This is a genomic window from Nocardia sichangensis, assembly GCF_047200615.1.
GTDB lineage: Bacteria > Actinomycetota > Actinomycetes > Mycobacteriales > Mycobacteriaceae > Nocardia > Nocardia sichangensis.
Window position 1 is genome coordinate 115,343 of the sequence record NZ_JBJZOK010000002.1, and the last position, 112,719, is coordinate 228,061.

The 112,719-nt window shown below is 67.7% G+C and carries 119 protein-coding genes and 1 pseudogene (2 of these 120 only partly in view); 73 read left to right on the forward strand and 47 right to left on the reverse strand.

Annotation, left to right across the window (positions count from 1 at the left end):
- The 6 genes from ACL03I_RS02950 to ACL03I_RS02975 all read left to right on the forward strand — a co-directional run.
- Positions 1-673: the 3' portion of a [protein-PII] uridylyltransferase gene (locus tag ACL03I_RS02950; RefSeq protein ID WP_412805198.1), read on the forward strand. The gene continues 1,742 nt to the left of window position 1, outside the view; only the last 673 of its 2,415 coding nucleotides appear in the window; its start codon lies beyond the left edge, outside the window; its stop codon occupies positions 671-673.
- 121 nt (positions 674-794) lie between these two features.
- The gene (locus ACL03I_RS02955) at positions 795-1,109 is read left to right on the forward strand and encodes a hypothetical protein (RefSeq protein ID WP_355069876.1); all 315 of its coding nucleotides are present in this window, start codon (positions 795-797) and stop codon (positions 1,107-1,109) included.
- A gap of 104 nt (positions 1,110-1,213) precedes the next feature.
- Positions 1,214-2,776, forward strand: coding sequence for a signal recognition particle protein (gene ffh / locus ACL03I_RS02960; RefSeq protein ID WP_355069877.1), 1,563 nt, complete (start codon positions 1,214-1,216; stop codon positions 2,774-2,776).
- Between the two features lie 166 nt (positions 2,777-2,942).
- A complete protein-coding gene (locus tag ACL03I_RS02965) occupies positions 2,943-4,037 on the forward strand; it encodes an amidohydrolase family protein (RefSeq protein ID WP_356962429.1) in 1,095 nt (364 codons plus the stop codon).
- Between the two features lie 54 nt (positions 4,038-4,091).
- The gene (locus ACL03I_RS02970; protein WP_355069879.1) at positions 4,092-5,075 is read left to right on the forward strand and encodes an LLM class F420-dependent oxidoreductase; all 984 of its coding nucleotides are present in this window, start codon (positions 4,092-4,094) and stop codon (positions 5,073-5,075) included.
- 49 nt (positions 5,076-5,124) lie between these two features.
- Positions 5,125-5,862: a class I SAM-dependent methyltransferase gene (locus ACL03I_RS02975; RefSeq protein ID WP_412805096.1), complete on the forward strand. Its 738-nt coding sequence runs from the start codon at positions 5,125-5,127 to the stop codon at positions 5,860-5,862.
- Between the two features lie 20 nt (positions 5,863-5,882).
- Here ACL03I_RS02975 and ACL03I_RS02980 read toward each other — a convergent pair whose 3' ends face one another.
- Positions 5,883-6,038 carry a hypothetical protein gene (locus ACL03I_RS02980; protein WP_355069883.1) on the reverse strand — a complete coding sequence of 52 codons (156 nt, stop codon included), beginning with the start codon at positions 6,036-6,038 and terminating at the stop codon, positions 5,883-5,885.
- 222 nt (positions 6,039-6,260) lie between these two features.
- Here ACL03I_RS02980 and rpsP point away from each other — a divergent pair, with 222 nt between their 5' ends.
- From rpsP to ACL03I_RS03005, 5 genes are all read left to right on the forward strand, one after another.
- Complete coding sequence (rpsP, locus tag ACL03I_RS02985) at positions 6,261-6,692, forward strand: 30S ribosomal protein S16 (protein ID WP_355069884.1); 432 nt, start codon at positions 6,261-6,263, stop codon at positions 6,690-6,692.
- A 94-nt stretch (positions 6,693-6,786) separates the two neighbouring features.
- Positions 6,787-7,029, forward strand: coding sequence for an RNA-binding protein (locus ACL03I_RS02990; RefSeq protein ID WP_011210690.1), 243 nt, complete (start codon positions 6,787-6,789; stop codon positions 7,027-7,029).
- Complete coding sequence (gene rimM, locus ACL03I_RS02995; protein WP_412805097.1) at positions 7,030-7,554, forward strand: ribosome maturation factor RimM; 525 nt, start codon at positions 7,030-7,032, stop codon at positions 7,552-7,554.
- A gap of 73 nt (positions 7,555-7,627) precedes the next feature.
- A complete protein-coding gene (gene trmD / locus ACL03I_RS03000; RefSeq protein ID WP_412805098.1) occupies positions 7,628-8,332 on the forward strand; it encodes a tRNA (guanosine(37)-N1)-methyltransferase TrmD in 705 nt (234 codons plus the stop codon).
- A 21-nt stretch (positions 8,333-8,353) separates the two neighbouring features.
- Positions 8,354-8,620 (forward strand): WHG domain-containing protein, encoded by a 267-nt coding sequence (locus ACL03I_RS03005; RefSeq protein ID WP_412805099.1) that lies wholly within the window; start codon positions 8,354-8,356, stop codon positions 8,618-8,620.
- 144 nt (positions 8,621-8,764) lie between these two features.
- On the opposite strand, the gene ACL03I_RS03010 is transcribed toward ACL03I_RS03005, so the two are convergent.
- Entirely contained in the window at positions 8,765-9,616 is an 852-nt protein-coding gene (locus tag ACL03I_RS03010) for a helix-turn-helix transcriptional regulator (protein ID WP_356961296.1), read from the reverse strand.
- Positions 9,617-9,715: 99 nt separating this feature from the next.
- Here ACL03I_RS03010 and ACL03I_RS03015 point away from each other — a divergent pair, with 99 nt between their 5' ends.
- The 13 genes from ACL03I_RS03015 to ACL03I_RS03075 all read left to right on the forward strand — a co-directional run bounded on the left by ACL03I_RS03015 (position 9,716) and on the right by ACL03I_RS03075 (position 24,354).
- Complete coding sequence (locus ACL03I_RS03015; protein ID WP_412805100.1) at positions 9,716-11,350, forward strand: AMP-binding protein; 1,635 nt, start codon at positions 9,716-9,718, stop codon at positions 11,348-11,350.
- Entirely contained in the window at positions 11,347-12,984 is a 1,638-nt protein-coding gene (locus ACL03I_RS03020; RefSeq protein ID WP_412805101.1) for an AMP-binding protein, read from the forward strand. Before ACL03I_RS03015 ends, ACL03I_RS03020 begins: the two co-directional genes overlap by 4 nt.
- Before the next feature lie 106 nt (positions 12,985-13,090).
- Positions 13,091-15,466, forward strand: coding sequence for a Tex family protein (locus ACL03I_RS03025; protein WP_355070988.1), 2,376 nt, complete (start codon positions 13,091-13,093; stop codon positions 15,464-15,466).
- Between the two features lie 27 nt (positions 15,467-15,493).
- Positions 15,494-16,414: a hypothetical protein gene (locus ACL03I_RS03030; RefSeq protein ID WP_355069895.1), complete on the forward strand. Its 921-nt coding sequence runs from the start codon at positions 15,494-15,496 to the stop codon at positions 16,412-16,414.
- 165 nt (positions 16,415-16,579) lie between these two features.
- Entirely contained in the window at positions 16,580-16,870 is a 291-nt protein-coding gene (locus ACL03I_RS03035; protein WP_355069896.1) for a hypothetical protein, read from the forward strand.
- Between the two features lie 211 nt (positions 16,871-17,081).
- Positions 17,082-17,423: a 50S ribosomal protein L19 gene (gene rplS / locus ACL03I_RS03040; RefSeq protein ID WP_014352079.1), complete on the forward strand. Its 342-nt coding sequence runs from the start codon at positions 17,082-17,084 to the stop codon at positions 17,421-17,423.
- A gap of 77 nt (positions 17,424-17,500) precedes the next feature.
- A complete protein-coding gene (gene lepB, locus ACL03I_RS03045; RefSeq protein WP_355069897.1) occupies positions 17,501-18,283 on the forward strand; it encodes a signal peptidase I in 783 nt (260 codons plus the stop codon).
- A gap of 27 nt (positions 18,284-18,310) precedes the next feature.
- Positions 18,311-19,117 (forward strand): ribonuclease HII, encoded by an 807-nt coding sequence (locus tag ACL03I_RS03050; RefSeq protein WP_397275559.1) that lies wholly within the window; start codon positions 18,311-18,313, stop codon positions 19,115-19,117.
- Positions 19,118-19,163: 46 nt separating this feature from the next.
- Positions 19,164-19,469, forward strand: a complete 306-nt coding sequence (locus tag ACL03I_RS03055) for a DUF2469 domain-containing protein (RefSeq protein ID WP_011210678.1) — start codon at positions 19,164-19,166, stop codon at positions 19,467-19,469.
- 101 nt (positions 19,470-19,570) lie between these two features.
- Positions 19,571-19,927 carry a YraN family protein gene (locus tag ACL03I_RS03060; protein WP_355069898.1) on the forward strand — a complete coding sequence of 119 codons (357 nt, stop codon included), beginning with the start codon at positions 19,571-19,573 and terminating at the stop codon, positions 19,925-19,927.
- Positions 19,928-21,436: a YifB family Mg chelatase-like AAA ATPase gene (locus ACL03I_RS03065; protein WP_364427199.1), complete on the forward strand. Its 1,509-nt coding sequence runs from the start codon at positions 19,928-19,930 to the stop codon at positions 21,434-21,436. It abuts the gene before it with no gap.
- A 779-nt stretch (positions 21,437-22,215) separates the two neighbouring features.
- Complete coding sequence (gene dprA, locus ACL03I_RS03070) at positions 22,216-23,376, forward strand: DNA-processing protein DprA (protein WP_412805102.1); 1,161 nt, start codon at positions 22,216-22,218, stop codon at positions 23,374-23,376.
- A 54-nt stretch (positions 23,377-23,430) separates the two neighbouring features.
- Entirely contained in the window at positions 23,431-24,354 is a 924-nt protein-coding gene (locus tag ACL03I_RS03075; protein ID WP_355069902.1) for a tyrosine-type recombinase/integrase, read from the forward strand.
- 1,197 nt (positions 24,355-25,551) lie between these two features.
- Here ACL03I_RS03075 and ACL03I_RS03080 read toward each other — a convergent pair.
- Complete coding sequence (locus ACL03I_RS03080) at positions 25,552-26,049, reverse strand: GNAT family N-acetyltransferase (RefSeq protein WP_355069904.1); 498 nt, start codon at positions 26,047-26,049, stop codon at positions 25,552-25,554.
- Positions 26,050-26,261: 212 nt separating this feature from the next.
- On the opposite strand from ACL03I_RS03080, the gene ACL03I_RS03085 reads away from it, so the two are divergent.
- Positions 26,262-26,951: an FHA domain-containing protein gene (locus ACL03I_RS03085; RefSeq protein ID WP_355069905.1), complete on the forward strand. Its 690-nt coding sequence runs from the start codon at positions 26,262-26,264 to the stop codon at positions 26,949-26,951.
- Positions 26,952-26,981: 30 nt separating this feature from the next.
- Here ACL03I_RS03085 and ACL03I_RS03090 read toward each other — a convergent pair whose 3' ends face one another.
- From ACL03I_RS03090 to ACL03I_RS03100, 3 genes are all read right to left on the reverse strand, one after another.
- Positions 26,982-27,647: a chymotrypsin family serine protease gene (locus ACL03I_RS03090; protein WP_355069907.1), complete on the reverse strand. Its 666-nt coding sequence runs from the start codon at positions 27,645-27,647 to the stop codon at positions 26,982-26,984.
- A gap of 177 nt (positions 27,648-27,824) precedes the next feature.
- Positions 27,825-28,076 carry a hypothetical protein gene (locus ACL03I_RS03095; protein ID WP_039799516.1) on the reverse strand — a complete coding sequence of 84 codons (252 nt, stop codon included), beginning with the start codon at positions 28,074-28,076 and terminating at the stop codon, positions 27,825-27,827.
- Positions 28,077-28,282: 206 nt separating this feature from the next.
- On the reverse strand, positions 28,283-29,746 hold the full coding sequence (locus tag ACL03I_RS03100) for an MFS transporter (protein WP_412805103.1): 1,464 nt from the start codon (positions 29,744-29,746) through the stop codon (positions 28,283-28,285).
- A 54-nt stretch (positions 29,747-29,800) separates the two neighbouring features.
- Here ACL03I_RS03100 and ACL03I_RS03105 point away from each other — a divergent pair, with 54 nt between their 5' ends.
- The 5 genes from ACL03I_RS03105 (at position 29,801) to ACL03I_RS03125 (ending at position 34,614) form a co-directional block, all read left to right on the forward strand.
- On the forward strand, positions 29,801-30,577 hold the full coding sequence (locus tag ACL03I_RS03105) for a TetR/AcrR family transcriptional regulator (protein WP_412805104.1): 777 nt from the start codon (positions 29,801-29,803) through the stop codon (positions 30,575-30,577).
- A 125-nt stretch (positions 30,578-30,702) separates the two neighbouring features.
- Complete coding sequence (locus ACL03I_RS03110) at positions 30,703-31,434, forward strand: acetoacetate decarboxylase family protein (protein WP_355069911.1); 732 nt, start codon at positions 30,703-30,705, stop codon at positions 31,432-31,434.
- 527 nt (positions 31,435-31,961) lie between these two features.
- Positions 31,962-32,360 (forward strand): YidH family protein, encoded by a 399-nt coding sequence (locus ACL03I_RS03115; protein ID WP_355069913.1) that lies wholly within the window; start codon positions 31,962-31,964, stop codon positions 32,358-32,360.
- Positions 32,357-32,665 (forward strand): DUF202 domain-containing protein, encoded by a 309-nt coding sequence (locus ACL03I_RS03120; RefSeq protein WP_355069915.1) that lies wholly within the window; start codon positions 32,357-32,359, stop codon positions 32,663-32,665. Before ACL03I_RS03115 ends, ACL03I_RS03120 begins: the two co-directional genes overlap by 4 nt.
- A gap of 47 nt (positions 32,666-32,712) precedes the next feature.
- Positions 32,713-34,614, forward strand: coding sequence for an alkyl/aryl-sulfatase (locus ACL03I_RS03125; RefSeq protein ID WP_412805105.1), 1,902 nt, complete (start codon positions 32,713-32,715; stop codon positions 34,612-34,614).
- A 12-nt stretch (positions 34,615-34,626) separates the two neighbouring features.
- Here the strand turns inward: ACL03I_RS03125 and ACL03I_RS03130 are convergent, their stop codons facing one another.
- The 4 genes and pseudogenes from ACL03I_RS03130 to ACL03I_RS03145 form a co-directional block, all read right to left on the reverse strand.
- Positions 34,627-35,118, reverse strand: a complete 492-nt coding sequence (locus tag ACL03I_RS03130) for a hypothetical protein (protein ID WP_355069918.1) — start codon at positions 35,116-35,118, stop codon at positions 34,627-34,629.
- A gap of 102 nt (positions 35,119-35,220) precedes the next feature.
- On the reverse strand, positions 35,221-35,733 hold the full coding sequence (locus tag ACL03I_RS03135) for a DUF1990 family protein (RefSeq protein WP_355069919.1): 513 nt from the start codon (positions 35,731-35,733) through the stop codon (positions 35,221-35,223).
- Between the two features lie 128 nt (positions 35,734-35,861).
- Positions 35,862-36,383: pseudogene (locus ACL03I_RS03140) on the reverse strand (M23 family metallopeptidase); the annotation flags it as partial.
- A 23-nt stretch (positions 36,384-36,406) separates the two neighbouring features.
- Positions 36,407-36,688: a hypothetical protein gene (locus tag ACL03I_RS03145; RefSeq protein WP_355069921.1), complete on the reverse strand. Its 282-nt coding sequence runs from the start codon at positions 36,686-36,688 to the stop codon at positions 36,407-36,409.
- A gap of 378 nt (positions 36,689-37,066) precedes the next feature.
- On the opposite strand from ACL03I_RS03145, the gene rpsB reads away from it, so the two are divergent.
- The 5 genes from rpsB to ACL03I_RS03170 all read left to right on the forward strand — a co-directional run bounded on the left by rpsB (position 37,067) and on the right by ACL03I_RS03170 (position 41,445).
- Positions 37,067-37,879 (forward strand): 30S ribosomal protein S2, encoded by an 813-nt coding sequence (rpsB, locus tag ACL03I_RS03150; protein WP_355069923.1) that lies wholly within the window; start codon positions 37,067-37,069, stop codon positions 37,877-37,879.
- A 99-nt stretch (positions 37,880-37,978) separates the two neighbouring features.
- Positions 37,979-38,803, forward strand: a complete 825-nt coding sequence (gene tsf / locus ACL03I_RS03155) for a translation elongation factor Ts (RefSeq protein WP_355069925.1) — start codon at positions 37,979-37,981, stop codon at positions 38,801-38,803.
- Between the two features lie 195 nt (positions 38,804-38,998).
- A complete protein-coding gene (pyrH, locus tag ACL03I_RS03160) occupies positions 38,999-39,727 on the forward strand; it encodes a UMP kinase (RefSeq protein WP_039799499.1) in 729 nt (242 codons plus the stop codon).
- 50 nt (positions 39,728-39,777) lie between these two features.
- Positions 39,778-40,335, forward strand: a complete 558-nt coding sequence (gene frr / locus ACL03I_RS03165; RefSeq protein WP_355069927.1) for a ribosome recycling factor — start codon at positions 39,778-39,780, stop codon at positions 40,333-40,335.
- 195 nt (positions 40,336-40,530) lie between these two features.
- Complete coding sequence (locus tag ACL03I_RS03170) at positions 40,531-41,445, forward strand: phosphatidate cytidylyltransferase (protein ID WP_379251573.1); 915 nt, start codon at positions 40,531-40,533, stop codon at positions 41,443-41,445.
- Positions 41,446-41,454: 9 nt separating this feature from the next.
- On the opposite strand, the gene ACL03I_RS03175 is transcribed toward ACL03I_RS03170, so the two are convergent.
- Positions 41,455-41,811 (reverse strand): LapA family protein, encoded by a 357-nt coding sequence (locus ACL03I_RS03175; protein WP_355069930.1) that lies wholly within the window; start codon positions 41,809-41,811, stop codon positions 41,455-41,457.
- A gap of 125 nt (positions 41,812-41,936) precedes the next feature.
- Here ACL03I_RS03175 and rlmN point away from each other — a divergent pair, with 125 nt between their 5' ends.
- Positions 41,937-43,046 (forward strand): dual-specificity RNA methyltransferase RlmN, encoded by a 1,110-nt coding sequence (gene rlmN, locus ACL03I_RS03180; RefSeq protein ID WP_355069932.1) that lies wholly within the window; start codon positions 41,937-41,939, stop codon positions 43,044-43,046.
- 79 nt (positions 43,047-43,125) lie between these two features.
- Here rlmN and ACL03I_RS03185 read toward each other — a convergent pair whose 3' ends face one another.
- Positions 43,126-43,539: a DUF5997 family protein gene (locus tag ACL03I_RS03185; protein WP_355069934.1), complete on the reverse strand. Its 414-nt coding sequence runs from the start codon at positions 43,537-43,539 to the stop codon at positions 43,126-43,128.
- A gap of 61 nt (positions 43,540-43,600) precedes the next feature.
- Here ACL03I_RS03185 and ACL03I_RS03190 point away from each other — a divergent pair, with 61 nt between their 5' ends.
- Positions 43,601-44,524, forward strand: a complete 924-nt coding sequence (locus ACL03I_RS03190; RefSeq protein ID WP_355069935.1) for a LysR family transcriptional regulator — start codon at positions 43,601-43,603, stop codon at positions 44,522-44,524.
- Between the two features lie 52 nt (positions 44,525-44,576).
- Here ACL03I_RS03190 and ACL03I_RS03195 read toward each other — a convergent pair whose 3' ends face one another.
- Together ACL03I_RS03195 and ACL03I_RS03200 are read right to left on the reverse strand one after the other, a co-directional pair.
- Positions 44,577-44,891 (reverse strand): hypothetical protein, encoded by a 315-nt coding sequence (locus ACL03I_RS03195; RefSeq protein ID WP_355069937.1) that lies wholly within the window; start codon positions 44,889-44,891, stop codon positions 44,577-44,579.
- A 132-nt stretch (positions 44,892-45,023) separates the two neighbouring features.
- A complete protein-coding gene (locus ACL03I_RS03200; protein ID WP_355069939.1) occupies positions 45,024-45,290 on the reverse strand; it encodes a DUF2631 domain-containing protein in 267 nt (88 codons plus the stop codon).
- 144 nt (positions 45,291-45,434) lie between these two features.
- Here ACL03I_RS03200 and dxr point away from each other — a divergent pair, with 144 nt between their 5' ends.
- The 5 genes from dxr (at position 45,435) to ACL03I_RS03225 (ending at position 52,001) form a co-directional block, all read left to right on the forward strand.
- Entirely contained in the window at positions 45,435-46,574 is a 1,140-nt protein-coding gene (dxr, locus tag ACL03I_RS03205; RefSeq protein WP_355069940.1) for a 1-deoxy-D-xylulose-5-phosphate reductoisomerase, read from the forward strand.
- A 166-nt stretch (positions 46,575-46,740) separates the two neighbouring features.
- Complete coding sequence (locus ACL03I_RS03210) at positions 46,741-47,940, forward strand: M50 family metallopeptidase (protein ID WP_355069942.1); 1,200 nt, start codon at positions 46,741-46,743, stop codon at positions 47,938-47,940.
- 109 nt (positions 47,941-48,049) lie between these two features.
- Entirely contained in the window at positions 48,050-49,207 is a 1,158-nt protein-coding gene (gene ispG, locus ACL03I_RS03215; RefSeq protein ID WP_355069944.1) for a flavodoxin-dependent (E)-4-hydroxy-3-methylbut-2-enyl-diphosphate synthase, read from the forward strand.
- Between the two features lie 68 nt (positions 49,208-49,275).
- Positions 49,276-50,139 (forward strand): GNAT family N-acetyltransferase, encoded by an 864-nt coding sequence (locus ACL03I_RS03220; RefSeq protein ID WP_355069946.1) that lies wholly within the window; start codon positions 49,276-49,278, stop codon positions 50,137-50,139.
- Between the two features lie 74 nt (positions 50,140-50,213).
- Positions 50,214-52,001: a penicillin-binding transpeptidase domain-containing protein gene (locus tag ACL03I_RS03225; protein WP_412805106.1), complete on the forward strand. Its 1,788-nt coding sequence runs from the start codon at positions 50,214-50,216 to the stop codon at positions 51,999-52,001.
- Between the two features lie 19 nt (positions 52,002-52,020).
- Here the strand turns inward: ACL03I_RS03225 and ACL03I_RS03230 are convergent, their stop codons facing one another.
- The 6 genes from ACL03I_RS03230 to ACL03I_RS03255 form a co-directional block, all read right to left on the reverse strand.
- Positions 52,021-53,028 (reverse strand): hypothetical protein, encoded by a 1,008-nt coding sequence (locus ACL03I_RS03230; RefSeq protein ID WP_355069950.1) that lies wholly within the window; start codon positions 53,026-53,028, stop codon positions 52,021-52,023.
- Between the two features lie 122 nt (positions 53,029-53,150).
- On the reverse strand, positions 53,151-56,099 hold the full coding sequence (locus ACL03I_RS03235) for an IPT/TIG domain-containing protein (protein WP_412805107.1): 2,949 nt from the start codon (positions 56,097-56,099) through the stop codon (positions 53,151-53,153).
- Between the two features lie 335 nt (positions 56,100-56,434).
- On the reverse strand, positions 56,435-56,740 hold the full coding sequence (locus ACL03I_RS03240) for a hypothetical protein (RefSeq protein ID WP_355069953.1): 306 nt from the start codon (positions 56,738-56,740) through the stop codon (positions 56,435-56,437).
- Entirely contained in the window at positions 56,737-57,174 is a 438-nt protein-coding gene (locus tag ACL03I_RS03245; protein ID WP_355069954.1) for a hypothetical protein, read from the reverse strand. The genes ACL03I_RS03240 and ACL03I_RS03245 overlap by 4 nt, the downstream gene beginning before the upstream one ends.
- Complete coding sequence (locus tag ACL03I_RS03250) at positions 57,171-57,392, reverse strand: hypothetical protein (RefSeq protein WP_355069956.1); 222 nt, start codon at positions 57,390-57,392, stop codon at positions 57,171-57,173. The genes ACL03I_RS03245 and ACL03I_RS03250 overlap by 4 nt, the downstream gene beginning before the upstream one ends.
- Positions 57,393-58,177: 785 nt before the next feature.
- Positions 58,178-58,915: an IPT/TIG domain-containing protein gene (locus tag ACL03I_RS03255; protein ID WP_356961338.1), complete on the reverse strand. Its 738-nt coding sequence runs from the start codon at positions 58,913-58,915 to the stop codon at positions 58,178-58,180.
- A 330-nt stretch (positions 58,916-59,245) separates the two neighbouring features.
- Between ACL03I_RS03255 and ACL03I_RS03260 the strand changes: the two genes are divergently transcribed.
- Complete coding sequence (locus tag ACL03I_RS03260; RefSeq protein ID WP_412805108.1) at positions 59,246-59,458, forward strand: hypothetical protein; 213 nt, start codon at positions 59,246-59,248, stop codon at positions 59,456-59,458.
- A 288-nt stretch (positions 59,459-59,746) separates the two neighbouring features.
- Positions 59,747-60,049, forward strand: coding sequence for a hypothetical protein (locus tag ACL03I_RS03265; RefSeq protein WP_355069963.1), 303 nt, complete (start codon positions 59,747-59,749; stop codon positions 60,047-60,049).
- 76 nt (positions 60,050-60,125) lie between these two features.
- On the opposite strand, the gene ACL03I_RS03270 is transcribed toward ACL03I_RS03265, so the two are convergent.
- From ACL03I_RS03270 to ACL03I_RS03325, 12 genes are all read right to left on the reverse strand, one after another.
- Positions 60,126-60,779 (reverse strand): hypothetical protein, encoded by a 654-nt coding sequence (locus tag ACL03I_RS03270; RefSeq protein WP_355069965.1) that lies wholly within the window; start codon positions 60,777-60,779, stop codon positions 60,126-60,128.
- A 108-nt stretch (positions 60,780-60,887) separates the two neighbouring features.
- Positions 60,888-61,430 carry a hypothetical protein gene (locus ACL03I_RS03275; protein ID WP_397275590.1) on the reverse strand — a complete coding sequence of 181 codons (543 nt, stop codon included), beginning with the start codon at positions 61,428-61,430 and terminating at the stop codon, positions 60,888-60,890.
- A 17-nt stretch (positions 61,431-61,447) separates the two neighbouring features.
- Positions 61,448-62,323 carry a WXG100 family type VII secretion target gene (locus tag ACL03I_RS03280; RefSeq protein ID WP_412805109.1) on the reverse strand — a complete coding sequence of 292 codons (876 nt, stop codon included), beginning with the start codon at positions 62,321-62,323 and terminating at the stop codon, positions 61,448-61,450.
- Positions 62,320-62,634, reverse strand: a complete 315-nt coding sequence (locus tag ACL03I_RS03285) for a hypothetical protein (protein WP_355069971.1) — start codon at positions 62,632-62,634, stop codon at positions 62,320-62,322. The genes ACL03I_RS03280 and ACL03I_RS03285 overlap by 4 nt, the downstream gene beginning before the upstream one ends.
- A complete protein-coding gene (locus ACL03I_RS03290) occupies positions 62,631-63,419 on the reverse strand; it encodes a hypothetical protein (protein ID WP_412805110.1) in 789 nt (262 codons plus the stop codon). The genes ACL03I_RS03285 and ACL03I_RS03290 overlap by 4 nt, the downstream gene beginning before the upstream one ends.
- Positions 63,419-63,676 (reverse strand): hypothetical protein, encoded by a 258-nt coding sequence (locus tag ACL03I_RS03295; protein ID WP_355069975.1) that lies wholly within the window; start codon positions 63,674-63,676, stop codon positions 63,419-63,421. The genes ACL03I_RS03290 and ACL03I_RS03295 overlap by 1 nt, the downstream gene beginning before the upstream one ends.
- 94 nt (positions 63,677-63,770) lie before the next feature.
- Positions 63,771-64,547: an ESX secretion-associated protein EspG gene (locus ACL03I_RS03300; protein WP_412805111.1), complete on the reverse strand. Its 777-nt coding sequence runs from the start codon at positions 64,545-64,547 to the stop codon at positions 63,771-63,773.
- 97 nt (positions 64,548-64,644) lie between these two features.
- Positions 64,645-65,811 (reverse strand): WXG100 family type VII secretion target, encoded by a 1,167-nt coding sequence (locus ACL03I_RS03305; protein ID WP_412805112.1) that lies wholly within the window; start codon positions 65,809-65,811, stop codon positions 64,645-64,647.
- A complete protein-coding gene (locus ACL03I_RS03310; RefSeq protein ID WP_412805113.1) occupies positions 65,808-66,287 on the reverse strand; it encodes a hypothetical protein in 480 nt (159 codons plus the stop codon). The genes ACL03I_RS03305 and ACL03I_RS03310 overlap by 4 nt, the downstream gene beginning before the upstream one ends.
- A 36-nt stretch (positions 66,288-66,323) precedes the next feature.
- Positions 66,324-66,899 carry a DUF3558 domain-containing protein gene (locus ACL03I_RS03315; protein ID WP_412805114.1) on the reverse strand — a complete coding sequence of 192 codons (576 nt, stop codon included), beginning with the start codon at positions 66,897-66,899 and terminating at the stop codon, positions 66,324-66,326.
- 190 nt (positions 66,900-67,089) lie between these two features.
- Positions 67,090-67,290, reverse strand: coding sequence for a DUF397 domain-containing protein (locus tag ACL03I_RS03320; protein ID WP_412805115.1), 201 nt, complete (start codon positions 67,288-67,290; stop codon positions 67,090-67,092).
- Complete coding sequence (locus ACL03I_RS03325) at positions 67,287-68,168, reverse strand: helix-turn-helix domain-containing protein (RefSeq protein ID WP_412805116.1); 882 nt, start codon at positions 68,166-68,168, stop codon at positions 67,287-67,289. Before ACL03I_RS03325 ends, ACL03I_RS03320 begins: the two co-directional genes overlap by 4 nt.
- A gap of 249 nt (positions 68,169-68,417) precedes the next feature.
- Here ACL03I_RS03325 and ACL03I_RS03330 point away from each other — a divergent pair, with 249 nt between their 5' ends.
- Both ACL03I_RS03330 and ACL03I_RS03335 read left to right on the forward strand, forming a co-directional pair.
- Positions 68,418-68,879 carry a DNA-directed RNA polymerase subunit beta gene (locus tag ACL03I_RS03330; protein ID WP_412805117.1) on the forward strand — a complete coding sequence of 154 codons (462 nt, stop codon included), beginning with the start codon at positions 68,418-68,420 and terminating at the stop codon, positions 68,877-68,879.
- Positions 68,876-69,322, forward strand: a complete 447-nt coding sequence (locus ACL03I_RS03335; RefSeq protein WP_355069991.1) for a DUF4254 domain-containing protein — start codon at positions 68,876-68,878, stop codon at positions 69,320-69,322. The genes ACL03I_RS03330 and ACL03I_RS03335 overlap by 4 nt, the downstream gene beginning before the upstream one ends.
- Here the strand turns inward: ACL03I_RS03335 and ACL03I_RS03340 are convergent.
- The gene (locus ACL03I_RS03340) at positions 69,311-69,817 is read right to left on the reverse strand and encodes a peroxynitrite isomerase (RefSeq protein ID WP_412805199.1); all 507 of its coding nucleotides are present in this window, start codon (positions 69,815-69,817) and stop codon (positions 69,311-69,313) included. The genes ACL03I_RS03335 and ACL03I_RS03340 overlap by 12 nt on opposite strands.
- A gap of 107 nt (positions 69,818-69,924) precedes the next feature.
- Here ACL03I_RS03340 and ACL03I_RS03345 point away from each other — a divergent pair, with 107 nt between their 5' ends.
- Complete coding sequence (locus ACL03I_RS03345) at positions 69,925-71,271, forward strand: TIGR03118 family protein (RefSeq protein ID WP_379251431.1); 1,347 nt, start codon at positions 69,925-69,927, stop codon at positions 71,269-71,271.
- Between the two features lie 48 nt (positions 71,272-71,319).
- Here ACL03I_RS03345 and ACL03I_RS03350 read toward each other — a convergent pair whose 3' ends face one another.
- The 4 genes from ACL03I_RS03350 to ACL03I_RS03365 all read right to left on the reverse strand — a co-directional run bounded on the left by ACL03I_RS03350 (position 71,320) and on the right by ACL03I_RS03365 (position 74,153).
- Entirely contained in the window at positions 71,320-71,811 is a 492-nt protein-coding gene (locus ACL03I_RS03350) for a hypothetical protein (protein WP_364427082.1), read from the reverse strand.
- A gap of 373 nt (positions 71,812-72,184) precedes the next feature.
- Positions 72,185-73,243 (reverse strand): DNA polymerase III subunit beta family protein, encoded by a 1,059-nt coding sequence (locus ACL03I_RS03355; RefSeq protein ID WP_412805118.1) that lies wholly within the window; start codon positions 73,241-73,243, stop codon positions 72,185-72,187.
- Between the two features lie 189 nt (positions 73,244-73,432).
- Positions 73,433-73,576 (reverse strand): hypothetical protein, encoded by a 144-nt coding sequence (locus tag ACL03I_RS03360; protein WP_355069999.1) that lies wholly within the window; start codon positions 73,574-73,576, stop codon positions 73,433-73,435.
- 226 nt (positions 73,577-73,802) lie between these two features.
- A complete protein-coding gene (locus ACL03I_RS03365) occupies positions 73,803-74,153 on the reverse strand; it encodes a winged helix-turn-helix transcriptional regulator (RefSeq protein ID WP_355070001.1) in 351 nt (116 codons plus the stop codon).
- A gap of 63 nt (positions 74,154-74,216) precedes the next feature.
- On the opposite strand from ACL03I_RS03365, the gene ACL03I_RS03370 reads away from it, so the two are divergent.
- The 3 genes from ACL03I_RS03370 (at position 74,217) to ACL03I_RS03380 (ending at position 76,988) form a co-directional block, all read left to right on the forward strand.
- On the forward strand, positions 74,217-74,981 hold the full coding sequence (locus tag ACL03I_RS03370; RefSeq protein WP_412805119.1) for an SDR family oxidoreductase: 765 nt from the start codon (positions 74,217-74,219) through the stop codon (positions 74,979-74,981).
- A 354-nt stretch (positions 74,982-75,335) separates the two neighbouring features.
- Complete coding sequence (locus tag ACL03I_RS03375) at positions 75,336-76,274, forward strand: phosphotransferase (RefSeq protein ID WP_412805120.1); 939 nt, start codon at positions 75,336-75,338, stop codon at positions 76,272-76,274.
- A 261-nt stretch (positions 76,275-76,535) separates the two neighbouring features.
- Positions 76,536-76,988, forward strand: a complete 453-nt coding sequence (locus ACL03I_RS03380; protein ID WP_397076695.1) for a DUF4254 domain-containing protein — start codon at positions 76,536-76,538, stop codon at positions 76,986-76,988.
- Here ACL03I_RS03380 and ACL03I_RS03385 read toward each other — a convergent pair whose 3' ends face one another.
- From ACL03I_RS03385 to ACL03I_RS03395, 3 genes are all read right to left on the reverse strand, one after another.
- The gene (locus ACL03I_RS03385; RefSeq protein WP_412805121.1) at positions 76,989-77,486 is read right to left on the reverse strand and encodes a hypothetical protein; all 498 of its coding nucleotides are present in this window, start codon (positions 77,484-77,486) and stop codon (positions 76,989-76,991) included.
- Between the two features lie 93 nt (positions 77,487-77,579).
- A complete protein-coding gene (locus tag ACL03I_RS03390; protein WP_355070011.1) occupies positions 77,580-78,968 on the reverse strand; it encodes an APC family permease in 1,389 nt (462 codons plus the stop codon).
- 102 nt (positions 78,969-79,070) lie between these two features.
- A complete protein-coding gene (locus ACL03I_RS03395; protein WP_355070013.1) occupies positions 79,071-79,940 on the reverse strand; it encodes a helix-turn-helix domain-containing protein in 870 nt (289 codons plus the stop codon).
- Positions 79,941-80,514: 574 nt separating this feature from the next.
- On the opposite strand from ACL03I_RS03395, the gene ACL03I_RS03400 reads away from it, so the two are divergent.
- The 3 genes from ACL03I_RS03400 to ACL03I_RS03410 all read left to right on the forward strand — a co-directional run bounded on the left by ACL03I_RS03400 (position 80,515) and on the right by ACL03I_RS03410 (position 84,000).
- A complete protein-coding gene (locus ACL03I_RS03400) occupies positions 80,515-81,186 on the forward strand; it encodes a PAS and ANTAR domain-containing protein (protein ID WP_356962435.1) in 672 nt (223 codons plus the stop codon).
- A gap of 305 nt (positions 81,187-81,491) precedes the next feature.
- A complete protein-coding gene (locus tag ACL03I_RS03405; RefSeq protein ID WP_364427061.1) occupies positions 81,492-82,607 on the forward strand; it encodes a terpene synthase family protein in 1,116 nt (371 codons plus the stop codon).
- Positions 82,608-82,722: 115 nt separating this feature from the next.
- A complete protein-coding gene (locus tag ACL03I_RS03410) occupies positions 82,723-84,000 on the forward strand; it encodes a diguanylate cyclase domain-containing protein (RefSeq protein ID WP_412805122.1) in 1,278 nt (425 codons plus the stop codon).
- Between the two features lie 115 nt (positions 84,001-84,115).
- On the opposite strand, the gene ACL03I_RS03415 is transcribed toward ACL03I_RS03410, so the two are convergent.
- Positions 84,116-87,538, reverse strand: a complete 3,423-nt coding sequence (locus ACL03I_RS03415) for a protein kinase domain-containing protein (RefSeq protein ID WP_412805123.1) — start codon at positions 87,536-87,538, stop codon at positions 84,116-84,118.
- Between the two features lie 279 nt (positions 87,539-87,817).
- Between ACL03I_RS03415 and ACL03I_RS03420 the strand changes: the two genes are divergently transcribed.
- The 4 genes from ACL03I_RS03420 to ACL03I_RS03435 all read left to right on the forward strand — a co-directional run bounded on the left by ACL03I_RS03420 (position 87,818) and on the right by ACL03I_RS03435 (position 90,035).
- A complete protein-coding gene (locus ACL03I_RS03420; RefSeq protein ID WP_356961373.1) occupies positions 87,818-88,633 on the forward strand; it encodes an amidohydrolase family protein in 816 nt (271 codons plus the stop codon).
- Between the two features lie 93 nt (positions 88,634-88,726).
- Entirely contained in the window at positions 88,727-89,107 is a 381-nt protein-coding gene (locus ACL03I_RS03425) for a DUF1304 domain-containing protein (RefSeq protein ID WP_356961375.1), read from the forward strand.
- Between the two features lie 141 nt (positions 89,108-89,248).
- Entirely contained in the window at positions 89,249-89,482 is a 234-nt protein-coding gene (locus ACL03I_RS03430; RefSeq protein WP_412805124.1) for a hypothetical protein, read from the forward strand.
- A 193-nt stretch (positions 89,483-89,675) separates the two neighbouring features.
- Positions 89,676-90,035 (forward strand): DUF4254 domain-containing protein, encoded by a 360-nt coding sequence (locus ACL03I_RS03435; protein WP_412805200.1) that lies wholly within the window; start codon positions 89,676-89,678, stop codon positions 90,033-90,035.
- A 212-nt stretch (positions 90,036-90,247) separates the two neighbouring features.
- On the opposite strand, the gene ACL03I_RS03440 is transcribed toward ACL03I_RS03435, so the two are convergent.
- Together ACL03I_RS03440 and ACL03I_RS03445 are read right to left on the reverse strand one after the other, a co-directional pair.
- A complete protein-coding gene (locus tag ACL03I_RS03440; RefSeq protein ID WP_412805125.1) occupies positions 90,248-90,853 on the reverse strand; it encodes a DUF4126 domain-containing protein in 606 nt (201 codons plus the stop codon).
- Between the two features lie 95 nt (positions 90,854-90,948).
- Positions 90,949-91,653 (reverse strand): hypothetical protein, encoded by a 705-nt coding sequence (locus tag ACL03I_RS03445; protein ID WP_412805126.1) that lies wholly within the window; start codon positions 91,651-91,653, stop codon positions 90,949-90,951.
- Positions 91,654-91,877: 224 nt separating this feature from the next.
- Between ACL03I_RS03445 and map the strand changes: the two genes are divergently transcribed.
- From map to ACL03I_RS03470, 5 genes are all read left to right on the forward strand, one after another.
- Positions 91,878-92,741 (forward strand): type I methionyl aminopeptidase, encoded by an 864-nt coding sequence (gene map / locus ACL03I_RS03450; protein WP_397076572.1) that lies wholly within the window; start codon positions 91,878-91,880, stop codon positions 92,739-92,741.
- A gap of 37 nt (positions 92,742-92,778) precedes the next feature.
- A complete protein-coding gene (locus ACL03I_RS03455; RefSeq protein WP_412805127.1) occupies positions 92,779-94,317 on the forward strand; it encodes a cobyric acid synthase in 1,539 nt (512 codons plus the stop codon).
- A 141-nt stretch (positions 94,318-94,458) separates the two neighbouring features.
- Positions 94,459-94,692 carry an AbrB/MazE/SpoVT family DNA-binding domain-containing protein gene (locus ACL03I_RS03460; RefSeq protein ID WP_355070037.1) on the forward strand — a complete coding sequence of 78 codons (234 nt, stop codon included), beginning with the start codon at positions 94,459-94,461 and terminating at the stop codon, positions 94,690-94,692.
- The gene (locus tag ACL03I_RS03465) at positions 94,689-95,081 is read left to right on the forward strand and encodes a PIN domain-containing protein (protein ID WP_195149221.1); all 393 of its coding nucleotides are present in this window, start codon (positions 94,689-94,691) and stop codon (positions 95,079-95,081) included. The genes ACL03I_RS03460 and ACL03I_RS03465 overlap by 4 nt, the downstream gene beginning before the upstream one ends.
- A gap of 56 nt (positions 95,082-95,137) precedes the next feature.
- Positions 95,138-95,701 (forward strand): alpha/beta hydrolase, encoded by a 564-nt coding sequence (locus ACL03I_RS03470; RefSeq protein ID WP_355070039.1) that lies wholly within the window; start codon positions 95,138-95,140, stop codon positions 95,699-95,701.
- On the opposite strand, the gene ACL03I_RS03475 is transcribed toward ACL03I_RS03470, so the two are convergent.
- Positions 95,681-96,742, reverse strand: a complete 1,062-nt coding sequence (locus ACL03I_RS03475) for an alpha/beta hydrolase (protein WP_355070041.1) — start codon at positions 96,740-96,742, stop codon at positions 95,681-95,683. The two genes, ACL03I_RS03470 and ACL03I_RS03475, sit on opposite strands and share 21 nt — an antisense overlap.
- A gap of 295 nt (positions 96,743-97,037) precedes the next feature.
- Between ACL03I_RS03475 and mqo the strand changes: the two genes are divergently transcribed.
- From mqo to ACL03I_RS03510, 7 genes are all read left to right on the forward strand, one after another.
- On the forward strand, positions 97,038-98,552 hold the full coding sequence (gene mqo / locus ACL03I_RS03480; RefSeq protein ID WP_355070043.1) for a malate dehydrogenase (quinone): 1,515 nt from the start codon (positions 97,038-97,040) through the stop codon (positions 98,550-98,552).
- A 19-nt stretch (positions 98,553-98,571) separates the two neighbouring features.
- Positions 98,572-99,027, forward strand: coding sequence for a GNAT family N-acetyltransferase (locus ACL03I_RS03485; RefSeq protein ID WP_356961386.1), 456 nt, complete (start codon positions 98,572-98,574; stop codon positions 99,025-99,027).
- Positions 99,028-99,183: 156 nt separating this feature from the next.
- Positions 99,184-101,196, forward strand: a complete 2,013-nt coding sequence (locus tag ACL03I_RS03490) for a VWA domain-containing protein (RefSeq protein ID WP_412805201.1) — start codon at positions 99,184-99,186, stop codon at positions 101,194-101,196.
- Entirely contained in the window at positions 101,193-101,339 is a 147-nt protein-coding gene (locus ACL03I_RS03495) for a hypothetical protein (RefSeq protein ID WP_355070047.1), read from the forward strand. Before ACL03I_RS03490 ends, ACL03I_RS03495 begins: the two co-directional genes overlap by 4 nt.
- A gap of 20 nt (positions 101,340-101,359) precedes the next feature.
- On the forward strand, positions 101,360-101,974 hold the full coding sequence (gene cobO, locus ACL03I_RS03500; protein WP_355070049.1) for a cob(I)yrinic acid a,c-diamide adenosyltransferase: 615 nt from the start codon (positions 101,360-101,362) through the stop codon (positions 101,972-101,974).
- 79 nt (positions 101,975-102,053) lie between these two features.
- The gene (locus tag ACL03I_RS03505) at positions 102,054-103,595 is read left to right on the forward strand and encodes a cobyrinate a,c-diamide synthase (protein WP_412805128.1); all 1,542 of its coding nucleotides are present in this window, start codon (positions 102,054-102,056) and stop codon (positions 103,593-103,595) included.
- Entirely contained in the window at positions 103,582-103,950 is a 369-nt protein-coding gene (locus ACL03I_RS03510) for a cobalamin biosynthesis protein (protein WP_412805129.1), read from the forward strand. The genes ACL03I_RS03505 and ACL03I_RS03510 overlap by 14 nt, the downstream gene beginning before the upstream one ends.
- Positions 103,951-103,979: 29 nt before the next feature.
- On the opposite strand, the gene ACL03I_RS03515 is transcribed toward ACL03I_RS03510, so the two are convergent.
- Both ACL03I_RS03515 and ACL03I_RS03520 read right to left on the reverse strand, forming a co-directional pair.
- Complete coding sequence (locus ACL03I_RS03515; RefSeq protein ID WP_412805130.1) at positions 103,980-105,077, reverse strand: DUF7064 domain-containing protein; 1,098 nt, start codon at positions 105,075-105,077, stop codon at positions 103,980-103,982.
- 2 nt (positions 105,078-105,079) lie between these two features.
- A complete protein-coding gene (locus tag ACL03I_RS03520; protein WP_412805131.1) occupies positions 105,080-106,210 on the reverse strand; it encodes a phosphotransferase family protein in 1,131 nt (376 codons plus the stop codon).
- A gap of 239 nt (positions 106,211-106,449) precedes the next feature.
- Here ACL03I_RS03520 and ACL03I_RS03525 point away from each other — a divergent pair, with 239 nt between their 5' ends.
- Positions 106,450-107,808: a DoxX family protein gene (locus ACL03I_RS03525; RefSeq protein WP_412805132.1), complete on the forward strand. Its 1,359-nt coding sequence runs from the start codon at positions 106,450-106,452 to the stop codon at positions 107,806-107,808.
- Between the two features lie 66 nt (positions 107,809-107,874).
- Positions 107,875-109,233 (forward strand): DoxX family protein, encoded by a 1,359-nt coding sequence (locus tag ACL03I_RS03530; protein ID WP_412805133.1) that lies wholly within the window; start codon positions 107,875-107,877, stop codon positions 109,231-109,233.
- 17 nt (positions 109,234-109,250) lie between these two features.
- Here ACL03I_RS03530 and ACL03I_RS03535 read toward each other — a convergent pair whose 3' ends face one another.
- On the reverse strand, positions 109,251-109,694 hold the full coding sequence (locus ACL03I_RS03535) for a nucleoside deaminase (RefSeq protein WP_355070998.1): 444 nt from the start codon (positions 109,692-109,694) through the stop codon (positions 109,251-109,253).
- Positions 109,695-109,892: 198 nt separating this feature from the next.
- Between ACL03I_RS03535 and cobA the strand changes: the two genes are divergently transcribed.
- Positions 109,893-111,167 (forward strand): uroporphyrinogen-III C-methyltransferase, encoded by a 1,275-nt coding sequence (gene cobA, locus ACL03I_RS03540; protein ID WP_412805134.1) that lies wholly within the window; start codon positions 109,893-109,895, stop codon positions 111,165-111,167.
- Positions 111,168-111,502: 335 nt separating this feature from the next.
- A protein-coding gene (locus ACL03I_RS03545) for an MFS transporter (protein ID WP_355070065.1) crosses the window boundary here: on the forward strand, positions 111,503-112,719 show its 5' portion. Its footprint extends 244 nt past the window's final position; 1,217 of the gene's 1,461 nt are visible here — the first part of the coding sequence; its start codon is at positions 111,503-111,505; the stop codon falls past the right edge of the window.

The window sequence follows — 112,719 nt, forward strand, 5'->3', positions numbered from 1 at the left end:
ACCGATCGCACCGGACTTGGTCGAGAAGGCCAGGGCGGGCGGCGTGCACGTCGATCTGCAGCCCGGTGAGAGCAAGCACACGTATGTGGTCACCGTCATCGCGCCCGACAGTTCCGGGCTGCTGTCCGACGCCGCGGGCGTGCTCGCGCTGCATTCGCTGCGCGTGCTGTCGGCCGCGCTCGGCGTCGAAGGCGCCTCCGCGGTGGACACCTTCGTCGTCGCGCCCAAGTTCGGCGATCCGCCGGACCCGGGGCTGTTGCGCCAGGAATTGATCCGGGCCACGGCCGGCGACCTGGATGTGGCGGCGGCGCTGGCCAAACGCGAGCGCGAGGCGGGCACGATCGGCCGGAGCCGGTACGCGCAGGCCCAACCCCGGGTGATCTGGTCGGACACCTCGGTACCGGGGCAGGTGATCCTGGAATTGCGCGCCGAGGACCGGGTCGGCTTGCTCAGCCGCCTGGCCGCGGAGCTGGCCGGCTGCGGAGCCGACGTCCGTTGGGCCAAGGTGGTCACGATGGGGTCCGCGGTGGTCGACAGCTTTTGCCTCGAGCTGGGCGCCGAGGACAGCCCCGCGCGCCGCGAAACGATCGAGAAGGCGCTTATCGCGGTGGTTCCCAGAACCGCGCCGAAACCGCCTGCTGACGGTGCTCGAGATTCGGAAAATGGTGATTAGCAGCACTTTTATCCGGTGATAAATCTGTTGCGCAATATTTGCTGCATCCCAACTCTCGTCTCGCGACCTGACCCTACGATCTAGAGCGTCCGGCTATCGCGAGCACGAGGGGAGCAGGTCGATGGCAATTGAAGTCGTTTCGGCGTCCACGATGACGAGTGACGAGACCGCGCACATGGCGCGCTGCGTCGGCGGCGACCGGTGGGTGGTCTCCTGGCTTCCTGGTCGCACGCTGACCGGGCGACAGGCGGTTACCGCGATGACGATCGCCTCCACGGTCGCCACCTCGCCCATCCCGAGCAGGGCCGAGTGGGCCGTTCTCGACGGCCTGGCCCTCGAGCTGGGCCTGACCGCCAACGAGGCGGTCTTCATGGTGGCCGAGGAGAACCACGACTACCGCAAAACGGCCAGGCCGCGCCGTCGCGTGCTCGACTAGCGAGCCCGCCGCGCCGGGAAGGACGCACCGCCTGCGCGAACACGCGGGCGATCCCATTACCCTGGGAGAGAATGTGACGTCCCCCGAGATCAGGAGCGCGATCGGTGTTCGAATCCCTGTCCGACCGGCTTACCGGTGCCCTCAAGGATCTGCGCGGTAAGGGGCGTCTGTCACCGGCCGACATCGACGCCACCTGCCGCGAGATCCGCCTGGCCTTGTTGGAGGCCGACGTCGCGCTGCCCGTGGTCCGCGGGTTCATCGGGCGGATCAAGGAGCGCGCCAAGGGCGCGGAGGTCTCCGCGGCGCTGAACCCGGCCCAGCAGGTCGTGAAGATCGTCAACGAGGAACTCATCGGGATCCTCGGCGGCGAGACCAGGCGGCTGAACCTGGCCAAGAACCCGCCGACGGTGGTCATGCTGGCCGGTCTGCAGGGTTCCGGTAAGACCACGCTCGCGGGCAAGCTGGCCAAACTGCTGAAGGGGCAGGGCCATCAACCGTTGCTGGTGGCGTGCGACCTGCAGCGCCCCGGCGCCGTCACCCAGCTGCAAGTCGTCGGCGAGCGCGCGGGCGTGCCCGTCTACGCGCCGCACCCCGGCACCTCGATCGGTGGCGGTGAGAACCCGCTCGGCATCTCCGCCGCCGATCCGGTGAACGTGGCGCGCGGGGGTGTCGAAGAGGCGCGGCAGAAGCAGTACGACGTCGTCATCGTCGACACCGCGGGCCGTCTCGGCATCGATGAAGAGCTCATGCGCCAGGCCGCGGGCATCCGCGACGCCGTGCAACCGGACGAGACCCTGTTCGTGCTGGACGCCATGATCGGCCAGGACGCGGTCAACACCGCCGAGGCGTTCCGTGACGGCGTGGGCTTCACCGGCGTGGTGCTCACCAAGCTCGACGGCGACGCCCGCGGTGGTGCGGCGCTGAGTGTCCGCGAGGTCACCGGCGTGCCGATCCTGTTCGCCTCGACCGGTGAGAAGCTCGAGGACTTCGACGTCTTCCACCCGGATCGCATGGCCAGCCGCATTCTCGGCATGGGCGACGTGCTCACCCTGATCGAGCAGGCCGAGCAGGTCTACGACGCCAAGCAGGCCGAGGAGGCCGCCCGCAAGATCGGCAGCGGCGAGCTCACCCTCGAGGACTTCCTCGACCAGATGCTGGCCATCCGCAAGATGGGCCCGATCGGGAACCTGCTCGGCATGCTGCCGGGCGCGGGCCAGATGAAGGACATGCTCGCCCAGGTCGACGACAAGCAGCTGGACCGGGTGCAGGCGATCATCCGCGGTATGACCCCGGCCGAACGGGCGAACCCGAAGATCATCAACGCCTCGCGCCGCCTGCGCATCGCCAACGGTTCCGGTGTCCAGGTCTCCGAGGTCAACCAGCTCGTCGACCGCTTCTTCGAGGCCAAGAAGATGATGACGATGATGGGCCGCCAGATGGGGTTGCCCGGCGCCCGTCGCGGCAACGCGAAGAAGGGCAAGAAGGGCAAGAAGGGTGGTCGCGGCCCGACGCCGCCGAAGGTGCGCGGTGGTTTCCCCGGGATGGGCGGCATGCCCGGCCTGCCCGCGGGGATGCCCGACCTGTCCAACATGCCTGCCGGTCTGGACCAGTTGCCGCCCGGCCTGGAGGGCTTCGATCTCAGCAAACTGAAGTTCCCGAAGAAGTAGGCCACTTACGCCGCCCACGCTGTTCGTGGGCGGCGTGCCTGTGTGCCTCGCCGGTCGGTCGCCGTGTGCGCGGCGTCGCTGCCGCGTGGCCGTGCTTCGCGCGAAATGTCCGATCCGGGAGTCGGACACCAGGTTGGCGGCCGCCGACGAGTTCCAGGAGGTTGCGGTGCATCTGCGCGGTGTGGTTCTTCCCGAAGGCGAGGTGCGCGACCTCTGGGTGCGCGACGGCCTGGTGTCGTTCGAGCCCGTGCCCGGAGCCGAAACGCTGTGCGGCTCGGGCTGGATCGTGCCGGGACTGGTCGACGCCCACTGCCACGTCGGGATCCGGTACGGCGGGGGCCACGAGGACCACGCCGGCGCCGTCGCACAGGCCGAGACCGAGCGCGCCGCCGGTGCCCTGCTGCTGCGCGACGCGGGCTCGCCCATCGACACCCGGTTCGTCGACGACCGCGAGGACCTCCCGCGGATCATCCGCGCGGGCCGCCACATCGCCCGTCCGAAGCGCTACATCCGCGAACTGGGCATCGAGCTCGACGACGAACGCGACCTGCCGGAGATCGTCGCCGAGCAGGCCCGCCTCGGCGACGGCTGGGTGAAGATCGTCGGCGACTGGATCGACCGCTCGGTGGGCGACCTGCGGCCGTTGTGGAGCGACGCGATCCTGAAGGAGGCCATCGCCGCGGCGCACGCCAACGGTGCGCGGGTCACCGCACACGTCTTCGGCGAAGACGCGCTGCCCGGCCTGATCGACGCCGGTATCGACTGCCTGGAGCACGGCACCGGTCTCACCGACGAGACCATCGAGATGATGGTCGAGCACGGCACCGCCCTGGTTCCCACCCTGATCAATATCGACACCTTCCCCGGTATCGCCGACAGCGCGGGCAAATTCCCCGTCTACGCCGCGCACATGCGCGATCTGCACCGGCGGGTGCGCGGCACGGTCGCCGCCGCGCACGAGGCGGGCGTGCCGATCTTCGCGGGCACGGACGCGGGCGGTTCCATCCGCCACGGGCGCATCGCCGACGAGATCGCCGCGCTCGGCGCCGCGGGACTGTCCCGGCACGACGCGCTCGGCGCGGCCTCCTGGCAGGCGCGCGAGTGGCTCGGGCGACCCGGCATCGAGGACGGTGCTCCCGCGGATTTCGTTGTCTACGAGGAGGATCCGCGTAGCCACCCCGAGACGCTCACCACGCCGTACGCCGTCGTGCTGCGCGGGCGCGTGTACGGCGGGCACGGTCCGGTCACCGGCCATAGATAACTCGGCGCCGCGGCTCACCCGCGCGTATCCGAAAGGGGCGTAAGGTCGGATTTCGTGACAATTCGCCTCGGATATCAGATGCCCAACTTCAGCTACGGCAAGTCGGTGCGCGAGCTGTTCCCCACGGTGATCGCGCAGGCCCGAGAGGCCGAAGCCGCCGGTTTCGACACGGCCTTCGTCATGGACCACTTCTATCAGTTGCCCGGCATCGGCACGCCCGACGAGCCGATGCTCGAGGCCTACACCGCGCTCGGCGGCCTGGCCACGGCGACGGAGCGAATCCAGTTGTCGGCGTTGGTCACCGGCAACACCTACCGCAACCCGGCGATGCTCGCCAAGACGGTCACCACGCTGGACGTGGTCAGCGGTGGCCGCGCGGTGCTCGGCATCGGCGCGGGCTGGTTCGAACTCGAGCACCGCTCCCTGGGCTACGAGTTCGGCACCTTCACCGACCGCTTCGAGCGGCTCGACGAGGCGCTGCACATCATCCAGCCGATGCTGCGCGGCGAGCGGCCCACCTTCCAGGGCAAGTGGTACCGGGTCGAGAACGCGATGAACGAGCCGCGCGTACGCGACGATCTGCCGATCCTGCTCGGCGGCAGCGGTGAGAAGAAGACCTTCGGCCTTGCCGCTCGCTTCGCCGACCATCTCAACATCATCTGCAACGCGTCCGAGCTGCCGCGCAAGATCGAGGCGCTGCGGGCGCGCTGCGCGGAGGTCGGCCGGGATCCGCGGACCCTGGAGACCAGCTACCTGTGCTTCGTCATGATGGACGAAGACGGTGACCTCGTGCGCAAGCAGCAGCGGGATTACTTGAGCCGCATGGGTATCGACCTGTCGGCCCTGTCGGACGCCGAGCTCGCGCAGAGCCCGGCCGACCGCCAGTTCGTCGGCACACCGGACGAGGTTGCCGAACAGCTGCGGACCCGCGTTCTGGACCACGGCGTAGACGGTCTCATCATCAATATGGTGTTCAACGGGCACGAGCCGGGTGCGGTCGAACTCGCCGGGCGTACCTTCGCTCCCTTGGTGCGCTGACGAGCGCGAACCCGGCGCGAATACCGTTGGCGCTGGTTATGATCGGGCAATGATAGCCCCTCCGTGGCGCGCGTCGTACGGTGTCGACGCGCCGTCGGTGCTGTTGTTGCTGGGAGTTCTCGCGGTCGGGTATCTTGCCGCCGCGCTGGTGGTGGCGCTGTTCCAGCAACTGCGCCCGTGCCTGCTGCTCCTGCTGATCGGCGTCGTGCTGGCCACGCAGTTCGGGCTGTTCCTGCACGCGACCCGCCGGGGCAAGTTCCGGGTCTGGGCGCGCCTGCTCGACGACCTCGAACTGCGTGGCGACGAACGATTGCTCGACATGGGGTGCGGGCGCGGCGCGGTGCTGCTGGCCGCCGCGCGCCGCTTGCCCGCCGGGTGTGCGGTGGGCCTGGATCTGTGGTGCTCCGCGGACCACTGCGAGAACACCCCGGCCACCGCGGAGCGGAACGCGCTCGCGGAGAACGTCGCCGATCGGATCGAGTTGCGCACCGGCGACATGACCCGCATGCCGTTCCCGGACGGCGTGTTCGACGTCGTCGTCTCCAGCTTGGCGATTCACGACATCAAGACCGCCGAGGGCCGGGCGGCGGCGCTCCGGGAGGCGTGCCGCGTGCTGCGTCCCGGCGGCAAACTGGTCATCGTCGATATCGGCGACACCCGGGCGTACCGCGCCGTCCTGGCGGCGAACGGCGCGACCGCCCTCACCCTGCGCCCCGTGGGGTGGCAGATGTGGTGGGGCGGCCCCTGGGTCCCCACCCGTGCGCTCACCGCCACCGTCCCGGGCTAGCCGCATCGAGACGCCGAGCCTCACTCCATGGCGCGGGCGACGCCCGCGGCAACGAGTCGCAGCACCCGGAACACGCCGGGTACGACGTACTCGACGGCAGCCTCATCGCCGAGTTCGCTCGCGATGTCGCGGGTGATGCGGGCGGGTCGTGTGCGGTGGCGTCGGAACAGTCGCATGCCTGGTTATGGCGGGTGGGCATCGTTGTGTGAACACGCACGCGATTTCTGGCGGGATCGTCCGGTCTGGCACAATGGACCACCGTCCTTCCGGACAAGTGTCAGCCCGTCTCCGGTTCCGTACCGCGCGGCGGTCACACACTCGAAAGCGCAAAACCGGGCTCGCAGACCATGCGGGTCGCCGAATTGCGTCGTGACCAACCAACGAAAGGCAGATCAGCAGTGGCTGTTCGCATCAAGCTCACCCGCCTGGGCAAGATCCGCAACCCGCAGTACCGCGTCGTCGTCGCGGACGCCCGCACCCGCCGTGACGGCCGGGCCATCGAGTCCATCGGCAAGTACCACCCGAAGGAAGAGCCCTCGCTGATCGAGATCAACTCCGAGCGCGTGCAGTACTGGCTCGGCGTCGGCGCGCAGCCGACCGAGCCGGTCCTCCAGCTGCTGAAGATCACCGGCGACTGGCAGAAGTTCAAGGGCATCGAGGGCGCCGAGGGCACCCTGAAGGTCAAGCCGGCCAAGCCGTCGAAGCTGGACCTGTTCAACGCCGCGCTGGCCGCCGCCGACAACGAGCCGGTCGCCGAGGCGGTCACCCCCAAGAAGAAGGGCAAGAAGGACGCCGAGGAGGGCGCCGAGGCTGCCGAGGCCGGCGAGTAATGAGCGGGCGATACCCGTCCATCCGATACCCGTCACGAGCCGTGCGCAGACCGGCCCCGACGACGGGTGAGTTGCGTCGTGAGGTGATGGAGCAGTGAGCGCCGTCGTCGCCGATGCCGTCGAGCACTTGGTGCGCGGTATCGTCGCCAATCCCGATGACGTCCGCGTCGAGCTGATCACCGGCCGCAGGGGACGCACCGTCGAGGTGCACGTTCACCCCGATGACCTGGGCAAAGTGATCGGTCGCGGCGGACGTACCGCGACCGCGCTGCGCACCCTCGTCGCCGGTATCGGCGGCCGGGGCATCCGGGTCGACGTGGTCGACACCGACCAGTAGATGGAACTCGTCGTCGGGCGGGTCGCCAAGTCGCACGGCGTGCGCGGCGAACTCGTCGTCGAGGTGCGCACCGACGAGCCGGAGGCGCGTTTCGCGCCGGGCGTCAGGTTGCGCGGTCGGCTGCCGCGAGCGGCGGAGGTTCGCGAGTTCACCGTGGAGTCGGCCCGGCAGCACTCGGGCCGGCTTCTGGTGTTCCTGTCCGGTGTGACCGACCGCACCGCTGCCGACGCGTTGCGCGGCATGCTGTTCGTGGTCGACAGTGCCGACCTTCCGCCTTCGGAGGATCCGGACGAGTTCTACGACCACGAACTGGAGGGGCTGGAGGTACGGCTCACCGACGGCACCGTGGTCGGCTCCGTGCGCGAAGTGCTGCATTCCGCGGCGGGTGAGTTGCTGGAGGTGCGGGCCGCGGACGACGGGCGGGAGATCCTGATCCCGTTCGTCACCGCCATCGTGCCCACGGTGTCCCTCGCCGAGGGCGTGATCGTGATCGATCCGCCCGAAGGTTTGCTCGACCCGGAATGACACGGTGGGCGTCCGACCGCGCGTCGCTCGCCCCGGCCGACGACCTGCGGCCCGGCGGCGCTAGGAGACAGTCATGAAACTCGACGTCGTCACGATCTTCCCCGAGTACCTGGAGCCGTTGCGCACGGCACTGCTGGGTAAGGCGATCGACAAGGGACTGATCTCGCTCACGGTGCACGACCTGCGCCGTTGGACGCATGACGTGCACAAGTCCGTCGACGATTCCCCCTACGGGGGTGGGCCGGGCATGGTCATGAAACCGACCGTGTGGGGCGACGCGCTCGACGAAGTATGTCCCGATGACGCGCTGCTCGTGGTCCCCACGCCCGCGGGGATGCCGTTCACGCAGGCCATGGCACACAGCTGGGCCGCCGAGCGGCATCTCGTCTTCGCCTGCGGCCGCTATGAGGGCATCGACCAGCGCGTCTTCGACGACGCCGCCCGCCGCGTCCGGGTGCAAGAGGTCAGCATCGGCGACTACGTGTTGATCGGCGGCGAGGCGGCCGTGCTGGTGATGACCGAGGCCGTGGTCCGGCTGCTGCCCGGTGTCCTCGGCAATCAGCAGTCACATCAAGAGGATTCGTTTTCCGACGGGTTGCTCGAAGGTCCCAGCTACACCCGTCCGGTCTCCTGGCGCGGGTTGGACGTCCCTCCGGTCCTGCTGTCCGGCGACCACGCGAAGGTGGCGGCCTGGCGGCGCGAGCAATCACTCGCGCGGACCCGCGAGCGTCGTCCGGACCTGCTCGCGGACCACGGCACGGCCGGACCCGAGCGATAGACCGCTGCACGGCTACATCGAGTGGGCACTGGCCCCTATCCGGCCCGCTTCAAGCTGGTCTTCGGCGCGTGGACGATCGACTCGCCCGAACTCGCCACGGCCGCTCACGCCGCGCAAGAGGCGCAGATCGACATCGTCGCCCGATGCCAAGCCGCGGGCGACCTTCCCGCCGGCGACCCCATCCGCCTCGCCGCCCTGCTCCGCGCACTCGCGCACGGCGCCGCCGACCTCGCCGCGGCGGGCCACCTCGCGGCCGATGGAAAGGCAACGCCGACCCCACCGACCTAGGTCGACGACCTCCTCACCCACCTGAATCCGAATTCTCGAGCAGCCATGCATCATCGGCCGTGCTCGGGCCTTCGGCACCGACGTCACCGCCGAGAGGTGTACCGACAACGGAACGTTGCCCTCGGTGGACTGCAGCGGGGATCGTCAGGGCAGCAGACCATGGCGGCGGGCGGCCACCACCGCCTCGTGCCGGGAGTGGGCGTCGAGTTTGACCATCGCGTTGCGAAGGTAGCTCTTCACGGTCTCCGGGCCGAGTGAGAGTCGTTGCGCCGCTTCCTGATTGGTGCAACCCAAGGCGATCTGGGATAGCACGTCGAGTTCTCGGCGGGACAGTTTCGGGCCGTCCGGCCGCGGGTCGCCGGTCATGACCCGGGTGAGGCGCTCGCATACCGCGTGCAGGCGTCCGCGCAGCCGATCGTCCTCGGTCGAGCGCGCCATGCCGCGCAGTTCGGCGTGGATGTCGCGGAGTTCCTCCGTGATCGCCGGTGCCGCGGCCGCCGACGGCGCGGTGGCCTCCAGCATGCGCAGCCGACGGTCGACCTCGTCGCGAACGGCGATCTCGGTGGCCAAGCGGCGCCCGGCCTGCACGACCAGATCCGCGGTGCGGTCGCCCAGCGGACTCGCGCCGCGCGTCGCGGCGTAGAGCACCGCGCGGGAGCGCTGGTCCACCACCACGGGCACGGCGAGCACCGACCGGATGCCCTCGCCGGAGACCGGCCCGTCGTAGTCGTGGGTGATCGAGGAGGCGCGGCGATAGTCGGAGACCGCGGCGGGCCGTCCGGAATCCATCACCCGTCCGCCCAGCCCGGAAGCCCGCACGACGGCCAGACCGCGCAGGCCGTTGGTCAGCGTGCCGACGAATTCCGACAGCAGCAGCGCGTCGCCGTGCACTTCGCCGCCGAACGCCACCGGCACGCCCGCCGCGCTCGCCACCCAGCGGATCTCGGCGCGCAGCGCGTCGCTGTCGCGCGGACGCAGCAGTGCGGTGTGGGTCACGAGACTCACCCCTTTTCGGGGGTAGTGGGCAGCGGGATGTGACCCACATCCTATTGCACACCCGGGTTGAGCTGGATCACAGAACGAGGAGAACTGAAGATGGGCACCGATCTGAATCAGCGGGTGCGCGAACTGCTGGACTGTTACGACCGCGCCGACGCGTCGGCGGCGGACCTGCTGTGTGATCGGCACCCGGCCGACCGGGTCGCCTTCACGATCGTCGAGGCCGACTTGTCCTCGACCGACCTCACCTACGGCGAACTGCGCGAACGCTCCGCCCGCTTCGCCGACGCACTCGCCGGACTCGGCGTCGAACCCGGCCACCGGGTCGCCACGCTGATGGCGAAATCCGCGGACCTGGTGGTCGCTCTGCTCGGGATCTGGCGCCGGGGTGCGGTGCACGTTCCGCTGTTCACCGCCTTCGCTCCGCCCGCGATCGCCCTGCGGTTGAACGCCAGTCGCGCCTCGGTCGTCATCGCCGATGCCGACCAGGCGCCGAAGCTGGCGCCGGGACCCGATCTGCCCGGCGATCCGTCCTGGCGGCTCATCGTCACCGGAGCGGAGGCGCCCGAAGGGGCGCTGCGGATGGACGAGTTGCTCCACGCTCATACGGCCACCTCTCCGCAGGCTCAGCCGATCGTGGTGGGCGGTGACGGACTGCTCGTCCAACTGTTCACCAGCGGCACCACGGGCACGCCCAAGGGCGTCCCGATTCCGCTGCGCGCGCTCGCCTCCTTCCACGCGTACCAGGAATTCGCGCTGGACGTCCGCCCCGACGACGTCTTTTGGAACGCCGCCGATCCGGGCTGGGCCTACGGGCTCTACTACGCCATCCTCGGCCCGCTGGCCACCGGCATCCGCAGCATCCTGCTGCACGCGGGCTTCTCGGCACCGCTGACCTGGCAGGTGCTGGAGACGTTCGGCGTCACCAACTTCGCCGCCGCCCCGACGGTATATCGAGCGTTGCGCGCCGACGGTGCCACGCCGCCCGTGCATTCCCGATTGCGCCGTGCGTCTTCGGCGGGAGAACCGCTGACCCCTGAAGTGGTCGCGTGGTCCGTCGAGTACCTCGGTGTCGCGGTGCGCGACCACTACGGCCAGACCGAGCACGGCATGGTTATCTGCAACGCCTGGCACGAAGACCTGGACACCGAGACCCCCGCCGGATCGATGGGTCGCTCGCTGCCCGGCTGGACCTGCGCCGTGCTCTCCGACGACGCCGACACGATCGCTCCCCCCGGCGAATTGGGCCGGGTCGCGATCGATACGGAACGCAGTCCGCTGCTGTGGTTCCTCGGCTATCTCGACGCTCCGGACCGCACCGCGCAGCGCTACACCGCCGACGGCCGCTGGTATCTGACCGGTGACGCGGGCTCACAGGACGCGGACGGCTTCTTCCGCTTCTCCTCCCGCGACGACGACGTGATCATCATGGCCGGCTACCGCATCGGCCCGTTCGAGGTGGAGAGCGTTCTGGTGCTGCACGAGCAGGTCGCGGAGGCGGCGGTGGTCGGCATTCCGGACGAACTGCGCGGCGAAGTGCTCGAGGCGTTCGTCGTGCTGCGTGACGGCGCCGTCGGCGGTGCCGAGCTGGAAGCCGAGCTACAGAGCCTGGTGAAGCGAAAGTTCGCGGCGCATGCCTACCCGCGCCGGGTTCACTTCGTGGCGAGCCTGCCGAAGACGCCCAGCGGCAAGGTGCAGCGGTTCGTGCTGCGGCAGGGCGGTGCCCGATGACTTCGGCCATGTTGCCCCTGCCCAGCTACGCCTCGGGCGTGTCGGACGTCGCGCTGCTCGGCGACACCATCGGCGGCAATCTCGATCGCGCGGTGGCGGCGTTCCCGGACCGGGAAGCCCTGGTGGATCTGCCGAGCGGACGGCGCTGGACCTATCGCGCTCTCGGCGCCGCGGTCGACGCCCTGGCCTGCGGCCTGGCCGCACAGGGCATCGGCAAGGGCGACCGGGTCGGCATCTGGGCGCCGAACCGCGCGGAATGGTTTCTGGTGCAGTACGCCACGGCGAAAATCGGCGCGATCCTGGTCAACATCAATCCGGCGTACCGCACCAGTGAACTGGAGTACGTGCTGTGCCAGGCGGGCGTGCGAATGCTCATCGCGGCCGAGCGGTTCAAGTCCTCGGACTACGTGGCGATGATCGAGCAGGTCCGGCCGAACTGTCCGGCGCTGACGCAGGTGCTCGTGCTGGGCACACCGGAGTGGGAGGCGCTGTCGGGCACCGAGATCGACACCGATCGGCTCGTCGAACTGGGTGCGCAGCTTTCCGCCGACGACCCGATCAACATCCAGTACACCTCGGGCACAACCGGTTTCCCGAAGGGCGCCACGCTCAGTCACCACAACATCCTGAACAACGGCTATTTCGTCGGGGAACTGTGCGGATACACCGAGCAGGACCGGATCTGCGTCCCGGTGCCGTTCTACCACTGCTTCGGCATGGTGATGGGCAACCTGGCGAGCACCAGCCACGGTGCCGCTATCGTGATTCCGTCGCCGTCGTTCGATCCGAGAGCGGCCCTGGCGGCGGTCGAAGCCGAGCGCTGCACCTCCCTCTACGGTGTGCCGACGATGTTCATCGACATGCTCGCCGCGCTGAACTCGGCCGCCGCGGACCTGTCCACGCTGCGCACCGGGATCATGGCGGGCTCGCCGTGTCCGGTCGAGGTGATGAAGCGGGTGATCGACCGGATGGGCATGCGCGAGGTCTGCATCTGCTACGGCATGACGGAGACGTCTCCGGTCAGCACCCAGACCCGGCGCGACGACGGCATCGAACGGCGCACCGCCACCGTCGGCCGGGTCGGGCCGCACCTGGAGGTCAAGATCGTCGATCCCGCAACGGGTCTCACGGTGCCGCGCGGCGAACCCGGCGAACTGTGCACCCGAGGCTATTCGGTGATGCTCGGGTACTGGGACGAGCCGGACAAGACCGCCGAGGCCATCGATGCCGCCCGTTGGATGCACACCGGCGACATCGGCGTGATGGACGACGAGGGCTATGTGGCCGTCACCGGCCGGATCAAGGACATGGTCATCCGGGGTGGCGAGAACGTCTACCCGCGGGAGATCGAGGAATTCCTCTACACCCATCCCGACATCCTGGACGCGCAGGTGATCGGTGTGCCGGATCCGAAGTACGGCGAAGAACTGATGGCCTGGATCCGGATGCGCGAGGGCGCAACGCCGTTGGACGCCACGGCCGTGCGAGACTTCGCCGCCGGCAAGCTGGCGCACTTCAAGATTCCCCGCTACGTGCATGTGGTCGAGGAATTCCCGATGACGGTCACCGGCAAGGTCCGCAAGGCGCAGATGCGGGAACTGTCGCGGCGGCTGCTCGGCCTGGACGACAGCTGAGACGAGGGAGGTTCACCTGGGTGTGGACCGCGTGTCAGGCGGCGACGGTAGTGTCTCCGACGTGACGACAGCGCCCGAGACTGCCAGTGCAGAGTCCACACCCGCCGTGCCACGCTCCGACACCGCGGGCCCAGCCAGCGTGAACCGTCGCATCGCCGAGGAACTCGCGGTGCGCGAGACCCAGGTGCGCGCCGCCGTCGAGCTGCTCGACGCGGGCTCGACGGTGCCGTTCATCGCCCGGTACCGCAAGGAGGTCACCGGCGGCCTGGACGACGCGCAGCTGCGCGTGCTCGACGAGCGTCTGCACTACCTGCGCGAACTCGACGAGCGCAGGGCCGCGATCATCGAATCGATCCGGGGCCAGGGCAAACTCGACGACGCTCTGCATCGGCAGCTCCTGCTCGCCGAGACCAAGGCCCGGCTCGAGGACATCTACCTGCCGTACAAGCCGAAGCGGCGCACGAAGGCGCAGATCGCGCGTGAGGCCGGGCACGAGCCGGTGGCCGACGCCCTGATCGAGGATCCGAACACCGACCCGGCGCAGTACACCGCCGAGCAACTCGACGGCGCGCGCGCCATCCTGGTCGAACGTTTCGCCGAGGACGCCGATCTGGTCGGCGAGTTGCGCGAACTGATGTGGAACCGCGGGCAGGTCACCTCGACCGTGCGCGCGGGCAAGGAGGAGGCGGGCGCGAAGTTCGCCGACTATTTCGAGTTCAGCGAGCCGTTCGACAAGCTGCCCTCCCACCGCATCCTGGCGCTGCTGCGCGGCGAGAAGGAGGAGGTGCTCACCCTGCACCTCGAACCGGACACCGAGGAGCCGCAGCCGGGCGAGCGCACCGTCTACGAGGGTCGTATCGCCACTCGCTTCGGCATCGCCGACCGGGGCCGCCCCGCCGACTCCTGGTTGCTGGACACGGTGCGCTGGGCTTGGCGGACCAAGCTGCAGGTCAGCCTCGGCATCGACACCAGGATGCGGTTGCGGCAGGCGGCGGAGAAGGACGCGGTGGACGTGTTCGCCGCGAATCTGCGTGATCTGCTGCTCGCCGCCCCCGCGGGCACCCGCACGACGATGGGTCTGGACCCCGGCTACCGCACCGGCGTGAAAGTGGCGGTGGTCGACGCCACCGGCAAGGTGGTCGCCACCGAGGTGATCTACCCGCACAAACCGCAGGGCCAGACCGAGAAGTCGCTCGCGGTGCTCGGCGCGCTGGTGGCCCGATTCGGCGTGGAACTCATCGCCATCGGCAACGGCACCGCCTCGCGCGAGACCGACGCCCTTGCCGCCGAACTGATCTCGCGCATCCCGGAGAACAAGCCCACCAAGATCGTGGTCTCCGAGGCGGGCGCTTCGGTGTACTCCGCCTCGGCCTACGCCTCGCAGGAGCTGCCCGAGCTGGACGTGTCGCTGCGCGGCGCGGTGTCGATCGCGCGCCGGCTGCAGGACCCGCTGGCCGAACTGGTGAAGATCGATCCGAAGTCCATCGGCGTCGGCCAGTACCAGCACGACGTGTCCGAATCGCTGCTGGCCCGTTCGCTGGGCGCGGTGGTCGAGGACGCGGTGAACGCGGTCGGCGTGGACGTGAACACCGCCTCGGTGCCGCTGCTGTCGCGGGTCTCCGGCATCGCCGGGTCGGTGGCGGAGAGCATCGTGGCGCACCGGGATCAGAACGGCCCGTTCCGCAGCAGGACCGCGCTGCTCGACGTCCCGCGGCTGGGCCCGAAGGCGTTCGAGCAGTGCGCGGGCTTCCTGCGCATTCGCGGCGGCGACGATCCGCTGGACACCTCCGCGGTGCACCCGGAGGCGTATCCGGTCGTGCGGCGCATCCTCGAATCGACGGGACGCGGCATCGCGGAGATCATCGGCAACACCACGGCGCTGCGCTCGCTGCGCGCGGGCGATTTCACCGACGAGCGCTTCGGTGTCCCGACCGTTACCGACATCATCGCCGAGCTGGAGAAGCCGGGGCGCGACCCGCGTCCGGAATTCAAGACCGCTGAGTTCGCCGCGGGCGTGGAGAAAGTCGCCGACCTGAAGCCGGGCATGGTGCTCGAGGGCGTGGTGACCAACGTGGCCGCCTTCGGCGCGTTCGTCGACGTGGGTGTGCACCAGGACGGCTTGGTGCATGTCTCGGCCATGTCGCACAACTTCGTCAAGGATCCGCGCGAAGTGGTCAAGTCCGGCGACGTCGTGAAGGTGAAGGTGCTCGAGGTGGACGTCGCGCGCCAGCGCATCGGTCTGTCCCTGCGCCTGGACGACGAACCCGGCACGCCCGCCAAGGGCGGCGACAACCGGCAGCGCGGTCAAGGCGGCGGCCGATCCGGTGGAGGCGATCAGCGGCAGCGGCAGAATGGTCAGAACAGGCAACAGGGCCAGAACCGCAATCAAGGACAGGGGCGTGGCGGCAATCAGCGCAGGAACGCGCCGGCACCTAGCGGCGCGATGGCGGACGCCTTGCGCAGGGCGGGTTTCGGCCAGTAGCCCGGTCCGCAGGAGGAAGTAGCGGCCATGCGACGGTGGCTCCACGAGGACGTGATCGCCCAAGGGCGGCTGCCGTTGCTGTGCTTCCTGCTCGGATTCATCGTCGGATTCCTGTTCATCCGCCTCAGCGTCCGGCTGATCCGCGCGCGGGTGCGCTGGTGGCCGGGCAACCTGCGGGCCGGTGACACGCACATCCACCACATGGTGTTCGGGGTGATCCTGCTGCTGTCCTCCGGCGTCGGCATGGTCGCCCAGTACGAGAGCGCCGACACCGCCACGGGCAGCATCCTCGCCGCGCTGTTCGGCGTGGGCGCCGCTCTGGTGCTCGACGAATTCGCGCTGATCTTCTATCTGCGCGACGTGTATTGGGAGGAGCAGGGGCGGACATCGGTGGACGCGGTGTTCGTCGCGCTCGCCGTGACAGGATTGCTGCTGCTGGGCTTCCATCCGCTGTGGCTGCTGGACATCAACGATTTCCGGCGGGATCCGAGCCTGGAGGTCCGCTCCTTCGTCGTCGTGTTCGCCGTGGTCAACCTCGCTCTCGCCGCCATCGTGATCGCCAAAGGGAAGATCTGGACCGGCCTGTTCGGCATGTTCTTCCTGCCGTTGCTGGTCGTCGGTGCGCTGCGGCTGAGCCGCCCTGGCGCGCCCTGGGCGCGCTGGCGTTACGGCGACCGCAGGCGCCTGAGGTACCGGGCCATCGTCCGGGAACGGCGATACCGTCGCCCGGTCATCCGCGCCAAGATCTTCGTGCAGGATCTGGTCGCCGGAAAACCGGACGTCGAGCACGTCCGCACGGCGGCGGAGGCGGAACTCACCCGTACGGTTGTGCCCGCCCCGCCCGCTCCGCACCGCGACCATTCGTTCTGGCACTCCGACCACGGCTCGCCGCGTACGCCCGGCCCGCCGCCTGTCCAGGACGCGATCTCCGGCGAACAGCACCGCTGACGAACGCTCAGCGGAGGGGTCGGCCGGCAACGTGCCGTGCGCGGCGGGGGATGATCGGGGTCGCGTGAGATTGCCGGAAGCCTCTGTGTCGCGTAACCCGTAAATGGTTCTGTCGCAGGACATTTTTCGATCGACGGTGGCTATGCGTATACGTATACTGCGTTCATGTTGGATCCGCTCAGCCTTGCGGTCGGCGCCGGCCTCGTCGGTGTCGGCTGGGTATGTGGTCGATTCGTGCCTCGGCGAGGCCGGGCGGGGAAGGAGCTTCGCGCACGCTGCGGTTGTGGTCACGACCTGGCACTGCACGACCGCTCCTCGGGCGCTTGTCACGCCGAGATCTCCCGCAAAGGCATCCACGGCCTGCGTGAGTGGGTCGGTTGCAACTGCCGCCGCTACACCGGCCCGATTCCGCTCGAAGAAGTGTTCGCCTCGCCCATACTCCCGCCGGAGTCGTGAACCGATCGCACCGCCTCGGGCGTAACGTGAAGAGACCGCCGACTCGCCACCACCAGGGTCGATTTCTTCCACGGCGCGCCGATCTGGCACAATGCTCAGGTTGCCCTGGGTGGTTGTCGACCCGGCGCATCCCATTGATCGGAGCATGAACCGGCCGAGCACGCCAAGTGCCGCCAGGGTCCTCTGTTCGCGCGAAACCATAAGGATGGAAATGAACACCCTTGACTTCGTCGACGAGAAGTCGCTGCGCAGCGACGTCCCCGAGTTCCGGCCGGGCGACACGCTGAACGTGCACGTGAAGGTCATCGAAGGCTCGAAGGAGCGCATCCAGGTCTTCAAGGGCGTCGTGATCCGTCGCCAGGGTGGTGGCATCCGCGAGACCTTCACCGTCCGCAAGGTGTCGTTCGGTGTCGGCGTCGAGCGCACCTTCCCGGTGCACAGCCCGAACATCGACCACATCGATGTCGTGACCCGCGGTGATGTCCGTCGCGCCAAGCTGTACTACCTGCGCGACCTGCGTGGCAAGGCCGCCAAGATCAAGGAAAAGCGCTGAGTTAGCTTTTCGGCACAACAGATCTTCCTCAGCCCGGCATCGGACCTCGGTTTCGCTGCCGGGCTAATCTGTTCGGCGTGGCAGACGAAAGTGGGTCGGTATCGGTGTCCGAATCGGGCGACGAGAGTACGCGGGCGGGTCGCGCCAAGCGGCGATCGAAGAAGAAGCAGCGGCCGTTCTGGCAGGAATTGCCGATCCTCATCGTGATCGCCGCGGTGATCGCCGCGCTGATGGTTACCTTTGTCGGTCGGCCGTACGTGATTCCCTCGGAGTCGATGGAAACCACGTTGCACGGATGCGCCGGATGCACCGGCGACCGCATCTACGTGCAGAAGCTGAGCTACTACTGGGGTGACCCGCAACCGGGCGACGTGGTCGTGTTCGTCGGCCCGCCGTCGTGGAACACCCGCTACCAGTCGATCCGCTCGGACAATCCCGCGGTCCGTGGCGTGCAGAACTTCTTCTCCTTCTTCGGCTTGGTGCCGCCGGACGAGAACGATCTGGTGAAGCGCGTCATCGCGGTCGGCGGCCAGACCGTGGAGTGCTGCGACCCGCAGGGGCGGGTCATCGTGGACGGCAAGCCGCTGGACGAGCCGTACGCCCGGTACCTCGCCCCGTACGTGCCCGGCCAGCCCTACAACGCGTCCGGCGGCCGCGAGTTCAAGCCCGTGAAGGTGCCCGAAGGGCATCTGTGGGTGATGGGCGACAACCGCAACCAGTCCGCCGACTCCCGCGCCCACATCACCGACGAACTGCAGGGCACCATCCCCGTGGAGAACGTCCGCGGCAAGGCGGTGTTCAAGATCTGGCCGCCCGGACGGATCGGTCCGGTGCACTCGGAGAATCCCCAGCAGAACTGATCACGCGAGGCGCTGGATAATTGAACGGTGGGGCAAGGTCGAGTGCCGGTGGGTAACGGTTGGCCGCCGCGTGTGGTGATGCGCAGGGCCGGAGGATTGCGCACGCTCGAGGCGGCGTTGATCCGCAGTGGTCTGGGGCCGGTCGCGGGTGTCGACGAGGCGGGGCGCGGCCCCTGCGCGGGACCACTGGTGGTGGCGGCGTGCCTGCTGGCCCCGAAGGCCTACGACAGGCTGGCCGGCCTCGACGACTCCAAGAAGCTCACCGAGGCCACTCGCGAAGAGCTGTATCCGGTGATCGTCCGTCTGGCACTCGCTTATCAGGTCGTCGTGATCCCGGCCTGGGAGATCGACTCGATCGGCATCCACGTCGCCAATATCGAGGGGATGCGCCGCGCCGTGGCCGGGCTCCGGCGCACTCCCGGCTACGTGCTGACCGATGGGTTCCGGGTGCCCGGCATACCGGTGCCTTCGCTGCCGGTGATCGGCGGCGACGGTGCGGCGGCCTGCATCGCGGCGGCCAGCATCCTGGCCAAGGTCACCAGGGACCGCATCATGGTCGAGCTGGACGGGCGGTTCCCCGGCTACGGATTCGCCGCCCACAAGGGCTACAACACGCCCGAGCACACCGCCGCGTTGCAACGTCTCGGCCCGAGCAGCGAGCACCGGCGCTCCTGGCGCAACGTACGCGAAGCCGCCGGGTTGCGCCCGGTCGCGGCGGCGGCCGATGTCGCGGACGCCGTACTGGCCGAGGGCTTGGACGAGGCGCTGTCGGAGCAGTTTCCGAACGGGCGTACGGCTGGCCGAGTAGCTACCGATGCAGCGCATGCGCGATGATGTCACCACACGACGCGATGCGGCGAGAAGGAGGACGTCCCACCCGATGAGTGCCGAGGACCTCGAGAAGTACGAAACCGAGATGGAGCTCTCGCTGTATCGCGAGTACAAGGACATCGTCGGTCAGTTTTCGTACGTGGTGGAGACCGAGCGCCGCTTCTACCTGGCCAATTCCGTGGAGCTGCGGCCGCAGAACGCGGACGGCGAGGTGTACTTCGAGGTGCGGATGAGCGACGCGTGGGTCTGGGACATGTACCGCCCGGCCCGCTTCGTCAAGCACGTCCGGGTCATCACCTTCAAAGACGTCAACATCGAGGAGCTGGAGAAGCCGGACCTGCGCTTGCCCGAGTGAGCCCGCTCGGCGTTCTGCACAGCGACTCGGTTATCAACAGGTTTTCCGATTCCCCCGGTCGGCGGCGCTGACCTGATCCGGCTGCGGCGCACGCTGGCCGGGTGACGGACAAACAGGCGCTCGGCGCGCACGGGGAGGAATTAGCGGCGGACTTTCTGCGCGCCGCGGGGATGGAAATCGTCGCCAGGAACTGGCGGTGCCGATACGGCGAGCTCGATCTGATCGCCCGCGACGGGGATGTGACCGCCTTCGTCGAGGTCAAGACCCGCTCCGGGCTGGGCTACGGCACACCCGCGGAGTCGGTCACCTTCGCCAAGCGGCAGCGGATCCGGCGGCTGGCGCTGCTGTGGCTGGCCGAGCAGGACGGACCGTGGCGGCGCATCCGGTTCGACGTGGTGTCGGTGCTGGTGGCGCGGGGGCGTACACCGGTCATCGACCATCTCGAGGCGGTGTTCTGAATGGCGCTGGGGCGGGCGCACTCGGTCGCCGTCACCGGCGTGGACGGTCTGCTCGTCGAGATCGAGGCAGATATCGGACAGGGCCTGCCATCGGTCCACCTGGTCGGGCTTCCCGACACCGCGTTGCAGGAATCCCGTGACCGGATCCGCTCCGCGGTGGCGAACTCGGGGGAGAAGTGGCCCGACGGCCGGGTGGTTCTCGCGCTGTCGCCCGCGACACTGCCGAAGCTGGGCAGCGTGTACGACTTGGCGCTCGCGATCGCCGTGCTGGACGCGTCCGGCTCGGTGCCCTCCGAACGGCTCGCGAAGACGGTGCTGCTCGGCGAACTCGCGCTGGACGGACGGGTGCGGCGAGTGCGCGGCATCCTGCCCGCCGTGCTCGCCGCGCGCAGGGCGGGCTGGTCGACCGTCGTGGTGCCCGCGGTGACCCTGGCGGAGGCCGGGCTCGTCGAGGGCATCGAGGTCTTCGGGGCGCGCAGTTTGCGCGCGGTGGTGGCCTGGTTGCGCGGGGAAGGCGCGCTCGACGAGCCGGACGGCGACCTGCCGGACACGGTGCGCCACGGCGGCGATCTGAGCGAGGTGGTGGGGCAGGAAGAAGCCCGCTGGGCTTTGGAGGTGGCCGCGGCGGGCGGGCACCACCTGCTGCTGACCGGGCCGCCCGGCATCGGCAAAACCATGCTGGCCCAACGTCTTCCTGGGCTGCTGCCACCACTCACGGAGACCGAGGCGCTGGAGGTCACCGCCATCCACTCCATGGCGGGCACACTCGCAGGCGATCACCCGTTGGTCACCGCGCCGCCGTTCGTCGCCCCGCACCACTCGACCTCGGTGACCGCGATGATCGGCGGCGGATCGGGGACCGCCAGGCCGGGCGCGGTCAGCCGAGCCCACCGCGGTGTCCTGTTCCTCGACGAATGTGCCGAGCTCGGCACGAAAGTGCTGGAAGCGATGCGAACGCCGTTGGAAGAAGGGGAAGTGCGCATCGCCCGGCGCGACGGTGTCGCGCGGTACCCGGCCCGCTTCCAGCTGGTGCTGGCGGCCAATCCGTGCCCATGTGCTCCGGCGCGCGACGTCGACTGCATCTGCGCGCCGCTGGCTCGCCGTCGCTATCTCGGCAAATTGTCCGGTCCGCTGATGGACCGGATCGACATCTGGGTGCGGATGCACGGGCAGTCCGGCGCGGCGTTCAGCACCGATGCAGCCGAGAGCAGCGAGGTGGTCCGCGGCCGGGTCGCCGTCGCACGGCGCGCTGCCGCCGCCCGGTGGCGCGAATACGGATGGCTCACCAACGCTGAGGTTCCCGGCCACATCCTGCGTCAACGATTCCGGTTGCCGCGCGAATCGCTCGCTCCGGTCGAGGCCGCGTTGCGTCTCGGTCGCATGTCCGCGCGGGGTGCCGACCGAGCCATCCGCGTCGCGTGGACCATATGCGATCTGCGCGGCGGCGAGCTGCCCTCTGCGCAGGACGTACTGTCCGCGTTGAACTTCCGTCAGCGGGGTGCGCAATGAGTGCGACAGTGCCGCCCGAAGGCGCGGACGACCTGCCTGTGGCCGCCGATGTGCCTACCGCCGGGGATGTGGCTGGGGTCGTGGATGTGCTTGCGTGCGCGAACGCAACTGCGGCCGACAGCGGGTGTGTGGTCGGCGATGTGTCCACCGCCGAGGACGGGCCTCGGGTTGCGGACGTGCTTGCGGGCGCGGACGTAGTTGCAGCCGATAGGGCGTGTGTGGCGGTCGATGTGCCTACCGCCGAGGACGGGCCTCGGGTTGCGGACGTGCTTGCGGGCGCGAACGCAACTGCAGCCGACAGTGCGCCTGTGGCCGCCGATGCGCCCGCGGTGGTGGACGTGCCTCGAAGCATTGATTTATCCGGCGTCGTGAATCTGCCAGCGATCGTCGGCGCCCCTGTGGTCTTCGGGGCAATGGCGGGGGCCCACATGCGCGCTGCCGCAGATTCGCCTGCAGTCGCCGAGGTGGTTGTTCCTGGTGTCGGACAGGCGCGTGAGGCCGTGGAGGTGCCCGCGTCAAAAGATCTGCCTGCCCGGGCGGGTTTGTCCGTGGTTGTAGACGTGGCTGGGAATGCGGAAGGGCGCGACGTGGATGTGCCTGCCGTCGTCGAGGTGCCCGCGATGGTGGCGGTCTCTGGAGTCGGGGACTCGAGTGCAGGCGCGGATCGCTCTGTGCTCGCGGAGGTGGCTGCTACGGCGAACGGAGTACCGGTTGTCGAGACGCCGGCAGCGGCGGGCGTTCCTGGGGTCGTAGATGCGCCTGCGGTGGTTGGTGTGCCCGTGAGCGGAGCGGGATCGTCGTCCGGTGAATGCGACGACCCGCGGCTCGCGTGGGTGTATCTGTCGCGGGTGGTGCAGGGGCCGTGTGCTCCGCTGTCGGCGCTCATCGAGTCGGTCGGGGTTGTCGAGGCGGCCCGTGCCGTGCGGGAGTGCGCGTTGCCCGAGCCGCTTCGCGGGCCCACGGCGCAGCGGCGTGACATCGATCTCGCGGCGCGGGATCTCGAGACCGTCGAGCGGATCGGCGGGCGCGTGGTGACGCCGGACGATCCGGAATGGCCCGCATGGCGCATGCTCGGTCTCGCCCAGCTCGAGCCGGGCAAGGATCGCGACGGCGCGGTACCGCTGGTGTTGTGGGTACGTGGCCCGCGCTCGTTGCTGGAATCCAGTGAACGCGCGGTGGCGGTGGTCGGTGCGCGGTGCAGCACCGGCTACGGAAACCGGGTCACGGGGGAGATCGCGGGCGACCTCGCCGCGCAGGGGTGGACCATCGTGTCCGGAGCGGCGTTCGGTATCGACGGCATGGCGCACCGGGCAGCGCTGGCGGTGGAAGGCCCCACGATCGCCGTGCTGGCCTGCGGCATCGACCGGCCCTATCCGGTGCAGCACGAACGCCTGCTGGCCGATATAGCCGAATCAGGTTTGGTCGTCAGCGAATACCCGCCCGGCGTCACCGCACAGAAGCATCAGTTCCTGGCCCGGAACCGCTTGATCGCCGCTCTCGCCGACGGCGTGATCGTCGTCGAGGCGGGCCTGCGCAGCGGCGCGCGCAACACCGTCAAATGGGCACGCCGCATGGGTCGTCCCGCCTTGGCCGTGCCGGGTCCGGTGACCTCGGCCGCTTCGGTGGGCTGTCACCGCATGATCCGCGACGGCGAAGCCCTGCTGGTGACCCGAGCCGAAGAAGTCGTCGACGAGGCCGGACCGTTGCGGCTGTCGATCCCCGTGGCGGCAGCGGGCGGCAATCCGGAGGATCAGCTGACCGAAGACGACGCGCTGGTCTTCGCGGCGCTGCCGAGAATCGGCTCACGACTGCCACTGGAGGTCGCCCGGCAGTGCGGATTGTCGCTTCCGGTGGTCCGTGCGACTTTGTCCGCTCTCGAATTGGCGGGTCTGGTGTCCAGTGACGAAAGCGGTTGGCACCGAACGGTACGGGGTCGATGAGCGGGTTCGGCGCGGTCGCTTGCCATCCGGACCACGGGTGGGGACGGTGGAGGCATGGACGAACTGCCCGAAGACCTGGAAGCGCTGCTGACGGAGTACGGCAGGCATCTGCTGCTCGGGCGCAACCGCTCGGAGCACACGGTGCGCGCGTATCTGGGGGACGCGCGATCCTTGCTGGAGCATCTGTACGCGCGATCGGCGGATTCGGCGATTCGCGAACTGGACCTGATGTTGCTGCGTTCGTGGCTGGCCCGGCAAGCCGCCGCGGGTGCGGCGCGCACGACCGTGGCCCGGCGGGCGTCATCGGCGCGCACGTTCACCGCGTGGCTCACCCGGACCGGCCGGCTGCCTGTCGATCCCGGACTGCGTTTGGGGTCGCCGAAGGCGCATCGCGTGCTGCCCGCCGTACTCGGGCGGCAACAGGCGCTCGGTGCCATGGACGCGGCGGAATCCGGTGCCGCGCAGCGCGATCCGATGGCGCTGCGCGATCGGGCGATCGTGGAATTGCTGTACGCCACCGGTATCCGGGTCAGCGAGTTGTGCGGGCTGGACATCGAAGACGTGGACCGCGAGCGGCGCGTGGTGCGGGTGCTCGGCAAAGGCAACAAGGAGCGCTCGGCGCCGTTCGGCACGCCCGCCGACGAGGCGGTAGGCAACTGGCTGCGCTACGGACGCCCCGCTTTCGCCACCGCGGACTCGGGTCGAGCGCTGCTGCTCGGCCGCCGCGGCAGGCGCTTGGATCAGCGCCAGGCCAGAACCGTTGTGCACGAGGTGGTCTCGGCCATCCCCGGCGCACCGGACCTGGCGCCGCACGGTCTGCGGCACACCGCGGCGACCCACCTCCTCGAGGGCGGTGCCGACCTGCGCGTGGTCCAGGAACTCCTCGGACACGCAAGCATGGCCACCACTCAGCTCTACACCCACGTCTCCATCGACCGTCTCAAGAAGGTGCACGACCAGGCTCACCCCCGCGCCTGACCCGCTCGTGGGGCGGTGGCGGCGACGGGGCGTAGTGCGTGCACGTTGGTTTCGCCGATACCCAAGTGATCGATCCGGGTGAGGGCCGAGCGAACGAGTGCATGCAGCTCACCTTCGGCGACGCGGCGTCCATCGGCTTCGGCCCTTTGGGGTCACGCGGAGACGGCGGCATCTTGAAGGCGACGACAAATAGCCCGGCTGTCGATGCCAATCACGGCGTCGGCAACCGGTCGGATGGCCGGGCACGCTGTCCTCCGGTACCGCCAGCGGGCGCGCACGTGCACAGTGCGCCGGGCCCATGCTTTGGCGCCTGTTGGAGCGCGTGCGGCCCGTGGCGTGCCGCTGGGCCTGGCCGGGAGGGCGGTGGTCCGTGTGTTGGCCTGCTGGAGCATGTGAGAGTGTGGGCGGCCCCGTGGCGCGCCGCTGGGCCTGCTGGAGTGTGCGTGAAGTCGCGCCGTTCGTGTGTTGGCCTGCTGGAGCGTGTGCGAGTGCTGGCGGCCCGTGCTGGCCATCCTGGAGTGTGTGCGTGGGGGCGGCGGTTCGTGCGTAGCCTGCTGGAGTGTCTGGGGGGCGGCGGTTCGTGTGTTGGCCTGCTGGAGCGTGGGCGAGTGCTGGCGCCCCGTGCTGGCCATCCTGGGGTATGCGTGGGGCGGCGGTTCGTGTGTTGGCCTGCTGGAGCGTGTGCGAGTGCTGGCGGCCCGTGCTGGCCATCCTGGAGTGTGTGCGTGGGGGCGGCGGTTCGTGCGTAGCCTGCTGGAGTGTCTGGGGGCGGCGGTCCGTGCCTTGCCCTGCCTGAGCGTGTGCGAGTGTGGGCGACTGGTGCCCTTGGCTTGCTGGAGTGTGTGGGGGCGGCGGTTCGTGCGTGGGCCTGCTGGAGAGTGTGGGTGAGGGAGGCGTGGCCTGTGCGTTGGCCTACCGGAGTGTGGGCGGCCGGTGCTCTTGGCCTGCTGGACTGTGCGAGTGTGGGCGGGGCCAGTGCCTTAGCCTGCCTGCCGGCGCGTGTGCGTGGGAGGCCGTGTGGGCTTTATCGAGTGAGCCGCATCCATTTTGCTCGTCGCGCCCCTGCCGAACCCGCATCTTCGCAGTGCGGTCGCCGGTTCCGCCCAGGCGGCGCGCGCCGGGACACCCGGCATCGTCGCAGGCCGCGATCTCCCGGACAAAGGGAGTGAGCGGACAAGCGACAACATCCGCGACCCGTCACGGGCTGACGTAGTAATGCACCCGCGCCTCTTGTCCATCCGAGGTATGCCAACCGCCGAGCCCGCTGTACACCTGCCGCCAACCGTGCCGCTCGTACATCGCAATCGCCGCCGCACTGTCGGAGGCCACGGTGAGTACAGCACGGTGCCCCAGGCTCGCGGCCATGCGCGCAGTCGCGGTCAGCAACTGCGAACCCACTCCAACCCGGCGCGCGGCCGGGACGACATACAGCCGGATCACCGAGACGACAGTCTCCGCGCCGACCGATTCGCGCACGACCTCCGGCATTCCGCCGCCCGTGCCGAGTCCGGCGTGCCCGACCACCGCTCCGTCGTGTTCGGCGACAAGGGCCGCGAGGAGTTTGGGCGGCGACAGCCAGCCTGCCGGGTTCGCAGGCCACACGTCCGGATACCGATCGCTGTCGTGGACGTGCCGCAGTGCCGCGGCGCAGGCGTCGAGATCACCCTCGGTGCGCGGTCGAATGATGACGCTCATCTCGACCATTCTTACTGCCCCACGCTGGAGGCAGCATTATTCAGACCGATCGGTTGGATTTCCGTTCATTGTCGTGCACTGCGGTCCGGTACTGCCTCGCTCGCGCAGCGAAGTAGTCGAATACGCATGTGATCGGCGTTGAGAAAGGGCACCCTTGAAGTAGCGAATCAGTGCCCGCAGTTCACGGCGTACTTCGAGTGGGAAGACGAGCGATGTCTACGTCCAGCGGACCGGAGGCCCTGCGTCGCGAACTGTACCCACTGGTGGGGCAGTCCGCGTGGCGACGCTCGGCCATCGCTTCCGCCTCGCCGCAGCCCGCCGCACCGGACGGGGCGCGGGAGATCTCCCTCGACGGCGGCGCGTCCAGGATGACGATCGGGCGCTCCGTCGCCGCCGACATCATCGTGACTTCCGACCCGACCGTGTCCCGGCTGCACGCCATTCTCGAGCGGGTGGGCGGATGCTGGACCATCGTCGACGACGGATTGTCCAAGAATGGGACATTCGTCAATGGCGAACGTGTGGGCGGTCGGCGGAAGCTCGGTTCCGGCGACATGATTCGCGTGGGTCGATCGGTATTCGTCTTGCGGGTCGACGAGTCCTTCGACGAGGAAATGACTCTCGCCCATTCACCACTGCCGACCCGAAACTCCCTTACCCCGGCCCAGTACGTGGTTCTCGAGGCTCTGTGTCACCCGTACGACGCGCGCGACGCGTACTCGTACCCTGCCTCCAACCGGCAGATCGCGGACAATTTGTGTCTGAGTCTGTCCACGGTGAAGACGCATATGCGGGCGCTGTTCCGGATATTCCAGGTCGAAGCCTTACCCCCGAACCAGAAGAGGCTGTTCCTGGTCGAACGCGCTATCGAATTCGGCATCATCACCGACCAGGAGAGGTAAGGCTCCGGCTGGGAACGAAATGAAATCCGATCAGATCGGCTGAAAACCGGACCCTGCCCCGCCGCGTGCATTCACGTCCGCGACGACCGCGGTGATGTCGGCGCCGAGTTCCGGTCCGAGGCACGGCACCGCCAAGTAACCGTTGACCATGCCGACGAGCGTCGTTCCGACGACGAGCGGAGCGCCCGAATCTCCCTCGGCGACACATGTTTGGCTCCACGTCGAATTGCCGCCCGTCAACATATCGCCGTAGGCAGGCCCGCAGGTCCGGCCGGTGGTCCTGCCTTCCTTGCAGACGGTGTCCGGGAATCGAGCCGGCCCGCCCAGGCCGGTGATGGTGGTTCCGCCCACTTGGTTGACCGGCGTCACCTTCCCCGGATCGAATTCGATGACGGCGTAGTCCATGTCGTTGTTGGCGTAGACGATGGTGCCGAGGGTGCCGGCGTCGCGATCGTTCTCCGAGACGATGGCGGCATTCGCCCCACCACAATGACCCGCCGTGAACCCGACCAGCCGACCACCGGAGTCGCGTCCGATCGTGGTCAGAGTGCAGATGTTCTGACCGCCGACGACGATGCCGGAGCCACCACCCAGAACGGATGGCGTCGCGGCCTGCGCGGTCCCAGGTGCTCCGAACGGCGCTGTCAGCGCGGCGAATGCCGCCGCAGCGCCCACGAGTTTCCTGAACTTGGTCATCCGGTAATTCAACCGTACTTGTCCGTGCGTCACCGTCGATTCCCAGATGTTCACGTGGCAGGGATACGGCTCGAAACGAATTTCTTCATCGGGACGGGAATCGATGGTCAGAAGTGATGCGCCTCGGGTCTACGCCCGAGGCGCACTCGTGTTCGACGGGCTTATGACGAAACGCGATCAGGCGGCGCAAATGGCCACGGCAACCGCATTGGCCACCGGCGGAAGCAGCAACAGAGGAGCGCAGAAAATGCCCAGCGGCCAAATCAGGCCCAGTGTCGCGGGCTCGACCTGGACAGGTACCGGATGGTCCGCCACTTGCACCGGTCCCGGTGCTACGTCCGGGGCTGCAGAAGCGAAACCTGACCCGAGGGCGATGATCGGTGCGAGCGCTACCGCCGCCGCCGTTACGCGCATTTTGTTCGTGATCATGATGTCTCCAGTGGTTGATTGCTTCACCAGCCCTCGTTTGTTGAAGGCCTCAGTGTGAACACACAACCAACTCTGCTCGGAGCAAGCGCAAGAGGCCATCAGCCTCCGGGTCGGAATCATTCATACCGGAGGAGGCGAGAAGACATCGGAATCGCTATTCTGCGCAAACGAATGTGGCCGTCGAATCAGGCGGCCCGCCGAAACGATCAGCCGTGCGCGACCGCAGCGGGATCCGGCTGCTCGGCCGGTTGCGGACGCCGGGCGCGCAGCAGCACCGCGCCGAGCGCAGCGGCGGCGATGCTGAATCCGGCGCTGATCCACGCGCCCGTGGACATAGCGGCGGTGAAGGCGTCCTTGGCGGGCTCGACGTAGCCGAGCTGGAAGGCGGCGCCGATGGATTCACGCGCCGTGTCGGGCGCGTCGGCGGGCATGTTCGAGGTGAACACACCGGCCAGCACGCTACCGAGGACGGCGATGCTGATCGCCATGCCGACTTGCTGGATCGTGTCGTTCATCGCGTAGCCGACACCGGCGTGCTCCAGCGGAATGGCGCTCATGATGGCCGCGTAGGCGGCCGGACCCGCCAAGCCGCCGCCCACACCCATCACCAGCATGCTGACCAGCACCCAGAGATATCCGCTCCCGAGCGCGAGGACGCCGAAGGCCACTCCCATGACGAGCAGGCCGGACACGACGAGTGTCTTATTGCTCAGCGTCTTGCCGAGCGTCGCGCCGAGGCCGTTGCAGACCGCGGCGGCCACGGCGTACGGGAGCAACGCCAGTCCGGCCTTCATCGGGCCGTAGCCGAGTACGAACTGCAAGTACTGAGTGAGCATCAGCATGACCGCACCCATGCCGAAGACCATCAGCAACAGGGTGAAACATGTACCGGTGAAATCGCGGCTGCGGAACACCGCCAACGGCAGCATCGGATGTGCCGAACGGCTCTCCCAGATGACGAAGGCGGTCGCCGCGACAGCGGCCAGCGCGAGCACGCCGAAGTTCCATTCCCGTTCGATGATCACGTAGACCGTGGCGCTCAGCGCCACGACGGAGAGGACGACGCCGACGAGATCGACCGGTCGCTGCTCGCCGGTGGTCTCCGGCATCAGCGCGACGGCCGCGATGATCGCGAGCACCGCCACCGGGATATTGAGCAGGAAGACCGATCCCCACCAGTAGTGCTGGAGCAGGAAGCCGCCCAGCGTGGGACCGGCGACGATGCCGACCATGGAGACCGTCGACCACGCCGCCATCGCCGTGCGCCGTTCGTCCTCGGCGAAGCTGGTCATCAGGATCGACAGCGTCGACGGCATCAACAGCGACCCACCGACGCCCATCGCGACGCGGGCGGCCACGACCTGCCACGGTTCGGTCGCCAGTACGGCGGCCAGCGAGGCCATCCCGAACACGGCGAGCCCGGTGATCAGCGCTCGTCGCCTGCCGAACCGGTCGGACAAGCTGCCCGCGGTGAGCAGGAGCCCGGCGAAGACCAGCACGTAGGCGTCCAGGATCCACTGGACATCCGACGGTGTCGCGCCCAGTTCCCGGATCAGCGAGGGGATGGCGAGATTCAGCACGGTGCTGTCGAGCATCAGCACCAGCAAGGACAGACAGAGGACCCCCAGGACCCACCAGCGCCGGGGGTCTCGCACAATGTTCGATTCCACTCGCACAGCGTACGAGAAACTCGAACAGCGTGCGAGCGATTATAAGATCGTGTTGTGACCAAGCAGTTCGCGTCGGTATGGACCAAGCAGCCGCGCCAGCCCAAATCGCCCGGGCTGCGCCGCGAGCAGATCATCGCGGCGGCCGTCGAGATTCTCGACGCCGAGGGGCTGGAGTCGCTGAGCATGCGCAAGCTCGGCGCGAAACTGGGTGCGGGGGCGACCAGTCTCTACTGGCACGTCTCCAACAAGGACGAGTTGCTGGAATTGGTGCTCGACGAGTTCTGGGGTCTGGTCCGGACCCCGGAGCCCGAGGAGGCGTCCTGGCGTGAACTGCTGAACACCTTCGCCTACAACTTGCGCGCGTCCATCAGGGAGCACCCATGGATGGCGTCGCTGGTCGGGCAACTGCCGAGCATCGGCCCCAACTCGCTGCGTCTGAGCGATCGGCTGCGCCGCGCGTTCGTCCGGGCGGGTTTTCATGGCGTGGACATCTATCTGGCGAGCGGCACGGTGATGTGTTTCGTCTTAGGCCAGGTGATTCCGGAGATCGCATGGGACAAGGTATCCGAGGGGATGGAGATCGACGCCGACGGCGTGCTGCGCGTGATGCAGGACGTGGCCGGCGACTATCCCGAGATGCTGGCGGACTATCGGGCGACCGTGCCGACCGACCAGGAGGCCGGGCGTGCGATGGCGTTCGACTTCGGCTTGCTCTGCGTCCTCGATGGCCTGGAAGCTCGCCTGCGCAACCTGCGGGAACCCGGGCAAGAGTCGCGGGCGGCGGGATCGCCCGTGGGTGACGCTGAACAAGGTGAAACAGGTTCTCGGTAGTTGAAACGGGCTGAAACTCGGGATTGTGCCGATAAATTGAAACGTGTTTTTAGACGTGATCCGGTACCGGATCACGCATGGCCACGCGGCGCGCCCGAGCGCCGATGCGCAGAAAGGCGTCTGACGTGAGCACGCACACCGTTCTCGGCCGAGAGGTGCGCATGCCGGTCCGCATCCGGCTCGCGCACGCGTTCATGGCCACCTATCTGGTGCCCGCTGAACGGGCGCAGCGCCTCATCGACTACTCCGGCTTGGGGATTCTCCGGCTCCCGGGCGGGCGGGCGATGTGCACGCTGGTCTTCGTCGACTACGTCGACGGCGATCTGGGTCCGTACAACGAGTTCGGCGTCTCGTTCATGGTGCGCCACCACACCGCGGGGGCGCCCTCCGGAATCGGCGACCTGCGGGCGCTGGTGACCGGGCAGGCCGGCGTGTTCATCCACAAGCTGCCGGTGGACGGCGAGTTCACTTTGGCCGCAGGGCGTGGCATCTGGGGCTTTCCGAAGGAACTCGCCGAATTCGTCGTCGATCACGACGGCCGGACGCGCAGCGGCGCGCTGCACCAGGACGGGCAGCTCATCGCCGATCTCACGGTGCGGCCGGGATTCGCGACCCCGAACGGTCGCGCCGCGGCGTCCTCGTTCGACGCCTACTCGCACATCGACGGCGTCACTCGCTGCACGCGCTGGGAGATGCGGCCTTCCGGCATGCGTGCGCGTCTCGGCGGGGCGGAGCTGACGCTGGGCGACCATGCGATCGCCGCGGAACTCCGGTCGCTCGGCCTGCCGCGGCGTGCGTCGATGTCGTCGTCCGTCTCGCGGCTGGCGATGACGTTCGAAGACGCGATCTCGATCTGACGTGCCTTCCGCATAACCACCCGGTCACGGGCGGGTGGGGTACGTGGACGGTCCGCCGCGGCTGCGGTTAGCCTGGCTTAGCGGATCGTTTGCCAGCGCTCTAAGTTATGGAGTGTGCCCGTGATCGTCGCCGACCGGACCTGCGTCGCTGATGGGCGCTGTGAACAGCGGATATCGCACGATTTCGGGTGGCTTGCGCAAGTGATTTCCGGTACCGGATACGTGCCGAAAATATGGTTGCTGAGTTATTCAGAAACGTTCGGGTCTTCGGCCGGCCGACCGGACCGCTCGATGGTCAGTGTGCTCGCCCGGACAAGATTCTCAGGACACGTGACGGAGTCGGTCGCGTTCCCGCCGCCGGTGATGGTGCGCCGCGAGCTGCCCCGATCCCCACTAGCGTGGTGTGTCGTGACCACCGTGCAGTCCGGCGTCCTCCTGCGCATCGGAACACCGCCTGGCGCAACGACATGCAGACCCGCGGGGCGCGAGCGGGTCGCCCTCGCGAGGCGCAGGTGGGCGGACGCCCGATGTCGTTCGACCCGAACCGAGGCGGCGTGACGCTCCCGAACCCGAACCCCGGAGCCGAAGGGGAAGAGGGTGAGGAGGAGCTCGACTACCGCTTCACGCTCGCCAACGAGCGCACCTTCCTGGCTTGGATGCGGACCTCGCTCGGACTGCTGGCCGGTGGCGTCGCGGTGCACACACTGGTTCAGTCGTTCCGGATCGCGGGATTGCGGCGCGCGATCGCGCTCAGCTGCCTGGTCTTGGCGGCGGTCGTCGCGATCGGCGCGTACGGGCACTGGCGGCGCATCGGCGTGGCCATGCGGCGCGGCGATCCGCTGCCGGAGACGGTGCTGGTGCCGATCCTGTCGGCGGGCATCGCGATCGTCTCGGTACTGGCGGCGGTGGCGGTGCTGCTGCGGTGAGCGCGCCACATCTGTCCGCCGAACGCACCGCACTGGCGTGGCGGCGCACCGCCGTGTCGGCGATGGTCGTCGGCACGCTGTTCCTGCATCAGGCTCTCGGCAGCGGATGGCGTGCGGCCGCGGTCGCGCCCATCGGCGCCGCGATCGCGATGGCGGCGCTGACGGGGGCTTGTTATCTGCGCAACCGCGGTCTTCGCCGGGGCCGCTACGCCCACGGTGGTCGCGTCATCGCCGCGACGGCCGCGGCCGTGGTCGTGGTCGCGCTGGCCGCCGCGGCGGCCGGTTCTCTCGAACCGCTGCCTTGATCGGGTAGCGGCCCAGCAAAGTTGGCCGAGACGACAGGAGGACGACAATGTGCACAGCGAGCGAGCCGAGCGGCTTCATCGTCGCGGAGCACGAGCGTGCGACCGCCGCGCTGCCATTCGCCGACAGGACCGATCTGGCCGACGCCGATCGCGGCTTCGTGGCCGCGCTGGAACCCGGGGTGGTCACCTCCGAAGACGGAACCGTCGTCTGGGACAACGACTCCTACTCGTTCCTGCGCGAACCCTGCCCGCCCTCGGTCCATCCGAGCCTGTGGCGGCAGTCCGGCCTCGCGGTGCGACAGGGGTTGTACGAGGTGTGCGCGGGCATCTATCAGATCCGTGGTTTCGACATCTCCAATATGACGCTGGTCGAAGGCGAGACCGGAGTCCTCGTGATCGATCCGCTGATCTCGGTCGAGACCGCCGCGGCCGGTCTCGCGCTCTACCGCGCGCATCGTGGCGACCGCCCGGTGACCGGTCTGATCTACACCCATTCGCACGCCGACCATTTCGGCGGAGCCTGCGGCGTCATCACCGCCGAGGAGGTCGAGACGGGACGCTGCCCGGTGCTGGCGCCTGCCGGATTCCTGGAACACGCGGTGGCGGAGAACATCTACGCGGGCACGGCGATGGCGCGCCGTGCGGGGTACATGTACGGCGCCGTGCTGCCGCGCGGTCCGCTGGGCGCGGTGGGCTCCGGGCTGGGCCAGACCACGTCGGTCGGCACGGTCACGCTGATCCCCCCGACCGTCGACATCACCGCCACCGGGGAAGAGAAGACGATCGACGGCATACGGATGGTCTTCCAGCTCACGCCCGGCACCGAAGCGCCCGCGGAGATGAATTTCCACTTCCCCGACCGTCGCGCGCTGTGCATGGCGGAGAACGCGACCCACACCCTGCACAACGTGCTCACGTTGCGCGGCGCGCTGGTGCGTGACGCGCATGTCTGGGCGAGATACCTGACCGAGGCGATCAACCTGTTCGCCCGTGACTCCGACGTCGTCTTCGCCTCGCACCATTGGCCGACCTGGGGCACCGACCGCCTGGTGGAGTTCCTCTCGCTGCAACGGGATCTGTACGGGTATCTGCACGACCAGACCGTCCGCCTGCTGAACCAGGGCTACGTCGGCGCGGAGATCGCCGAGCTGGTCGCCCTCCCGCCCGCCATCGAGGAGGCCTGGCACGCGCGCGGGTACTACGGCTCGGTCAGTCACAACGTGAAGGCTGTCTATCAGCGCTACATGGGGTGGTTCGACGGCAACCCCGCACATCTGTGGGAGCATCCGCCGGTCGAATCCGCTCGGCGGCACGTGGAATTCATGGGCGGTGCGGAAGAAGTGCTCCGCAAAGCGCGGGCATCCTACGACGCCGGGGACTACCGCTGGGTGGCGCAGGTGGTCAACTATGTCATCTTCGCCGATCCGGACAACGACGCCGCGAAAGAATTGCAGGCCAGCACGTTCGAGCAACTGGGCTACGGCGCGGAGAACGCCACGTGGCGCAACTTCTATCTCAGCGGCGCCTACGAACTGCGCTACGGCTCGTTCGGCACGCCCACCAAGACGGAATCGGCCACCATGGCGGCCGCGCTGTCCGTCGACCAGATCTTCGACGCGCTGGCGTTGCGCGTCGACGGCCCGAAGGCGTGGAACCATCGGCTGGTGACGGACTGGATCCTCACCGACCAGGACCGCACCCATCGGCTCGAGTTGCGCAACGGCCGCCTCACCCACTTCGACGTCGCCCCGGGCATGTCCCTGCCGGAAGCCGATGCCACCTTCACGCTGGCCAAGGCAACACTGATCCGCGTGTTGCTGGCCGGCGACGACTTCGGCGTCGCGGCGGCCGCCGGCGACATCATCATCGAGGGAGACGTCACCAAGCTCGCCGAACTGGTCGACATCTTCGACGCCCCGGACCCCGATTTCGCGATCGTCACACCATAGTTCGCGCTTTGCTCATCTCGCCTCGCGGCCGAAGAAATAGCCGACCACGATCCCGGCGAGGCCCGACACCGGCGCCAGGTATTGCGTCAGTTCCTGTGCGGGCAGACCTTTGACGATGCCGAACATGACTCCGGCCACCGTGCCCGCCACCAGCGCGGCGGCGAGTCCTGCGCGGTAGCGCGCCTCCAGGATCTTGTTCTTCGCCTCCGCCTCTTCTTTGATCAGCTCGGTGCGGCGCGACTCCGCCTGCAGTTCATGGTCGCGCCGAGCTCGATCGACGGCCTCGGTGTCGGCATAGGCCGATGCTTGGTATTCGCGCTTCGCCGTGATGTAGGTCATCATCTGGTCGAACGAAAGGGACTCGACGCCCATCAGTCGAGAAGATTCGATGATCTCCTGGATCTCGGCACGGCTGTCGAGTGCCTCGCCGTAAATGGGCGAGGCCGGATCGCTGTCCACAGGGAAATTCACAGGACCCTCGGCCATTTCGGGTTCGCCGGTCACCGGAACAGTATCGCCCCGTCGTCGCTGCCCTGCTGGTTGATCAAAAGTTCTGATACAAAGCACTTTTCGGTTGTTCCGAATGTACGGCCGTTCCGTCATCGTTCAATCGGACGTCGGCAATGTCGCGAGGTATCGGCCCGCAACGAAGCGCTGGGTCAGCCGCATCACGGGTCCGCCGAGCCGGGTGTACCAGGTGGCTGGGCGGGAGAACGCGACGATCAGCCCGTACACCATGTCGTCGGCGGAGTCGTACTCGACCGCGAACAATTCTTCACCGGAGGCCGGGTGCCCGGGCAGGGTGCCGTAGGCGAAACCCCGCCGGTCGGGTTCGTCGAGGACGTACACCACCCGGCACGGAGCGGTGATCCCGAACGGCCCGACTCCGAGCCGCACGGTGACGGCGGTGCCGGGCTCGGCCGTCGGAGTATCGGCGGATCGGAAGATCCCGGTGCCCTTCTGCACGCGGTAGGCCAGAATCTGCGCCCCCGCCTGCTCGAACAGCGCGCGTCCCCGGCCGATGCGCCGCCGCAGGCGTAACCCGTGATAGCCCTCCGGCGCCACACCCCGGGTCGCGCCGAGTTCGGAGTACGTGAACGGCTCCAGTCCATCCGCCATGTCCTGATCTTCGCCCCACGGCCTACGGTCTCGCCACCTTCTGCCGCAGACACGCCGGTCCGGGGGCGCCGAGGCCGCCGACCGATGCGCTGCGACGCGGCGGATCGTCCGACGCTGGAACCAGGACGCACCGGCTTGAGCCGCAGGGGAGTGAGATGCAGAAGCCCGAGGGGGTCCAGATACTCACGGTTGCGGTGGAGACCGCCCTCGACGCGGGCTCCCCAGTGCAGACACACCGCCACGCATCCCAGGTGCCCCGACTCCAGCGTGCCGATCCGGGTACCTCGTCCGACCCGCCTTCCCACGGGGACTTCGGCGCGAACGGGCTCGTATGTCGTGCGGAGCCCGCCGGAGTGGTCGATGGAAACGACCGGCTTGTCGGCCACCGTTCCGGCGAAAATGACGATCCCCTCTCCCGCCGCGAGCACAGCTTGCCCCTCGGCGCCTGCCAGATCGACCCCCCGATGCCCCGGTAGCCAGTTCTGCGCGGGTTTGTCGAAGTGCCGAACCACCGCGGGGCGCGGCTGCAGGGGCCAGTCGAATCGCCCTTCGGGTCGGGCTGTCGCGGTCGGCGCCGCCGCGACGATTGCGGCGATGCCGAGAGCCAGCGCCGAAGAAGACCGCCGCCGCATCGCATTCGACCTGGTCATTCGCGCCGCGCCGGGAGGTCCGACTACGGCCCGCAGAGGGGTGCGGGCGGTGCGCACAGGTCGCTACCGGGGGCGGAACTCGTCTCATGCCGGTCGTCCTTACCGCCACCGAGTCCGGCTTGCCGGAAGGGCAGCGGCGCGCGACGCGGCAGGCCGGACAGAGACGGCAGGCAGACGGAGCCCGTGCAGGCCCCGAGCCCGGGTTTCACGGCAGGCGTCTCGGCCCCGACCGGCGGCGCGGTCACAATGCCGAGCGCGAAGAACAGCGGAAGAAGAAGGGTTGTCGCGGTGGAGATCGGTTTCATGGCTCAACCCTTCCGCGGCTCCGGCGTCGCCGAGGGCTCGATCCGTGGAATGGGGATAACCCGCTCGACTGTGGAAAGCCGCCGTTTCGCCTGGTCGGAGGCTTCGGATCGGACCGATTTAGATCTGGTGCCCCGAGGTCGTAAACTGATCGAGCGGTCTGTGCGTGCATGGACCGACTTCGCGCGCCACCGTGCTTGTTCACAGCGGCGCTGTTCGAATCGAGCTCGAGACAATTGGGTTCGCGGCAGCGTGTTCGGAACAGGGAATCGCCGGCTGGTCCCCACCTTCGTGGTCGGGTCCGACGATTCGGTGGCGCCAGGGCAGCGGATCGCCGATTCGCTGCGTCAACCGGCAAACGAAAGAGAGATACGGGAGCCATGGCTGTCGTAACCATGAAGCAGCTGCTCGACAGCGGCGCACACTTCGGACACCAGACCCGGCGCTGGAACCCGAAGATGAAGCGGTTCATCTTCACCGACCGCAACGGCATCTACATCATCGACCTGCAGCAGACGCTGACCTACATCGACAAGGCCTACGAGTTCGTCAAGGAGACCGTCGCCCACGGTGGCACCGTCCTCTTCGTCGGCACCAAGAAGCAGGCCCAGGAGTCGATCGCGGCCGAGGCGACTCGCGTCGGGATGCCCTACGTCAACCAGCGCTGGCTGGGCGGCATGCTCACCAACTTCTCCACCGTGCACAAGCGTCTGCAGCGCCTCAAGGAGCTCGAGGCCATGGAGCAGACCGGTGGCTTCGAGGGCCGCACCAAGAAGGAAATCCTCATGCTGACGCGTGAGATGAACAAGCTGGAGCGCACCCTCGGCGGTATCCGCGACATGCAGAAGGTGCCCTCGGCCATCTGGGTCGTCGACACCAACAAGGAGCACATCGCCGTCGGCGAGGCGCGCAAGCTGAACATCCCGGTCATCGCGATCCTGGACACCAACTGCGACCCCGACCTGGTCGATTACCCGATCCCGGGCAACGACGACGCGATCCGCTCCGCCGCCCTGCTGACCAAGGTCGTCGCCTCCGCGGTGGCCGAGGGCGTGCAGGCGCGCGCCGGTCTGTCCTCGGGCGACGAGAAGCCGGAGGCGGGCGCGGGCGAGCCGCTGGCCGAGTGGGAGCAGGAGCTGCTCGCGCAGGCCGCCCCTGGCGCCGAGGCCGCAGAGACCTCCGCCGAGGCCTGAGCGGACTCGTAACCAGCTGTTTCGGCGGCGATCACGAGCCAGTGCCATCGTGATCGCCGCTGTCAACATCCACACTTCTCCAAAGGAGGCTCGCCGAGAATGGCGAACTACACCGCTGCCGACGTGAAGCGGCTCCGGGAGCTGACCGGCTCCGGCATGATGGATTGTAAGAACGCGCTGGCCGAGACCGACGGTGACTTCGACAAGGCCGTCGAGCTGCTGCGCATCAAGGGCGCGAAGGACGTCGGCAAGCGTGCCGAGCGCACCACCGCCGAAGGCCTGGTCGCCGCCAAGGACGGCGTCATGGTCGAGATCAACTCCGAGACCGACTTCGTCGCGAAGAACGCGGAGTTCCAGCAGCTGGCCGAGCAGGTCGTCGCCGCGGCGGCGTCCGCCAAGCCGGGCGACCTGGACACGCTGAAGGCTCTTGACCTGGGCGGCAAGACCGTCGACGAGGCTGTGCAGGCGCTCGCCGCGAAGATCGGCGAGAAGCTCGAGCTGCGCCGCGTCATCTCGCTGAACGGCCCGGTCGCCACCTACCTGCACAAGCGTGCCTCCGACCTGCCGCCCGCCGTCGGCGTGCTGGTCGAGTACACCGGTGAGGGCGACGCCGCGGCCGAGGCCGCTCGCGCCGCCGCCATGCAGGTCGCCGCGCTCAAGGCCAAGTACGTGACCCGCGACGAGGTTCCCGCCGACCTCGTGGAGAACGAGCGCCGCATCGCCGAGCAGACCGCTCGCGAGGAGGGCAAGCCTGAGGCCGCGCTGCCGAAGATCACCGAGGGCCGGGTCAACGGCTTCTTCAAGGACGTCGTGCTGCTCGAGCAGCCGTCGGTCACCGATTCGAAGAAGACCGTCAAGGCTCTGCTGGACGAGGCCGGTGTCACCGTCACCCGCTTCGCCCGCTTCGAGGTCGGCGCGAACTGAGTTTCGCCGCACCTTCAGCGTGCAGGCCCCCCGCCGACCGAACGAACGCCGGTTGACGGGGGGCCTTCTGCTGCCGCTCCAACCGAATAAGGCAGGATAGATGCCGCTCTGCCTTGCTCTACGTCACAGGCGCCTGCCGTGAGCAACGAATCGCCGGAAGAACGACAATCCCTCGCCGAAGGAGACTGGAGACCCATGACGGACCCGGGGACCGATCGCCCAGGATATCGCCGGGTACTGCTGAAACTCGGCGGAGAGATGTTCGGCGGCGGGAAGGTCGGACTCGACCCGGACGTGGTGCAGACGGTGGCCGAGCAGATCGCCGAGGTGGTCGCCACCGGCGTCCAGGTGGCCGTGGTGATCGGCGGCGGGAACTTCTTCCGCGGCGCCGAACTCGAGGAGCGCGGCATGGAACGCGCGCGCTCGGACTACATGGGCATGCTCGGCACGGTGATGAACAGCCTTGCGCTGCAAGACTTTCTGCAGCAGCAAGGCGTGGACACCCGGGTGCAGACCGCGATCACCATGGGCCAGGTCGCCGAGCCCTACCTCCCGCTGCGCGCCAAGCGGCATCTGGAGAAGGGCCGCGTGGTCATCTTCGGAGCGGGCATGGGCATGCCGTACTTCTCCACCGACACCACCGCCGCGCAGCGCGCGCTGGAGATCGGCGCGGACGTGGTCTTGATGGCCAAGGCGGTCGATGGAGTGTTCACCGCCGACCCGCGCGTCGACGAGACCGCGACCATGTACACCGAGATCACCCACAAAGAGGTCATCGAGCGCGACCTCAAGGTCGCGGACGCGACCGCCTTCAGCTTGTGCATGGACAACCAGATGCCGATTCTGGTGTTCAATTTGTTGACCAAGGGCAATATCGCCCGCGCGGTCGCCGGTGAGAAGATCGGCACACTGGTTCGGTCCTGATACCCGCCGACCGCGGATCATGACATGACGACGCTGTGGAGGAAACGGTCGTGATTGAAGAAGCGCTCTTCGACGCCGAGGAGAAGATGGAGAAGGCCGTCTCGGTGGCGAAGGACGATCTCGGAACCATTCGCACCGGTCGCGCGAATCCGGGCATGTTCTCTCGGGTCGTGGTCGACTACTACGGATCGCCGACCCCGATCACCCAGATGTCCAGCATCACGGTGCCGGAGCCGCGCATGGTCGTGATCAAGCCCTACGAGGCGGCCCAGCTCGGGCCGATCGAGACCGCGATCCGCAATTCGGATCTCGGCGTCAACCCCACCAACAACGGGGACATCATCCGCATCTCGGTGCCGCAGCTGACCGAGGAGCGCCGCCGTGAACTCGCCAAGCAGGCGAGAGGCAAGGGCGAGGACGCCAAGGTCGCCATTCGCAATGTCCGTCGCAAGGCGATGGACGAACTGGGCCGCATCCAGAAAGATGGCGAGGCGGGCGAGGACGAGGTCGGGCGTGCCGAGAAGGAGCTCGACAAGACCACCGCCAAGTATGTCGGCCAGATCGATGAACTGGTCAAGCACAAGGAAGCCGAACTGCTCGAGGTCTGACGCGGATCGGTCGGCAGGCGTGACCGGGCCCGGAGGAGGCCCGAGTCACCGCGAGTGCCGCCCGTGACAGCGCCGAGGCCCGCCCGGGCGGGGGACGAACGGAACGACGAGTTGAGCGACGGGACAATCGTGGCCGAGAACGCCGCCGCGACCGGTGCGGCAGAGGAGCCGCCGGTGAACGGAACAGCCGATGCGATGCGACAGCACGCGCACGATGCTGGTGCTTCCGGTTATGAACGGTTAGGCGGTCCCGCGAATCCCGCTGCGGCGCACACCGCTCCCGCCTCGAGTGGTTCGCGGGCGGGTCGCAATCTGCCCGCCGCGCTGGCCGTCGGCTTCGGCCTCGGCCTCTCGCTGATCGCGATCCTGCTGTTCGTGCCGAAGGTGTTCATCGGCGTCGCGGCGGCCGGGGTCGGCGTGGCCACCTGGGAGGTCGCCAAGCGCCTGCGCGAGGCCGATGTGCTCGTCCCGCGGATTCCACTGATCGTGGGCGGCCAAGCGGTGTTCTGGCTGGGCTGGCCGTACGGCGCCAGCGGTGTCGCGGGCGCGTTCGCCGCGACCACGCTGATCTGCATGGCGTGGCGGCTGTTCGACCACGGCTTACGGACAGCTCCACGAAACTTCTTGCGCGACACCGCTATCACGGTGTTCACGCTGGCCTGGATTCCGCTGCTCGCCTCGTTCGCCACCCTGCTGCTGCTCGAGCCGGACGGCAATCTGCGGGTGCTGACCTTCATGATCCTGGTGGTCTGCTCCGACGTCGGCGGTTATGTCGCGGGCGTGCTGTTCGGCAAGCATCCGATGGTGCCCTCGATCAGCCCGAAGAAGTCGTGGGAGGGTTTCGGCGGCTCCCTGGTGTTCAGCGTGATCGGCGGTCTGCTCACGGTGACGCTCCTGTTGGATGCCAACTCGATGATCGGCGTCGTCCTCGGCGTCGGCCTGGTGCTGGTGGCCACTTGCGGCGACCTGATCGAATCGCAGATCAAGCGCGAACTCGGCATCAAGGACATGGGCACGCTGCTGCCGGGCCACGGCGGCATCATGGACCGCCTCGACTCCATGCTCCCCTCGGCGTTCGTCTCTTGGCTGGTGCTGTCCACGCTGCTGTGATCCGGCGCGTCAGACCTTCTTGGCCGCGCGGCGCAGCTGCAGGATGCGCACGCCGCCCACCGAGGCCATGACGAGCGCGCCGCCGATCATCGACAGCAGCACGGTGACGCCGAGTGGCAGCGAGAAGTCCCAGAAGAAGAAGTGCACTTGGACCTGCTCGAGGTTCTGCACGATGAAGATCAGCAACAGGACCAGGATCAAGACGCCTGCGACGAGTCCGGTCCAGGCGTAACCGGTGCGCGAGGCAAGAGACTTCTTGACCGGGACGGCGGGCGGAACGACCGGCGGGGCGCCCGGCGGTGTCGTGCGCTGACGCTGTGACAGGTCCGGATCCGGTTCCGGCGGGTGTTCGGCATGCGTGGACATATCTCGATCATGGCCGACGGCTATCACGCCCGCACGCATTTCCTCGGGACGAACCGAGCATGTCGAGACGTGCGTATGTGGTCGAGTGCGGGGGTGTCTGCCTCGGATGGGAGAATGGAACGATTATGACCCTCTCCCTGCCCCTGGTTTTCGACGCTCCGCGCCGTGGCATGCCGCCGCGTCATCTCGCCGACCTCGACGCCGATGGCAGGCGCGCGGCCATCGAGGAACTCGGCCTGCCGAAGTTCCGTGCCGATCAGATCGCCCGGCAGTACTACGCGCGATTGCAGGCCGATCCGGCGCGGATGACGGATCTGCCCGCCGCGGTCCGGGAGAAGATCGGCGCGGCACTGTTCCCGCCGCTGCTCGACGTGGTCAAGCATGTCGCGTGTGACGAGGGGGAGACTCGCAAAACGCTCTGGCGTGCGGGAGACGGCACGCTGCTGGAAAGCGTGCTCATGCGCTACCCCGATCGCGCGACCCTGTGCATCTCCAGCCAGGCCGGTTGCGGCATGGCGTGCCCGTTCTGTGCCACCGGCCAAGGTGGGCTGAACCGCAACCTGTCCACCGCGGAGATCGTCGACCAGGTGCGTGCCGCGGCCGCCGCGCTGCGGGACGGGGAAGTGGCCGGTGGGCCGGGCAGACTGTCCAACATCGTCTTCATGGGCATGGGGGAGCCGCTGGCGAACTACAAGCGGGTGGTCGCCGCGGTCCGCCGGATCACCTCGCCCGCGCCGGACGGACTCGGCATCTCCCAGCGCAATGTCGTGGTCTCGACCGTGGGGCTGGCTCCGGCCATCCGCAAACTGGCCGACGAGGGATTGTCGGTGACGCTCGCGGTCTCGCTGCACACGCCCGACGACGAACTGCGCGACACCCTGGTTCCGGTGAACAACCGCTGGCCGGTCGCCGAGGTGCTCGACGCGGCCCGCTACTACGCCGACAAGACCGGCCGCCGCGTATCGGTCGAATACGCGCTCATCCGGGACATCAACGACCATCCGTGGCGCGCGGACATGCTGGGCGAGAAGCTGCACAAGGCGCTCGGCTCCCGGGTCCACGTCAACGTCATTCCGCTCAACCCGACTCCGGGCTCCAAGTGGGATGCCAGCCCCAAGCCGGTCGAGCAGGAGTTCGTCCGCCGTGTCAACGCCAAGGGCGTGCCCTGCACGGTCCGCGACACCCGCGGCCAAGAGATCGCCGCCGCCTGCGGGCAGTTGGCCGCGGAGAACTGAAATACTCGGCCGCGCATGATGGGTGGCGGCATAGCCTCGCGCCGCCCATTGCAGGGCGAGCGTTTCCTCGACGGAAGCGTTAGCCGCGGTTCTTCGCCGGACGGTTGGTGGCGGCGCGACGTTCGGCTTCCTTCGTCTTGATGCGCTCGTTCTCCGCGCGGACCGCGGCGTAGTTCTCCCGCTCGCGCACGAGCCACTCCGGCGGGTCGGCGAGCAGGGCGTCGATCTCGTCGACCGTGAGATGGTCGGAGACCCCGGCGCGGGTCAAGCCGGTATTGGAGACGCCGAGTTTGCGTGCCACCACGTCGCGCGGGAACGGGCCGGTGCGGCGCAGTTCGGTGAGCCATTCGGGCGGATCGGCGCGCAGCGCGTCGAGCTGGGTGCGCGAGATCGGCGCGTTGCGGAACTCCTCGGGTGCGGCCGGAAGGTAGATGCCGAGCTTGTTCGCCGCCGTCAACGGCTTCATCATCTGCGGTTTCTTGTCCGGGCTCACCGACCCAGCTTACTGGGCGGCGCGGCGGGGCCCGACCGCGCGGTGGCATACGCTTCCACGAATGAGCCCGTTGGAGTCGATCGATGTCGTGCGCCTGCGCTGGTTCGTCGCGGTCGCGCAGGAGTTGCACTTCGCGCGCGCGGCGAAGTCGCTGCACATCTCGCGGCAGAAGCTCAGCCATACCGTCATCGACTTGGAAAACGAACTCGGCACAAAGCTTTTCGTGCCCGGCGCGCAACCGACTCAGCTCACCGACGACGGCCGCGAATTGCTGGAGCGGGCCCGCGAGATCATCGCGCGCGCCGAGTCGGCGGCGCAGCGGCACGAGCCGGAGGCATCGGCCGCCCTGCGGGTGGGTTTCGTGCCGGGCGTCACGGTGTCCAAATGGACCCGGATCTGGGCCGAGCGGTTCCCGGACATCCCGCTCGAGGTGAGCGCGCTGGCGCAGGCGGATCAGGAGGCGGCGCTACGTGCGGGGAGCGTGGACATGTGCTTCGTCCGGCTGCCGATCGACCGCGAAGGCATGAGCGCGATCCCGCTCTACCGTGAGGTCCCGGTCGTGGTGGTGCAGAAGGAACACCCGCTGTCGGTGTTCGACGAGGTGCGCATGGCCGACCTGGCCGACGAGCGTCTCCAGGACACCTCGGACGTCGATGCGATCGGCGGCGCTCTGGAGCTGGTCGCGGCGGCCGGCGGCGCGGCGATCGTGCCGCACTCGCTCGCTCGCCTGCATCATCGCCGCGACCTCGTCTACCGTCCGATGCTCGACGTTCCCGACACGGAGGTCGCGCTGGCCTGGCCCGCCGGCCGGACCACGGATCTGGTCGAGGAGTTCGTCGGCGTCGTCCGTGGCCGTTCCGAGCGCAGTTCCCGCAGCCAGGCCCGAGCCGACAAGGACGAGTCGCGGAAGAAGCCCCCGGCCAAGAAGGTGGTCGGTCGTTCGGCCCCGGCCAAGAAGAAACCTGCCCGACGCCGCGGACGCTAGCGATCCGTCCGGCGACGGCGCGAACCCGGCCCGGGTCCGCGCCGCCCGGCGATCAGCTCTTGCAGACTCGGTTCAGTTCGTCCGTCGCGGCGTCCATGCTCGTGACCTTGTCGTCGGTCAGAGCGCGGGCGTAGGCGGCGATGGCTTCCTTCTCGGCGCCGTCGGCCTGGATGGCCGAGAGCTTGGCGGCGAGGGACTGCTGCACGGTCGGGTCCAGGTTCCCGCCCGACTCGTCGATGGCGGCGTTGATCGCGTCGACGGCCGCGCCGCACGCCGGTGACTGGGCATACGCGGGCGCGGCGGGCGACAACAGCAGCGAGCCGAACGCACTCGCGGCAAGCAGGGCGGCCGAACAGATCTTGATCATTGCGTCCTAAGTAGTCGTGCGAACAGAAACCGAGGTCCGCGACCCGGCTGGGACGCGGACCTCGGACGCACACGGTACCGGGCCGCAGCCCGCGATACAGGACGAATGAAATTGTGCGAGAGGACTTTTCGGCTAGCGAGGCTTGCGCTGGAGCACCGAGTCGCGGATCAGGATGCCCGCGATCAGGACGGCGAAGCCGACGAGGAAGATGTCCTCGATCTTGCCCTTGTGGTTGCCGACCAGCATGGCCAGCAGGATCAGCGCGACGATCCAGCCCGCGATACGGAAGGTACGACGCGATTCGCCGCTCCAGCCCCAAGCGGCGGAGGGAACTTCGGCGGGATCCACGCGAGTGACGACGCGCTCGGTTTCGACGTGTTCGAGTTCCGTGGCGGCCACGATCGCTCCTTAGCTGTTACTTGTACCGATATTCCGGTACGCACTCGATGAGCTGCTGCCGCATATCGTGACATACGACGGTGCGTCGTTGTAAGTCGGCCCGCGCCGGTCGAACACGTTCCCGAGGTAGGACACAATGAAGGCGTGTCCGACATCGTGAGAGTCCTGCTGCTGGGCAGCACCGGATCCATTGGCACCCAAGCGCTCGAGGTTATCGCCGCCAATCCCGACCGCTTCGAGGTGGTCGGACTCGCCGCGCGCGGCGGCAACACCGAGCTGCTCGCCGCCCAGATGGCCGCCACGGGCACACGCAATGTGGCCGTGGCCGATCCGGCCGCGGCCCAGCGGCTGGACCTGCGGCTGGGCGGCCCGGGTGCGGTGACCGAACTGGTGCGCCGCACCGAGGCGGACGTCGTGCTGAACGCTCTGGTCGGCTCGCTCGGGCTGGAGCCGACCCTGGCCACCCTCCAGTCCGGTACGCGCCTGGCGCTGGCCAACAAGGAATCGCTGGTCGCGGGCGGCTCCCTGGTCACCCGCGCCGCCGTCCCCGGACAGATCGTCCCGGTCGACTCGGAGCACTCCGCGCTGGCACAGTGCCTGCGCGGCGGTCGCGCCGACGAGGTCGACCGGCTGGTACTGACCGCCTCCGGCGGCCCGTTCCGCGGCTGGACCGCCGAGATGCTGGAGTCGGTCGAGCCCGCCGAGGCCAAAGCGCATCCCACCTGGTCGATGGGTTTGATGAACACCCTGAACTCGGCCTCGCTGGTGAACAAGGGACTCGAGCTGATCGAGACGCACCTGCTGTTCGGCGTGCCCTACGACCGCATCGACGTCACCGTGCACCCGCAGTCGATCGTGCACTCGATGGTCACCTTCACCGACGGCTCCACGCTCGCCCAGGCCAGCCCGCCGGACATGAAGCTACCCATCGCGCTGGCGCTCGGCTGGCCGGACCGGGTGCCCGGCGCGGCCGCGGCCTGCGATTTCGGCACCGCGTCCACTTGGACGTTCGAACCGGTCGACAACGACGTCTTCCCCGCGGTCGAGCTGGCCCGCGCGGCCGGCGAGGCCGGCGGCAGTGTCACCGCGGTCTACAACGCCGCCAACGAGGTCGCGGTGCAGGCTTTCCTGGACGGCGCCATCCGTTTCCCGCAGATCGTCGGCACGGTGGCCGCCGCGGTGGAGGCGGCCAAGCAGTGGCGCGCGGAGCCGGAATCGCTCGACGAAGTCCTCGCCGCGGACACCTGGGCGCGGGAGTTCGCCGCCGCCCGGGTACGCGGCTGACGCCCTTCGGCGCCGGATCGGACGCGCGAAGCGACGGCGTCCTGGCACACTGAACACACAGGACAGAGCTTTGTCCCATTAAGGTGGTCAGAGTGCTCGCGGCCAGGAGCGGACGCGCGCGTGCGGGATATTCGAGCTGCGCATACGCAGGAGGGCTGTAGAGCAAATGGTGTTCGCGTTGGGGTTCGTGCTGTTCGCGCTGGGCATCACGGTGTCGATCGCGCTGCACGAATGTGGGCACATGTGGACCGCCCAGGCGACCGGCATGAAGGTGCGGCGGTACTTCATCGGATTCGGGCCGAAGATCTTCTCGTTCCGCCGCGGCGAGACCGAATACGGACTCAAGGCGCTTCCGCTCGGCGGTTTCTGCGACATCGCGGGCATGACGGCGCTCGACGAACTGCGCCCGGAAGAACTCGACCGCGCCATGTATCGCCAGGCCACCTGGAAGCGGCTGGTGGTGATGTCCGGCGGCATCGCGATGAACTTCGTCCTCGGCTTCATCTTGATCGTGGTGCTCGCTGTCGGCTGGGGGCTGCCCAATCTGAAGGAACCCCCCGCCACCGCGCTGGGGGTCATGAGCTGCGTCCCGCAAGGGAAGCCGGACGGCTCGTCCGAGTCCTGCACCGGCACGGGCCCGGCGCAGCGCGCCGGATTGCGGCGCGGTGACATCGTCAAAGAGGTGAACGGCGTCAAGGTGGACACCTGGCGGCAGTTCCAGGCCGAGACCCAGAAGCAGACCGGCCCCTTCACCTACCTCATCGAGCGCGACGGCAGCACCCTCACCATTCCGGTGACCCCGGAGCGGGTCGTGCGCTACCCCGAGGGCGGTGGCGAGGGCCGCGTGGTCGGCGCCGTCGGCGTGGCGCCCGAGCGCTACGACCCCGTGCAATACGACCTGCTGGGCGCTGTCCCCGCCGCCGCCGGGTTCACCGGCGACATGTTCCTGCGCACGGTCGACTCGCTGACCGAGATGCCCGCGAAGGTCTCCGCGCTGTGGAACGCGGTCACCGGAGGCGAGCGTGATCCGGAGACCCCGGTCAGCGTGTACGGCGCCAGCAAGATCGGTGGCGAGACCGCCGAACGCGGCCTGTGGAACGTCTTCATCCTGGTGCTGGCCAGCCTGAACTTCTTCCTCGGCATCTTCAACCTGCTGCCGTTGCTTCCCCTGGACGGGGGCCACATCGCGGTGGTGATCTACGAGAAGATCCGCAACACCATCCGCGGTTGGAAGGGACTCGCGCCGGGTGCGCCGGTGAATTACCTGAAGTTGCTGCCGGCGACCTATGTCGTCGTGGTGATCGGCGGTGCGTACATGCTGCTCACCCTGGCCGCCGACATCGTGAACCCGATCAAGCTGTTCTGACCGGCGCCGCCGATCAGGCGGTGTGACCGGCGACGTAGGGTGGGCGTCGCGCGCCACGGCTAGACTCGGCACCGAACCGGCCGGACACGACGAAAGTAGGCAGCCGAAGGTGACCAGCACAATCGGATTGGGGATGCCGACCGCCCCCGCGGCAGTGCTCGCTCCACGGCGTAAGACCCGCCAGCTGATGGTGGGCAAGGTCGGGGTGGGCAGCGACCACCCGATCTCGGTGCAGTCCATGACCACGACCAAGACGCACGATGTGAACGCCACCCTGCAGCAGATCGCGGAGCTGACCGCGTCGGGGTGCGACATCGTGCGAGTGGCCTGCCCGCGTCAGGAGGACGCGGACGCGCTGGCCACGATCGCCGCGAAATCCCAGATCCCGGTGATCGCCGACATCCACTTCCAGCCCCGCTACATCTTCGCCGCGATCGACGCCGGGTGCGCCGCGGTCCGGGTCAACCCCGGCAACATCAAGGAGTTCGACGGCCGGGTCAAGGAGGTCGCCAAGGCCGCGGGTGCGGCGGGCATCCCGATCCGCATCGGCGTGAACGCCGGTTCGCTGGACAAGCGGATGATGGAGAAGTACGGCAAGGCCACGCCGGAGGCGCTGGTGGAGTCGGCGCTGTGGGAGGCGAGCCTGTTCGAGGAGCACGGGTTCGGTGACATCAAGATCTCGGTCAAGCACAACGACCCGGTGATCATGGTGGAGGCCTACCGGCAGCTGGCCGCGCAGTGCGACTACCCGCTGCACCTCGGCGTCACCGAGGCGGGCCCTGCGTTCCAGGGCACGATCAAGTCGGCGGTCGCGTTCGGCGCGCTGCTGGCGGAGGGCATCGGCGACACGATCCGCGTCTCGCTGTCCGCGCCGCCCGCCGAGGAGGTCAAGGTCGGCGGGCAGATCCTGCAATCGCTGAACCTGCGCCCGCGCAAGCTCGAGATCGTGTCGTGCCCCTCCTGCGGGCGCGCGCAGGTCGACGTGTACACGCTGGCCAACGAGGTCACCGCGGGCCTGGAGGGCATGGCGGTGCCGCTGCGAGTGGCCGTCATGGGCTGCGTCGTGAACGGGCCCGGTGAGGCGCGCGAGGCCGACCTGGGTGTGGCCTCCGGCAACGGCAAGGGCCAGATCTTCGTCAAGGGCGAGGTCATCAAGACCGTTCCCGAGGCGCAGATCGTCGAGACGCTGATCGAAGAGGCGATGCGCATCGCCGAGGAGATGGGCGAGGACTCGGGCGCGGGCGAACCGGTCGTCACCGTCGGCTGAGGACGCGCCTAACCAGCGCTTTCGGCTTAGTCATACCGCATAGCGCCGGTTCGTGGCAGGCTGTCATCGTGCGGAGTCTGCTGGAGCCGGCGCGACGGGCCAAATACGCCCCTGCGCGGCAGCTCGCTAATCGGGATCTTGCTCAGGTGCTACGTGTGCTGGATGCGGATCCGGTCGCCTCGTGCATGGTCGCGGCCCGCCTGCAAGAGTTCGGTTTGGACAACCGGTGCGGCCAAGGGGAGCTGTGGAGCAGGGGCGGCCCGTCGGAATCGCTGTGTTTCTCGGGTGCGAACCTGGTGCCGTTGCTGGGAGATCGTGGCGCACTGCGCGCGTTCGCCGACCGCGCTATGCGCTGGCCCCGCGTCTGTTCCTCGGTGGTCGGGCGCAGGGAACTGGCGTTGCCGCTGTGGGAGATGTTGACCGGGCACTGGGGTCCGGAACGTGAGCTACGCGGGGAACAACCGCTGCTGGCACTGGCCCAGCCACCAGTGGCCACGCCCGACGCGGAGGTACGCCGGGTGCGTCGCGACGAACTCGACCGCTACCTCTCGGCCGCGATCGCCATGTTCATCGAGGAGGTCGGCGTCGATCCGCGCGCGGGTGACGGCGGACGCGGCTATCGCCGCCGCATCCAGAGCTTGATCGAATCCGGCCGCGCCTGGGCTCGTTTCGAGGACGGGGAAGTGGTCTTCAAAGCGGAGGTCGGCTCGCTGTCCCGGCGCACGGGCCAGATCCAAGGCGTCTGGGTGCACCCGGATCATCGGGGGAAGGGGCATGGCACCGCGGGTACCGCGGCGGTCGCGAACGCCGTGGTCGCCTCCGGCCGCACTGCCAGCCTGTACGTGAACGACTACAACGCGATCGCTCGCCGCGCCTACAGCCGCGTCGGGTTCCGGCAGATCGCGACTTTCGCCACCGTGCTGGTCGACTGAGCGTGGCCGACTCCGCGGCGAATCCCGGAGTGCCGCAGGCGTTTGCCCATCAGTGACTATTACCATCGGTGCCGATGTCCACTCGGATGCTTCTCTCGGTCGCCGTCGCGGCCCTCACGGTGGCGGCCGCCGGTTGTGCGAGCAAGCCGCAGGGGCCGGTTCCCGTCGCGGACGCGTTCGTCAAAGCGTTCGCCGAGCACCGGGTCAGCGCCGCCGCCGACCTTACGAACCTGCCGGAAAAGGCAGACGCAGTATTGCGTTCCGCTTGGAATCAACTCCAGGCCGAACAGCTCACGGCGCGCACCGGCGCGGCGCGCGTGACCGGTGACACCGCGACCGTCGACTACACCTACGAGTGGCGGCTACCGAAGAACCGGACCTGGAAGTACTCGGGCCAGTTGCAGATGGGACGCAGCAACGGGCGCTGGATGGTCCGCTGGACCTCCTCCGACATCCATCCCAAACTCGGTGACACCCAGACCATGGCGTTGCGATCCGAGCCGCCGCCGCGGGCGCGGGTGAACGAGCAGTCCGGCAGCGACATCATGGTGCCCGGCAAGGTGTCCCGGGTCGCGTTCGTGGCGGCCGCCGCCGCCGATCCGAAAAGTGTGGCCATCGCGCTCTCCGCCGCGCTGTACCGTTTCGACAAGTCGCTGACGCCGCAGTCGATTCTCGACGCGGCCGAGGCCGCGCACGGCGCCTACACGGTCGCGCTGCTCAACGATCTCGAATCCGCTGAGGTGACCACCGATCTGATCGGGTTGCCCGGCGTCACGTTGACCCAGCAGTGGGATCTGGTCGCCACCGATCGGGAGTTCGCGCCCGATCTGCTCACCCAGGTGCGTAAAACGGTGATCGCGGAAGTGGACGGCAAAGCGGGGTGGAGCGTGGTCACCTTGAACGCCAACGGCGCCGACACCGATGTCCTGATGGAGGTTCCCTCGCAACCCGCGCCGTCGTTCGCGCTCAGCGTCGACCGCAACGTGCAGAACGCCGCACAGCGTGCCGTGCAGGCGCGTACCGAGCAGACCATGATGGTGGTGCTGCGCCCGTCCACCGGCGCGATCCTGGCGGTCGCGCAGAACAAGGCCGCCGATCGCGACGGCCCCCTCGCGACGATCGGCCAGTATCCGCCCGGCTCGGTGTTCAAGACGGTGACCGCCGCCGCGGCCATGTCGAACGGCCTCGCGACCCCGGACACGGTGCTGCCGTGCCCCAGCCGAATCGTGATCGGGGAGCGGACCATCCCCAACTACAACCTGTTCACCGTCGGCAATGTGCCGATGTCCACGGCCTACGAGCGGTCCTGCAACACCTCGTTCGCCAAACTCGCCAGTGATCTGCCCGGTCCCGCGTTGCACGAGGCCGCCGCGAAGCTCGGCGTGGGACCCACGTATACGGTGGTGGGGCTGCCGACGGCCACCGGTTCGGTACCCGCCTCGGACGACCTGATCCAGCGCACCGAGGACGGCATCGGTCAGGGCAAAGTGGTGGTCAGCCCGTTCGGCATGGCGCTCATGGCAGCGACCGTCGCGCACGGCTCGGCGCCCGTGCCGTACCTGATCGCGGGGCGGCCCACCCAGGTCGATGGCGACCGTCCGCCCCTCGCTCCCGACGTCATCGAGGGACTGCGCACGATGATGCGCAAGGTGGTCCTGGGTGGTACGGCCGAGCGGATCGCCGATCAGGGCGAGGTCTACGGCAAGACCGGCGAAGCCGAAGTGGACAGCGGGTCGCACTCCTGGTTCGTCGGCTTCCGTGGCGACATCGCTTTCGCGACGCTGCTGGTCGAAGGGGGCAGTTCCGACAACGCCGTCGCGGTGACACGGGACATGCTGGCGGCGCTGCCACCCGGATACTGACGCATCGCCGCCCACACTGTCATTCACCGGAGGTCGGCCCGATCAGCAGATGCTCCAAGCTGACCGTGTGGTCGGAGTACTGGTCGACACCGATGACGGCGACGAAGTCGTGATCACCGGCACGCTGTTGCAGAGCCCCCCACGAGTGGGCCAGATACCACCCCGCTCCGGCGGTGCCCCGTGGACCCAAACCGCCGCAATGCATCCAGTAGCGGCCGGGATGCCGATCGGGGCTCGGGCGTACCCGGGCGACGACGCCGATGTTGCGGTCGTCGTCGGAGTCGTACCCGCTTCCGTCGGCCAGTCGCAGATGCACGGAACGGAAACCGTCCTCGGCGACGCTGTCGCGCACGGTGAACAGCGGACGCTCGACGGTGTCCAGATACAACCGCAGGCAGTCGTTGCCGGTCAGCCCGAAGCTGATGCACGGGCGGTCGCGGCGCGCGACGAGATCGCGGTCGCTGCGGACGTCGACCGGGATGCTGGTGTGGCGTTGCAGGAAGGAAAGCACATACAGCAATCCCCGCAGATCGTTCTCCGCCACCACCGACGGGAGGTCGACGTATCGGTTCCCGAACGCGCCGCCATGCTTCTGAAACACACGCTGCTGGCCGATGCCCGCCGCTCGAAGTGCTTGCGCGGCGGGCCGTGCCAACTCGAATGCCGAGTACACCAGCGTCGTTCCGTTGGTGATCATCTCGGCGCCGAGGAAAGCCTCGAGTGAGGCCTCGACGCCGGAGAATCCCGTCTCGTGCGAAGGGATGTCGACGGGTGCGGAGTTGGCCATCTGGAACAATCCCTCAACGGTCCAGCCCGGGAACATCCGCTCCAGCACTCGGCAGTGATAGTCGCGCGGCAGCCCGATCATGCGCCCGGACAACCACTGGTAATACTGCGCCTTCGCCGGCCCGTGCCCGGGCGGGATGGGCGGATCGAGCCGCGCCGCGCACCGGTCGTACGCGGCCAGAAAATCGTGATGACTCTTGAGATGCCGCTCCGCCAGCAGCATCTTGAGTACGGTCGCCAACGAAACCCCCTTAACCCCTGCAGCCTCCGTCCACGGTGGCGGAGACTCGTGTCGTAGTCGCTCGACCGCGACGAAGCTGGGCCGCCGGCAACAGCCTGCCGACGGCCCAGCCGCTTCAGCCGTCAGATGTAGGTGAACGCAAGACCATTACTGGTTCCTCCTGCAGTGGTGACGGTGAGTTGTACGGTGCCCGTTCCGGCGGGTGTGACCGCCGTGATCTGGAGCGCGGAGTCGACGGTGAACGACGCCGCCGGTGTGCCGCCGAAGTCCACCGAGGTGGCTCCGAGCAGGTTCGTTCCGGCGATGACGACCGTCGTCCCGCCCGCCGCCGACCCCACGTTCGGCAGCGCCGTGATCAATGTGGGAACCCCGAGGTAGGTGTAGGCGATTCCGTTGCTGGTACCTCCTGCGGTGGTGACGGTGACCTGTACGGTGCCGGTCCCCGCGGGTGCGACCGCGGTGATCTGCGTATCGGAGAGCACTGTGAACGAGGTGGCCGGTGTGCCGCCGAAGGTGACCGCGGTGGCGGTGGAGAGCCCCGTCCCGGTCAGGACGACGATCGTCCCACCGGCTTCCAATCCCACATTCGGCAGCACCGTGGTGAGGGTGGGGAGCGGAATGTAGGTGTAGGCCACGCCATTGCTGGTTCCGCCCGCTGTGGTGACGGTGAGTTGCACCGTTCCGGTTCCGGCGGGTGCGACGGCGGTGATCTGGGTGGCGGAGTCGACGGTGAACGAGGTCGCCGGTGTGGCACCGAAGTCGACCGCTGTGGCTCCGGTCAGCCCCGTCCCGGTGAGAACGACGATCGTACCGCCCGCTTCCACGCCCACATTCGGGACAGCTGCCGTCAGCGTGGGAACTGCGATGTAGGTGTATGGAAGGCCGTTGCTTGTTCCGCCGGATGTGGTGGCGGTGACCTGCACTGTACCGGTTCCGGCGGGTGCGACGGCGGTGATCTGCGTATTGGAGTCGACCGTGAACGAGGTCGCCGGTGCACCGCCGAAGTCCACCCCGGTGGTACCGGTCAGCCCGGTTCCCGTGATGACGACTGTTGTTCCGCCCGCGGCAGGTCCGATATTCGGGACCACCGTGGTGAGGGTGGGAACCGGAATGTAGGTGTAGGGCAGGCCGTTGCTGGTTCCGCCCGCTGTGGTGACGGTGACCGATACGGTTCCGGTTCCGGCGGGTGCGACGGCGGTGATCTGCGTATTGGAGTTGACCGTGAACGAGGTCGCCGGTGTGCCACCGAAGGTGACCGCGGTAGCTGTCGACAACCCGGTGCCGGTGATGACGACCGTCGTCCCACCAGCTGCCACACCCGAATTCGGGACCACCGTGGTGAGGGTCGGGACCGCGACGTAGGTGTAGGCGACTCCGTTGCTGGTTCCACCGGGTGTGGTGGCGGTGACCGATACGGTTCCGGTTCCGGCGGGTGCGACGGCGGTGATCTGGGTGGCGGAGTTGACGGTGAACGAGGTCGCCGGTGTGCCACCGAAGGTGACCGCTGTGGCTCCGGTCAGTCCGGTTCCCGTGAGAACGACGGTTGTTCCGCCGGACACCGGTCCGACATTCGGGACCACCGTGGTGAGGGTGGGCACCGCGACGTAGGTGTAGGCGACTCCGTTGCTGGTTCCACCGGGTGTGGTGACGGTGACCGATACGGTTCCGGTTCCGGCGGGTGCGACGGCGGTGATCTGGGTGGCGGAATTGACGGTGAACGAAGTCGCCGGTGTGCCACCGAAGCTGACCGCTGTGGCTCCGGTCAGTCCCGTTCCCGTGAGAACGACCGTCGTTCCGCCCGACACCGGACCCACGTTCGGCACTACCGCTGTGAGGGCGGGAACGGCGATGTAGGTGTAGGCGACTCCGTTGCTCGTCCCGCCCGCAGTGGTGACGGTGACCGACACTGTTCCGGTTCCGGCGGGTGCGACGGCGGTGATCTGGGTCGCGGAGTTGACCGTGAACGAGGTCGCCGGTGTGGCACCGAAGGTGACCGCTGTGGCTCCGGTCAGGTTGGTTCCGGTGAGAATCACCGTTGTTCCGCCCGCGGCCGGTCCGGTGTTCGGGACCACCGTGGTGAGGGTGGGCACCGCGATGTAGGTGTAGGCGACGCCGTTACTGATTCCACCCGGTGTGGTGACCTTGACCGATACCGTTCCGGTTCCGGCGGGTGCGACGGCGGTGATCTGGGTGGCGGAATTGACGGTGAACGAGGTCGCCGGTGTGGCACCGAAGGTGACCGCTGTGGCTCCGGTCAGGTTGGTTCCGGTGAGAACCACCGTCGTCCCGCCGGTCACCGGCCCGGTGCTGGGGGCGATGCTCGTCAGCGTGGGCACCGCGGCGTAGGTGTAGGCGACTCCGTTGCTGGTTCCACCCGATCCGGTGACGGTGACTTGCACGGTGCCGGTCCCGGCGGGTGCGACGGCCGTGATCTGAGTCGGGGAGTTGATTGTGAAAAGCGTCGCGGTGCTGCCGAATCGCACCGTCAGCGGGCCGGTGAACCCGGTACCGGTGATGATGACGCTGTTACCGCCCGCGGTGGGACCGGAAGTCGGCGAGATGGACGTGATCGTGGGGACCACGACATAGGTATAGGGGACCGCGCCGCTGGTGCCGCCGGGACCGGTCACGGTGACCGGGACGATCCCCGTTCCGGCCGGGGTGACGGCCGTGATCTGCGTGTCGGAGACGACCGTGAAGGACGTAGCCGGTGTGCTGCCGAACGTGACCGCGGTGGCGCCGGTGAAGCCGGATCCGTTCAGAGTGACGGTCGTTCCGCCCGCGGTCGACCCCTGATTGGGAGTGATGCTGTTCAACGCGGGAACGGCGACATAGGTGTAGGGGAGCCCGTTGCTGGTCCCGCCCGAGTTGGTGACGGTGACCTGCACGGTGCCGACCGAACCGGCGGGGGCGACCGCAGTGATCTGGGTGGCGGAATCGAGCGTGAACGTGGTTGCGGTACTGCCGAATCGTACGGTGGTGGGACCGCCGAATCCGGTGCCCGTGATCGTGACGCTCGTACCACCCGTGGTCGGTCCCGAAGTCGGGGACAGAGAGGTGATGGTAGGCATGGCGCTGCCTCCTTGTTGCCGTGGTGTTTGTTCCTCTGTCACCGGGGGGCGCCGACAATTCCATGGCCCGGCTGGTTTCCATCTCACTCCGAGATACGGGGGCTGGCAACATGTCTGGAATCCGTTTTGGTCCGTTTTCGGATAGGTGCCGGCGTGTCTGTTTGCGAAGTGGACTACTTGGCACACGTTGCGGCAGCGAAGTTTTCGGCGGCGTCGCGACGCCGCCGATTATTTGCCGGCGCGAAGCGGGTGGCCGGAGCGCGGAGAGCCGCGAACATTCGGCGACCACTGGAAAATGGCCTCGCGGTGTCCCGCTCGTCGAGCTCCTGTCCGCGTCACAGGAACAGTTCGGGCGGATCGTCGAATTCGATGCCCGCCTGCCGCACCCGGCTCACCATCTTCCGATCCCACTCCCGGTGTGCCCGCAGCGCCATGCGGAACTCGCCCATCTGCTCGGACATCTGCTGTGTCTGCGAAATGGCCAGGTCGCTGAGAACTTTCGCCGCGTCGGCCTTCGTTTTGGTCATGTTGGCGTCGACGTCGCCGCGCTTGAACCACGCCGTCACCGCCGCCGACAGCGCCGATGAGCTGGCGATGAGCACCAGCGCGGCGAAGAGTGGCGACTGCTGTACCAGGTTCATGACGCCTCCCTCACCTTCACCGCGTGCAACGTCCGCACGTCTTGCAGCACCTGGCGGCGCTTCCACAGGAACGCGACGCCCAGCGCGATCGGCAGCGGACCGCCGAGAAACGTGGCCGTGCCGAGGCTTCGGTTCTCGAGCTGCAACAGCAGCAGCTGCGCACCGAAGGCCACCAGGGACCAGCCGAGCGCCCCGAGACCGACCTGCTCGATCAGATACCCCCAGACGTGCCGGGCGAACAAACCGACCAGCGTCGTGGCGCAGCCGATCAGCATGAGAACCAGCCACAGTGTCCGGAGCCCCGACGGCATGGCCGCGGTCGCCGAATCAGGTGGCGGCCCGTAGACGCACTGCAAGAGCATCGAGGCGCCGAAGACAGCGCACAGCACCACCTCGAAGGGGTCGTGGCGGGTCTTCTCCTTGGTCGCTTTCATGCTGGTTCACCGCTGTCCGGTGGCGCCGGGCTGACCCGGTGGCGTGCCGACTCGACCGCGGGCAGGCCCAGCGCCGCCGCGATGATGGCGAGGACGAATCCGGAGAGGTCGGACGAGACAACGCCCTTGGCGACTCCGTACCCGATCAGCGCGACCAGCAGTGGGTACAACAATGCGCGGACGGGCTCACTGTGCAGGAACGTGATTACTTTGTTCATCGGTTCTTTCCTTTCTTTCTTGATGCGGCATCAGGGTGCCGCCGGCCGGTCTGGAAGCCCGATGACTGGAGAACTGTGCGCCGCACCCAGGTGTCGGGGTCCGTTGGGACACGGTCGCGAGTTCGGACCGTGTCGGTGTCGTGGAATCCACCCCGAGCGGGATCTAGTTGAACCCGTGTGCGGTGGAGGACGGTTCGTGATGCGATGCTGTCGCCCGCACCACCGCGATGCTGTCCACTCGAATGCCGGTCGCCACCGTGACACGAGAAGCCCGCGCGTGCCGTCCCGAAGACGGGGAGAGGAATGTAGGCATGGCGCTGCCTCTCTGTTTGCTGGTTCCTCCAAAGCGGGGGTGCCCGAAGCTGGTGTTGGATCGGTTAACTCCGTTATGCCCCAGGAACAGCGCGTCGGCAACGTGTAGGATGATCCGTTTTTGTCCGTTTTCCAGATTGTTGCCACGTGTTGACCAGCGCCGGGAACGGATCGTCGGGCCTTGCCCCGGAGTTGTTCTCGCCGACATGGCAGGCTGGGACTGTCGCCTTGGCAGCCGACCGTCCCTCCTGCGGACGGAATCCAGTCGCGCGCAGTCACTATCGGTGCCGAGCCGTTCCACGGCGCGTGGGCTTCCGGGCAGGTGGCCGCTGTCGGTCGCCGGTGTGAAGGAAGGACCCTGCTGTTGCGGACGGTCTGCTCGAGAGGGACTGCGAGAAGCTCGCAGTGAATCAGGCGCTCAACGCGATCGGGCCGCCGCCGGATTCCCGGCGACGGCCCGTGGGCTGTCTCGATCAGACGTAGGTGTAGGTGACGCCGTTGCTGGTGCCACCCGAGCCGGTGACGGTGACCTGCACGGATCCGGTCGCACCTCCGGGAGCGATGGCGGTGATCTGCAACGCGGAGTCGACGGTGAAGGTCGTGGCGGTACTGCCGAACCGGACGGTCAGCGGGCCGGTGAACCCGGTGCCGGAGATCGTGACGTTGTTGCCGCCCGATGCGGGACCCGAAGCAGGGGAGACCGCCGTGATGGTGGGCACCACGACATAGATGAAGGTGACCCCGTTGCTGGTGCCGCCCGGAGCGGTGACGGTGACCGACACGATGCCCGTGCCCGCCGGGGCGACGGCCGTGATCTGCGTATCCGAGTCGACGGTGAACGAAGTCGCCGGTGTGGTGCCGAAAGTGACGGCGGTGGCACCGGTCAGTCCGGACCCGGTGAGCGTGACCGACGTCCCGCCGGCGGTTGACCCCTGGCCGGGGGCGATGGAGGTCAAAGCCGGGACGGCGAGATAGGTGTAGGTGGCACCGTTGCTGGTCCCGCCCGAATCGCTGACCGTCACCTGTACCGCGCCGGCCGACCCCGCGGGAGCGACGGCCGTGATCTGTATGGCGGAGTCGATGGTGAAAGTCGTTGCGGTGGAGCCGAACCGCACGGTCAGCGGACCGGTGAACCCGGTGCCCGCGATCGTGACGCTGGTGCCTCCCGTGGTGGGGCCCGAGGTGGGTGTGATCGAAGTGATTGTGGGCACGGCGATGCCTCCTGGTTTCGTGGAGATTGTTTTCTCTACGCCGGGGGGAGGGCGCCCCGACTCACTCAGTGGCCCGGCTCTTTCCATTAGCGCCCACCGCCGCTACCTCGGCAATAAGTCAGCCACTCCGTTTTTGTCCGTTTTCGAATCCATTCTGTGTGAACGCTTATCAGCGGTGTTCTCGCGGGGTCACATGGCCTCGGCCGCGGCCGGAAAGATACGTCAGCAACGCCGCCACCTCGTCCGGTGCTTCGAGTGGTCCGCAGTGCCTGGTCCCGAACTCGACCAGTTCCACCACCGCGGCAGTTTCTCGGCGAGGAGGCGAGGGCGATGCGCCGGCGCGATGCGGTCGGTACGTCCGGCGATCACCAGGGTCGGCACGGTGAGGGCGCGAGGGTCGAGACGGGTCACCAGGCGCACCAGCATGGCGCCGTAGCCGCCACGGCCGCGAGCGTCTATCTGCTGGTGCCCAGCCGGCATCTGGATCTCGAGAATCTCACCGTCGCCCGGCACGTAGCCCGCCGGACCATCGCACCCTGGTGACGGCTCTTCTTATCGGCCCCGGCGGCGACCTCCGACGGCGTTGCGGGGTCCGGCGACACGGATGTGATGGCAGCTCGGGCGACGCCTCGGCGGCTGGAGCCCGTCGGCACAGCAGGAAAGCGGTATCGTGGACCCGGTCGTGCTGTCTGAGTGCGTTGCGTCCGAGGGGGATTTATTGATCGGGAGAACCGGTGCGGGAATCACTGTGGAGCCGGTCGTCCTCCGTCTGCCTGCCACCGATGCGCGGTTCGGTCGTGCCTCCCGACCCGCGCGAGTGGGAACGGAAGCGTGAACGGTCAGCCCCCGCTGCTCCCTGCGGGCCCGGGAACGGTGCTCGACGCCAGGGCAGTCCTGAACGGAACCGTCGACATGCGCACCTACCGGCGCAAGTACCTGGTCATCTACGCGCAACCCCGGCGAGGTCTCGCCTGGGATGCGGGCCTGCTGAAAGCCAACCACGACGGAAATTTGTCGATACTGGCTTCCTGTATCGAATGGCTGGACACGTACTTCGGCTGGGAACTGGTGAGCGTCTTCACCCGCCAGGTCGACAAGTACTACATCCATCACGCGATGCTTCGGCGGCGATAAACGACAACCCATTGGAGCACAGCGAGACCGGCCGCACACTGCCGTCGGTCGCGGTCCGCTGACGGAGGGCCTGCCGTCAACCCCTGAGAGCGCGGATCGTGTCGATGAGCACCTGCGCGCCTTCTCGGGTCAGTTGGTCATCTCGCGTCGTTTGGGCTTCGGTGGCTCGGAACTGGAGTTCGCCCTTCCAGCCGTCGACCGTGGTGGTGAGGTCGACGTCGAGCAGTGTGGTGGCGTGGTCGCCCCCCTTGGGCAGTGGCTCGGTCGCGACCTTGACGCTCGCGCCGTTCACGGTCAGAACCTTGGTCGGGTAGTTATCTGTCGACGCGGGAGGTGTGGACAGGGTGTTACCACTGACGGTGACGCGAAACAGGGATACGTATCCGAGGGCAGACGGCCACGCGGACCCGTCTGCCTTCTCATAGACACACCCATTGCCGGTGCCGATCTTATCGGTCAGCGATTTTCCGCCAGCGCCGGCGCTGACCTGCAGATTTTCGGCACCAGCTCGAGTGACGAAGAACTGTTTCGCAGAGTCGCACAACTCCTGAATTGTGTGGCTGCTCGTCGGTATCTCATACTTGTCGGGATGAGTGTGCGAAAACAAATCGCAGGCCGAAAGCAGCACTCCCAGAGCCGAAATCGCAAGCAGCTTCCGGAAGATCACGTCGCCTGCCATTCGGAGCTGGGAGAGTTGGTGTTGAAGTCGTCGGAAGAGCTGCGCGGCCACCGATTGTTGATGGAATGTGAATACCCCACTGAAACACCTTCTTCGAACGAACTCACCTCAGGCAACAGGTTTGGCCGCGTCGGCAGCTTCCACCCGCGGAGCTGACCGCTAAGCCTTTGAAACCTTTCTGGTCAGCTCGACGAGAAAATGGGCAGCCCTATTAATGTCCTCATCCGTTAGATGCAGGATGCCAGTTGCGGTTCGGGTTTCGGATTCGGTGATCCTGAATTGTCCATTCCACTCTCCGATCCGGGTTGCCAAAACGACTTCGATACCGGGATTTCTAGTGTCGGTGCGCATATCCTGAACCCAAACTGGATCATTCAGTCCGGTCGTTTTTCTAAATCCTACGACACCTTCAGTCGGGTCCGGGGCGTTCGGTGCATTCCGTAACGATACCCTGCCATTCGCCCTCTGGCTCGTGCTGTTGATGACTGTGCAAATCCCGCCGGGTGAAATCGTTTCTTCACGATTGAAGAGCGGCACCGCGGTCAAGTCAACTGCGCCGAGTTGGTTGCCAAAGAAAGTGAGCAGCGAATCGCACAAGGCGCCCTGGGTTACAGCGGCCGGCTGCTCTGGAGATGGTGGCGAAGGCGAAGGCGACGTGGCGCATCCGGCTGTCAGTGCTGCAGCAACTACGGCCACCGTCATAAACCGAAAGATTCCGATCACAGCTGGAGCTTCCAATCTGATTTGTCGCCATCATTCACCGATGCATCGCCGAGTGCGATACGAAGCCCATTGATACCCTCGCCGTAACTTGCGACGACTCCCGGAGGCCATTTGTTTTCAGGGAGGCCAGCTTGGGCCGATATATTTTGTGTAATCTTGTTGCCTTCGATCATATTTGTCTGAGCGTTTGTTGCAATGGACGTAGCAGCTCCAAGGATGAAGGTCTTCGATGCATCCACTGCCGCCACCAGGTCGGTTGAGGCTGATATGGGACCGAGAGGGAAATTGAAGAAGGACTTGATTAGACTTGTAACGATAGTCAGAACTTTCGTTACCAGATCCTTTGATTTGGTCGCGAGATCAGTGTAGAGGGCGAGCTCGTTCTGGGCAATTCTCTCAAGGCTTGTCGCTATTGTCTCGCATACTTGCGGCATGGTGTCCAGGGCGAGCTTCTGTCGCATGCGCAGTTCCCTGTATCGGTTGGCGGCATCGCCTTCCCATTCGCCTGTGAGGTCTGTTTCCGAGAATGCATTGCTTGCATTGAAGATATCGTTCCTTATATTGCGCCATTCGTTCGCATAGTCGATAAAAGTAACCGGGACTTCGAGTCCGGGTTCCATTTCAGCAAGCTTGTCCCAGGTTTCACCCAGTGCCTTATTGATCTGATCGCGGTTCGCCCATACCAAATCTACTTGCATTTCGGTCGTGAACACGCCACCGGTGACCAATCCGCCGGTGTACCCCTCCGCGCGGATCAGCTTGACCAAATCCCCATGCCAGTCCTGTACTTTTTGGGGCAGGTTGCCGATGTCGTTCTTACTCGACCGAATGGCCTCTATCTGTCTGATCAACTCCTCGCGGGTACTAGTCACAGTTCACCGGCTTTGCTTTGGATGGCATGCGCGCCAGCGATATCCTCTGCCTCATATGTATCGTGTGCCTGTTTGAGTACCGAGGCTATGTCCTCGAACACGGTCTTTCCTTCAAGCATTCTGCCGAGGAAGTAGCTCGGGGCGGGTCTGTACTTTTCCAGGGTGAGGGCGAACGCGCCGGCTTTTCCCTCGGGAATGTCGACGGCGAAGGTTCTCATAGCCGCGCGGTTCAGATGATCGGCAGCCTCATTCCATTTGTTCACAGCGTGCTGCATCAGATTCAGTGAGACAGTTACCTTGTCGGATGTCATATCGGCCTCTCGTCCAGAAGTCGTTCTCTGTGGCGATCCAAGTGGTACTCGAGATCTGCTTCGGTGTATCGTGAGTAGTCCCGCCGAGCTTCGAATGTCGGGCGCAACGAGCGGATTTGCTGCGCGCACCGCAAAATTTCGTCGGAGAGTTGATGAGGGTCAGTGGACCCGGGCCAGGACGACGAAATCTTGATAGACCGTAGGTAGGTTCGATCGGCAACCACTTCAGCGAAATATCTGTCAGAAGTTTCCGCCCTACCGTACACCTGATATTCAGCGTCTCTTAGCATCCTGCTGGACGTTTCACTGAACTGCTCCCAGGTTTCGGTCTCCAGCAGCACCATAAGTATCTTCCGCCGGTCCGGAACCGCCGTCTCTGAAATTTCTTGTGGGGAAGGTAAACGGCCAGTAGAGTACAACCGATCCAGGCGCATGGATGCTGCCGCCCTGTATGCCGACATCAACTCGTCGCTCACTTCATCGGGAGCAACGTGAGTGCGCCACCCAGAACTGAAATCGATGCTGACTGGTAAAAATCCGCCATCGAGATCCATCGAGACGAGTGAGGATCCGGCAGCATATTGGATCGCGAGTGGTTGGGTTTCTCGATCGCTCCGTACTGCCTGTTGCGACAGCGGCGCAAGCGAAGACGCTGATGATTCCGGACGGGTAGAAGGTGGCACCGCGGCGCTCCGTGGGCGATGAGTTCGCCTCGGTTCGAGCGGCTCGTCATCCCAGAATTCATCGGGGTCGTCGTAGTGATTGTAGTGGCCTTGAACCGCCATCAGAGTACCTCGCGGCGTTTGTCAGTCAATGATGTGCAAATATTCGTCTGGTCCGAAATCGCGGTCATCGCGGCGGCGGAAAATCCCGGCGGGTGCAAGCGAGTGTGGTGGGTCCGATCCGCATCGACGGCGACGGGAAGTCGACCGTCATGGAGGTTCACGGTGAACGAACCCGTACCGACCGTGCGGATACCGACCTGTTCATTTACTTTCGATCCCACCTCGCAACGGGGTGCATGCACACCCTCAGTATTCACTGCGGCATCCTCTCCTCGGTCGCTCTTGAGCGACCTACAGCGGTTATCTGAACTAGTTGGACGCCGCGGGACCCGGTTCGGTTCCAATGGATTGCTACCAGCTTTCGGGGCGGGCGGCTTCGAGGTGTTGGAGGGCTTGGTCGATCCAGGTTGTGAAGTGGGTGGTCAGGTCGGTGGGGGTGGTGGGGCGGACGGTGATGTGGTCGGTGCGGTGTTCGGTGTAGCGGCCGTCGGTGGTGATGTCGTGCCACTGGAGGACTTTGGTGGGTTTGGTGTGGGTGTGCAGGGGGGCGGTGATGAGGACGGCGGTGCCGCCGCCGTCGACGGGGCGGCCGAGGAGGCGCTGGTATTGCTCGCGGGGGGTGTTGCGGGCGTTGTCCTGGAGGTAGGTGCCGCGGCGGGGGATCAGGTCGTCGGGGTGGAAGGTGGCGGGTTTCTCCCCTCCGGGAGCGCAGGCGGGGATGGCGTTGACGAGGCGTGCCGGGAGTTGTTCGGCGGGGAAGATGCGGCCGCGGATCGGGCCGTGCTCGTGTTGGTTGCCCGCTTGGCTGAGGACGACGGCGCGGTAGCTGTCGCGGGCGCCGAGGATCCGGTACTCGCGGATGTCGTCGGGGCCGGTGCTGTTCTTGTGCTTGCAGGTGCCGCCGAGGATTTCGATCCGGAGATCGGAGTCGCCGAGGGTGCGGAAGGCCGCGGCGATCTCGTCTAGTTCGTCCGCGGAGTAGCGCTGCCATACGGCGGTGCGGTGGGCGGCGAAGTCGTCGCGGAAGGCGAAACGGCTGGTGTAGCGCAGTGGGCTGGGGATGCGATCGTGCGCGTCGCCGTACCAGAGAGCGGCGAAATCGTCCGGTTCCCAGGTCCATTCAGCCATGTGAGGTCCAATCCGGCCGCGTCGGAGCGGCCACTATCCACGCACGCCCGCTACCTGTGGATGCGGGCGTGCGCCGAGTCGAGAAGTGTGCGGGCAGTCAGTCGGGGGTGCCACCGATGACGCCGCCGGGCAGCGTTCTCGGGGGCTCGCCGAGCAGCTCGTCGGTGTTCTCCTGGGTGATCAGGTAGTCCGGTGTCTTGTGCTCGGATTCATCGTCCTTACCGCTGCCGCGAGAGCCGTGCGGCATCATGCCCGACGTTCCGCTCGTGCCTCGCAGTACGGAGGTGGTCCGCGCCGCGGCTGCCGGATTCATTGATGTGTTCGGCGTTCCCGGTGCGCCCGCGATGCTGCGTCCCGGTTGCGGCTGGTTCGTTGTGCCGGGCGTGCCGGGGCTGCCCGGTGTGCCCGGGCTGTGCGGGGTCGGGGTGCCCGTCGACGTGGTCTTCGTCGGGTCCGTGGTGGAGGCGGGAGTCGTCGACGTGGGGTCCACGCCTGCGGGCTTGGTCGTGGTATCGGACGCCGTCGTGTCGGAGGATTGCTGGTTCTGGGTCGACTCGTCGGTGGACTGCTGCTGTTCTTCGGCGCTCGTCGTCTCGGGCTTGCCGTCGCCGTCCTTATCGCCGGGAGTACCGGAATCGGTGCTGGTAGGACCGTTGCCGGAGTCGTTCGACGAGGGGCCGCCGCTATCGTCGCTGTGGTATCCGCCTGGAGGGGGCGCTGGGATGTCCACCGACGCGGTCGGGCCGACCGGAGTGGGCAGCACCGGAATCTTGCCGTCCATCTCGCTGAACGGTTGTACGTAGTATTCCTTCATCGCGACCCGCGCCGACTGTTCCGCCTCGGATCGTTCGCCGCTCAGGCTCCAGCGTGTCGGGTGGAAGATGCGCTCGCCGAACGTGAAATTGACGAGGTCGGGGAGCGCCTTCCTAGTATTGGCGATCGCGGTGGCGGCGTCGCGGACCCGGCAGTACAACTCCTCGAGGGACGGCGTCAGATCTTGTGCGTCGCTGGTGTATTTGGCGATCGCGTTTTTGGATTGCTCCGCTGCTGGCCCGGACCAGGCTTGAGCGATGGAAGCTTGGACGGAGCGGGCGAAGGTTTCGACACCCTGCTCCCACTGGGTGCGAGCCTGCCAGTACTTCGTCGATTGGTTGACTGCGTCGGTCGTGTCGAGAGGTTCGAACGTGTTCTTGATCCGCGAATGTTCCCAGCCGTCGGGGTGCTCGCCGCCGCTCGGGATGCGTGTGTTCTCGTAACCGGTCATCTGCCTGTTCCATCCGGGAGCGACACCGGCCCGTAGGGAAGCTGGACAGGTGGGCGCTCCGGCAGTGTGGTGTTCAGTCGGTTGAACTCTGCCGCGAATTCGCTGTCCGCCTGCATCATTCGATCGCGAACGATCCGGTAGGTCTGTTGGATGTCCTCGACGATGCGATAATGATCATCGAGAATTTCTGAGACACTGTTGCGGTCGTCGGCCAGGTTCGCCTTCTTCTTGAACCTGTCCACCAGGGTTTGTGCCGACACCATCCCGTCGGCCTGCTCGCCGAGCCCCCAATGAGGCTGGCGGGCCACTTCGTTCATGATGGACTGTATGTCGCGGATGTTGTCCTTGAAGTAGTCGCAGTCACGGTCGAGATAGATGAAGTCCTCAGCCTTCATCTCAACTGAGAACTGCCCCTCCTGCGCAGCCGAGATCATGTTGGCCATCGGCCGCGCCTTCGGCGTGTTGTCGTCGCTCATATGTTTTTCCCTCCCGACGAATCTGATCAGTTCGGCTCATGCATTGGCGGGCATGGTCGGAACTATTTTTTCAGCGAGTATCCGGGCAATGACACACGAATCGATCTGTCCCGTATCGCGATTCGACGCCGGGTTCAATACACTGACGTCGAGGCTCCCCCCGTTCATCGCCACGTTTGCAACGCAGGCCTCATCTCGGTTGCCATCTGTCTGGCGGGTCGTGAGTGCCTCACGGCCGTTGACGGTGAATTCCGCAGCATCGGCGAAATTCTTGGCACGGGTCATCGCAACGGTGATGTTGGTCGTGGTGATGGTTGCGAAGTAGCCGTCTGTGCGTCCGTAGCGGCATCCACGCCACTTGATGCCGCCGGACGCATCTGAGTCAGCCCTGTCTCGTCGTCGCAATTTTTCCGAGTCCAGCACGGACTGCGGGATGTCTTTGCAGGTGTCATAGCCCGATGGGACATCCGCCGCCACACTGGGCTTTCCCGTAGTGGTTGCGTTGCCCGTCGGCTGGCTGTTGCCGCCAACCAACAGCCCGCAGCCGGTCAGCACGAACACAGCACCGGCGGTCAGCGCCGTCAGTTGTACAGGTGTGCGCATACCACTCATCGGCTCCCCTTGCACCGGTTGGCTGTCTGGCCTCGTCGGGAACGGACCGGCTCCCCGCCCCCTGTAGCGGAACTCGACGCTACCGGGGGGTTTGTCCCCGTGCAAGCGACTCCGGCCGCAGCGCAGAAGGTGTGGGCGAGGGTATGCGAACAAACAGGATTCGGCCGCCGCTACGGCTTCGTCGCAACCGTCAGCCCAGTTCGTTGCTGGCTATGCACACTTTGAAGGAGGCCCACGCCTCGTGGGTGAATGTGAGGATTCGGCCGTCGGGGTTCTTCGAGTCACGTACGCCCACGGATCCACCACTGAAGAAGGCGACCTCGACGCAGTCTTGGCTGGGACTGCTGTGTGTGCTTTTGAACCAAGTAGCCATCGCTAGCTCTGCGCTCATGGCGCGTACTCCTTCGCGATCTTGCGGATGAGGTCGCGGCTGCGGGACTCATCCAACGCTGACCGTTGGAGATCGACCCGGGCCTGCTCGTACTGTCGAACCTCGTCGGACTTTTCAAGGTACAGGGCCCCGGTGTGGCCCTGTACGTACACAACCGAGGGTTCGGTCAGGTGTGCGGTCGGATGGCGGGGGAAGTCCAGCAGGACGAACGAGCCGACTGCCAACCCGGGATATGCCTCCGCGTTGAGGGGAATGATGCGAACCGAGATGTTCGGAATCTGACCGACCTTTTCGAGATGTCCGAGTTGGTCGGCCATTACTGCGGGACCGCCTATGGCTCGGTGCAGCATGCCCTCATCGATGACCGCTTCAAACCGAAGCGGGTTCTCGGCGGCCGTCAGACGCGCCCGTCGGAGGAGGAACATCTCGATGCGACGTTCGACCTCTGCGGTGGGCATCGAGGGCGCTTCAGCCCAAGTCATGGCACGTCGGTACTCGGCAGTCTGCAACAGGCCGGGCAGCAGTGTCGTCTGATAGGAGAAGATCTGCTTCGCTGCCGCCTCCAAGCCGACGAACAGGTCGAAATGTGCGGGGATCGCATCTCCGTAGGCATGCCACCAGCCGGTGCGACTCGCTTCCTCGGTGAGGCCGAGCAGCATGTCGGTCACATCCTCCGACGCCCCATACACCCTGCACAACCGTTCGATGAAGAGCGGGTTCAGCCGGACCGGTTGCCCGGTCTCCATCCGCCATAGGGTTTGTTTGCCCACGCCGATCGCGTCGCGGGCGTACTCCGCGCTGACGCCTGACTCGATCCGCAGCTCGCGCAGCTGCCTCCCCAGCATGCGGCGGGGGAGACTGGATCCGGTTGAACTCACGACGAAATCCCTTTCGTAGTCTAAGTATTGGTCAGGTACCTAACTGGAACCTTGTGGCGGGGGGCCTTGGAACCTGGGCCGTTTCCGCCCGATTCCACCACTGAGAACATTCCCGCCCAGCGATATCCGGTGCTTCACTGAACGCGCCCGGACCCAATCGAAGAAGTGCTGAAACCTTAACCGCGCCAACGGTTCCAGGTCCAGCGACCGGGATTTCGCGTACCGAACTATGTGAATCGAGGCTGGCGAATGAATCATGCGGCATTCGCGGACACTCCCGCGTCCCGCTGCGCGTTTTACCGCCGCACCTGTGGGTTGCCCGCCGGTATACATCCGGAGATCGGCCGCATCGTCGTGAAGGCGGGCGTGGTGGGCGGGATCACGATGCCCGACAGGCTGGGGCAGCGCGTGCGCGACGATATGCTTTTCCGTGGCCAGGCGATCGGGCCGGTGATCGCGCATATCCGTTCTCGCCGATGGACTTTCCTGTGCCGACCGGATCTACCCGACGACGTGCGGTTGTTCGCCGCGTTGTTCCGGATCGACGTTTCGATCGTGCCGTTCGGCAGTGAAATCGCGCTGCCGTCACCCGCTGACGCGAACGGAGTATTCCGCCGGTGGGTGGTAGCGCCGCGGGATACGTTTCGTCCGTCCGGGATGGTGATCGTGAACTGCGTGCTGGCCCGCGCGGGTGGGAAAGGTGCGGTATGAGCGAAGGACTGCCGACGCGAAGTCAACTACTGCGCGCCTGTAGAGAAGACGTGCCGCCACCGGGACATCCCGTGCTGCTGCGGGCGCGCACCTTGGCTGACCTCCATATTCGCCGCATCCGGGTGGATGGGGAATGTAGTTGCGGCGGCGATGAGCGCCGGTCACGGCTGATTCGGGACATCGACCGCTGGGTCGAGGTTCGTTTGCCCACCGCGCGCGGCGGAGCCTATCTGCACACCGAATCGTTCGGCTCGGTGGTCGACCGCCTGGCGCGGCTGAGCGCGTACGCGCACGCGGCCATGGCCGACGACCAGGAGTGGGACCTGTGGTTCGCGTGGGAGCGGCTGGCCGAATCGGCGGTCGCTTACGAAGACCTGGTCAGCGAGTTGAGCAGTGGGCGGCGCCGGTTGCCGAGCGTTTTCCGGCCCGGGTCAGTTCCGTAGCAGGGTGGCGGCGAGGTGATGTTGCAGTGGTTCGCCGACCGCCGCCATCCGAAGTGTGTAGTCGATGGTGTCGCCGGAGAGGTGCAGCGATCGGCCGAGGGCGGTCACGAGTTTCGCCGTGCCGCTGCGGCCGAGAGCGGTGGAGTCCAATTCCATGCGCAGCGTGCCGTCCTCGACGGCGAGCGAGCCCTCGCAGATTTCCGTGATGCCGGTGGGATGGGCGAGGATCAATTCGACGCGGTCGGGGCGCGGGCAACGCAGATAGCCCGTTTCGGCGTGTAGCGGCCTGCCGTCGTCGGTGGCGCGGGTCTTCTGCCGGTAGGTGAGGAACGGGCGGCCGAGATGGCCGAACCGGATTTCCTCGACATAGCCGAACGGCTGAATGGTCGGGTATTCACCCTGCCCATTACCGCGCCACGTGCCGAGCAGTGGAGCGAGCGGAGCGATATCGGGGTGCAGGGCAATCGCAGGCTGGGGTTCGGCCACGGCGAACAGCCTAAACCCGTCCTCATCGAACCGTTCGGGTACTCCCGAATTTGCCGCAGGCTAAGGTTAGCTTCGCCTTATCACCAATGTGGTGTGGTCGGAAAGGAAACAAGAAGTTGAACGGACGCTGGAATGAGTCGCGCCGTGGCGGTACGCCCCGGTCGCGGACCCGAAGTGGTCTGCTGCGCGCGTCGGCGCTTGGCGTCGCGCTGGTCGTGGCGGCCGGCTGCTCGGACTCGAAGTCGGACGAGGTGCCCGCGCTCGACGGCAACAAATACGTCCAGACCAATCTCGCGGCCAACAACGCGGAGTACAAGGCGCAGTTCGTTTTCCCCGACCTGGTGAACGCCTGGGGGCTGGCCAACCGCCCCAAGGGCGCCGGTGGGCACTTCTGGGTCGGCGCGGGCGGCAAGTCGTTCCAGTTCGTCGGTGACGTGACCAAGTCCTCGGACGACAAAGTGCACAAGCTCTTCCAGGACCCGCTGAAGATCGTCACCATCCCCGGCGCCGACGCCGACACCTCGGACAAGAGCGCGGGCAAGACCACCGGCGTGGTGTTCAACCCGGCGCCGATCACCTCCGACCTGTTCGTCGTCCACGACCAGCCGGTGGAGGAGGAAGGCGGGCCGCTGAACGGTTCGGCGCGGTTCATCTTCGCCACCGACTCCGGCAAGATCTCCGCCTGGACCGAGCTGGGCTTCGAGGGCCGGATCGTGCGCCACGACGGCCCCGCCAACCTGGTCTTCGACGGCCAGTCGCAGGGGATGCAGTTCTTCGGGATCGCGCTGGCTCCCTCCGGTGACAAGCTGCTGGCCGCGGATTTCGGCGCCGACCCGCAGGTGCGGACGTTCGACAAGAACTGGCAGCTGATCCCGACCACCGGCTTCGCCAACCCGTTCGCCACCGGCGACGCGATCGACCCGGCCGCGCCGGAAAAGGGCAAGAAGGCCAAGCCCGGCGATCCCGCGCCGTTCAACGTCTCGACCATCGGCAACCGGGTCTTCGTCGCCTATGCCACCACCCAGCCGGACGAGAAGGATGCGACCAAGTTCGATGCCGGTGAGGAGGACTCGCTGGACAAGGACAAAGAGGGCGGCAAGCCGGACAAGGGCAAGCTCGCCGAGTTCGACGCAGGCGGCAAACTGGTGCGGATCATCGACGACGGCAAGCGCCTCAACGCCCCGTGGGCGGTGACGATCGCGCCGGACGGGTTCGGTCCGCTCAGCGGCAAACTGCTGGTCGGCAACTTCGGCGGCGCGGGGCACGTGCTGGCCTACGACGACACCACCGGCAAGTTCGCCGACTACCTGCGCGATGCCGACGGCAAGCCGGTCGCCATCGAAGGACTGTGGGCGCTGATGTTCGGCAACGGCGAGAGCCTCGGTGACGCCGACTCGCTGTACTTCACCGCGGGACCGGACGACGAGAAGGACGGTCTGTTCGGCAAGCTTCGCTTGAAGTAGTCGCGCTCCGCAGCAGCCCGCACCGAATCGGTGCGGGCTGCTCGCGCTTCAGCGGCCTCCGTTCGGGGCCGAGGCCCGGGGTTCGGTGCGCCGTTCGCGGATAGCCGACTCGACTTCGTCGACCGCCGTTCGGATCGTCGCCCCGTAGCCGTCGTCGGCGAGCGTGTGCAGACGTGTGCGAGCGGCATCGATTTCGCGCTGTGCGGCGTCGAACGAGCCGAGCCTGCGATAGTCGTCGGCGAGATTGAGGTGCAGCGACGGGTAGAACGCGGTCACCCGCAGTGATTCGTCGAAGGTTCGAGCGCGAGCGTCCGAAAGGCTGTCGGCGGCGTCCAGTGCGCGGATGTCCCAGGTGAGCGCTTCGGCGGCGTCGTCGTACAAGTCGGCCAGGTAGTGGGCGAGGGTGCACCGGTGCAGTGGGTCGCCCTGTGGGCCGAGCGAGGCCCATACGGCGAGCAGAGCTTCCCGCGCGTCGTCCGGACGGCCTTCGCGGCCGAGTGCGACGGCGCTGGTGATGGTGTTCATGGTGTGGTCGTTCATGCGGAACTCCTTCAGGTGGGGGATGGACGCGGATCGTTTCGTGTGCGAGGCCGAACGGTCGGCGTCGGGCGGCCGATCGATCGGAAGTAGTGGCGGTGGGCGGGAACTTGCGATTCCGAGATGGGTGATCGATCGGAAGTAGTGGCGGTGGGCGGGAACTTGCGATTCCGAGATGGGTGATCGATCGGAAGTAGTGGCGGTGGGCGGGAACTTGCGATTCCGAGATGGGTGATCGATCGGAAGTAGTGGCTGTGGGCGGGCACCTGCGATTCCGAGATGGGTGATCGGATCGCGGTGCCAACAGAGCGGGAGGGACGCGGTGGCACGTGCCGCGCAGTGGTTTGCGCGGGCGATGGCCGTCGGCGCGGACGACTTATACGGAGACGTTGTGGTGGAGAGACCGGACCGGCATGGCCAGGGTGGTGAGGTCTCCGTCGGTGGCAGAGCGCAGCACCACCGGCTGATCGGCGGCGATGATGTCGAGCATGAGGTCGGGGCCGAGCGCGGTGTGGACGGCGGGCAGCAGTGTCGCGGGGTCGAACGACAGTGTGACGGCGAAGCCGGTCACCTTCGCGGGCAGGCTCTGCACATCCCCCGGCACCGATACCGAGATTTCGGTCGGATCAATCGCGAATTGCAGTGCTTCATCCGATTCCTCGAGAACCCGCAGCATCAAATGCCGGGCGACGACCACCCTGGTGCGCACCGGTCCCAATCCCGCCAGCAAGGCGCGGTGGTCGGGGAAGGGAGCGTCGATGACGGCAGGTCGGTGTTGCGCGCCGCCTCCTGTCAGAAGCAGCCCGCCGCCGGACGGTGCGGCAACGACCTCGTCCATGCCGCGCAATCGGTCGGTGATCGACTCGAGCCCGTTCGAATCGAGCACCACGGACCACTCGCCGCCGTGCTGCCGGGTCGCCACCACGGTGCGGGTGCACAGCCGGTAGCGATCGGTCGCGGTCAGGGTTACCGCGTTGGCGCCCGCTTCCAGCAGAACACCGGCCAGCACGGGTATCTCGCGGGTACGGGCCACCGCGGTGCGGACCTGGTCGAGCGCCTCGGCCAGCGTCGCCGCATCGATCGCCACCTGCGTGCCGAGCGACTGTTCGACCACGGCGGCGACGCGCGCGGCCTCGTCCGCTCGCCGCGCCAGTTCCGCGACGTGACGATCGAGCAGGTATCGTGCCCGGTCGGTGTCACCGGCGAGGATCTCCGCGATGGTGTCCAGCGGCAGATCGATCGAGCGCAGCTGCCGGATGAGCACCGCCCGCTCCCGCTGCGCCTCGGTGTAGTAGCGGTATCCGGTCAGCGGATCGACTCTGGCCGGAACGAGCAGGCCGCAGTCGTCGTAGAACCGCAGCGCGCTCGCTGTGAGCCCGCTGGCTCGCGCGAGCACGCCGATCGTGATCAACCCTGTCGACTCCGTACTCACCACCCGGCCATCATGGAGCCTCAACCAACTCGAAGGTCAACTTCGCGGGTGGAGCAACCATCGCCGTCCATGTGTTCCGCTGCTGGAACGCGATGCGCACGCCGCGGAGCTGCGGGAAAGCCGAAGTTGCGGCAGCCCACCAGGGCGCAGTGTCCGCGACTCCGCAGGGCTGTCGGTGTTGCCCGCCGCGAATCAGGTGGTGCACAACCGCAGGACGTGGCAACTGGACGGGCAGACCGAAGCGCTCGACATCCGGCCGCGTATGTGCGCCGGCCACGTGAAAGCATCGACGAGCTTCAGCACTTGCGGCAGGATCGCGATGAACAGATCCAGCATCGGCGGCCGGGTCTCCGCCTTCGGGCGGTGTCGCGAAAGTTTCGCGACTGGTCGAGGTAGAGCACACGGCCGTCGCCTGTCACTCGGACGTGCTCTAACAGAGGGGCCAAGGGTGGGGGAAAACGCGCCGGTGAACGGTTCCTTCATCCTGACCATGCTGTGATTCGCGTCTCACGCATACGAGGTCGCCACTCGCGGAACCGCGAACCGTCGAGCCTGGCGCGAGTCAGTCGGCCCCGGCCTCGATGGGGGTCACGCGCCAGCGGCGCGACCAGTCCCAGACCGATCCGAGTGCCGTGCCGAGTTCGGCTCCCGCGGTGGTCAGTTCATAGGACTTGTCGGGGTTCTTCGCGATGAGGCCCGCGGATTGCAGGTGTTGCAGGCGGACCGAAAGCATGCTCGAGGAGCAGTTGCCCATCCGTCGGCGCAGTTCGAGGAAGCCGAGGCGGTCGGGTTCCAGTTCCCACAGGATGCGCAGGATCCAGCGTTGGCCGAGTAAGTCCATCGTGGCCAGTAACGGCGCGTTCGCCGGGTCGTCCCGCCCACGCGGCGGCTTGGGTTCGTTTGCGCTTCTCATTTAGAACCAGCATAGTGGTTCTGAATCAGAAGCACTGGCCCGAGTGCCGGGCGGACCGAAAGGGTGACGGTGGACGAGAGGACCGGTCGGCGAATCGTTCTGATCACGGGCGCCTCCCGCGGGATCGGCGCGGAGACCGCCCGGGTGCTCGCGACGCGCGGCGACCATGTGGTGATCAATTACCGGGAGAAGGCGAAGCGGGCCGACGCGCTGGCGGGGTCGATTCGGCAGGCGGGCGGCAGTGCCTCGACGGCGGGCGCCGACATCGCCGACGCGGATTCGGCCCGGGCTTTGGTCGGCGAGATCGCCGAGGAGTTCGGCCGTCTCGATGTGCTCGTGCTGAACGCGTCGGGTGGGCTGGAGCGCGATGCCCGGCCCGACTACGCCATGGCCCTCAATCGTGACGCGCAGGAACGGCTTGTGCGGCTTGCCCTGCCGCACATGCCTTCCGGTGCGCGGATCGTTTTCGTGACCAGCCATCAGGCGCACTTCCACGGCCGCAAGCCCGTCCCCGCCGACTACGAACCCATCGCCGCCAGCAAGCGCGCGGGCGAGGACGCGCTGCGCGCCATGATCCCGGAACTCGATGCCAGGGGCATCGCCCTGCACGTGGTCTCCGGCGACATGATCGACGGCACGATCATCGTCCAACTGCTGGAACGCCGAAATCCCGACGCCGTCGCCGCGCGCCGCGAGCACGGCGACTTGCCCACGGTCACGGAGTTCGCCACCGCGGTCGCCGATGCCACCGCCGCCACCGCTGACCCCGGCCACACCATCTACATCGGCGGTCTGGATTATCTCGACGCGCAAGAGATCACATCCTGAAGCGATGCCGACCCGCAGGCATGACGCACTCCGGCCGTGGGCGGCAACCTGCCACGCCGCGTGTCGATCGCGCCGCGGGGAATAGAAGCGCTCCGGTAGTGCCCGGGAGAACCATCCGGAACGCGCGCTTCGAATTTCGCACCAATCCCATCAGACGCCAGCGCCTCGAGTGCGGAGACGCCCTGAGGCGCGAAAGCTGAATTGCCTCAGTCGAAGCGCTTGCCAGTGTGTGACGAGGTCGCCCTTGCGTTCGGCCTTGCCTCATGAAGAAGTGCGGCGGTGCAGTGCCGATCCGAGCGCATGCGGGCGCGTAATTCGGTGGTGAGTTCCCGGTGCGGCTCGGACGATCGAGTGATGGTGGATTACCAGGGCACCGCTCTGCGGATCGGATGGGCCGAGGCGCCGGAGCCGGTACGGGCGGAAGTAGCGCGCGTGCTCGGAGACGCCGTCCACACTGCCGAGGATCAGCGCGGAGGGTTCAGCCACGGTGTGGCAGCGCGCTTGCGCACCGTCGGCGGTGGTGCTGCCTTTGTGAAGGCGATCGAGGCGGAAGACGGTCTCGCGGTGATGTATCGGCAGGAAGCGCGGATCGCGGCTCGGCTCCCGGCGACGGTGCCCGCACCGCGATGCCGGTTCGCGACGGAGATCGCGGGGTGGTTCGTCGCGGTTTTCGACGATGTCGAGGGAGCGTTTCCCCGACTCGGCGAGCCGGGGGAGTTGCGAGACACTCTCGAGCTGGTGGCGCGATTGGCGACGGAGCTGACTCCGAGCCCACTGGCTGATGTGCCGACGGTTGCGGAAGCCTACGGACCAGAGCTGACCGGCTGGCGAACGTTCGTGATGGAAGGGCCTCCGGCGGACTTGGACAGTTGGTCGCTTCGTCACCTGACGAAATTGGCCGAGCTGGAAGCCGCGTGGCCGACGGCCGCGGAAGGAAACACTTTGCTGCACACGGATCTTCGGCCGGACAACATGCTGCGGCGGCCCGATGGTGCGGTGCTGGCGGTCGATTGGGCCTGTGCCTGCCGGGGCGCCGCGTGGATCGACCTCGTCGCGCTCACGCCGTCGATCGCGGCCGCCGGTGTTGATCCGGATCCGATCATCGCCACCCATTCAGTGACTCGCGACGTGGACCCCGTGGCGGTCGACGCTTTCGTCTGCGCGCTCGCGGGGTATTGGGCGGCGGCTTGCCGGAAGCCGGGTCCGCCGCGTTCGCCGCGGTTGCGTGAGCATCAGTCGGGGTTTGCCCGGCTCGCCGGAGCGTGGCTGGCGTGTCGTCTCGGCTGGCAATAATCCCAGGAGGTATGGCTCTATCGTCGAAAAACGCAAGGTCACTGGATGTTTGCCAAAGCTTTGGAGGGTGGCGTGTGACCGGATAAATCGGTCAATGGGCGTGTCGCGTGCGCGGAAGTGATCGAATTCGACGCGACCCGGACCACTCTCGGTCACGCTGGGCATATGTGGATGTTCGGGCAGTGCCGGGACACCGGCGAGGCAAGGCATCGCGGGCGCGACCGAGACGCGTCCACGCTGGTCGGAATGGGGGTCCGGAGAATGGAACAGGTGTCCGAGGCCCGGGTGATTCCGGGCAAAGAACTCCTGCTGGCTGCCTTCCGGGGCTTGCCGCACATGGATCATCCGATGCTGGAAGCGGCCGGAGAACTGGCTCAGCTGCATCAGACACGCGAACGCACTCCCGCGAGCCGGTGCGACAAACTCGACCGGCGTCGAGTGCAACTCGTGCGCGGCATCGACCGCTGGGTCACCCTGGCGACGCCGATACCGCCGCCGGGTGCGCCCGAACACGCCGAGACCGTGGGCCACATCGTCGACCGGCTGGCCATGCTGGCCGCTCAGGCGTTCGTGGCGCTGGCGCACGCGCCGGAATCGGTCTTCTACGACGCATGGGTCCGAATCGACGAATTGGCCGACGGTTACCAGGATCTCATCGACGACCTGCGTGCCGGAGCCAGACGACTACCCGACGGGCGCTACGACCGCTGGTAGCTACCGACCTCGCCCGAACAGCCGGAACGAGCGGCGGCGCCGACGTGGCAGAGTCGCGTACACCATGGTCATGTCGGCGAAGACCTCCGCCTCCCGCTCGCGATCGGCGCCGAACTCGGCACGGCCGAGGACGTGTTCGATCGATTGCGGCGAAATCGAGGGCAGGACGACGGCCAACGAGGGCGGCAACGGATCGCCGCGTTCTTGGTCGTTGTGGTGACCCAAGAGCATGTGACCGATCTCGTGCAAGATGACGTGATCGGCGTTGCGGCCGGTCGCCGCGGCGTCGTAGACGATGATGTCGTCGTGCTTGCGTGCCACCCACAAGCCGCCTCCGCCGCAACCCATGTCCGCCAACATCGCCTTGGGCACCGGATGCAGGCTGATCGAGCGTCCGCGATGGGCGGCCACCGCGGCCAGGTAAGCGGTCAGATTCCACGGGTTCGGGAGGGGCACGGTCCGGGTGGCATCGCCGAAACGGGCTTCCATGCTGGTCATCGGCGCCCACCTTACCCATCGGTCGGCGACTAGTCATCTGCGGAATCCGGGCATACCGACAAAAGGTGATCCGCGGCGCGACAACGCGATCGGTCACTCAGCGGATGACCCGCTGTCCAAGGGTTGTGCCCGCATGGCCCGAATGGCCAGGTAGTTCAGGCCCCACAGTGCGACCCCGATGGCCAGCAGCACGCCGGCGATGGCGTATTGCGCCGGATTGCGGTCGGTGAAGGGTGTGACGAGAAAGCCGCAGCTGAGCGCGCCGACGACCGGCAGCGGCGTCGGCGTCTTGAAGTGCTTGTGCGACACAGGGTCTCGGCGCAACACCAGCACCGCGACGTTGACCACCGTGAACACCGCCAGCAGAAGCAGGGCCGTGGTGCCACCGAGTTCGGGTACTTCGCCGACGAACAGGATCAACCCCAGCGCGAGCAGCGTGGTGAAGACGATGGCGGTGACGGGCGTCCGGCGCCGCTGGTGCACGCGGCCGAACGGCCGGGGCAACACGCCTTGACGGGCCATGCCGTAGATCAGTCGGCTGGCCATCAGCATGTTGATCAGCGCCGAATTGGCGACGGCGAACATGGTGATGTAGGCGAAGATGTGGGTCGGGAAGCTCGGCGCGCCGACCTGGACCACTTTGAGTAGCGGCGTGTCGCCTTCGCCGAGTTGGTCTGCGGGCACGAGTGCGACCGCGCTGATCGATACCAGCACGTAGATGAGGCCGGTGATGATCAGTCCCGCGAGCAGCACCTTCGGGAAGATGCGGGTGGGCTCCTTGCACTCCTCGGCCATGTTCACCGAGTCCTCGAAACCGACCATCGCGTAGAACGCGAGCGTGGTGGCCACGATGACGCCACCGACCGCGTTGCGCTCCCCGGTGTCGAATTCGACGATGCGGGAGAAGTCGCCGTCGCCCACGCCCAATGCCCAGCAGCCGATCCCGATGACGATCAGCAGCCCGGTCAGCTCCACGCAGGTGAGCACCACGTTGAGCTTGACACCCTCGCTCACCCCGCGCAGGTTGATCGCCGCCACCACGGCCATGAACAGCAGCGCGATCACCGTCACCGCGGTGCCGCTGCCGAGATCCGGATCGAAGGCCTCGGCGAAGTTGGCCGCGAAAGCCCGCGAGGCCGTGGACGCGGAAGTGATGCCGGAACTCATCACCGCGAAAGCGACCATGAACGTGAGGAAGTGGATGCCGAACGCTTTGTGCGTGTAGAGGGCCGCACCCGCGGCGTGCGGGTACTTGGTGACCAGCTCCAGATAGCTGAGACCGGTGATGAGCGCGACCAGGAACGCCACCAGGAAGGGCACCCAGACCGCCCCGCCGACTTCGTTGGCCACCTTGCCGGTGAGCGCGTAGATGCCGGTGCCGAGGATGTCGCCGACGACGAACAACAAGAGCAATCCCGGCCCCATTACCCGTTTGAGTTCGGGCCCGGAGTCGGACGTCGGATCGGCTGTGACTTCGGACATGCGTCCTCCCCTCGGCAGTAGGGCGAGGGTACCCATTCCGATACGGAATAGTCGTGCACCGGGCCGTATTTCGCCTGGATTTCACCTGCCAGGGGCGGGCTGCTAGCCCTCCCGATCCATCTGCCCCGCGGCCTCCACGATCATGGCCGCGGAGTCGCGCGGGCTCAGCGCCATGGCGCGCAGCTGGTCGAAGATCACGCCGAAGCGACGGATCTCGGAGTGGCCCTCGATCAGCTCGTCACCCGCGATGCCCTCCACATAGACCAGCTCGGGATCGGCGGGGTCGGGGAAGTCCAACAAGGTGAACGAACCCGCCATGCCGGGGTGCGCGCCCGCGTCGAACGGCAGGATCTGCAGGATTACGTTCTTGCGCTTGATCTCTTGCAGCAGTCGCTCGAGCTGCCCCCGCATCACCGCGGGCCCGCCGACGGTGCGGCGGATGGCGGCCTCGTCCAGGACGACCCAGAGTTCGAGCGGGTCGTCCTTGGTCAGGTTGACGGCGCGATCCATCCTCGCCTTCGCCCTACTCTCCATGACCGACGCCTCCAGCTTCGGCATGGAGGTGTCGATCACGGCGGTGGCGTACTCGTAGGTCTGCAAAAGGCCTGGAATGAAAGAGGTTTGGTAGTGCCGCGCGGACAACGCCTCGGACTCGAAATTGATGTAGGCGGCGTAGACCTCCGACACGCTGCCCTCGTAGGCGCGTGACATGCCGGGCTTCAGCGCGTCGGACAGCAGCTCCAGCGCGTCCTCGCGCTGCTCGTCGCCGATGCGGTAGAGGTCGAGCATCGCCATGAGGGTGCGCCGCTGCGGCCGCGCCTGCGCGGTCTCGATCCGGTACAGCGTGGTGACGTTGATCCCGGTCTTCGCGCTGACCTCTTCTTTGCTGAGCTGAGCGTTCTCGCGCATCTCGTGCAGCATCGCCGCCAGCCGCCGCAACCGGACGGTCAGTACGGTGCGCTTGCCTGCCATCAGTCCAACCCCTTCGGTGTGCGCACTTGCTGGAACGTGTTCTGACGTTCGACCTCGAATGCGGCCTGCGTGCAGCGGATCTGTGCCTGGTGTGGGCACAGCAACAGAGACTACCTCCCGTGATGCACCTTATGGTCGGTGTTTTCGTGTGCGTTTACGGCCGCTGGGCGATATCGCGGGGCGAACCGGACCGACCGCTCGGTTGCGGGGGTGTGTGGAGACTCGCCGAACTGTGCGGAGCCGCTTTCCGGGCGGTGGGAACGCCACGCTCGAACGTGATCGCCGGACGACGCCGCGCGTCCGTGCGGGCCGGGAGAGGCCCGGCTGCCGCGCCTGGGCGACGCAACGCGGCCGGTGTGGATTCCGGCTCGGGGCGTGGGCAATAGCGCTGACCGCCCGGCATCACGCCCATTGCGGATTAATTGCCAATGCATTCATACATATGAACTAAGTCCATAGTGTCGAGCTAGAGGGCCTTTTCGTGATGATGCCGAAAGTTTGCCACAATTTGGTTTCATCTCGTGTTCCCGGCCGTGGCCCTCGGGCGCCGATGGATAATGACCGCGTGACGAGGATGGACGACCTCGCGCTGAGAAGCGCCTCCGCGATCGAGAGCGTCATCGCGGGCACGCCGCAGAGCGTGGGCAGCTTCCGCTTCTGGTTCGAGGATCAGCGATGGGAATGGTCGGACGCGGCGGCCGCGATATACGGCTACACCGAGGGGAGTGCGCGACCCAGTACGGAGCTGTTGCTGGCGCACAAGCATCCCGACGACCGCGCTCTCGTCGCCGAGTCCATCGCCTCCGCCGTGCGAACCGGTGAGCCGTTCTGCGGACGTCACCGCGTCATCGACACCGCCGGGCGCACCCATCACGTCATCGTCGTCGCCGATCGCATGCTCGACGACCAGGAGTCGGTGGTCGGCACCGCGGGCTATTTCATCGACGTGTCCGGCACACTCGAGGAGAACCGGCAGGAGATCCTCGACGACACGCTGCCCGAACTGGTGCAATCACGGGCGGTGATCGAGCAGGCCAAGGGTGTGCTCATGGTGGTCTACGGCATCAACGCCGAACAGGCCTTCCGGGTGCTGCAATGGCGCTCCCAGGAAACCAACATCAAGTTGCGGACCCTGGCGCAACAACTGGTCGGCGAGGTTCCCGCGATGGGTGGCGGTCCTGCGGCGCAACGGGCGCGCTTCGACCATCTGCTGCTGACCATGCACGACGTCCTGGCGTCGAAGTGAGCGCCGTACCGGTGACCGATACCCGATAGGCGGCCCTAAGGGGAGGTCGCGTCCGGCGACATCGGCACCGGAGCACCCTGCGCGTCCCGTACCGGCCGCTTGCCTCCGTGCGCCATGTCGACTCTCGAGCCGTGGCGCCGCGCTGCGGACCGAGCTCCCGTTTGCCGCGGTGTCGCCGTCGAATACGCGATGCGCCAATGCCATTCAGAGCGCGAGTGTTGCGTGATCTTCGCCCTTCGACCGGTCCCACTACCGATAAGTCGGAGACAATTCATTAGAAGTAACCATAGTGGGAGGGAGTCGTTGTGGTCAGTGAGTACACATCGGCACTCGAGCGGGAAATCGTCGACATGCGCGGGCAACACGAGATGTTGCTGCGGACCGGGCGGCAGTGGTCGTTGCGCGCGATGTTCGGCACACCCGACTGGGACATCATCGACTACTGCCGCGACTTCCGGCCCAATCGGTTCGGGGAGCAAGCCTGTGCGGAGGTGGAACGTTTCTGCCGCGAGCACGGCATCTGGCTCGAGCCCGCGGGCCCGCACTACAACAGCATGACGCCCTATCTGCACCCCGGCGCCGTCAGCGCCGAGCGGATGACGATCATCGGCCTGTACAACGCGATCCTGTTCTGGCTCAACGACACTGTCGGCCGGGAGAAGTTCGGGCACCTCGGCGACGACGAACAGCGGCAGGCGCGGGTGGCGATCGATCGGCTGTGCGCGCTCCTGTGCACAGGGTCGGCACCGGCGGACGCCACCCCGTTGGAGACCTCGACCTCGGCGTTCCTCACGATGCTGTCCGCCCGCGCGGACGCGGACTGGCTCGATCGGTTCATCGAAGCCACCGTCGCGCACCTGCGGCCCGCGATCCAGGACCAGAACGCCCGGGCGCGCGGCGGTTTGCTCAGCGTCGCGGAGTACATCGATCTGCGGGCTCAGGTCTCGGGTATGTACCCGGCGATCGCGCTGTGCGAGTTCGGCCGGGACGACTATCTGCCCTGGGAGCTGATCCGGCGGACGGGGCTGGCCGGGGACCTCCTCCGGCTGCGGGTGCTGACCGTCGAGATCGGCGCGTTGATGAACGACGTGTTCTCCTTCGAGAAGGAGTGCATTGTCGATCTGGCGGATTTCAACTTGATCCCCGCGGTGTTGCTGAACCACCCCGGATACTCGCTGGAGGACGCCGTGCGTGGCGCCACGGAGATCGTGCGCGCGCGCCTGGCCGAGTTCCGGGAACTGTGTGCGGTCGCCACCGAACGGTGCGACCGACTGGCAGCGGTGGACGCCGCCTTGGCGTCCACCGTCGCGACCCACCTCGCCGATCTGGTCGCCTGCGTCCAGGCGACCTGGGTCTGGCAGGTGAAGACTCTGCGGTACAAGGGGGCGTCGATCTTCCGGGAGAACGGGTTGCAGTTATAGCTCCACTCTCACCATTCCTGGGAATGCTTCCAGGCGGCAGTACTCGACGGTCTCGAACATGTGTGGATACGATGCGTCGGGGGCTATCTCCGGCCTGAATGGTGAGGGGGTTGCGGTGGAACAGATCGAACTCGCCAGGATGGCGAACATGTGGTGGCGCGCTCTGCAGGCCGTCGCCGGTGGGTCCGCGTCTGTACCGGACCCCGAGCTCGCGCTACTCGGGATGATCGAGGAGCTGGCTTCCGGCTTGGAAGCCGAACCCTTCGACGCGAGCGTCGGCAGGCGTGTCGGCGCGTCGCTGGCCTCCGCGGGACTGGACGACCCGGCCGTGCCCAGCACGTCGGCCCAGGTCCTGTACGGGCTGGCCGAACAGGCGACGGCCCCGGAGGCCGGCCGGCGGCTCGCGGCGCTGCTCGCGGAGGTCGGTCAGGGATACGAAGCACAGCGGCGCGCGAACGAGGACGCGCACCGATCCGATGACGAGCGGTTCCGTGTGGTGTTCGACAACGCGGCGATCGCGATCGCCATCGGTGACACCGACGGTACGTTGCTGGATGTCAACCGGGGTCTGGCCGAAATGATCGGAGTCCCGGTGGAAAGCTTGCGCGGGGTGTCGGTCTACGACTTCGCGCACCCCAACGACCGCGAGGGCATCCGCACGCTGGTGTACGAGAAACTGGTCCCGGCCGGTGCGGGCACGGTGAAACTGGAACAGCGCATCCGGCGCGCCGACGACAGCTACGGGTGGGCGTCGTTCGCCATCACCTTCGTCAAGGGCGCGGAGGGGCAGAGCGATTACCTGCTCGCGGTCGGCGAGGACGTCACCGAACAGCACCGGATGCGCGAGGAACTGCACCGGCAGGCCCGGCACGATCCGCTCACCGGACTGCCGAACCGGCGGCATCTCATCGAACGAATCGACGCGATGATCGACGAGGCGCGCAACGGGGATCGGGCGGGATTGTGTTTCGTCGACATCGACCGCTTCAAGCACATCAACGACCGCTACGGCCACGGCACGGGTGACCAGATATTGACCGCGGTCGCCGGACGCCTGCAGGACAGTGTGCGCGGAACCGGGTGTCTGGTCGCCCGTATCGGCGGGGACGAGTTCGTCGCGCTGATCCCGCCGCCCGCCAGCGATCACCGGGTGGCCACGGTGGCGAACAGCCTGCTCGAGGCGCTTGTCGACCCGATCACGGCCGGTGACCGGCGACTACGCATGTCGATCAGCATCGGCGCGGTCGTCACCGCGGTCGCGGGCGCGGACGCCGAATCACTGCTCGACGCGGCCGACACCGGCCTCTACCGAGCGAAGGCCGACGGCAAGGGCCGGTGGGTGTTGCACATTCTGGACACCGACACTTCGCTCGGTCCGCAACCGGTGTTGTGAGGGGCGGAAGCGATCCACCGCCCGTCGGCGCGAACTGTCGCGGCCGAGCGATGTCCGGCGTCCGCGTTCGAGCAGAGGTATCGCGGCGGGTGGCGACTCAGGCGGCCGATGGCGCTCAGCGGGCCAGCAACCTGCGCAGAAACGCGGGCGGGATCATCGGTCGTTCCTCGTCCCAGAGGCCTTCGCGCAGGTCGTAGTCCAGGCTGTGCAGCAACGACATGATCCAGGGGCCCTCGTCGAGCAGCGGCCGGATGAGACCGGCATCGGCGTACCTGACCACCACCGGGGCCAGCTCGTCCTTGGCCGCTTCGGTCTTTCCCGCCGCCGCGAGGCAGGAGGCGAGCAGCAGCGATGCCTGTGCCGCGGCGCGGGGACGTCGATCGGGGTCGATCGAATCCCGCAGCTGACGGGCGCGCGTGGACGCGGCGGTCACCCTTTTGGCGGCCCCCGAACGCAGCAGCATGCGGATAGCGGAGTCCTCACGCATTTCCGCGGCCATCGTGGCGATACCGCCCTCTCCGGCCGGCGGTTCGGTGACGTAGGTGGCCGTCAGGCCCAGCCGGACCTGCTCGTTGGCCACGCGGGTGGCCAGGCGCGGCAGCTTCATGGCCCGCGCCAACTCGGCGCCTTCGTCCAGCCGTCGCGCGGCGGCGGCCAGGTCACCGCGCAGGGCTTTGATCCGCGCGCCGGTGGCGTAGTTGGCCATCAGCAGGTCGACCGGGCCGCCCTCGGTGCCGAGCCTGCCCGCTTCGTCCAGCAGGCGCTCGGCCGCGGCGAGCTGGTCGCGTTCGTAGAGCAGCTCGCCGAGCAGGGCGCCGGCCAAGCGAGCGGCATAAGACCGCGGGCCCGACGAGGTGGTGGATATCTCGACCGCCGTGCGGAAGCTGTGTTCCGCCGTGGCGATGTCGAGTTGTTCCCTGGCCGCGATGCCGACCAGGCAGTGGCTGTACATCAAGGTGAACGTGCTGCGGTTCTTGCGATAGAAGGGGGTGGCCCAGTCGTTCCACTCCCGTGCCCGCTCGTAGTCGAACTTGGTGATCGCGGAAAACGCGGCGAGGTTGGCGGCCGCGCACAGCGCCCACGGCCCCAACGTGTCGGCCCGGGCCAGGCATTTGCCGACCACGGCGTCCAGTCCTTCCGGGTGGTCGCCGAAGGCGCGCTCCACGCTCTCGATGAGGTCGGCTTCGAGCGCGACATCGGGATCTGCGGCGGGCTCGTTCTCCAGCGACGCCCGCACCAGCCGTAACGCGGCATGCAGTTCGGTGGGCCGCCGCAGCAGCACGTGCGTCCAGGCGACACCGACCTGAAGCATGGGGCGGCCGGCGGCGATGCCGGGCGGGAGCTTGTCGAGCAGTCCCAGGAACGTGGCGAGCTGCCCGTCCTGCACCAGAGCGCGGGATTTCGCCTCGAGGAGGTCTGCGGCCATGTCGCCGTCGTCGGCGGCCAGCGCGTGGTCGATGGCCTCGCTGAGCATCCTGTTGTCGCCGAACCACGAGGCTGCCTTGCAATGCAGTTCGCGCACGCGCTCGGGATGATCGCGCTCGAGGCGCTGGCGCAAGAACTCCGCGAACAGATGGTGGTAGCGGAACCATTCGCCGCCTTCGTCGACGCGGCGCAGGAACAGGTTGCGGCGTTCGAGATTCTCGAGGAGGGCCTGCCCGTGCGGGTCCCCGGTCAGCGCCGTGGCGAGGCCGCCGGAGATCCGTTCGGGAAGCGAGGTGGCGAGCAGGACCTCGCGCAGTTCGGGCTCGACGGTGTCGAGCACGTTCTCGGCCAGGTACTCCGCGATGGCGTGATGACGCCCGGACAGGTGGGCGATCAGCGAGGCCGGATCGGGATGCTCACGCAGCGACAGCGAGGCCAGCTGCAAGGCCGCCGCCCAGCCCTCGGTGTAGTCGCGCAGCTCGGCGCTCTCGGTGTCGGCCAGGGTGAGACCGGTCTGCTCGGTGAGGAAGGCCCGCGCCTCCCCGGCGTCGAAACGCAGTGCGGCGGCGTCGATTTCGACGAGTTGGTGACGAACGCGCAGGGTGCCGAGCGGCAGGCCCTCCAGCGATCGGCTGGTCAGGATGATCTGCAGGTGCCGCGGCCCCTGGTCGATCAGGTAGAGCAGGGCATCGACCGCGGCGGGGTCGGTGATCCGGTCCCAGTCGTCGATTACCAGGGCGAACCGCTCGTCGCGTTCGTCGATGGCGTTGATCAGCGTGGTGAGCACGTAGCGCGCTGCGCTGGTGTCGCCCTCTTCGAGGACCGGGGCAAGGCCGGGCGCCAGCGCGGGGCTCACGCGGTTGAACGCCTCGATCAGGTGGGTCAGCAACCACACCACGTTGTTGTCGTCGCGGTCGACGTTCAACCAGGCCACGGCCACTTTCTCGGTGTCGGCGAGACGCTTGGCCCACTGGGCCGCCAGCGTGCTCTTGCCGAACCCGGCCGGGGCGTGGATGACGGCGAGGCGGGGCCGCGGCTCGGTCTGCAACGCGTCGATGAGGCGCTCGCGCTGGACCAGCGGCCGGGTGGACATCGCCGGGCGGAACTTGGTCTCGGGTGTCGGCGGCGTCTTGGGGTGGGGAGTGGGAAAACGCGCTGTGGCGGTGAGCGGCCGCGTGCTGAGGTCTTCGGGCGCGGGCTGCTCGCCGGTGGGCAGGGTCATGTGCTCGACCGGCATGTCGTTACCGCGCTGGATCTCGCGCAACATCTCGCCGAAGGCGGCGGCCGAGGGCGGACGATCCGCGGGATTGTGCGCCATGCTGGCCTCGATGGCGGCCGCGACCTCGTCGGGGATGCCGTCGAGCCGCAGGTCCGGCAGCGGATCGGCGGAGATGCGCAGGAACTGTGCGACGATCTGCTCACCGGAACGTCGCTCGTAGGCCGCGTGGCCGGTGATCATGGCGAACAGCGTCGCGCCGAGCCCGTAGACGTCCGAGGCGACGGATGGAACGCCGGAGCGCAGCACCTCCGGGGCGGTGAACGCGGGCGAGCCGGTCACCACTCCCGTGGTGGTCTCGAAACCACCTTCGACGCGGGCGATCCCGAAATCGGTCAGTTGCGGCTCGCCGTAGTCGGTGAGCAGGACGTTCCCCGGTTTGATGTCGCGGTGCAAGATCCCGGCCCGGTGCGCGGTCTCCAGAGCGCCCGCCAGCTTGACGGTGATCCCGATCGCCTCGGGCAACGGCAGAAAGCCTTCCCGGCGGATACGGTTCTCCAGCGAACCGTGCGAGTGATACGGCATCACCAAGTAGGGGCGTCCGCTGCGGGTGGTGCCCACTTGGAGGATCGGCACGATGTTCGGATGCCCGGACAGGGCGCCCATGGCCTGCTGCTCGCGCAGGAATCGCTCGACGTTCTCCGGCTCCAGATCCGGCCGGGCGGTGAGGACCTTGACCGCGACGCTGCGGTTCAACGCCCGCTGCCTGCAGCGGTAGACGACGCCGAACCCGCCTTTGCCGATCACTTCGGGGTCGTCGAGACCCGCGCCCTCCAGTTCCCGCTCGATACCTGGAGGTCGATCGTGCTGTGTGGCGAACGGGTCCGAACCTGCCATGGCCCTGCTCTTGTCGGCTGTCTGTGGTCCTGCGGTAGATACCCAGTTTATGCCCAGCGAACCCTTTGCCTGGTTATTACGGCTGATATAGACCATGAGGTGGGGAGGGTATTATCACCAGTTTCGGGGGCGGGCGCGGTGTGGCCGACGCGACTCGGCAATATCTGTCCGTGGTTATGGAAGTCGCTGTCTCGCACCGTTTGTCGCGAAAGTGCCTTTCCACGGCGCGCGTCATAGCGGGGGTGTCCGGGGCGCTATGACGTATGTCAGAATCCGCGCATGACCATCGACGTCTGGGCGCAGCATCCGACTCGGCGATTCCTCGCCCACGACATGTTCGCCTCGCTGCGGCGGTGGACCGGGGCCGTGATACCGACCGACGAGATCCCGCTGTCGTTCACTCTCGACGCGATGGATGCCGCAGGCGTCGACCGAGCGCTCATCTCGGCGTGGCACGCGCCGGAAGGCGTCCTCATCTCCAACGACGAGGTCGCGGCCTGGGCGGCCGAGGCGCCGGAGCGCCTGCTCCCCATCGCGTCGGTGGATCTGCGCAGGCCGATGGACGCGGTACGGGAGCTGCGCCGCCGCGTGGACCAGGGCTTCAAGGGGCTGCGGGTGCTCCCGTGGCTGTGGGAAGTGCCCCCGACCGATCGGCGCTTCTATCCGTTGTTCGCCGCGTGCGTCGATGCGGGAATCCCGTTCTGCACGCAGGTCGGGCACACGGGACCGTTGCGGCCGTCGGAAACCGGGCGCCCCATCCCGTACATCGATCAGGTCGCGCTCGACTTCCCGGAGCTGACGATCGTCTGCGGGCATATCGGCTATCCGTGGACCGAGGAGATGATCGCGGTCGCGCGCAAGCACGAGAACGTCGTCATCGATACCTCGGCGTACACGACGAAACGCCTTCCCGCGGAACTGGTGTCGTACCTGAAGTCCGGTAGCGGCCGCCGCAAGGTGTTGTTCGGTACGAATTATCCGATGATCTTCCCGCAGCACGCGCTCGACGGCCTCGCCGCGCTCGGCCTGGACGACGAGACTCGCGAGCTGTACCTGGGCGGCAATGCCCGACGCGTTTTCGGACTGGCCGGTTGACCGACTAGCGCGGCGGCGTGTCGGCGGTGTGTTGCGCGGCGTTCCGCGGCTGGGGGCCATAGGATTCCCCGGCGCGCATCGTGAGGAGGTCGAATGCTCTGGGTCGTACAGGTGTTCGCCGTCGCGGCCGCCCTACTCCATGTCGGCATCTTCGTCATGGAGTCCGTGCGGTTCGGCGACCCCAAGGTGTACCAGGGGGTATTCCGGGTTTCCGGAGCCGAACTGCCCGCGGCGCGGCCGTGGGCGTTCAATCAGGGTTTCTACAACCTGTTCCTCGCGGTGACGACACTGGTCGGCGTGGCCATCCTGCGGACGGTGCCCGCGGCGGGATGGGCGCTGGTGCTCGCCGGCTGCGGATCGATGCTGGCCGCGGCGGTGGTGCTGGTGGCGCACGACCGCCGGTTCGCCAGGGGCGCGGTGGTGCAGGGCGCCTTGCCCGCGCTGACGTTGCTCGCCGCCGTGACCCAGCTGTGAACGTGGCCGCGTAGTCGGCGAGCGGCTGAGGATCGGTGCGACGCTGAGGTATCGGCGCGCGTGGCAAGGCGCCCGGCGAGGGGCTTCCCACGTCGTAAGGAAGATCGACAGCGCACTGTCGGCTACCGAAGGTGCACAGCAGTGGGCGAATTCGTGCGCACGGGCCGGCGACCGGCCGAGCGGGCGGCCGAGCGGGCGGCCGGAAATGGGGAACGAGTGGTGGTGCTCGTCATCGCCGACCGGCGCCGCAAGCGCTCGATCGGTGAGCCGAAAAAGGTTGCGACCGGTCTGCTCTGGGCCTCCGCGCGCCGTATGGAGCCCTTGACCGCAGAAATGCAGACGCAATCTTGCGTTCTTGCATCTGTACGTGCATGATCCAGCTAGCCTAGTTGTGACAACCCATCCGATGGCCGGGATAACCGAATCGAGAGCCAATTATGTTGGTACAAAGAGCGTTGGGGTCGGGTCAACTCGGAGTGCGGCGGTGAGCGCGCCGACGGTCGGCGCCTTACCGACCGCGCCGCAATTGTTGTGCGCTTTCCAGGGACGGCGTTTCCAAGACCGGGAACTGCTGCGGTCCGCACACGCACTCGCCGAGCTGCACCAGCGCCGCGCGCAGGTGGTGGACGCCGCACTCATCGCCGAAATCGACTGCCGTCGCCTCGAACTGGTCGACGACATCAACGACTGGGTCGCGCAGGAGATCCCGCAGCATCGCAACGGCGCCTCGTTGCACACCGAAAGCCTGGGCGCCGTGGTGGACCGGATGGCGCGTAGCTGGGTGGATGCCAATCAAGTCATCCACGTCGAGGGCGGACGCAGCGACAATACCCATAAACATTGGTACCAACTGGCTGAACTCGTCGACGGGTACACTGACCTGGTAACCGACGTGGCCGGTGGCCGCCGCCGTTTGCCCGAACAATGAGTTCGCCGCGACGGTGGTCTCGTCCGCGATAGTGACACTGCCCCGCAGCGTCACTCGTCCGAATGGCGACGTCCCGGTGCCGAGTTCCGCTCCAGCCGGGCGCTCTTGTCGCCGGCACAGTGACGGCGGGCGCAACGGGGCGCCCCGCCCGGCGTGCCGCGTGGTCGACTGGCGCGGCACGCCCGTGACGGATTCGCCTGCGTGGCAATTATTCAGCGACTGCGACTCGGTTGCCCGCGCGCGCTGCCCGGCGGGCGCGGCGCCGGCGCAGATAGCGACGGATCCGGCTCGCGCAGAAATACACCAGCGCCAGACCGATGACGAGCAGCACCGCCGCGATCACCGCCGCCGCCAGAGGGTGGAACAACGGCCAGGGTGACCACACCCGCGACGGTCACGTCCTCGGCGGTGCTGACCACGATGTTGCTGGCGGGCTCGGGCGAGGTGTTGACGGCCATGCGCGTTCCGGCCTTCACCAGGTGGCTCACCAGCGCGGCGGTACCGCCCACCGCACCGGCGGCGAGCTGCGGCAGCGAACCGTCCTGTCCGGCCAGGAGAGCCGCGACCACGGCGCCCGCGATCGGCCGCACCACGGTGTGCAGAGCGTCCCAGAACGAGTCGAGATACGGGATCTTGTCCGCCACGGCCTCGATCAGGAACAGCGCTGCCGCCGCGATCAGGACATCGGTGCGCTGCAATCCATCCGGTACCGAATCGGTGAATCCGAACCGGCCCAAGATTCCGAGCAGCAGGACCACCGCGTATGCGTTGACTCCGCTGGCCCAGCCTGCGGTGAAGATGAGAGGTAGTGCGGACACGCCGCCCATGGTATGGCGCGGGTGGACCGGCGGTGTGATCGTTGCCGCCGACACCGCGTCGGAGCGGTCGTCGTGGCCTAGGCCCGGGCCGGTCGCTAGGAGAGCTCTTTGTGGCTCTGGTCTACGAATTGGCCCATCAAGTCACTCACCCGGTTGCCGTAATCGATGAGCGCGGTGTCGAGAGCTGCGCTGTCGCGCTTGAACTCAGCGCTGTCAGAGGTGCTTCCTGATGTTGCCAGGTACTTCATGACAAAGGGTTTGTAATGCTGTTCGACCAATTCCTCCGACATCGGCGGAATCTTCCGCAGCATCGCGTATATTTCCTCGCTCGAGGTCATGCTCGCCAGATCGGCGGCGGCCAGGAACGCAACCATACGATTGGTGAACTCCACCGTTCCGGAACGGAAACTCTCGAGGTTGCCGACGCGGAGAGATCCGGCTGTCGACCCCACCAGCGTCAGGAAGCTGTACGCACTCGCGAGGAGGTCGTGATAAGCCTCTCTCCGATTCTTCAGCGTCACCTGCACCAATGCCAGTCGCTCGTCCCGATCGGCTTTGTTGACTGTGACATACACAGCCGCTGATGCCGACACGATGCTGGAGATGAGCGCGGCGCACAGCGCCGCTATGAGTGCGTAGCGTCCGCTTCGAGTGGTCGTATCCGCCGCACGAGGGGACTCTTCCTTCGGAGACTCCGACTCGGCCGTGGGGCTTTCCTCCGAATGGTCGGAGGGTATCTCGAGTGACGAAGCCATTTCGTTTCTGTCTCGGTGCGGTGGAGAAGCTGGTTCAGTGGCCATATTCACTCCCACCCGAAGAGGGCTTCCGGTCGGCAAATCATTTTATGTGCGCGAGGGACACACTCGACCGAATTGCTCGAGTGTGTCGCCTACGTCGACTCGGTGGCATCAACCCGGTTCGTGGTTGGCCCGCGAGTGCCGCGCCGACATGAACCGGACCCTGGTCCGACGCTGTTCCCGCAGGCCCTCGGCACCGCTGGTGTCGGCCGATTACGCTGTTCGCTATGTCTGTCCGCACCCGCAAGCCCCTCGTCCCCGGAACGCTGTCGCCCACCCGCGAAGTACCGCGCACCATCGAGCGCCCGGAATACGCGTGGAAGAAGACCGCCAACGAGGGACGCGAGCCCTGGGTGCAGACCGCCGAGACGATCGAGAAGATGCGCATCGCGGGCAAGATCGCCGCGCAGGCGCTGGAGGAGGCGGGTAAGGCGGTCGCCCCCGGTGTCACCACCGACGAGCTGGACCGCATCGCGCACGAGTACATGTGCGACCACGGCGCCTACCCGTCGACCCTCGGTTACAAGGGTTTCCCGAAGTCGTGCTGCACCTCGCTGAACGAGGTCATCTGCCACGGCATTCCGGACTCGACCGTGATCGAGGACGGCGACATCGTCAACATCGACGTCACCGCCTACATCGACGGCGTACACGGCGACACCAACAAGACCTTCCTCGCCGGTGACGTCGACGAGGAGGTGCGCCTGCTCGTCGAGCGGACCGAGGAGGCCACCATGCGGGCCATCAAAGCGGTGCGTCCCGGTCGGGCGCTGAACGTGATCGGCCGCGTCATCGAGTCCTATGCCAACCGTTTCGGCTACGGCGTGGTGCGCGACTTCACCGGCCACGGCGTCGGCCCGACCTTTCACAGCGGGCTCGTGGTGCTGCACTACGACCAGCCCGCGGTGGAGACCATCATCGAACCCGGCATGACGTTCACCATCGAGCCGATGATCAACCTCGGCGGCATCGACTACGAGATCTGGGACGACGGCTGGACCGTGGTGACCAAGGACCGCAAGTGGACCGCGCAGTTCGAGCACACCCTGGTGGTCACCGATTCCGGGACCGAGATCCTGACCCTCCCGTGACCGGGGGCCCGGCCGTGCGCCGGATGACCGGCCCGCGATGAAGGGCGCGCTGCTGGTCGCGGGCACGACCTCGGACGCGGGGAAGAGCGTCGTCGTGGCCGGGATCTGCCGGATGCTGGCGCGGCGCGGCGTGCGGGTCGCGCCGTTCAAGGCGCAGAACATGTCCAACAATTCCGTGGTCACGCTCGACGGCGGGGAGATCGGGCGAGCGCAGGCGTTGCAGGCTCAGGCATGCGGGCTGGAGCCCAGCGTGCGGTTCAATCCCGTCCTGCTCAAGCCCGGCAGCGACCGCCGTTCCCAGCTGGTGGTGCGGGGCAAGGCGATCGGCACCGTCGGCGCCGAGGACTACTTCCGGCATCGGCGGGAATTGCGCGATGTGGTCGCCGCGGAACTCGCCGCGCTGCGCGCCGAATTCGACGTGGTCGTCTGCGAAGGCGCCGGATCGCCCGCCGAGATCAACTTGCGCGCGACGGATCTGGCGAACATGGGCCTCGCGCGCGCGGCGGGCCTGCCGGTGCTGCTGGTCGGGGACATCGATCGCGGCGGCGTGCTCGCCCACCTGTTCGGCACCGTCGCCATCCTGGAACCCGAGGACCAGCAACTGATCTCGGGTTTCATCGTGAACAAGTTCCGCGGCGCGGTGGAGCTGCTACAGCCGGGACTGGAGCGTCTCACCGAACTCACCGGTCGCCCGACCCTCGGTGTGCTGCCGTACGCCGAAGACCTGTGGATCGACGCGGAGGACTCGCTGGGCACCCTCGCCGACGCGCCGGTGGGCCGCCCCCTGCCGCCGGTGGGCGAGGAATGGCTGACCGTCGCCGCGATCCGGCTGCCGCGCATCTCCAACTCCACCGACGTCGAGGCGCTTGCCTGCGAACCGGGCGTCGCGGTGCGCTGGGTGACCGAGCCGTCCCGGCTGGCGAACGCCGATCTGGTGGTGCTGCCCGGCAGTAAGGCGACGGTGTCGGATCTGCGGTGGTTGCGGCGTACCGGCATCGCCGCCGCGCTGATGGCGCGCGCCGCCGCGGGCGGGCCGATCCTGGGCGTGTGCGGCGGATATCAGATGCTCGGCACCCGCGTTCTCGACCGCGTCGAGTCCGGCGCCGGTGCGGTGGACGGACTCGGGCTGCTCGACCTCACCGTCGAATTCGCCGAGCCGAAGGTGTTGCGCCGCAGCGCGGGGCACGCGGCGGGCGTCGCCGTGCGCGGTTACGAGATCCATCACGGCCGCGTCACGCACCGCGGCGACCCGGCGTGGCTCACGATCGACGGCGAGCCGGAGGGCAGCGTCCGCGGCGCGGTGTGGGGCACCCACCTGCACGGGCTGCTCGAGTCCGACGAGTTCCGCCGCGGGTGGCTCCGCGCGGTCGCCGCCGCGGCGGGCCGGTCGGGATTCGCTGTGGCCGAAGATGTTTCGGTCGCGGGGGTGCGCGCCGCGCAACTCGATCTGCTGGCCGACCTGATCGAAGGTCACCTCGACCTCGCCGCCCTCGAGCGCCTGGTCGCCGAGGGCGCGCCCGCCGGTCTGCCGATCATGGCCACCGACGTGGTGCTCGCGAGCGACCGTATCGGTTGACGGGAGCCACCCCGCGCCTTACCTTGCAGTAAGGAATTCGGCTCCAGGTAAGGCTGGGTCGAGCGAGTGCGGTCGGGTGCGAGGATGATGGCGGCGGAGAAGAGACCCAACAGCCGAGGGGGCAATGTGGTGTCGGCGACGGTGACCAGTAAGGGGCAGATCACCATCCCGATCGACGTGCGTGTGGCGATGGGATTGCGTACCGGAGTGCGGGTCGCCTTCGTCCCCACGCCCAGCGGCACCTACGAACTGGTGCCCGAAACGCGCACGATCAAGTCGCTGAAGGGCATCGTGGGCTGGTCCGGCTCGCCGATCGGCCTCGCGGAGATGAACGAGGCCATCGCGGGCAACGTGGTGGAAGGGAAGGCGCAATGATCGGCCTGGACGCGAACGTGCTGATCCGCTACCTCACCCAGGACGACCCGGAGCAATCCGCCCGCGCCAATCAGGTGATCGACGGGCTCAGCGAGAGCAAACCCGGCTACATCACGATGATCGTGCTCGCCGAGATCCACTGGGTGCTGCGCCGCGGCTACAAACAGGATCCCGAAGCGGTCACCGACGTGTTGCTCGGACTGCTCGATTCCAGCGAGATCGTGGTCGAGCGCGCCGACACCGTTCGCCAGGCGCTGCGCCGGGCCGCCGACGGCGCGGACTTCGCCGACGCGCTGATCCAGCAGCTCGGCCAGGAGGCCGGGTGTGACCTGACCGTCACCTTCGACCACAACGCAGGTGAGCGGGCCGGGATGCGCCTGCTCGCCTGATTCCGCCACCCCGGACCCGCCGCCACGGCGCCGCGAGCCGTGTAGCGTGAATCGGCATGGAATCTCGGCAGATCACGGTGGGTGACCGGGCGTGGACCGTGCGGATCGACGGACCGGAATCCCGGCACAGCGTGCTGCTGTTGCCCGACGCGGGCGAGCCGGCGGACGTCTTCGATCGGGTGTGCGCTCGCCTGCACACCTCGGATCTGCGCACCTTCGCGGTGGAGTCGATCGACGGCCTCGACGCGGCCGGTGTGACCGCGATCCTCGATGAGCTGGGGTTGCCGTGGGTCAACGTGGCCGGATGCGGCGCGGGTGCCGTGCTGGCCTGGCAGGCGTGCGCACACGGCTTCGGCCGCTTCCAGAGCCTGGTCGTGGCCGATCGCGGCCACCCGGCGACTCCCGGCGCCGACGGAACGGTGGTGGATGCGTCCACCGGTCCGGTCGAGGTGCCCACCACGCTCTTGGTGACCAAGAATCTGCCGCGCTCGGTGGCCGACACGTCGGGGCGGTTCGTCTACGGCGAATTCCGGGTGGTCGAGGTCGACGTCACCGACGTGGCCACCGAAGCCGACCACGAGCTGGCCACCGAGATCGTGCTACGCACCAGCCTCTGGTGACTTCGCGCCCTGGTAGTCCGCGAGCCAGTCGAGCCAGCTGTCGAGCTCGCGGAACGCCTGGGCCAGCGGTTCCGGGCCGGACAGGAACACGTCGTGCTTGGCGCCGTCGATCGGCACCATGTTGGTGCGGTCGCCAAGGCAACCCGACCAGCGCTGGATCTGTTTGACGTCGAGCACCGCGTCGGCCACGGCCACGGCGGGACCGTACTGTTTGGCGAACTTGGTCATCCGGGAGCGCAGGATCAGGGAGGGCACCCCGATGTCCAGGCCCTGGTGCAGCCGCGCGTGGCCGTTGCGGATCGCGCGCAGCCAGCCGAGCCGGACCGGAAAGCCCTGCAACGGCTTCCAGTCCAGGTTGTACTCCCACTCACCGGACGCCGAGTGGTGCAGGCTGTCGCCGTAGGTGCTGATCTTGCCGCCGGGCAGCTGGACCATCTTCCGGAACCGTCCCACGGCCTTGATGATCGGCGTTCCGATGCTCCGGTAGTACGCGGGACCCTGCAGGTCGAACCACGGGCTGTTGAGCACGACGCCGGTGATCCCCGCGGCGGCCGTGCCCTGGGCCCGATTGAGCCGGTCCAGCCACAGCGACACGACCAGGCCGCCGGTCGAGTGGGCGTTGAGCACGACGGGAGCACCGGTCTCGGCCCGGACGATCCGCAGCGACTCCGCCAGCTCGCGGTCGTAGAAAGCGAGATCCGTCACATAGTGGGGAGTCTGCCCTTCACGCAGCGACCGCCCGCATTTGCGCAGGTCGAGAGCGTAGAACTGGAACCCGCGCGCGGTGAAGTGCTCGGCGAGGTGCTCCTGGAAGAAGTAATCGGTGAAACCATGGACGTAGAGCACCGCGCCCGCGGTCTGCTCGACGTCGCCGGAGGGGACGTAGCGCACCAGCGTGGCGACCACCTCGCCCTCGCCGTCGGGGTCGGGACCGAGGTCCAGCGTGCGCTGCTGATAGTGCGGGCCGAGGACGTCGGGGCGCCAGCCTGCGCCATCCGGGGAGGTGCTGACCGGCTCGGCAAGCGACTGTTCGTTCGTCACGCGACCAATCTATTGGACAGTGTCGAACGCGGACAGTCCGCGGCCGCCACCCGGCCGCCGAAGTGACGACCGTCTCTGTCGCATTCCGCACATTCCGCAGGTTCGCTGCGGGGTGGCGGCGTGGTGAGGTGCACAATTGGGCTTAGGTGAACGGCGGGTAACCTGACTCCCGCCATGCCGTTCGGAACCGGCGGACGCCGGAACCGAGCCACAACTACACCGTGCCCAGGCTGGTCCACCCGCCCGGTGGGCCCGCGCAGACAAGGAAGTCGATCTACCCGTGCCGAACGCTGCCATGACTGAAAAGACCGATGTAGTACTCATCGGTGCCGGCATCATGAGTGCCACCCTCGGCGCGCTGCTGCGGCAGCTGCAGCCGGACTGGTCGATCTCCCTGTTCGAGCGGCTCGACGCCGCCGCCGCGGAGAGCAGCGATCCGTGGAACAACGCGGGCACCGGACACTCGGCGCTGTGCGAGCTGAACTACAGCCCGCAGGCGCCCGACGGCTCGGTGGACATCACCAAGGCCGTCGACATCAACGAGCGCTTCCAGGTCTCCCGCCAGTTCTGGTCCTACGGCGTGGAGAACGGCATCCTGCGCGATCCGTCCGCCTTCATCAACCCCATCCCGCACGTCAGCTTCGTGCACGGCGCCGACAACGTGCAGTACCTGCGCAAGCGGTACGAGGCGCTGGCGCCGCACCCGCTGTTCGAGGGCATGGAGTACATCGACAGCCCCGACGAGTTCTCCCGCCGACTGCCGCTGATGGCGCGCGGGCGCGACTTCTCCGATCCGATCGCGTTGAACTGGACCGACGGCGGCACCGACATCGACTTCGGCTCGCTCACCCAGGAACTGCTCGCCTACCTCGGCGCCTCCGGCGCCGACCTGGCCTTCGGGCACGAGGTGCGTGACCTGTCCAAGCAGTCCGACGGCTCCTGGCTGGTCACGGTCCGCAACGTACGCACCCGCGAAAGTCGCACGCTGATCAGCAAATTCGTCTTCGTCGGCGCGGGCGGCGGCGCGCTGCCGCTGCTGCAGAAGGCGAATATCAAGGAAGCGAAGGGCTTCGGCGGGTTCCCGGTGAGCGGTCAGTTCTTCCGCTGCGTGAACCCGGCGCTGATCAACCAGCACGAGGCCAAGGTGTACGGCAAGGCCGCGGTCGGCGCTCCGCCGATGTCGGTGCCGCACTTGGACACTCGCGTCATCAAGGGCAAGCCGGGCCTGCTGTTCGGCCCGTACGCTGGCTGGACGCCGAAGTTCCTCAAGGACGGCAAGAACACCGACCTGTTCAAGTCGGTGCGGCCGAACAACATCTTCTCGCTGCTCGGCGTCGGCGTCACCGAACTCGGCCTGACCAAGTACCTGGTCAGCGAGCTGCTGAAGTCGGAGGCGGGCAAGGTGATCACGCTGTCGGAGTTCATCCCGCGCGCCGAGGCCAGGGACTGGGAGCTGATCACCGCGGGCCAGCGCGTGCAGGTGATCCGGCGCAAGGGCGCGGGTGGCGTGCTCGAGTTCGGCACCGCCGTGATCGCCGCCCAGGACGGCACCATCGCCGGTCTGCTCGGCGCGTCCCCGGGCGCCTCCACCTGCGTGACCGCCATGCTGGACGTGCTGCAGCGGTGCTTCCCGCAGGAGTACGCCGAATGGACGCCGAAGCTGAAGGAGATGGTGCCCTCGCTGGGCGTCAAGCTCTCGGAGGACCCGGCGCTGTTCCACGAAGTGTGGGATTGGACCTCCAAAGCGCTCAACCTCGTCGACGGCGGCGACAACACGCCGAGACGTGCAGGGGTCGCGGCGAACGCCTAGGTTGTGATAGCAAGGCGCGATGATGTCAACGGTTGCTCTCAAACGCTCCTGGGCGCAGGATCTCGATACCGCGACGCTCTACCAGCTGTTGAAACTTCGCGTCGAAGTCTTCGTCGTCGAACAGAAGTGCGCGTACCCCGAACTGGACGGGAAGGACCTGCTTCCCGAGACCCGGCACTTCTGGCTCGATGACGAGGGCGAGGTCATCGCCACGCTGCGGTTGTGCGAAGAGCACCGCGACGGTGTGAAGAGCTTCCGTATCGGCAGGCTCTGCACCGCGGTCCCCGCTCGCGGACACGGGTACACCACGCGACTGCTGCAGGCGGCGCTGGCCGAGGTGGGTTCGGCGACGGTGCGCCTGAGCGCGCAGAGCTACCTGATCGACCTGTACACCAAGCACGGCTTCAAGGTCGACGGCCCGGAGTTCGAGGAAGACGGCATCGCGCACGTGCCGATGCGCAGGGGAGGCGAGTAGCCACTCCGTCCGCCATTCGCACCCGCTCCGGAAGTCTCCGGGGCGGGTGCGGCGCTTTCGGGGCCCGCCCGCATCGGTTCTGAATCGAAGGGCCCTGTCGGATGGGTGCGGGCGCGCCCTTAGAGTTGGGGCGTGTCCCTGTCCCATGCCGAAACAGTGCCTACGTCCGATCAGCGCGGCCGAACACTTTCCGCCTCGGACGGTGAGGCGGGATTTCCCTTCTCGGCGGTGGTCGGGCAGGAACGGCTGCAACTGGCGCTGATTCTCTGCGCGGTGCATCCCGGTATCGGCGGCGTGCTGGTGCGCGGCGAGAAGGGCACCGCGAAATCGACCGTGGTGCGCGCGCTGGCGCAGTTGCTGCCGCCGGTGGTGGACGAGACCGGCGCGCGGCCCGCTCGCTTGGTGGAGTTGCCGGTGGGCGCGACCGAGGACCGCGTGGTCGGCTCGCTGGACTTGGAGCGGGTGCTGCGCGACGGGGAGCAGGCGTTCCGACCCGGCCTGCTGGCCGCCGCCCATCACGGTGTGCTGTACGTCGATGAGGTCAATCTGCTGCACGACCATCTGGTGGACGTGCTGCTGGACGCCGCGGCGATGGGCCGGGTGCACATCGAGCGCGACGGTGTGTCGCATTCGCACCCGGCGCGATTCGTTCTGGTAGGCACCATGAATCCAGAAGAGGGCGAGCTGCGTCCACAGCTGCTGGATCGATTCGGCCTGACCGTGGACGTGGCCGCCTCCCGGGACGTGGACGTGCGCATGGCGGTGGTGCGCCGGAGGCTGGACTACGAGGCCGACCCGGCCCGATTCGCCGCCGGGTACGCCGAGGCCGACCAGGAAGTGGCCGAACGGATTCTCGCCGCTCGCGACCGGCTGGGACAGGTGGCGCTCGACGATGTGGAGCTGCGCCGGATCGCCGCGCTGTGCGCCGCGTTCGACGTCGACGGCATGCGCGCCGACCTGGTCGTCGCGCGCACCGCGACAGCGCACGCCGCATGGCGCGGCGGCGACGCGGTGACCGAGCACGACGTGCGGGTGGCCGCCGAACTGGCGTTGCCGCACCGGCGCAGGCGCGATCCGTTCGACGAGCCCGGCATCAGCGAGCAACAGCTCGACGACGCCATGCGCGACGCCGCCGCGGAGGCGCAACGCGAACAGCCGTCGTCCGCGCAGCAGGACGCCGGGGAGGCCGACGGTGCGGTGACGGACGACGAAAGACGGGCTCGTCCCGGGGACGACCCGGACGACCCCCTACCGCCGGAAGGTCCGGGCGGAGGCCATGAAGACCCGTCGCCGCCGGACGGTCCGGGTGGCGGGCGCTCGGGTGAAGGTCGTACCGGCACACCGGTTTCCGCTGGTGCGCGGACACCGCGCTGGGAGGTGCCCGGTGTCGGCGAGGGCGCTCCGGGGCGCCGCTCACGCGCGGAATCCCGGCACGGGCGAGCGGTGCGTTCCAGCACCGACACCTCCTCGGGGCTGCACCTGCTCGGCACCGTGTTCGCGGCCGCGCCGCATCAGCATGCGCGCGGGCGGGCCGCCGGGCCGTTGCGGCTGGCCGCCGAGGACCTCCGTGGTGCGTATCGGGAAGGCCGCGAAGGCAATCTGGTCGTGTTCGTCGTCGACGCGTCCGGCTCGATGGCCGCCCGCGACCGGTTGTCCGCGGTCACCGGCGCGGTCGTCACGCTGCTGCGCGACGCCTACCAGCGCCGCGACAAGGTCGCCGTCGTCACCGTGCGGGGTGCGGAGGCCGAACTCGTGCTGCCGCCCACCTCGTCGGTCGACATCGCGGTGCGCCGGTTGTCCGGGATGCGCACGGGCGGGAAGACGCCGCTGGCCGCGGGCCTGCTGAAGGCGCGCGAGATCGTGCTGCGCGAGCGGGTGCGGGATCCGCGCCGCAGGCCCATGCTGGTACTGCTCACCGACGGCCGCGCCACCGGTGGTGCGGACCCGGTTCCCCGCGCCCGCGCCGCGGCCCGCTCGCTCGCCAGGGACGCGGTCACCTCGATCGTGGTCGACTGCGAACGCGGCATGATCCGCCTCGGCCTCGCCGCGGATCTGGCTCGCGACCTGCGCGGCGGATATCTGCGGTTGGCCGAGCTGACCGGCGATGCGGTCGCCGATGTCGTGCGGTCGAGTTCCGCACGCCCGAGTGGTGCGGTTCGAGCGGCGTGATCACGACTTTCGATCGGCGTGTCCGCTACGTGCCGCTCGGCGGCACTCGCCTGGTGGGCGGCGCGATCGGTCGAGCGAGCACGCGCCCGTTCGGTCCGGGCCGGTTGTGTGAGGTCGTGGCTTCCGACCTGGACACGCTGTAGGTCGAGAGCAAGGAGATTCGATGCCCAAGGGTGTTCCCGAGACCGTTCCCGACGACGGACTGACCACGCGGCAGCGGCGCAACCAGCCGGTGCTCGCCGTGCACACGGGGCCGGGCAAGGGCAAGTCGACGGCCGCGTTCGGGATGGCGCTGCGGGCCTGGAACCAAGGTTTCGACGTCGCGGTGTTCCAATTCGTGAAGAGCGCCAAATGGAAGGTCGGGGAGGAAGCCGCCTTCCGCGCTCTCGGCACACTGCACGAGCAGACCGGCGCGGGCGGGCCGGTCGAATGGCACAAGATGGGCGAGGGCTGGTCCTGGACCCGCAAGCAGGGCACGGAAGACGACCACGCCGCGGCCGCGCTGGCGGGCTGGCAGGAGATCGCCCGCCGCCTGAGAACCGAACAACACCGTTTCTACGTCCTCGACGAATTCACCTACCCCCTCAAATGGGGCTGGGTGGACACCGCCGAAGTAGTCGAAACCCTCCGCACCCGCCCCGGAAACCAACACGTCGTCATCACCGGCCGCGACGCCCCCCAACCCCTCCTCGAAGCCGCCGACCTGGTCACCGAAATGACCAAACTCAAACACCCCATGGACGCGGGCCGCAAAGGCCAACGAGGCATCGAATGGTGATCTCCGCGAGTGGCACATGGCTGCGGCGAATCGCGAGAGGGCCGCACGAGGGTGCGCCACTCGTGAAGCGGAGGCGGGGATGAGAGCCGTTGTGGTGGCGGCGCCGGCGTCGGGGAGCGGCAAGACGACGGTGGCGACCGGGTTGGTGGGGGCGTTGCGGCGGGTGGGGCATCGGGTGGCGCCGTTCAAGGTGGGGCCGGATTACATCGATCCGGGATATCACGGGTTGGCGGCGGGGCGGCCGGGGAGGAATCTGGATCCGGTGCTGGTGGGGGAGGAACGGGTTGTGCCGTTGTACCGGCACGGCGCGTGGGGGTGCGATCTCGCCGTGGTCGAGGGCGTGATGGGGCTGTTCGACGGGCGGATCGATGAACACTATTCCGGCGCGGTGGCGGAGGGTTCGACGGCGCAGGTCGCGGCTCTGCTCGGGGCGCCGGTGGTGCTGGTGGTGGACGCGCGCGGGCACAGCCAGAGCCTGGCGGCGCTGCTGCACGGATTCGCGACCTTCGACAGCGGCGTCCGGCTCGGCGGTGTGATCCTGAATCGGGTCGGCAGCGAACGGCACGAGCAAGTGCTGCGCGCCGCCTGCGATCGCGTCGGGTTGCCGGTGCTCGGGTCGTTGCCGCGCCTGGCCGAACTCGAGGTGCCTTCCCGGCATCTCGGCTTGATCCCGGCCGTGGAACACGGTTCTGCCGCGACAGCGGCGGTGGCGGCGATGACGGACCTCGTCGCCGCGCATGTGGACCTGCACGCCGTCGCCGCACTCGCTCGCTCGTCGGTGGCGAGACCCGCGTGGGATCCCGCCGCGGCCGTGCGTGGGCTCGAAGGGATAGAGGACACCGCGGCGTCGCTCGGTGAAGCCGGTGACATGGCGGCGACGACATTTGTCGGCGGTGATCGGGACTCGCGCGTCTCCACGGAGCCTGGTGGTATCTCGCGAGCCGACGAAAGCACGGACGGCGCGATCGTCATCGGCGGACCCGCCGATCGGGAGGGTCCGCTGATCGCCGTGGCGGGTGGCCCGGCGTTCACGTTCGGCTATGCCGAGCACCGCGAGTTGCTGACGGCCGCGGGGGCACAAGTGGTCGTCTTCGATCCGCTGCACGACGAATTGCCTGCCGGGACAGCAGGGTTGGTGCTGCCAGGTGGCTTCCCCGAGGAGCACGCCGCGGAGCTGGCCGCCAATTCCGGCCTGTTGCGGGCGGTGGCCGAAGCCGCACGCCACGGGATGCCGGTCCATGCCGAATGCGCCGGGCTGCTGTATCTGACCCGTTCGCTGGACGGGCACCCGATGGCCGGAGTGGTGGAGGCCGACGCCGCGTTCGGGCCGCGCCTGACGCTCGGTTACCGAGACGCCGTCGCGCTCGCCGACTCGCCGTTGTGGCGGGCCGGGGAACGGGTCCGTGGGCACGAATTCCACCGCACGCGCGTGGTGTCCGCGCCGCCACGGAATCCGGCGTGGGGATGGCGGGGAAGCGCGGGAGAGCGCGTCCAGGAAGGGGCGCTCAGCGGCAACGTGCATGCCTCGTACCTGCATACACATCCGGCGGGGAATCCCCAGGCGGTGCGTCGATTCGTGACGGAGACAGTGCGTTTCGCGAGTTCCCGTGCCGTCCGCTGAGATCGTCGTCGGCATCGGCCTGCGACCGCGCACTTCGGCCCGCACGATTCGCGCTGCCCTGCACGAGGGCGTAGGCGACCATCGGATCGTGTGCCTCGCCACCATCACGCGGCGCTCCGCCGAACCCGGACTGCGCGCGGTCGCCGCTGACCTCAGGGTGCCGCTACGGTCCTACTCCGCCGACGAACTGGCGGCGGTCACCGTCCCGAACCCGGGAGACCGGACGCGTGCCGCCATCGGCACGGCCAGCGTCGCGGAGGCCGCGGCACTGCTCGCCGCCGAAGGCGGGCCGCTGGTGCTGTCCAAGCGCGTCGTGCACGGCGTGGTGCTCGCTGCAGCGCTGTATGAGCGATAGAGCCGTTCGACCCTGCTCCGGCCCCTGTTTCAGGGAGCGACCGAGCCCCAGTCGGCGAAGCCGGTGGGGTCGTGGCGGCCGATGCTGGCGTGCTCGAACAGGCCCCAGCCTTCGGCGTCGCCGCAGCGGGCGCGGGCCACGTGGTCGGTGACGCCGTAGGGGATGCGGGCGGCGATCCCAGGGTCGGTGAGGTCGTAGCGGCTGGAGGAGGACCAGTCGCGGCCTTTCCACTGGCCGTGCTGCCAGTCGGGATCGCCGCCGTAGCCGCATCCGACGTGCAAGGGAACGCCCGTGCCCGGCGTGATCTCGATCTCCAGGGGTTTGCCGTCCGGCGTGGTCAGCTCCAGTCGCGCCCCGACGGGAAGCCTGGTGCCGGAACGATAGTCGATGGCGATGCGGGGCCAGCCGAGCTGTTCGGTGCGCCCGTCCGGCCAGATCCGGGTCGCGTCGTTGAGGGTGCGCCTGCCGTCCGGCTCCTCCTGCACGATGACCACGACGGCGAAGTCGTCGAACCGCAGCGGCACGTACAGCCACCAGAATCCGCCCGAGGGCTCGGCGGCCGCGCGTCCGGGCGGCTCGGTCTCGCCGACCGGGCGGATGCCCCACGAACGATCCCTGGTCCCGGTCCACACCGCCGGGTCGACCATGATGTCGTCGCCGTCCACGTGCAGCGTTCCCGCCCACGAGCCGACCTGCGCGAATCGGGACGCGTCGATGATCGGCCGGTTGCCCGCGAGGATCTGGTGCGGTTGTTCCTGCACGGCGGGGAAGGCCCCGGTCCAGGTCAGGTCGAAGCCGAGATCGTCGTGCTCGCAGACCACCCGGATGCGCCGCAGCGGTTCGATCACTTCGACGCGGTAGCCGCCGACGCGCTGGTCGAGGCTCCGGTCGCCGAGCGCGTCGGAGAAGCGCACCGCGCGCACCGTGTCGCCGCGCCGGACGGCGGCGTAGGCGTCGGTCACCCCGAGGTTGGGGTACACGCCGAGACCGGTGATCAGGAACGTGCCGCCGTCGCGGTCGTGCGCGTTGAAGTAGCTGCGGTCGTAGAAGTTCCGATCGCTACTGGCCACCCGGGCCAGCGACAGCGGGGTCTGGTGGATCGGGTACTCGTCCAAGGGCACAGGCATGATCAGTCCCATTCGTAGGTTCCGTCGAGCAGCGCTTCCAGGCTTGCCCGGTGCATGACGTAGTCGTCGCGGTCCGGCGTGTCGGTGTCCTCGCCGAAGTGGATCATCCTGCGTTTCACCCGCGCCATCACGATCGCGTGCCGCAGCGCGGCGTACACGAGGTAGAAATCGAGATCGCGCACCGTGTGACCGGTCAGCTCCTCGTATTTCGACACCACGTCGTCGCGGCGGAGGAAATCGGGGAGCCCCGGCTGCCCGAAGCGGGTGGCCAGGTCCTGGAAGAACCGGTGGATGAAGATCACCCAGCCCAGGTCGAGTTCCCGCGGCCCGAGGGCGGCCATCTCCCAGTCCAGTACCGCCACCGGGTCGAATTCGCGGTAGATGATGTTGCCCGGGCGGGCGTCGCCCCAAGTGAGCACATCCGGACCGGGGTCGGCGGGCCAGTGCTCCTCCAGCCAGGTGAAACTTCGCTCGATGAGTGGGATCTCGTAGCCGTCGTCCGCGAGCGCCCACCGGTACCAGGAGCGCTGCGCGGCGACGTGCCTGCGCAGCGAGTCACCCGGCCCGCTCAGCATCGGGAAGTGCGCAGCCGGGTCGGGGATGCCGTGGATCTTCGCGATCACCTCGACGGTGTTGTGGGTGAGCCGAAGGCGGTCGGCGGGATCGGCATCGAACAGCCAGCCGATGAACACGTACGGCGGGTTGTCCGTAGGCACCCGTCCGTCCACCCGGCGCATGACGAAGAACGGTGCGCCGAGCGGCTTTTCGTCGTTCTCCAGCCAGCACAGGCCCGGCACCGGCACGTCGGTGGCCGCGGCGACGCCGGCCATCACCTGGTACTGGGTGGCCAGGTCGTAGGTCTCGAAGACCGGGAACGATCCGGTCTCGGGCGCCATCCGCGCCACGAACGACCCGCGCTCCGCCCGACCCCCGACGGTCCATTCGGCGTCGAACAAAATCGAGGTGCTGGACATGCCGCCGGACTGTGGACGCGACAGATCCGAGATGCGCGGCAACTCGTCCGCGGCGACCTTCGCGTTCAGCCAGCGCGCCAGGTTCCCGGCGAGCGTGTCCAGGTCGCGTTCGCTGACGGTCAGCTGCTGTCGCTGTGCCGGGTCCGGATCGTCGGTCATCGTTGTCCTCCTGACACGTGCGGCCCGGGTGCACCGCTGGCGGTGCGCCGGGATACGCGACTGTAACGCGTTCTAGTTATTGACGGGCCGGAACCGGGAACGAATCCCGGCGCCGCTCGGTGCGGCGGGCACGTAGGCCGAAAGAAGTACCCGGAAATCCAGGGTTTTCCCGGAGGTCATCCCATGACCTGGTCGGATACTTTCGGCTGGCCAATCTGTCGGCCTGCGAGGGGAGCGGTGTGCGTACCGTCGAAATGGAAGTCCTGACGAGCGGCGAGGCGCGAACCGGTGGCGAGCGGCGGCCGTGGAGCCTGCCGGCCCGGATCGCGTTCCGCTTCGTCTTCGCGTACTTCGGTCTGTTCTGCCTGCTGTTCGCCCAGATCCTCTTCGTCTTCACCGGGATACTGAGCAAGTGGCTGCCCGAGAGCGCGATCCTGTGGCAGATGCGCACGACGAGCCCGCTGGTCGGGTGGGTCGGCGAGCGTGTCTTCGGGGTCGAAGCCGTCTTGCGCGAGAATTCGGGCAGCGGCGACCAGGCCGCGATCTGGCTGCTGATCTTCTGCGAACTCGTCGCCGCGGCGCTGATCACGATCGTCTGGTCGATCCTCGATCGCCGCCGCCGGGACCACACGGCACTGCGCAACTGGTTCCTGGTGTTCATCCGGCTGTGCCTGGGCGGCCAAATGCTCTTCTACGGTCTGGCCAAGGCGATTCCGTCGCAGATGCCCGCGCCTTCGCTGACCGCGCTGCTGCAACCGTACGGGACGATGAGCCCGGCGTCGGTGCTCTGGAACCAGGTCGGCGCCGCGCCCATGTACGAAATCCTGCTCGGTACGGCCGAGGTGCTCGGTGGCCTGCTGCTGTTCCTCCCGCGCACCGCGACGGCGGGCGCGTTGCTCAGTCTGGTGAGCATGGCGCAGGTCTTCGTGCTGAACATGACCTACGACGTGCCGGTAAAGATCCTCTCGTTCCACTTGCTGCTGCTCTCGCTGGTGGTGCTGGCACCGCAGGCCGGGCGGTTGGCGAACCTGCTCGTGCTGGAACGCCCGTCCGAACCGGCCGCGCAGCCGCCGCTGTTCGGTTCCCGCCGCGCGAACCGGATCGCGGCGGCGGCGCAAGTGGCTCTGGGCCTGTGGGTGCTGATCGGCGGTGTGTACATCGGCTGGCACACCTGGCGCGAGTCGGGTGACGGCGCGCCGAAGCCCGCGCTCTACGGCATCTGGACCGTCGGCGAGTTCACCAGGGACGGGCATCCGGCGCCGCCGCTGCTCACCGACGAGGGCCGCTGGCGGCGGCTCGTCTTCGACCGCCATGGCACGACCGTGCAGAAGATGGACGACTCGTTCGTGCCCGTCGTGGCAGTGGTCGACGAGGCCGCGCACACCATTGTTCTGTCGGAGGCTCCCCAGTCGGCAGGCGCTCCGCCCGCCCGCCTCGGCGCCTTCACCTTCACCCGACCCGGTACCGACACGCTGTCGTTGACGGGTGAGCTGAACGGAACGCCGGTGACCCTGTCGCTGGACCGGATGGACCTGAATTCCTTCCCGCTGCGCGGCCGGGGATTCCACTTCGTTCAGGAATACCCGTACTTCCGCTGAAATCCCCTACGGCCACGGCTCTTTTCGATACCTTCGGTCTGCATCGACTCGGACTGGAGGGCCGTCGTGACCGAAGCGATCCTGGATCGGACAGACGCCGCCGCTAGCGCGGAGGACGCCGGAGTCCGGCCGTGGAGCGGGGCGACCCGGGTGACGTTCCGTTTCGGCTTCCTGTACTTCGGACTGTTCTGCCTGGCGTATCCGTCGATCGTCCCGGAGTTCCTCGGACTGACGCGCGAATGGCTGCCGGACTGGGTGAACTACGGCGCGGCCCGCGCGCTGCGTCCGGTGGTGGAGGGGGTCGGGACGCGCGTGTTCGGCGCGTCCGTCGCGGCGAACACCGCTTCGATCAGCGGTGACCAGGCGTACTTCTGGGTGCTGGTGTTCGTCGTCCTGGTGGCCGCGGTGTTCGGAACCCTGCTCTGGAGCGTGCTGGATCGGCAGCGGCCGCATTACCGCGCCGTGCAACCGTGGTTCCTGCTGTTCGTGCGTTTGTGCCTGGCGGGGCAGCTGGTCTCCTACGGCATGGCGAAGGCCGTCCTGACCCAGATGCCGCCCACACCGCTGAGCCGATTGCTCGAGCCCTACGGGAACTTCAGTCCGATGGCGGTGCTCTGGAACCACATCGGGGTGTCGCCGCAGTACGAGATCCTGCTGGGCTCGGCAGAACTGCTCGCCGGTGTGCTGCTGTTCGTACCGCGCACCGCGCTGGTGGGCGCCATGCTCGCCTTGGTATGCACGACACAGGTGTTCGTGCTGGACATGACCTACGACGTGCCCGCGAAAATCCTGTCGTTCCACCTGATGTTGCTGTGCCTGGTGCTGCTCGTTCCGGAGGCCGGGCGTCTGGCGAACGCGCTCGTACTGGACCGGCCCACCGGACCGTCGACGACACCGCCGTTGCTGCACTCGCCCCGGGCCCGTCGGATCGCGGCCGCGGCGCAGATCGCGCTCGGGGTGTGGCTGGTGTTCTCGAACGCCTACACCGGCTGGGAAAGGTGGAACGAAGAGGGAGCCGGGCGGCCGGAACCTCCGCTGTACGGCATCTGGGCGGTCACCGACTTCAGCGTGGACGGCAAACCGCTTCCACCGTTGAGCACCGATCAATTACGTTGGCAGAAAATCGTCTTCGACCGGGACGGGGCGACCGTGCAACGAATGGACGGTCAGTTGGTCCCGGTGCTCGCCATGGTCGATCCCGGCGCGCGCACGCTTGTCATGGCCGCGCCGCCGACGGCCGTCGGCGGGGGACCGCAACCGCTGGGCAGTTTCGGCTTCGACCGGCCCGCGCCCGAACGGCTGACCTTGACGGGCACGCTCGCCGGACAGCCGGTCTCGGTGGCGCTGACCTCCGTCGCGCTCGAGGACTTCCCATTGCGCAGCCGTGGTTTTCATTGGGTGCAGGAATATCCGTATTTCCGCTGAGCCGCCCGCGGCTCGGGTCAAGCCTCGAGATCGTCGGCGAATCCGATGTCCTCGTGCCACAGCGCGGGATGCTCGGCGATGAAGCGGGTCATCAGGTCGATGCAGCGCCGGTCTTCCAGGACGGTGACGGCGACGCCGTGCCCGGCGAGCCATTCGTGCCCGCCGGAGAAGGTCTGCGACTCCCCGACCACCACCGAGCCGATGCCGAACTGACGGACCAGGCCGCTGCAATACCAGCACGGCGAAAGCGTGGTGACCATGATGGTGTCGCGGTAATCGCGGCGACGTCCCGCCGCGCGGAAGGCGTCGGTCTCGGCGTGCATGCTGGGGTCGCCGGACTGCACCCGGCGGTTGCGGCCACGCCCGAGCAGGGTGCCGCCCGCGTCGAAGAGGGCGGCGCCGATCGGGATCCCGCCCTCGGCGAGCCCGCGCAGCGCCTCGTCGTAGGCCACGTCGAGCAGTCGTGCCGGTGTCGGCTGCTTCATCGGTCCGCCTTTCCGAGCTGGACGACTACACCGCAACCTACCGCCGCGGACCGCCGAATCGCTTGTTACCGCTGGTCGCAGTAGGTTTTCCCGGCCGCGCGGTCGTTGCGTCGTCCGTGCGGGCGTGCCGGTCGATTGCCGGTGCCCGACGGTCACGCCGTAGGCTCGAAACTTGTGCCGAACACGTCAGACGCAACGCAAGAGCAGCCCACCGGCGACCCGAACTACCTGGTCGGGCTCGATCTGCACGGACGGCGTGTCGTCGTGGTCGGCGGTGGGTCGGTGGCGCAGCGCAGGCTGGGCCTGCTGATCGCCTCCGGCGCGGACGTCCACGTCGTGAGTCGTGCCGTCACGCCGGCGGTCGAGGGAATGGCGAGCTCCGGGCAGATCACCGTCACGCTGCGCGATTACGCCGACGGCGACCTCGACGGCGCCTGGTACGCGATCGCGTGCACCGACGAACCCGAGACCAACGCGGCGGTGGTGGCGGAGGCGACCCGGCGGCGGGTCTTCTGCGTGCGGGCCGACACGGCACGGCTGGGCACGGCGGTCACCCCGGCCACCGCGCGCTACGACGGGCTCACCCTCGGTGTGCTCGCGAGCGGGCAGCACCGGCGCTCGGCGGCCGTGCGCAACGCGTTGCTGGAAGCCCTGCAATCCGGTGTCGTGAGCGACGACTCGACGCCGATCGCGCCCGGTGTCGCCCTGGTGGGCGGTGGGCCCGGTGATCCCGACCTGATCACCGTGCGCGGACGGCGGCTGCTGGCCAGGGCGGATCTGGTGGTGGCCGACCGGCTCGCGCCGCCGGAACTGCTCGCCGAGCTCGGGCCCGAGGTCGAGGTGGTCGACGCCGCCAAGATCCCGTACGGACGGGCGATGGCGCAGGAAGCGATCAACAACGCGCTGATCGAAGGCGCGAAGGCGGGCAAGTTCGTGGTGCGGCTCAAGGGCGGCGACCCGTACGTGTTCGGGCGCGGGTACGAGGAGCTGGAGGCCTGTGTGGCCGCCGGGGTCCCGGTCACGGTGGTGCCCGGCGTCACCAGTCCCATCTCGGTGCCCGCCGCGGCGGGTATCCCGGTGACCCATCGCGGCGTCACCCACGAGTTCGTGGTGGTGAGCGGGCACGTCGCGCCGGATCACCCGGATTCGCTGGTGGACTGGCCCGCACTGGCCCGGCTGCGCGGCACCCTGGTGCTGATGATGGCGGTGGAGCGGATCGAACAATTCGCCGCCGCGCTGCTGGAGGGCGGTCGTCCGGAGGGTACCCCCGCCACCGTCATCCAGGAGGGCACGCTGCGCACGCAGCGCGTGCTGCGCGCCGATCTCGGCACGGTGGCCGCCCGGGTTCGCGCCGAGGGCATCCGCCCACCCGCGATCGTGGTGATCGGCCCGACCGCCGGTTTCTCCGCCGACGCGCTCGTTCCGCACGCCGACTCCGCGGCGGGCTAGCGTCCGCGGCGGTGCGGCGATCCGATTCCGCGAGACCATGTCCGCGTCGACCGCCGCCCGTCCCGGTCGCGGTGGCACCTGTGCCGGTGGCCGCCCGCCGAGTGCGCGCGTCGTCGCTCGCGGGCCGGCGCCCGATCCGCCCCGCGACGTGCCGCACAGCAGGTCGCTCAGTCGACCGAGGGCTGGCACTGGAGTGGACGAGCCGGAGACCTTTCGGGCCGCCCGGATCACAGGGCGCGCTCCCCGTCGTGTACCCGGCCGGGCCGGTGGGCGGACAAATACGGCAGCGGCATCAATTACAGTGACTCACTGTGCTTCGGAACCCCGCTGCGACGATGCAGTATCCAGTGACGCAGCGGGCCTTCGGGCTCGCGATCCTAGTCCTGAGCGGATTGCAGCTCATGGTCGTGCTCGACGGCACGGTCGTGATCTTCGCGCTGCCGCGGCTGCAAGAGGAAATGGGGTTGTCCAGCGCGGGCAGCGCGTGGACGGTGACCTCCTACGGGCTCACCTTCGCGGGTCTGATGCTGCTCGGCGGCAGGCTCGGTGACGCGTTCGGCCGCAAGCGCATGCTCGTGGTCGGTGTCGCGGTGTTCACGCTGGCCTCGCTGTTGTGCGGATTGGCGCAGAACCAGGCGATGCTGCTCGCCGCGCGGGCCTTCCAGGGCGCGGGCGCGGCCGTCGCGGCGCCGACCGCGTTCGCGCTCGTGGCGACGACCTTCGCGCCGGGCAAGGCACGCAACCAGGCGATCGCGATCGTCGGGTCGATGGTCGGCATCGGCTCCGTCGGCGGCCTCGTGGTCGGCGGCGCGCTGACCCAGTTGTCGTGGCGGTGGATCTTCCTGATCAACGTCCCGATCGGCGCGCTGATCATCCTCGGCGCGGCCTACAAGCTCGCCGACACCGAACATCACCGTTCGGCCCTCGACATCCCCGGCGCGGTGCTCGGCACCTTCGCCTGCGCGTCGATCGTGTTCGGCGCGACCGAGGGGCCGGAGATGGGGTGGGGGCACCCGGCGATCATCGGTTCGCTGATCGCGGGCGTCGTGCTGCTGATCGTCTTCGTGGCGCTGGAACGGCGGGTGGACGACCCGCTGCTGCCGTGGTCGCTGTTCGACAGCCGTGACCGCGTCGCCACCTTCCTGCTGATCTTCCTGGCCGGTGGCGTGCTGGGCGCGATGACCTTCTTCGTCGCCCAGTTCATGCAGAACGTCATCGGGTACGGGCCGCTCAAGGCGGGCGTCGCGGCGATTCCGTTCACCGTCGGCATCGGCATCGGCGGCGCGGTGGCCTCCAAGGCCGCGCTGTACATCGCGCCGCGCTGGCTGCTCGCGGGCGCGGCCGTGGTGCTCGGTGTCGGACTGCTGTTCGGCTCCACCCTCGACGGCGAGGTCATGTACTTCGCCACGCTGCTGCCGCTGCTGGTGGTGATCGGCTTCGGCGTCGGCATCGCCATGGTGCTCGCACCGCTGTGCGTGCTGGTCGGCGTGCCGCCCGCCAATATCGGCCCGCTGGCCGCGGTCGGGCAGATGTTCATGAACCTTGCCACTCC

Coding starts and splice junctions, on each gene's coding strand:
- ACL03I_RS02955 (WP_355069876.1), top strand. CDS start 795: ATGGCAATTGAAGTCGTTTCGGCGTCCACGATGACGAGTGACGAGACC.
- ACL03I_RS02975 (WP_412805096.1), top strand. CDS start 5,125: ATGATAGCCCCTCCGTGGCGCGCGTCGTACGGTGTCGACGCGCCGTCG.
- ACL03I_RS02980 (WP_355069883.1), bottom strand. CDS start 6,038: ATGCGACTGTTCCGACGCCACCGCACACGACCCGCCCGCATCACCCGC.
- rimM (WP_412805097.1), top strand. CDS start 7,030: ATGGAACTCGTCGTCGGGCGGGTCGCCAAGTCGCACGGCGTGCGCGGC.
- trmD (WP_412805098.1), top strand. CDS start 7,628: ATGAAACTCGACGTCGTCACGATCTTCCCCGAGTACCTGGAGCCGTTG.
- ACL03I_RS03015 (WP_412805100.1), top strand. CDS start 9,716: ATGGGCACCGATCTGAATCAGCGGGTGCGCGAACTGCTGGACTGTTAC.
- ACL03I_RS03020 (WP_412805101.1), top strand. CDS start 11,347: ATGACTTCGGCCATGTTGCCCCTGCCCAGCTACGCCTCGGGCGTGTCG.
- ACL03I_RS03030 (WP_355069895.1), top strand. CDS start 15,494: ATGCGACGGTGGCTCCACGAGGACGTGATCGCCCAAGGGCGGCTGCCG.
- ACL03I_RS03035 (WP_355069896.1), top strand. CDS start 16,580: ATGTTGGATCCGCTCAGCCTTGCGGTCGGCGCCGGCCTCGTCGGTGTC.
- rplS (WP_014352079.1), top strand. CDS start 17,082: ATGAACACCCTTGACTTCGTCGACGAGAAGTCGCTGCGCAGCGACGTC.
- ACL03I_RS03055 (WP_011210678.1), top strand. CDS start 19,164: ATGAGTGCCGAGGACCTCGAGAAGTACGAAACCGAGATGGAGCTCTCG.
- ACL03I_RS03065 (WP_364427199.1), top strand. CDS start 19,928: ATGGCGCTGGGGCGGGCGCACTCGGTCGCCGTCACCGGCGTGGACGGT.
- ACL03I_RS03075 (WP_355069902.1), top strand. CDS start 23,431: ATGGACGAACTGCCCGAAGACCTGGAAGCGCTGCTGACGGAGTACGGC.
- ACL03I_RS03080 (WP_355069904.1), bottom strand. CDS start 26,049: ATGAGCGTCATCATTCGACCGCGCACCGAGGGTGATCTCGACGCCTGC.
- ACL03I_RS03085 (WP_355069905.1), top strand. CDS start 26,262: ATGTCTACGTCCAGCGGACCGGAGGCCCTGCGTCGCGAACTGTACCCA.
- ACL03I_RS03090 (WP_355069907.1), bottom strand. CDS start 27,647: ATGACCAAGTTCAGGAAACTCGTGGGCGCTGCGGCGGCATTCGCCGCG.
- ACL03I_RS03095 (WP_039799516.1), bottom strand. CDS start 28,076: ATGATCACGAACAAAATGCGCGTAACGGCGGCGGCGGTAGCGCTCGCA.
- ACL03I_RS03115 (WP_355069913.1), top strand. CDS start 31,962: ATGTCGTTCGACCCGAACCGAGGCGGCGTGACGCTCCCGAACCCGAAC.
- ACL03I_RS03125 (WP_412805105.1), top strand. CDS start 32,713: ATGTGCACAGCGAGCGAGCCGAGCGGCTTCATCGTCGCGGAGCACGAG.
- ACL03I_RS03135 (WP_355069919.1), bottom strand. CDS start 35,733: ATGGCGGATGGACTGGAGCCGTTCACGTACTCCGAACTCGGCGCGACC.
- ACL03I_RS03145 (WP_355069921.1), bottom strand. CDS start 36,688: ATGAAACCGATCTCCACCGCGACAACCCTTCTTCTTCCGCTGTTCTTC.
- rpsB (WP_355069923.1), top strand. CDS start 37,067: ATGGCTGTCGTAACCATGAAGCAGCTGCTCGACAGCGGCGCACACTTC.
- tsf (WP_355069925.1), top strand. CDS start 37,979: ATGGCGAACTACACCGCTGCCGACGTGAAGCGGCTCCGGGAGCTGACC.
- pyrH (WP_039799499.1), top strand. CDS start 38,999: ATGACGGACCCGGGGACCGATCGCCCAGGATATCGCCGGGTACTGCTG.
- ACL03I_RS03170 (WP_379251573.1), top strand. CDS start 40,531: ATGCGACAGCACGCGCACGATGCTGGTGCTTCCGGTTATGAACGGTTA.
- ACL03I_RS03175 (WP_355069930.1), bottom strand. CDS start 41,811: ATGTCCACGCATGCCGAACACCCGCCGGAACCGGATCCGGACCTGTCA.
- rlmN (WP_355069932.1), top strand. CDS start 41,937: ATGACCCTCTCCCTGCCCCTGGTTTTCGACGCTCCGCGCCGTGGCATG.
- ACL03I_RS03190 (WP_355069935.1), top strand. CDS start 43,601: ATGAGCCCGTTGGAGTCGATCGATGTCGTGCGCCTGCGCTGGTTCGTC.
- ACL03I_RS03195 (WP_355069937.1), bottom strand. CDS start 44,891: ATGATCAAGATCTGTTCGGCCGCCCTGCTTGCCGCGAGTGCGTTCGGC.
- ACL03I_RS03210 (WP_355069942.1), top strand. CDS start 46,741: ATGGTGTTCGCGTTGGGGTTCGTGCTGTTCGCGCTGGGCATCACGGTG.
- ACL03I_RS03225 (WP_412805106.1), top strand. CDS start 50,214: ATGTCCACTCGGATGCTTCTCTCGGTCGCCGTCGCGGCCCTCACGGTG.
- ACL03I_RS03235 (WP_412805107.1), bottom strand. CDS start 56,099: ATGCCTACCATCACCTCTCTGTCCCCGACTTCGGGACCGACCACGGGT.
- ACL03I_RS03240 (WP_355069953.1), bottom strand. CDS start 56,740: ATGAACCTGGTACAGCAGTCGCCACTCTTCGCCGCGCTGGTGCTCATC.
- ACL03I_RS03245 (WP_355069954.1), bottom strand. CDS start 57,174: ATGAAAGCGACCAAGGAGAAGACCCGCCACGACCCCTTCGAGGTGGTG.
- ACL03I_RS03250 (WP_355069956.1), bottom strand. CDS start 57,392: ATGAACAAAGTAATCACGTTCCTGCACAGTGAGCCCGTCCGCGCATTG.
- ACL03I_RS03260 (WP_412805108.1), top strand. CDS start 59,246: ATGCGCCGGCGCGATGCGGTCGGTACGTCCGGCGATCACCAGGGTCGG.
- ACL03I_RS03275 (WP_397275590.1), bottom strand. CDS start 61,430: ATGACGGTGGCCGTAGTTGCTGCAGCACTGACAGCCGGATGCGCCACG.
- ACL03I_RS03285 (WP_355069971.1), bottom strand. CDS start 62,634: ATGACATCCGACAAGGTAACTGTCTCACTGAATCTGATGCAGCACGCT.
- ACL03I_RS03290 (WP_412805110.1), bottom strand. CDS start 63,419: ATGGCGGTTCAAGGCCACTACAATCACTACGACGACCCCGATGAATTC.
- ACL03I_RS03300 (WP_412805111.1), bottom strand. CDS start 64,547: ATGGCTGAATGGACCTGGGAACCGGACGATTTCGCCGCTCTCTGGTAC.
- ACL03I_RS03305 (WP_412805112.1), bottom strand. CDS start 65,811: ATGACCGGTTACGAGAACACACGCATCCCGAGCGGCGGCGAGCACCCC.
- ACL03I_RS03310 (WP_412805113.1), bottom strand. CDS start 66,287: ATGAGCGACGACAACACGCCGAAGGCGCGGCCGATGGCCAACATGATC.
- ACL03I_RS03315 (WP_412805114.1), bottom strand. CDS start 66,899: ATGAGTGGTATGCGCACACCTGTACAACTGACGGCGCTGACCGCCGGT.
- ACL03I_RS03320 (WP_412805115.1), bottom strand. CDS start 67,290: ATGAGCGCAGAGCTAGCGATGGCTACTTGGTTCAAAAGCACACACAGC.
- ACL03I_RS03330 (WP_412805117.1), top strand. CDS start 68,418: ATGAATCATGCGGCATTCGCGGACACTCCCGCGTCCCGCTGCGCGTTT.
- ACL03I_RS03335 (WP_355069991.1), top strand. CDS start 68,876: ATGAGCGAAGGACTGCCGACGCGAAGTCAACTACTGCGCGCCTGTAGA.
- ACL03I_RS03350 (WP_364427082.1), bottom strand. CDS start 71,811: ATGAACGACCACACCATGAACACCATCACCAGCGCCGTCGCACTCGGC.
- ACL03I_RS03360 (WP_355069999.1), bottom strand. CDS start 73,576: ATGCTGGATCTGTTCATCGCGATCCTGCCGCAAGTGCTGAAGCTCGTC.
- ACL03I_RS03365 (WP_355070001.1), bottom strand. CDS start 74,153: ATGAGAAGCGCAAACGAACCCAAGCCGCCGCGTGGGCGGGACGACCCG.
- ACL03I_RS03375 (WP_412805120.1), top strand. CDS start 75,336: ATGGTGGATTACCAGGGCACCGCTCTGCGGATCGGATGGGCCGAGGCG.
- ACL03I_RS03380 (WP_397076695.1), top strand. CDS start 76,536: ATGGAACAGGTGTCCGAGGCCCGGGTGATTCCGGGCAAAGAACTCCTG.
- ACL03I_RS03385 (WP_412805121.1), bottom strand. CDS start 77,486: ATGACCAGCATGGAAGCCCGTTTCGGCGATGCCACCCGGACCGTGCCC.
- ACL03I_RS03390 (WP_355070011.1), bottom strand. CDS start 78,968: ATGTCCGAAGTCACAGCCGATCCGACGTCCGACTCCGGGCCCGAACTC.
- ACL03I_RS03395 (WP_355070013.1), bottom strand. CDS start 79,940: ATGGCAGGCAAGCGCACCGTACTGACCGTCCGGTTGCGGCGGCTGGCG.
- ACL03I_RS03400 (WP_356962435.1), top strand. CDS start 80,515: ATGGACGACCTCGCGCTGAGAAGCGCCTCCGCGATCGAGAGCGTCATC.
- ACL03I_RS03415 (WP_412805123.1), bottom strand. CDS start 87,538: ATGGCAGGTTCGGACCCGTTCGCCACACAGCACGATCGACCTCCAGGT.
- ACL03I_RS03420 (WP_356961373.1), top strand. CDS start 87,818: ATGACCATCGACGTCTGGGCGCAGCATCCGACTCGGCGATTCCTCGCC.
- ACL03I_RS03425 (WP_356961375.1), top strand. CDS start 88,727: ATGCTCTGGGTCGTACAGGTGTTCGCCGTCGCGGCCGCCCTACTCCAT.
- ACL03I_RS03445 (WP_412805126.1), bottom strand. CDS start 91,653: ATGGCCACTGAACCAGCTTCTCCACCGCACCGAGACAGAAACGAAATG.
- map (WP_397076572.1), top strand. CDS start 91,878: ATGTCTGTCCGCACCCGCAAGCCCCTCGTCCCCGGAACGCTGTCGCCC.
- ACL03I_RS03455 (WP_412805127.1), top strand. CDS start 92,779: ATGAAGGGCGCGCTGCTGGTCGCGGGCACGACCTCGGACGCGGGGAAG.
- ACL03I_RS03465 (WP_195149221.1), top strand. CDS start 94,689: ATGATCGGCCTGGACGCGAACGTGCTGATCCGCTACCTCACCCAGGAC.
- ACL03I_RS03470 (WP_355070039.1), top strand. CDS start 95,138: ATGGAATCTCGGCAGATCACGGTGGGTGACCGGGCGTGGACCGTGCGG.
- mqo (WP_355070043.1), top strand. CDS start 97,038: ATGACTGAAAAGACCGATGTAGTACTCATCGGTGCCGGCATCATGAGT.
- ACL03I_RS03485 (WP_356961386.1), top strand. CDS start 98,572: ATGATGTCAACGGTTGCTCTCAAACGCTCCTGGGCGCAGGATCTCGAT.
- cobO (WP_355070049.1), top strand. CDS start 101,360: ATGCCCAAGGGTGTTCCCGAGACCGTTCCCGACGACGGACTGACCACG.
- ACL03I_RS03505 (WP_412805128.1), top strand. CDS start 102,054: ATGAGAGCCGTTGTGGTGGCGGCGCCGGCGTCGGGGAGCGGCAAGACG.
- ACL03I_RS03515 (WP_412805130.1), bottom strand. CDS start 105,077: ATGCCTGTGCCCTTGGACGAGTACCCGATCCACCAGACCCCGCTGTCG.
- ACL03I_RS03520 (WP_412805131.1), bottom strand. CDS start 106,210: ATGACCGACGATCCGGACCCGGCACAGCGACAGCAGCTGACCGTCAGC.